At 75.7% G+C, this 115343-nt stretch carries 100 protein-coding genes, 3 tRNA genes and 2 pseudogenes (2 of these 105 running past the window's edge); 35 read left to right on the top strand and 70 right to left on the bottom strand.

Features of this window, described 5'->3' with window-relative positions; all coding sequences use genetic code 11:
* The 4 genes from BUE37_RS03250 to ilvA all read right to left on the bottom strand — a co-directional run.
* Positions 1 to 503, bottom strand: the 5' end (the start) of a protein-coding gene (locus BUE37_RS03250) for a M3 family metallopeptidase (RefSeq protein WP_073418620.1). 1561 nt of this gene lie to the left of the window's left edge; the window shows 503 of its 2064 coding nt (coding positions 1-503); its start codon is at positions 501 to 503; its stop codon lies beyond the left edge, outside the window.
* 144 nt (positions 504 to 647) lie between these two features.
* Positions 648 to 1451, bottom strand: a complete 804-nt coding sequence (locus BUE37_RS03245; protein WP_073418619.1) for an ABC transporter permease — start codon at positions 1449 to 1451, stop codon at positions 648 to 650.
* Positions 1448 to 2449: an ATP-binding cassette domain-containing protein gene (locus tag BUE37_RS03240; RefSeq protein WP_073418618.1), complete on the bottom strand. Its 1002-nt coding sequence runs from the start codon at positions 2447 to 2449 to the stop codon at positions 1448 to 1450. The genes BUE37_RS03245 and BUE37_RS03240 overlap by 4 nt, the downstream gene beginning before the upstream one ends.
* A 115-nt stretch (positions 2450 to 2564) precedes the next feature.
* Positions 2565 to 3785, bottom strand: a complete 1221-nt coding sequence (ilvA, locus tag BUE37_RS03235; RefSeq protein WP_139252805.1) for a threonine ammonia-lyase — start codon at positions 3783 to 3785, stop codon at positions 2565 to 2567.
* 67 nt (positions 3786 to 3852) lie between these two features.
* On the opposite strand from ilvA, the gene BUE37_RS03230 reads away from it, so the two are divergent.
* The 3 genes from BUE37_RS03230 to BUE37_RS23610 are packed head-to-tail and all read left to right on the top strand — an operon-like array spanning position 3853 to position 7824.
* Positions 3853 to 5316, top strand: coding sequence for a sigma 54-interacting transcriptional regulator (locus BUE37_RS03230; protein WP_245794266.1), 1464 nt, complete (start codon positions 3853 to 3855; stop codon positions 5314 to 5316).
* Between the two features lies 1 nt (position 5317).
* Positions 5318 to 7297: a VWA domain-containing protein gene (locus tag BUE37_RS03225; protein WP_073418616.1), complete on the top strand. Its 1980-nt coding sequence runs from the start codon at positions 5318 to 5320 to the stop codon at positions 7295 to 7297.
* Complete coding sequence (locus BUE37_RS23610; protein ID WP_175562780.1) at positions 7294 to 7824, top strand: GNAT family N-acetyltransferase; 531 nt, start codon at positions 7294 to 7296, stop codon at positions 7822 to 7824. Before BUE37_RS03225 ends, BUE37_RS23610 begins: the two co-directional genes overlap by 4 nt.
* On the opposite strand, the gene BUE37_RS03215 is transcribed toward BUE37_RS23610, so the two are convergent.
* Positions 7719 to 9083, bottom strand: coding sequence for a DUF2252 domain-containing protein (locus BUE37_RS03215; protein ID WP_217651105.1), 1365 nt, complete (start codon positions 9081 to 9083; stop codon positions 7719 to 7721). The genes BUE37_RS23610 and BUE37_RS03215 overlap by 106 nt on opposite strands.
* A 98-nt stretch (positions 9084 to 9181) precedes the next feature.
* On the opposite strand from BUE37_RS03215, the gene BUE37_RS03210 reads away from it, so the two are divergent.
* Both BUE37_RS03210 and BUE37_RS03205 read left to right on the top strand, forming a co-directional pair.
* Complete coding sequence (locus BUE37_RS03210) at positions 9182 to 10171, top strand: SGNH/GDSL hydrolase family protein (RefSeq protein ID WP_245794265.1); 990 nt, start codon at positions 9182 to 9184, stop codon at positions 10169 to 10171.
* Positions 10172 to 10308: 137 nt separating this feature from the next.
* On the top strand, positions 10309 to 11529 hold the full coding sequence (locus BUE37_RS03205) for an acetyl-CoA C-acetyltransferase (RefSeq protein WP_073418613.1): 1221 nt from the start codon (positions 10309 to 10311) through the stop codon (positions 11527 to 11529).
* Positions 11530 to 11646: 117 nt separating this feature from the next.
* Here BUE37_RS03205 and BUE37_RS03200 read toward each other — a convergent pair whose 3' ends face one another.
* The 5 genes from BUE37_RS03200 to BUE37_RS03180 form a co-directional block, all read right to left on the bottom strand.
* The gene (locus BUE37_RS03200) at positions 11647 to 12549 is read right to left on the bottom strand and encodes a Bax inhibitor-1/YccA family protein (RefSeq protein ID WP_073419524.1); all 903 of its coding nucleotides are present in this window, start codon (positions 12547 to 12549) and stop codon (positions 11647 to 11649) included.
* 186 nt (positions 12550 to 12735) lie between these two features.
* The gene (locus BUE37_RS03195; RefSeq protein WP_073418612.1) at positions 12736 to 14373 is read right to left on the bottom strand and encodes a M28 family metallopeptidase; all 1638 of its coding nucleotides are present in this window, start codon (positions 14371 to 14373) and stop codon (positions 12736 to 12738) included.
* A 135-nt stretch (positions 14374 to 14508) separates the two neighbouring features.
* Positions 14509 to 14582, bottom strand: a tRNA-Leu gene (locus tag BUE37_RS03190).
* Between the two features lie 29 nt (positions 14583 to 14611).
* Positions 14612 to 15979 (bottom strand): NAD(P)/FAD-dependent oxidoreductase, encoded by a 1368-nt coding sequence (locus BUE37_RS03185; RefSeq protein WP_073418611.1) that lies wholly within the window; start codon positions 15977 to 15979, stop codon positions 14612 to 14614.
* Between the two features lie 9 nt (positions 15980 to 15988).
* A complete protein-coding gene (locus BUE37_RS03180; RefSeq protein WP_073418610.1) occupies positions 15989 to 16789 on the bottom strand; it encodes a uracil-DNA glycosylase in 801 nt (266 codons plus the stop codon).
* Between the two features lie 63 nt (positions 16790 to 16852).
* On the opposite strand from BUE37_RS03180, the gene BUE37_RS03175 reads away from it, so the two are divergent.
* Positions 16853 to 17146: a DUF4235 domain-containing protein gene (locus BUE37_RS03175; protein ID WP_073418609.1), complete on the top strand. Its 294-nt coding sequence runs from the start codon at positions 16853 to 16855 to the stop codon at positions 17144 to 17146.
* A gap of 10 nt (positions 17147 to 17156) precedes the next feature.
* On the opposite strand, the gene BUE37_RS03170 is transcribed toward BUE37_RS03175, so the two are convergent.
* The 4 genes from BUE37_RS03170 to eno form a co-directional block, all read right to left on the bottom strand.
* Positions 17157 to 18107 (bottom strand): Ppx/GppA phosphatase family protein, encoded by a 951-nt coding sequence (locus BUE37_RS03170; RefSeq protein WP_175562778.1) that lies wholly within the window; start codon positions 18105 to 18107, stop codon positions 17157 to 17159.
* A complete protein-coding gene (locus BUE37_RS03165) occupies positions 18104 to 18607 on the bottom strand; it encodes a DUF501 domain-containing protein (RefSeq protein WP_217651104.1) in 504 nt (167 codons plus the stop codon). Before BUE37_RS03165 ends, BUE37_RS03170 begins: the two co-directional genes overlap by 4 nt.
* Positions 18608 to 18690: 83 nt before the next feature.
* Positions 18691 to 19224, bottom strand: coding sequence for an FtsB family cell division protein (locus tag BUE37_RS03160; RefSeq protein ID WP_073418608.1), 534 nt, complete (start codon positions 19222 to 19224; stop codon positions 18691 to 18693).
* Between the two features lie 4 nt (positions 19225 to 19228).
* Entirely contained in the window at positions 19229 to 20509 is a 1281-nt protein-coding gene (gene eno / locus BUE37_RS03155; protein ID WP_073418607.1) for a phosphopyruvate hydratase, read from the bottom strand.
* Positions 20510 to 20678: 169 nt separating this feature from the next.
* Here eno and BUE37_RS03150 point away from each other — a divergent pair, with 169 nt between their 5' ends.
* From BUE37_RS03150 to BUE37_RS23605, 3 genes are all read left to right on the top strand, one after another.
* The gene (locus tag BUE37_RS03150) at positions 20679 to 21320 is read left to right on the top strand and encodes a hypothetical protein (RefSeq protein ID WP_245794264.1); all 642 of its coding nucleotides are present in this window, start codon (positions 20679 to 20681) and stop codon (positions 21318 to 21320) included.
* A 175-nt stretch (positions 21321 to 21495) separates the two neighbouring features.
* A complete protein-coding gene (locus BUE37_RS03145; RefSeq protein ID WP_073418606.1) occupies positions 21496 to 22833 on the top strand; it encodes a glycosyltransferase family 2 protein in 1338 nt (445 codons plus the stop codon).
* A gap of 2 nt (positions 22834 to 22835) precedes the next feature.
* The gene (locus BUE37_RS23605; protein ID WP_175562777.1) at positions 22836 to 22991 is read left to right on the top strand and encodes a hypothetical protein; all 156 of its coding nucleotides are present in this window, start codon (positions 22836 to 22838) and stop codon (positions 22989 to 22991) included.
* Between the two features lie 39 nt (positions 22992 to 23030).
* Here the strand turns inward: BUE37_RS23605 and BUE37_RS03140 are convergent, their stop codons facing one another.
* From BUE37_RS03140 to mfd, 3 genes are read right to left on the bottom strand one after another with little or no spacing between them, the layout of a single operon-like run.
* Complete coding sequence (locus BUE37_RS03140) at positions 23031 to 23939, bottom strand: nucleoside triphosphate pyrophosphohydrolase (protein WP_073418605.1); 909 nt, start codon at positions 23937 to 23939, stop codon at positions 23031 to 23033.
* A gap of 4 nt (positions 23940 to 23943) precedes the next feature.
* Positions 23944 to 24948 carry a SurA N-terminal domain-containing protein gene (locus tag BUE37_RS03135; RefSeq protein ID WP_073418604.1) on the bottom strand — a complete coding sequence of 335 codons (1005 nt, stop codon included), beginning with the start codon at positions 24946 to 24948 and terminating at the stop codon, positions 23944 to 23946.
* A gap of 56 nt (positions 24949 to 25004) precedes the next feature.
* A complete protein-coding gene (gene mfd / locus BUE37_RS03130) occupies positions 25005 to 28544 on the bottom strand; it encodes a transcription-repair coupling factor (protein WP_139252803.1) in 3540 nt (1179 codons plus the stop codon).
* Positions 28545 to 28827: 283 nt separating this feature from the next.
* Between mfd and BUE37_RS03125 the strand changes: the two genes are divergently transcribed.
* Both BUE37_RS03125 and BUE37_RS03120 read left to right on the top strand, forming a co-directional pair.
* Positions 28828 to 29739, top strand: a complete 912-nt coding sequence (locus BUE37_RS03125) for a WecB/TagA/CpsF family glycosyltransferase (protein ID WP_073418603.1) — start codon at positions 28828 to 28830, stop codon at positions 29737 to 29739.
* Positions 29736 to 30935: a glycosyltransferase gene (locus BUE37_RS03120; RefSeq protein ID WP_217651103.1), complete on the top strand. Its 1200-nt coding sequence runs from the start codon at positions 29736 to 29738 to the stop codon at positions 30933 to 30935. The genes BUE37_RS03125 and BUE37_RS03120 overlap by 4 nt, the downstream gene beginning before the upstream one ends.
* Before the next feature lie 37 nt (positions 30936 to 30972).
* Here the strand turns inward: BUE37_RS03120 and BUE37_RS03115 are convergent, their stop codons facing one another.
* The 5 genes from BUE37_RS03115 to BUE37_RS03095 all read right to left on the bottom strand — a co-directional run bounded on the left by BUE37_RS03115 (position 30973) and on the right by BUE37_RS03095 (position 36636).
* Positions 30973 to 31839 (bottom strand): YveK family protein, encoded by an 867-nt coding sequence (locus BUE37_RS03115; protein WP_073418602.1) that lies wholly within the window; start codon positions 31837 to 31839, stop codon positions 30973 to 30975.
* Between the two features lie 3 nt (positions 31840 to 31842).
* On the bottom strand, positions 31843 to 33174 hold the full coding sequence (locus tag BUE37_RS03110) for an O-antigen ligase family protein (protein ID WP_139252802.1): 1332 nt from the start codon (positions 33172 to 33174) through the stop codon (positions 31843 to 31845).
* Between the two features lie 92 nt (positions 33175 to 33266).
* The gene (locus BUE37_RS03105; RefSeq protein WP_083628232.1) at positions 33267 to 34265 is read right to left on the bottom strand and encodes a glycosyltransferase family 2 protein; all 999 of its coding nucleotides are present in this window, start codon (positions 34263 to 34265) and stop codon (positions 33267 to 33269) included.
* Positions 34262 to 35275, bottom strand: coding sequence for a glycosyltransferase (locus BUE37_RS03100; protein WP_073418599.1), 1014 nt, complete (start codon positions 35273 to 35275; stop codon positions 34262 to 34264). Before BUE37_RS03100 ends, BUE37_RS03105 begins: the two co-directional genes overlap by 4 nt.
* The gene (locus BUE37_RS03095; protein WP_083628230.1) at positions 35272 to 36636 is read right to left on the bottom strand and encodes a hypothetical protein; all 1365 of its coding nucleotides are present in this window, start codon (positions 36634 to 36636) and stop codon (positions 35272 to 35274) included. Before BUE37_RS03095 ends, BUE37_RS03100 begins: the two co-directional genes overlap by 4 nt.
* Before the next feature lie 149 nt (positions 36637 to 36785).
* Between BUE37_RS03095 and BUE37_RS03090 the strand changes: the two genes are divergently transcribed.
* Positions 36786 to 37949 (top strand): glycosyltransferase, encoded by a 1164-nt coding sequence (locus tag BUE37_RS03090; protein WP_073418598.1) that lies wholly within the window; start codon positions 36786 to 36788, stop codon positions 37947 to 37949.
* Here the strand turns inward: BUE37_RS03090 and BUE37_RS03085 are convergent.
* From BUE37_RS03085 to BUE37_RS24950, 9 genes and pseudogenes are all read right to left on the bottom strand, one after another.
* Entirely contained in the window at positions 37930 to 39153 is a 1224-nt protein-coding gene (locus BUE37_RS03085) for a glycosyltransferase family 4 protein (protein ID WP_073418597.1), read from the bottom strand. The genes BUE37_RS03090 and BUE37_RS03085 overlap by 20 nt on opposite strands.
* Positions 39154 to 39158: 5 nt before the next feature.
* Complete coding sequence (locus BUE37_RS03080; RefSeq protein ID WP_217651101.1) at positions 39159 to 40619, bottom strand: oligosaccharide flippase family protein; 1461 nt, start codon at positions 40617 to 40619, stop codon at positions 39159 to 39161.
* Positions 40620 to 40687: 68 nt separating this feature from the next.
* Positions 40688 to 41287 (bottom strand): acyltransferase, encoded by a 600-nt coding sequence (locus tag BUE37_RS03075; RefSeq protein WP_073418595.1) that lies wholly within the window; start codon positions 41285 to 41287, stop codon positions 40688 to 40690.
* Positions 41280 to 42419: a DegT/DnrJ/EryC1/StrS family aminotransferase gene (locus BUE37_RS03070; RefSeq protein WP_217651100.1), complete on the bottom strand. Its 1140-nt coding sequence runs from the start codon at positions 42417 to 42419 to the stop codon at positions 41280 to 41282. The genes BUE37_RS03075 and BUE37_RS03070 overlap by 8 nt, the downstream gene beginning before the upstream one ends.
* Positions 42416 to 43111: a NeuD/PglB/VioB family sugar acetyltransferase gene (locus BUE37_RS03065; RefSeq protein WP_073418594.1), complete on the bottom strand. Its 696-nt coding sequence runs from the start codon at positions 43109 to 43111 to the stop codon at positions 42416 to 42418. The genes BUE37_RS03070 and BUE37_RS03065 overlap by 4 nt, the downstream gene beginning before the upstream one ends.
* The gene (locus BUE37_RS03060; RefSeq protein ID WP_217651099.1) at positions 43108 to 44265 is read right to left on the bottom strand and encodes a DegT/DnrJ/EryC1/StrS family aminotransferase; all 1158 of its coding nucleotides are present in this window, start codon (positions 44263 to 44265) and stop codon (positions 43108 to 43110) included. Before BUE37_RS03060 ends, BUE37_RS03065 begins: the two co-directional genes overlap by 4 nt.
* Positions 44262 to 45260, bottom strand: a complete 999-nt coding sequence (locus BUE37_RS03055; RefSeq protein ID WP_073418593.1) for an NAD-dependent epimerase/dehydratase family protein — start codon at positions 45258 to 45260, stop codon at positions 44262 to 44264. Before BUE37_RS03055 ends, BUE37_RS03060 begins: the two co-directional genes overlap by 4 nt.
* A complete protein-coding gene (locus tag BUE37_RS24710; protein WP_217651098.1) occupies positions 45257 to 46348 on the bottom strand; it encodes a Gfo/Idh/MocA family protein in 1092 nt (363 codons plus the stop codon). Before BUE37_RS24710 ends, BUE37_RS03055 begins: the two co-directional genes overlap by 4 nt.
* A 106-nt stretch (positions 46349 to 46454) precedes the next feature.
* Positions 46455 to 47186 (bottom strand): annotated as a pseudogene (locus BUE37_RS24950) (DUF4082 domain-containing protein); the annotation flags it as partial.
* On the opposite strand from BUE37_RS24950, the gene BUE37_RS24945 reads away from it, so the two are divergent.
* Positions 47095 to 47721 (top strand): pentapeptide repeat-containing protein, encoded by a 627-nt coding sequence (locus BUE37_RS24945; RefSeq protein ID WP_425432413.1) that lies wholly within the window; start codon positions 47095 to 47097, stop codon positions 47719 to 47721. The pseudogene BUE37_RS24950 and the gene BUE37_RS24945 overlap by 92 nt on opposite strands.
* 8 nt (positions 47722 to 47729) lie before the next feature.
* Here BUE37_RS24945 and BUE37_RS03045 read toward each other — a convergent pair.
* The 5 genes and pseudogenes from BUE37_RS03045 to BUE37_RS03025 form a co-directional block, all read right to left on the bottom strand.
* Positions 47730 to 53381: pseudogene (locus BUE37_RS03045) on the bottom strand (DUF4082 domain-containing protein); the annotation flags it as partial.
* Positions 53381 to 54895: a sugar transferase gene (locus BUE37_RS03040; protein WP_245794262.1), complete on the bottom strand. Its 1515-nt coding sequence runs from the start codon at positions 54893 to 54895 to the stop codon at positions 53381 to 53383. The gene BUE37_RS03040 and the pseudogene BUE37_RS03045, both read right to left, overlap by 1 nt.
* A gap of 234 nt (positions 54896 to 55129) precedes the next feature.
* Positions 55130 to 56194: a TolB family protein gene (locus BUE37_RS03035; protein WP_073418591.1), complete on the bottom strand. Its 1065-nt coding sequence runs from the start codon at positions 56192 to 56194 to the stop codon at positions 55130 to 55132.
* On the bottom strand, positions 56191 to 57426 hold the full coding sequence (locus BUE37_RS03030; RefSeq protein ID WP_073418590.1) for an MFS transporter: 1236 nt from the start codon (positions 57424 to 57426) through the stop codon (positions 56191 to 56193). The genes BUE37_RS03035 and BUE37_RS03030 overlap by 4 nt, the downstream gene beginning before the upstream one ends.
* Before the next feature lie 94 nt (positions 57427 to 57520).
* Complete coding sequence (locus tag BUE37_RS03025) at positions 57521 to 58015, bottom strand: FAD synthase family protein (RefSeq protein WP_245794261.1); 495 nt, start codon at positions 58013 to 58015, stop codon at positions 57521 to 57523.
* 245 nt (positions 58016 to 58260) lie between these two features.
* On the opposite strand from BUE37_RS03025, the gene BUE37_RS03020 reads away from it, so the two are divergent.
* From BUE37_RS03020 to BUE37_RS03010, 3 genes are read left to right on the top strand one after another with little or no spacing between them, the layout of a single operon-like run.
* Positions 58261 to 59448, top strand: coding sequence for a YveK family protein (locus BUE37_RS03020; protein ID WP_073418588.1), 1188 nt, complete (start codon positions 58261 to 58263; stop codon positions 59446 to 59448).
* Positions 59449 to 59452: 4 nt separating this feature from the next.
* Positions 59453 to 60685: a hypothetical protein gene (locus BUE37_RS03015; protein ID WP_073418587.1), complete on the top strand. Its 1233-nt coding sequence runs from the start codon at positions 59453 to 59455 to the stop codon at positions 60683 to 60685.
* Positions 60682 to 61821 (top strand): glycosyltransferase, encoded by a 1140-nt coding sequence (locus BUE37_RS03010; RefSeq protein ID WP_073418586.1) that lies wholly within the window; start codon positions 60682 to 60684, stop codon positions 61819 to 61821. The genes BUE37_RS03015 and BUE37_RS03010 overlap by 4 nt, the downstream gene beginning before the upstream one ends.
* On the opposite strand, the gene BUE37_RS03005 is transcribed toward BUE37_RS03010, so the two are convergent.
* From BUE37_RS03005 to BUE37_RS02970, 8 genes are all read right to left on the bottom strand, one after another.
* Positions 61818 to 63056, bottom strand: a complete 1239-nt coding sequence (locus BUE37_RS03005) for a hypothetical protein (protein ID WP_245794260.1) — start codon at positions 63054 to 63056, stop codon at positions 61818 to 61820. The genes BUE37_RS03010 and BUE37_RS03005 overlap by 4 nt on opposite strands.
* 65 nt (positions 63057 to 63121) lie before the next feature.
* Positions 63122 to 67642: a PKD domain-containing protein gene (locus BUE37_RS03000; RefSeq protein ID WP_073418585.1), complete on the bottom strand. Its 4521-nt coding sequence runs from the start codon at positions 67640 to 67642 to the stop codon at positions 63122 to 63124.
* A gap of 241 nt (positions 67643 to 67883) precedes the next feature.
* Positions 67884 to 68561 carry a hypothetical protein gene (locus BUE37_RS02995; protein WP_139252800.1) on the bottom strand — a complete coding sequence of 226 codons (678 nt, stop codon included), beginning with the start codon at positions 68559 to 68561 and terminating at the stop codon, positions 67884 to 67886.
* Positions 68558 to 69307 carry a CDP-alcohol phosphatidyltransferase family protein gene (locus BUE37_RS02990; protein ID WP_073418583.1) on the bottom strand — a complete coding sequence of 250 codons (750 nt, stop codon included), beginning with the start codon at positions 69305 to 69307 and terminating at the stop codon, positions 68558 to 68560. The genes BUE37_RS02995 and BUE37_RS02990 overlap by 4 nt, the downstream gene beginning before the upstream one ends.
* Positions 69304 to 70590, bottom strand: coding sequence for a DUF1972 domain-containing protein (locus BUE37_RS02985; RefSeq protein ID WP_073418582.1), 1287 nt, complete (start codon positions 70588 to 70590; stop codon positions 69304 to 69306). Before BUE37_RS02985 ends, BUE37_RS02990 begins: the two co-directional genes overlap by 4 nt.
* A gap of 142 nt (positions 70591 to 70732) precedes the next feature.
* The gene (locus tag BUE37_RS02980; protein WP_245794259.1) at positions 70733 to 72238 is read right to left on the bottom strand and encodes a sugar transferase; all 1506 of its coding nucleotides are present in this window, start codon (positions 72236 to 72238) and stop codon (positions 70733 to 70735) included.
* A 164-nt stretch (positions 72239 to 72402) separates the two neighbouring features.
* Positions 72403 to 72999 (bottom strand): aminoacyl-tRNA hydrolase, encoded by a 597-nt coding sequence (gene pth, locus BUE37_RS02975; RefSeq protein WP_073418581.1) that lies wholly within the window; start codon positions 72997 to 72999, stop codon positions 72403 to 72405.
* A 62-nt stretch (positions 73000 to 73061) separates the two neighbouring features.
* A complete protein-coding gene (locus BUE37_RS02970; protein WP_073418580.1) occupies positions 73062 to 73766 on the bottom strand; it encodes a 50S ribosomal protein L25/general stress protein Ctc in 705 nt (234 codons plus the stop codon).
* A 488-nt stretch (positions 73767 to 74254) separates the two neighbouring features.
* Between BUE37_RS02970 and BUE37_RS02965 the strand changes: the two genes are divergently transcribed.
* Positions 74255 to 74929, top strand: a complete 675-nt coding sequence (locus BUE37_RS02965; protein ID WP_139252799.1) for a phytanoyl-CoA dioxygenase family protein — start codon at positions 74255 to 74257, stop codon at positions 74927 to 74929.
* On the opposite strand, the gene BUE37_RS02960 is transcribed toward BUE37_RS02965, so the two are convergent.
* The 3 genes from BUE37_RS02960 to BUE37_RS02950 form a co-directional block, all read right to left on the bottom strand.
* Positions 74926 to 75906, bottom strand: a complete 981-nt coding sequence (locus BUE37_RS02960) for a ribose-phosphate diphosphokinase (RefSeq protein WP_073418578.1) — start codon at positions 75904 to 75906, stop codon at positions 74926 to 74928. The two genes, BUE37_RS02965 and BUE37_RS02960, sit on opposite strands and share 4 nt — an antisense overlap.
* Before the next feature lie 13 nt (positions 75907 to 75919).
* A complete protein-coding gene (gene glmU / locus BUE37_RS02955) occupies positions 75920 to 77431 on the bottom strand; it encodes a bifunctional UDP-N-acetylglucosamine diphosphorylase/glucosamine-1-phosphate N-acetyltransferase GlmU (protein WP_073418577.1) in 1512 nt (503 codons plus the stop codon).
* 44 nt (positions 77432 to 77475) lie between these two features.
* A tRNA-Gln gene (locus tag BUE37_RS02950) sits at positions 77476 to 77548 on the bottom strand.
* A gap of 203 nt (positions 77549 to 77751) precedes the next feature.
* On the opposite strand from BUE37_RS02950, the gene BUE37_RS02945 reads away from it, so the two are divergent.
* Positions 77752 to 78741, top strand: coding sequence for an acyl-CoA desaturase (locus BUE37_RS02945; RefSeq protein WP_073418576.1), 990 nt, complete (start codon positions 77752 to 77754; stop codon positions 78739 to 78741).
* 32 nt (positions 78742 to 78773) lie between these two features.
* On the top strand, positions 78774 to 79397 hold the full coding sequence (locus BUE37_RS02940; RefSeq protein WP_083628439.1) for a TetR/AcrR family transcriptional regulator: 624 nt from the start codon (positions 78774 to 78776) through the stop codon (positions 79395 to 79397).
* Positions 79398 to 79409: 12 nt separating this feature from the next.
* Here BUE37_RS02940 and BUE37_RS02935 read toward each other — a convergent pair whose 3' ends face one another.
* The 8 genes from BUE37_RS02935 to BUE37_RS02900 form a co-directional block, all read right to left on the bottom strand.
* Positions 79410 to 80369, bottom strand: coding sequence for a 4-(cytidine 5'-diphospho)-2-C-methyl-D-erythritol kinase (locus tag BUE37_RS02935; protein ID WP_073418574.1), 960 nt, complete (start codon positions 80367 to 80369; stop codon positions 79410 to 79412).
* Positions 80366 to 81097 (bottom strand): 16S rRNA (adenine(1518)-N(6)/adenine(1519)-N(6))-dimethyltransferase RsmA, encoded by a 732-nt coding sequence (gene rsmA / locus BUE37_RS02930; RefSeq protein ID WP_245794258.1) that lies wholly within the window; start codon positions 81095 to 81097, stop codon positions 80366 to 80368. Before rsmA ends, BUE37_RS02935 begins: the two co-directional genes overlap by 4 nt.
* 145 nt (positions 81098 to 81242) lie before the next feature.
* The gene (locus BUE37_RS02925; RefSeq protein ID WP_073418572.1) at positions 81243 to 82346 is read right to left on the bottom strand and encodes a resuscitation-promoting factor; all 1104 of its coding nucleotides are present in this window, start codon (positions 82344 to 82346) and stop codon (positions 81243 to 81245) included.
* A 315-nt stretch (positions 82347 to 82661) separates the two neighbouring features.
* Positions 82662 to 83501 (bottom strand): hypothetical protein, encoded by an 840-nt coding sequence (locus tag BUE37_RS02920; RefSeq protein WP_073418571.1) that lies wholly within the window; start codon positions 83499 to 83501, stop codon positions 82662 to 82664.
* 27 nt (positions 83502 to 83528) lie between these two features.
* Complete coding sequence (locus BUE37_RS02915; protein ID WP_073418570.1) at positions 83529 to 84419, bottom strand: TatD family hydrolase; 891 nt, start codon at positions 84417 to 84419, stop codon at positions 83529 to 83531.
* Positions 84416 to 86212 (bottom strand): methionine--tRNA ligase, encoded by a 1797-nt coding sequence (metG, locus tag BUE37_RS02910; RefSeq protein WP_073418569.1) that lies wholly within the window; start codon positions 86210 to 86212, stop codon positions 84416 to 84418. Before metG ends, BUE37_RS02915 begins: the two co-directional genes overlap by 4 nt.
* Before the next feature lie 37 nt (positions 86213 to 86249).
* Positions 86250 to 86864 carry a hypothetical protein gene (locus BUE37_RS02905; RefSeq protein WP_073418568.1) on the bottom strand — a complete coding sequence of 205 codons (615 nt, stop codon included), beginning with the start codon at positions 86862 to 86864 and terminating at the stop codon, positions 86250 to 86252.
* A 102-nt stretch (positions 86865 to 86966) separates the two neighbouring features.
* Entirely contained in the window at positions 86967 to 88481 is a 1515-nt protein-coding gene (locus BUE37_RS02900; RefSeq protein WP_073418567.1) for an amino acid permease, read from the bottom strand.
* A gap of 135 nt (positions 88482 to 88616) precedes the next feature.
* On the opposite strand from BUE37_RS02900, the gene corA reads away from it, so the two are divergent.
* Together corA and BUE37_RS02890 are read left to right on the top strand one after the other, a co-directional pair.
* The gene (gene corA / locus BUE37_RS02895; protein WP_073418566.1) at positions 88617 to 89708 is read left to right on the top strand and encodes a magnesium/cobalt transporter CorA; all 1092 of its coding nucleotides are present in this window, start codon (positions 88617 to 88619) and stop codon (positions 89706 to 89708) included.
* Positions 89709 to 89872: 164 nt separating this feature from the next.
* Positions 89873 to 90796, top strand: a complete 924-nt coding sequence (locus tag BUE37_RS02890; RefSeq protein WP_073418565.1) for a DUF559 domain-containing protein — start codon at positions 89873 to 89875, stop codon at positions 90794 to 90796.
* Positions 90797 to 90877: 81 nt separating this feature from the next.
* Here the strand turns inward: BUE37_RS02890 and rsmI are convergent, their stop codons facing one another.
* Positions 90878 to 91714: a 16S rRNA (cytidine(1402)-2'-O)-methyltransferase gene (gene rsmI, locus BUE37_RS02885; protein ID WP_073418564.1), complete on the bottom strand. Its 837-nt coding sequence runs from the start codon at positions 91712 to 91714 to the stop codon at positions 90878 to 90880.
* 54 nt (positions 91715 to 91768) lie between these two features.
* Here rsmI and BUE37_RS02880 point away from each other — a divergent pair, with 54 nt between their 5' ends.
* The 3 genes from BUE37_RS02880 to BUE37_RS02870 are packed head-to-tail and all read left to right on the top strand — an operon-like array spanning position 91769 to position 95458.
* Positions 91769 to 93295 carry a dolichyl-phosphate-mannose--protein mannosyltransferase gene (locus tag BUE37_RS02880; protein ID WP_073418563.1) on the top strand — a complete coding sequence of 509 codons (1527 nt, stop codon included), beginning with the start codon at positions 91769 to 91771 and terminating at the stop codon, positions 93293 to 93295.
* A 42-nt stretch (positions 93296 to 93337) separates the two neighbouring features.
* Positions 93338 to 94624, top strand: a complete 1287-nt coding sequence (locus BUE37_RS02875) for an MFS transporter (protein WP_073418562.1) — start codon at positions 93338 to 93340, stop codon at positions 94622 to 94624.
* Between the two features lie 42 nt (positions 94625 to 94666).
* Positions 94667 to 95458 carry an enoyl-CoA hydratase/isomerase family protein gene (locus BUE37_RS02870; RefSeq protein ID WP_073418561.1) on the top strand — a complete coding sequence of 264 codons (792 nt, stop codon included), beginning with the start codon at positions 94667 to 94669 and terminating at the stop codon, positions 95456 to 95458.
* On the opposite strand, the gene ppk2 is transcribed toward BUE37_RS02870, so the two are convergent.
* The 6 genes from ppk2 to galU all read right to left on the bottom strand — a co-directional run bounded on the left by ppk2 (position 95421) and on the right by galU (position 100787).
* On the bottom strand, positions 95421 to 96650 hold the full coding sequence (ppk2, locus tag BUE37_RS02865; RefSeq protein ID WP_083628438.1) for a polyphosphate kinase 2: 1230 nt from the start codon (positions 96648 to 96650) through the stop codon (positions 95421 to 95423). The two genes, BUE37_RS02870 and ppk2, sit on opposite strands and share 38 nt — an antisense overlap.
* Positions 96651 to 96785: 135 nt before the next feature.
* Positions 96786 to 96859 (bottom strand) — tRNA-Ala (locus BUE37_RS02860).
* Positions 96860 to 96929: 70 nt separating this feature from the next.
* The gene (sepX, locus tag BUE37_RS02855; protein WP_073419511.1) at positions 96930 to 97661 is read right to left on the bottom strand and encodes a divisome protein SepX/GlpR; all 732 of its coding nucleotides are present in this window, start codon (positions 97659 to 97661) and stop codon (positions 96930 to 96932) included.
* A gap of 157 nt (positions 97662 to 97818) precedes the next feature.
* Positions 97819 to 98388, bottom strand: a complete 570-nt coding sequence (locus tag BUE37_RS02850; protein ID WP_281248062.1) for a GNAT family N-acetyltransferase — start codon at positions 98386 to 98388, stop codon at positions 97819 to 97821.
* Between the two features lie 58 nt (positions 98389 to 98446).
* Entirely contained in the window at positions 98447 to 99841 is a 1395-nt protein-coding gene (glp, locus tag BUE37_RS02845; RefSeq protein ID WP_083628228.1) for a molybdotransferase-like divisome protein Glp, read from the bottom strand.
* Between the two features lie 31 nt (positions 99842 to 99872).
* Positions 99873 to 100787 (bottom strand): UTP--glucose-1-phosphate uridylyltransferase GalU, encoded by a 915-nt coding sequence (gene galU / locus BUE37_RS02840; RefSeq protein ID WP_073418559.1) that lies wholly within the window; start codon positions 100785 to 100787, stop codon positions 99873 to 99875.
* 81 nt (positions 100788 to 100868) lie between these two features.
* On the opposite strand from galU, the gene BUE37_RS02835 reads away from it, so the two are divergent.
* The 4 genes from BUE37_RS02835 to BUE37_RS02820 are packed head-to-tail and all read left to right on the top strand — an operon-like array spanning position 100869 to position 105592.
* Entirely contained in the window at positions 100869 to 101462 is a 594-nt protein-coding gene (locus BUE37_RS02835) for a 5-formyltetrahydrofolate cyclo-ligase (protein WP_073418558.1), read from the top strand.
* A gap of 46 nt (positions 101463 to 101508) precedes the next feature.
* The gene (locus BUE37_RS02830) at positions 101509 to 102870 is read left to right on the top strand and encodes an SLC13 family permease (RefSeq protein WP_073418557.1); all 1362 of its coding nucleotides are present in this window, start codon (positions 101509 to 101511) and stop codon (positions 102868 to 102870) included.
* A 17-nt stretch (positions 102871 to 102887) separates the two neighbouring features.
* Positions 102888 to 104078 (top strand): CaiB/BaiF CoA transferase family protein, encoded by a 1191-nt coding sequence (locus BUE37_RS02825; RefSeq protein ID WP_073418556.1) that lies wholly within the window; start codon positions 102888 to 102890, stop codon positions 104076 to 104078.
* Complete coding sequence (locus tag BUE37_RS02820; protein WP_073418555.1) at positions 104075 to 105592, top strand: carboxyl transferase domain-containing protein; 1518 nt, start codon at positions 104075 to 104077, stop codon at positions 105590 to 105592. The genes BUE37_RS02825 and BUE37_RS02820 overlap by 4 nt, the downstream gene beginning before the upstream one ends.
* Before the next feature lie 171 nt (positions 105593 to 105763).
* On the opposite strand, the gene BUE37_RS02815 is transcribed toward BUE37_RS02820, so the two are convergent.
* Positions 105764 to 106165, bottom strand: a complete 402-nt coding sequence (locus BUE37_RS02815) for a VOC family protein (RefSeq protein ID WP_073418554.1) — start codon at positions 106163 to 106165, stop codon at positions 105764 to 105766.
* A 9-nt stretch (positions 106166 to 106174) separates the two neighbouring features.
* A complete protein-coding gene (locus tag BUE37_RS02810) occupies positions 106175 to 107257 on the bottom strand; it encodes an LLM class flavin-dependent oxidoreductase (protein WP_245794256.1) in 1083 nt (360 codons plus the stop codon).
* 245 nt (positions 107258 to 107502) lie between these two features.
* Between BUE37_RS02810 and BUE37_RS02805 the strand changes: the two genes are divergently transcribed.
* A complete protein-coding gene (locus tag BUE37_RS02805; RefSeq protein WP_073418553.1) occupies positions 107503 to 108804 on the top strand; it encodes an aminotransferase class I/II-fold pyridoxal phosphate-dependent enzyme in 1302 nt (433 codons plus the stop codon).
* 3 nt (positions 108805 to 108807) lie between these two features.
* On the opposite strand, the gene BUE37_RS02800 is transcribed toward BUE37_RS02805, so the two are convergent.
* Both BUE37_RS02800 and BUE37_RS02795 read right to left on the bottom strand, forming a co-directional pair.
* Positions 108808 to 109488, bottom strand: a complete 681-nt coding sequence (locus BUE37_RS02800) for a maleylpyruvate isomerase family mycothiol-dependent enzyme (protein WP_073418552.1) — start codon at positions 109486 to 109488, stop codon at positions 108808 to 108810.
* Positions 109485 to 109964: an SRPBCC family protein gene (locus tag BUE37_RS02795; protein ID WP_073418551.1), complete on the bottom strand. Its 480-nt coding sequence runs from the start codon at positions 109962 to 109964 to the stop codon at positions 109485 to 109487. Before BUE37_RS02795 ends, BUE37_RS02800 begins: the two co-directional genes overlap by 4 nt.
* A 76-nt stretch (positions 109965 to 110040) precedes the next feature.
* On the opposite strand from BUE37_RS02795, the gene BUE37_RS02790 reads away from it, so the two are divergent.
* Entirely contained in the window at positions 110041 to 110448 is a 408-nt protein-coding gene (locus BUE37_RS02790; protein ID WP_073419508.1) for a YkvA family protein, read from the top strand.
* Here BUE37_RS02790 and BUE37_RS02785 read toward each other — a convergent pair.
* Complete coding sequence (locus BUE37_RS02785) at positions 110445 to 111023, bottom strand: MBL fold metallo-hydrolase (RefSeq protein ID WP_073418550.1); 579 nt, start codon at positions 111021 to 111023, stop codon at positions 110445 to 110447. The genes BUE37_RS02790 and BUE37_RS02785 overlap by 4 nt on opposite strands.
* A 154-nt stretch (positions 111024 to 111177) precedes the next feature.
* Between BUE37_RS02785 and BUE37_RS02780 the strand changes: the two genes are divergently transcribed.
* The 3 genes from BUE37_RS02780 (at position 111178) to mscL (ending at position 112639) form a co-directional block, all read left to right on the top strand.
* Entirely contained in the window at positions 111178 to 111516 is a 339-nt protein-coding gene (locus BUE37_RS02780; RefSeq protein ID WP_073419507.1) for an FmdB family zinc ribbon protein, read from the top strand.
* Positions 111517 to 111600: 84 nt separating this feature from the next.
* A complete protein-coding gene (gene cpaB / locus BUE37_RS02775; RefSeq protein WP_073418549.1) occupies positions 111601 to 112200 on the top strand; it encodes a Flp pilus assembly protein CpaB in 600 nt (199 codons plus the stop codon).
* Between the two features lie 4 nt (positions 112201 to 112204).
* Positions 112205 to 112639, top strand: a complete 435-nt coding sequence (gene mscL, locus BUE37_RS02770) for a large conductance mechanosensitive channel protein MscL (RefSeq protein ID WP_217651097.1) — start codon at positions 112205 to 112207, stop codon at positions 112637 to 112639.
* Here mscL and BUE37_RS02765 read toward each other — a convergent pair.
* Positions 112636 to 113334 (bottom strand): YbaK/EbsC family protein, encoded by a 699-nt coding sequence (locus BUE37_RS02765; protein WP_073418547.1) that lies wholly within the window; start codon positions 113332 to 113334, stop codon positions 112636 to 112638. The two genes, mscL and BUE37_RS02765, sit on opposite strands and share 4 nt — an antisense overlap.
* Positions 113335 to 113424: 90 nt before the next feature.
* Between BUE37_RS02765 and BUE37_RS02760 the strand changes: the two genes are divergently transcribed.
* Together BUE37_RS02760 and BUE37_RS02755 are read left to right on the top strand one after the other, a co-directional pair.
* The gene (locus tag BUE37_RS02760; protein WP_175562776.1) at positions 113425 to 113787 is read left to right on the top strand and encodes a VOC family protein; all 363 of its coding nucleotides are present in this window, start codon (positions 113425 to 113427) and stop codon (positions 113785 to 113787) included.
* Positions 113784 to 114203, top strand: a complete 420-nt coding sequence (locus BUE37_RS02755; protein WP_083628225.1) for a PaaI family thioesterase — start codon at positions 113784 to 113786, stop codon at positions 114201 to 114203. Before BUE37_RS02760 ends, BUE37_RS02755 begins: the two co-directional genes overlap by 4 nt.
* A 31-nt stretch (positions 114204 to 114234) precedes the next feature.
* Here BUE37_RS02755 and BUE37_RS02750 read toward each other — a convergent pair whose 3' ends face one another.
* Together BUE37_RS02750 and BUE37_RS02745 are read right to left on the bottom strand one after the other, a co-directional pair.
* The gene (locus BUE37_RS02750) at positions 114235 to 115197 is read right to left on the bottom strand and encodes an MSMEG_6728 family protein (RefSeq protein ID WP_073418528.1); all 963 of its coding nucleotides are present in this window, start codon (positions 115195 to 115197) and stop codon (positions 114235 to 114237) included.
* Between the two features lie 31 nt (positions 115198 to 115228).
* A protein-coding gene (locus tag BUE37_RS02745) for a biopolymer transporter Tol (RefSeq protein WP_073418526.1) crosses the window boundary here: on the bottom strand, positions 115229 to 115343 show its 3' portion. 185 nt of this gene lie beyond the right edge of the window; 115 of the gene's 300 nt are visible here — the last part of the coding sequence; its start codon lies beyond the right edge, outside the window; the stop codon is at positions 115229 to 115231.

The following is a 115343-nucleotide window of genomic DNA, read 5'->3' as shown; positions in this document are numbered from 1 at the left end:
TCCGACAGCCGGGCGCGGCCGGCGTCGTCGAGGCGGGCGCCGGCCAGCACGCGGTCGAGGTGGTGCCGCTCGACCAGCCGGACCGCCTCGGCGTCGAGGCCGGCGGCGTGCCGTGCCTCGTGGACCGCGTCGATGCGGGCGAACAGCGCCGGGTCCAGCCGCAGCGCGTCGGCGTGCGCGGCCTCCAGCGGTGCGAGCTCGCGCTCGATCTCCCGCAGCCGCGGGGTCGACAGCGACGAGGCGAGGTTGCCGAACACCGCCTCCGCCCGGCGCAGCAGCGCACCCGAGCGTTCCAGGGCGACGACCGTGTTCTCGAAGGTGGGCGGCTCCGCCGAGCCGGTGATCGCCGCCAGCTCGGCGCGCTGCCCGGCCATCCCGGCGAGGATCGCCTCGCGGCAGTGCTCGAGCGTGACGTCCGCGAACGGCGGCAGCCGGTACGGCAGCGGCGACTCGGCGGACAGCGGGTTGTCGGCGGACAGGGCGGCGGCAGGCTCGGCGCTCATCGGCGTCCATCCTGCGCCGACCCGGACCGTCGGACACCAGTGGCCCGGAACCGGTCCGGTTCCGGGCCACCCGGGTACGACGTCCGCCGGCACGGTCCGGCCCCCCACTCGTCCCGGCGACACTCCGCCGCCGGGACGAGCGGGTCAGCGGCTGGCGGTCCGCTGGTAGATGCGCACCGACAGCGGCACGAAGACCGCCAGCAGCAGCGCGGACCAGATCAGCGTGTAGAGCACCGGGTGCTGCAGGGACCAGGTGTCGGAGGCACCCAGCCCCGGGGCGGTGTTGCCGAACAGCTCCCGCGCCGCCTGCACGACCGCCGACACCGGGTTCCAGTCGGCGATCCACTTGAGCACCGTCGGGAAGTTGTTCGTCGGCACGAAGGTGTTGGCGATGAAGGTCAGCGGGAAGATCACGATGAAGCTGGCCTGCTGGACGACCTCCGGCGCGCGCACGAGCAGGCCCACCGTGGCCATCAGCCAGCTCATCGCGTAGGCGAAGAGCAGCAGCAGGGCGAATCCGGCCAGCGCCTCCCCCAGTGAAGAACGGATCCGCCACCCGACGATCAGGCCGGTGACGCCCATGACGACGATGGACAGGGCGTTGAGCGCGAGGTCGGCGACCGTGCGGCCGACCAGCACCGCCGACGGCGCCATCGGCAGTGAGCGGAACCGGTCGATGAGGCCCTTCTGCAGGTCCTCCGCCAGGCTCGCGCCCGTGATCGTGCTCCCGAAGACGATCGTCTGGGCGAAGATCCCGGGCAGGAGGAACTCCGCGTAGCTGATGCCCTGGATCGGGATCGCGCTGCCGAACACGTAGCGGAACAGCAGCACGAACATGATCGGCGACAGCGTCGCGAAGACGATCAGCTCGGGCACCCGCTTGACCTTGACCAGGTTGCGGCGGGTGATGGTCAGGCCGTCCTCGACGGCGACGGACAGCGAGCTCATCGGGCACTCCCCGCGGTCTGGACGGGCGCCTGCGTGGCGCCCTCCCCGTCGGAGCCGTCCTCGGCCGCGTGGCCGGTGAGGCTGAGGAACACGTCGTCGAGGTCGGGCCGGCGCAGCCCCACGTCGAGCACCTGCACGTCGGTACCGCCGAGCAGCCGCAGCGCCTCCGCCAGCGAGTCGGTGCCCTCGCGCACCGGGACGCTCAGCCGCCGGGTCTGCTCGTCGACGCGGGTCTCCCCCGCGGCCAGCGGGGCGAGCAGCCGCGCGGCGTCGGCCAACTCGGCGGCCGAGCCCAGCGTCAGCTCCAGCCGCTGACCACCCACCTGTGCCTTGAGCTCGTCGGCGGTGCCACGGGCGATGACGCGGCCGCGGTCGATGACCATCATCCGGTCAGCGAGCCGGTCGGCCTCCTCCAGGTACTGGGTGGTCAGCAGGATCGTCGTCCCGCCGCCGGCGAGGTCGGCGATGAACTCCCACATGCCCTGCCGGCTGCGTGGGTCCAGGCCGGTGGTCGGCTCGTCGAGGAAGAGCACCCGGGGCCGCGCGATGAGCGAGGCGGCGATGTCGAGCCGCCGGCGCATGCCGCCGGAGTAGGTCTTGGCCGGCCGGGACGCGGCGTCGGTGAGGTCGAAGCGCTCGAGCAGCTCCTGCGCCCGGGCGCGCGACTCCCGTTTCCCGAGCCGGTACAGCCGCCCCACCATCTCCAGGTTCTCGAACCCGGTGAGGTACTCGTCGACCGCGGCGTACTGCCCGGTCAGGCCGATCACCGCGCGGACCCTGTCCGGCTCCCGGACGACGTCGACCCCAGCCACCTCCGCGCGCCCGCCGTCGGGCTGCAGCAGCGTGGTGAGGATGCGGACGACCGTGGTCTTGCCCGCACCGTTGGGCCCCAGGAGGCCGAGGACGCTGCCCTCCGGGACGGTCAGGTCCACCCCCGCCAGGGCGGTGTTGGACCCGAAGCGTTTCTGCAGTCCCTCGACGAGGATCGCGTCGCTCATGCAGGCCACGCTAGGTGTGAGGACCGACACTTCCGGAGCCCTGTTCGCAGGCGGCGTAGCTGAGGCACGTCCTGTCGACCGCGGGCGCACCGCGAACTCATCGCGACGCCGGGGATCAGTCCTCCGTGGGGGCGAACCCGGCCTGCTCCAGGGCCGTGACGACGGCGCCCGCGTGGTCGGGGCCGCGGGTCTCGAGCACCACGAACACCTCCACCTGGCCGAGGTCGAGCCGGGTCGCCGTCCGCTCGTGCTCGACCTCCAGCACGTTGGCGCCCACGCCGGCGAGCACCGACAGCACCGCCGCGAGCGAGCCGGGCCGGTCGGGCACGCGCAGCGTCAGCCGCAGGTAGCGCCCGGCGGCGGCCATGCCGTGCTGCACCACCTTGAGCAGCAGCACCGGGTCGATGTTGCCGCCGGAGACCACCGCGACCACCGGCGGCGGGAACGCCGCCGGGTCGGCCAGCACCGCGGCCACCGCCGCCACCCCGGCCGGCTCGACGACCAGCTTGGCCCGCTCCAGGCAGAACAGCAGGGCGCGGGAGAGGTCCTCCTCGCTGACCGTGCGCACCTCGTCGACGAGGTCCCGCACGTGCGCGAACGTCGTCTCGCCCGGCGACCCGACCGCGATCCCGTCGGCCATCGTGGCCATCCCCGACAGCGCGACCGGCCGCCCCGCGGCCAGCGACCCGGGGAACGCGGCGGCCGCGGCCGCCTGCACCGCCACCACCCGCACGCCCGGCTTCCGCTCCTTCACCGCCGCGGCGACCCCGGACACCAGCCCGCCGCCACCGGTGCACACGACGACGGTGGCGACGTCGGGGCACTGGTCGAGCACCTCGAGGCCCACGGTGCCCTGCCCGGCGATGACGTCGGGGTGCTCGAAGGGGTGGATGAACACCGCCCCGGTCTCCTCGGCGTGGGCGACGGCGGCCTCCAGCGCGGCGGTGAGGTCGGCGCCGTGCAGCCGCGCGTCGGCCCCGTAGGACCGGGTGGCGGCCACCTTGGGCAACGGCGCGGTCTCCGGCATGAACACGGTGGCGCGCACGCCGAGCATCCGCGCCGCCAGCGCCACCCCCTGCGCGTGGTTGCCCGCGCTCGCCGCGACGACGCCCCGCGCCCGCTCCTCCGCCGTCAGCCGGGACAGCCGCACGTAGGCGCCGCGGAACTTGAACGAGCCGGTGTGCTGCAGGTTCTCGCACTTGAGGTGCACCGGGCCGCCGACCTGCTCGGCCAGCGCCCGCGAGTGCTCGAGCGGCGTCCGGCGCGCCACCCCCTCGAGGAGGGCGGCCGCGGCCGCGACGTCGTCGCCACTGGTCAGCCGCACCACGGCAGGCATCCTCCCAGGCCGGATGCCGGCATCCGGGCATCCCCGCATCGCCGCAGGTCGTCGTACCGTGGCTGAGGTGACGGACGTCGCGACAGCGCACACCCCACCCGCACCCACGACACTCGGCGCGCTCCGCGACAGCGGGGCCGCCTTCCGGCCGGTCAAGGCCGAGATCCGCGCCAACCTGCTCGCCCGCCTCGGCGCAGGCGAGCCCACCCTCCCCGGCATCGTCGGCTTCGAGGACACCGTCGTCCCCGAGGTCGAGCGGGCCCTCATCGCCGGTCACGACCTCGTCCTGCTCGGCGAGCGCGGTCAGGGCAAGACCCGCCTCATCCGCACGCTCGTCGGCCTGCTCGACGAGTGGACGCCCGTGCTGGCCGGCAGCGAGCTCAACGAGCACCCGCTGGCCCCGATCAGCGTGTGGGCGCACCGCCAGATCGCCGAGCACGGCGACGACACCCCGGTCACCTGGCTGCACCGCAGCGAGCGGTTCGGCGAGAAGCTGGCCACGCCCGACACCAGCGTCGGCGACCTGATCGGCGACGTCGACCCGATCAAGGTGGCCGAGGGCCGCACCCTGGGCGACCCGGAGACGGTGCACTACGGCCTGGTGCCGCGCACCAACCGCGGCATCTTCAGCGTCAACGAGCTGCCCGACCTCGCCGAGCGCATCCAGGTCGCGCTGCTCAACGTGCTCGAGGAGCGCGACATCCAGATCCGCGGCTACCGCGTGCGGCTGCCGCTGGACCTGCTGCTCGTGGCCAGCGCCAACCCCGAGGACTACACCAACCGCGGGCGGATCATCACCCCGCTCAAGGACCGCTTCGGCGCCGAGGTGCGCACCCACTACCCGATCGAGCTCGCCGACGAGATCCGCCTGCTGCACCAGGAGGCGCAGACCAGCGGGCTGGGCGCGCCGACCGGCCACGACGGCTTCGACGCCCCCGTCGTCCCGCAGCACCTCGTGGAGATCGTCGCCCGCTTCACCCGGCTGGTGCGCGAGTCCAGCCACGTCGACCAGCGCTCCGGAGTCAGCGCCCGGTTCGCCATCGCGGGCCTGGAGACCGTCGCCGCCTCCGCCGTCCGGCGGGCCGCGATCGCCGGGGAGACCCGGCCGGTGGCGCGGGTGGTCGACCTGCCGGGGATCGTCCCGGCCAGCCGCGGCAAGGTCGAGTTCGCCGACGCGGGCTCCGACCCCGACGACGACCGCGAGCTCGAGGTGCTCGAGCACCTGCTCCGGCAGGCCACCGCGCAGACGTTCCGCGCCCGCTGCGGCGGGCTGGACCTGACCGGCCTGCAGGAGCACTTCACCGGCGGGGAGACCGTCGAGTCCGGCGAGCTCGTGCCCGGCGCGGCGCTGCTCGGCCAGCTCGGCACCGTCCCGCGCCTGGCCGAGCTGCTCGGGCGCCTGGGCGTGCCGGAGGGCGAGGAGTCGGCCGAGCAGGCCGCGGCCGCCGTCGAGTTCGCGCTCGAGGGCCTCTACCTCACCCGCCGGCTGGCCAAGGACACCGACGGCACCCGCACGGTCTACGGGGCCTGACGTGCCACGCCGGCCCGGCAGGGGCCACCGGTACGGACGCTGGCGGGGCGGGCCCGACCCGCTGGCCCCGCCCTACGACCTGGGCAGCGCCGTCGACGAGATCGGCGACTCCGTCCTCGGCGGCAGCGGCGTGCGCGAGGCGCTGCGCGAGCTGCTGCGCCGAGGGATGGACGGCCGACGCGGGCTCGACGAGCTGCGCCGCTCGGTGCGCGACCGGCTGCGGCAGGCCCGCAGCGCCGGGCGCATGGACGGCACGCTGCAGGAGGTCCGCGAGCTGCTCGACCGCGCGCTGGACGCCGAGCGGCGCGAGCTGTTCCCCGACCCCGACGACGGCGCGCGGCTGGCCGAGGCCGAGCTCGACGCGCTGCCGGAGGACACCGCGGGCGCCGTGCGGGCGCTCAAGGACTACCCGTTCCGCTCGGGCGAGGCCCGGCAGGCCTACGAGCAGATCCAGGACCTGCTGCGGCGCGAGGTGCTCGACAGCTCCTTCGCCAACATGAAACAGGCGCTGGAGAACGCGACCGAGCAGGACGTGCAGGCGGTGCGCGACATGGTCGCCGACCTGTCGCGGCTGGTCGACGCGCACAACCGCGGCGAGGACACCGACGAGCAGTTCCGCGAGTTCATGGAGCAGCACGGGCAGTTCTTCCCCGACGACCCGCAGTCGGTGGACGAGCTGATCGACTCCCTCGCCCGCCGGGCTGCCGCGCAGGAGCGGATGATGGCCGGCCTCTCCCCCGAGCAGCGGGCCGAGCTGGCCGACCTCATGGCCCAGACCATGTCCGACATGGGCCTGGCCAGCGAGATGGCCCACCTGCAGGACGCGCTGCGCCAGGCGCGGCCCGACCTGCCGTGGGGCCAGCGCGGCCAGGTGCCCGACGGCGAGCAGGCCCTCGGCCTCGGCGACGCCACCAGCGCCGTCGCCGAGCTCGCCGACCTGGAGGCGCTGTCCAACCAGCTCTCCCAGGGCTACGCCGGCGCCTCGCTGGCCGACGTCGACGAGGAGCTGCTGGAGCAGGCGCTGGGCCGGGAGGCCGTCGACGACCTCGCGGCGCTGCGGCAGATGGAGCGCGAGCTCGAGCGGCAGGGCCACCTCGTCCGGCGGGACGGCAAGCTGGAGCTCTCCCCCAAGGCGGTCCGCCGGCTGGGCGCCACCGCCCTGCGGCGGGTGTTCGCGAAGCTCGACGCCACCGGGCGGGGCGAGCACGACATCGCCGACGCCGGGGCCGCGGGCGAGCTCACCGGCGGCTCGCGGGAGTGGCGGTTCGGCGACGAGCAGCCGCTCGACGTCGTCCGCACCGTCCGCAACGCCGTCCTGCGCACCGCCGGGGAGCCGCGCGGCGAGCGGCGGGTGCGCATCGCCGTCGAGGACTTCGAGGTGGTGGAGACCGAGCGGCGCACCGGGGCCGCGGTCGCCCTGCTGGTCGACCTCTCCTACTCGATGGCGCTGCGCGGCACGTGGGGCGCGGCCAAGTCGACGGCGATGGCCCTGCACTCGCTGGTGACCACCCGGTTCCCGCAGGACGCCATCCAGATCATCGGCTTCTCCTCCACCGCGCAGGTGCTGCGGCCGGAGACGCTCGCGGAGCTCAGCGTGGACACGCTGCAGGGCACCAACCTGCAGCACGGGCTGATGCTGGCCCGCCGGTTCCTGGCGCAGCACCGCGACGCCGAGCCGGTGGTCCTGGTGGTCACCGACGGCGAGCCGACGGCGCACCTGGAGGAGGACGGGACGCCGTACTTCTGCTGGCCGCCGATGCCCGAGACGATCGCCAAGACCGTCGCCGAGGTGGAGCGGGTGGCCCGCTCCGGCGCGACGCTCAACGTGTTCGCGCTCGACCCGGAGCCCGGGCTGGTGCACTTCGTCCACGACATCACCGCGCGCGCGGGCGGCCGCGTGTTCACCCCGGACAGCGACCGGCTCGGCGAGTACGTCGTCGCCGACTACCTGCGCACGCGGAGGGGACGCCGGGCGCGGTGACCGTGACCGTCGGGCAGGTCGGCCCCGACGTCGTCCTCCCGCTGCGCAGCGTCGTGCTGCGCGACGGCGGGCCGGCCGGCCTGCCCGGCGACGACGACCCGGCCACCGTGCACCTCGCCGCCCGCACCGCCGACGGGCGGGTGGCCGGCGTGGTGCGCCTGTCCCCCGCCCCGTGCCCGTGGCGGCCCGACGCCCGCGCGCCGTGGCAGCTGCGGGCCATGGCCACCGACCCGGCCGTCCGCGGCACCGGCGCCGGGCGGGCGCTGGTCGCGGCCGGGCTGGCGCTGGTGGGCGACCGCGGCGGGGACCTGGTGTGGTGCAACGCCCGGGACCGGCGCGGCCGGCTTCTACGAGCGGCTGGGGTTCACCGTGGTCACCGGGGAGTTCGACGTGCCGCCGATCGGGCCGCACGTCGGCATGCTCACCGCGGTACCGGGTGCGACCCGCTCGAGCTGATGCCCGGGATCCGCCCGGCCCGGAACGCGTCGACGAACAGCCGGTGGTCGTCCTGCGTCTGCCGGGCGTAGGAGTGCGCGAAGGCCACCATGTCGTCGAGGAACTCCTCGCGCCGCCCGCCGACGAGCGCGACGACGGCGTCCTCGGTCTGGAAGTCGACCAGCGTGTGGTCGCTGTCGGCGTCGCCGACGCAGTGCATCTTCGCCGTCGCCCGGCCGAGCTGGACCAGCACCGGCGCGATCTCCTCGGGCTCGGTGAGGTCGTCCCAGTCGAGGTCGTTCTCGTACGGCGAGAGCTCCTGCACGACGAACCCGACGCCGCCGATCTCGGTGTGCCCGAGGAACTGCGAGGCGTTGGACTGCAGCGCCCGCTGGCTGACCGCCGTCCGGTGCCCGTGGTGCTCGAAGTGGGCGGCGACGGCCGGGTCGCGCACGATGCGGCTCGGCGCGGCCACGTTGCCCTGTTTGATCGACAGGACGACGTCGTTCTCCAGCGCCTGGTCATAGCCCTCGAGCAGCACGTTGTAGGCGGGCAGGCCGGCGCTGCCGATGCCGAACCCGCCGGTGCCGATGACGTCCTTCACGTCGTAGGCGACGTCGCGGCGGCGCGCCGGCGGGTGCACGGTCCCCCGCCAGCGCTCCAGTGCCGCGAGCACCCGGTCGCGCTCGGCGTCGTCGAGCCGGCGGGCCCGGCCGCCGTCGGCGAACCGGCGCTGGTAGTCCTCGACGACGGTCATCCGGTCCAGCAGCGAGGCGCGGGTGCGCGTCGTCGTCTCGAGGATCGCCTGGCGCACCGCGCCCTCGGTGTCGGCGGCGGTGAGGGCGAAGGAGCGGTCGTTGTCGGAGCGGGTGAACGCCTCGACCTGGTCGAGGTAGGCGGTCAGGTAGGTGCGCAGCAGGTCGGTGATGACGTCGTCGCCGAGCGCTTTGCGCCAGGCCAGCAGCGCGAAGCTCGCGACGAACCGCCGCAGGTCCCAGCTGACGTGCCCGACGTAGGCCTCGTCGAAGTCGTTGACGTCGAAGACGATGCGGCCCGCACCGTCCATGTAGGTGCCGAAGTTCTCCGCGTGCAGGTCGCCCTGGATCCACACCCGGCTGGTGTGCTCGTCGGCCCACCGGTCGTCGAGGACGTCCATGTCGGCGTAGAACAGACAGGCACTCCCCCGGTAGAACGCGAACGGGTCGGCCGCCATCTTGCGGAACTTCGTGCGGAACGCGTCGGCGTCGGCGGCCATCAGCTCGGAGAAGGCGTCGACCAGCACGTCGACGATGAGCTGCGACCGGTCACCGGGGGTTCCGCCGGCGGACACCCGTCGGGGGGATTCGGACACGGGGGGCACCGTAGAGGCTGGATAGCCTGCAGGACAGGTGGTTGCGGGGCGCGACGATCGGGGTGGCGGTGACGCGAGCGGGAACGGCACGACGGCTGGTGGCCGGTGCCGCGTACGGCGGCGGGGGCCTCGGCCTCGCCGGCGCCGGCCTGCTCGCCGTGCTGCGCCTGGAGGCCCGTGCCGCGCGGCGGCGCGTGGAGTCCCGCACCTCCAAGCAGGAGCCCCCGACCGGCGACGGCGTCTACGGCCGCGGGCGCGGGCGGGTCAAGCCGCTCGTGTTCGTCGTGCTGGGCGACTCCAGCGCCGTCGGCCTCGGTGTCGAGCGGGCCGGGGAGACGCCCGGCGTCCTGCTCGCCGCGGCGCTGGCCGAGCTGGCCGAGCGCCCGGTGCGGCTGGTGCGGGTCGCGGTCTCCGGCTCGGAGTCCTACGAGCTCGACCCGCAGGTCGAGCGGGCGCTGGCGGTACGGCCCGACCTCGCGCTGATCATGATCGGCGCCAACGACGTCACCTCCCGCACCCGGCCGTCGGTGTCGGTGCGCCACCTCGCCGACGCGGTGCGGCGGCTGCGGGAGGCCGGCGCGCAGGTCGTCGTCGGCACCTGCCCCGACCTCGGCACCATCCGGCCGATCGGCCAGCCGCTGCGGCTGCTCGCGCGGCGCTGGAGCCGGCAGCTGGCCGCCGCGCAGACCATCGCCGTCGTGGAGGCCGGCGGCCGGACCGTGTCCCTCGGGTCCGTGCTCGGCCCCTCCTTCGCCCAGGACCGGTCGCTGTTCAGCGTCGACGAGTTCCACCCCAGCGCCGCCGGCTACGCCTCGGCCGCCGCCGTGCTGCTGCCGGCGCTGGCCGACGCGGTCGGCGTCTGGCCGGAGCGGGCCGACCGGCGGCGGCTGCGCCGGGGCACCGTCCGCCCGGTGGCACGCGCCGCGGCGCGCGCGGCCGGGCGGACCGGCACCGAGGTCCGCGCCACCGAGGTGCGCGGCTCCGGCACCGGCCCGCTGGGCACCTGGGCGCGGCTGCTGCGCCGCCGGCCCTCCGACCTGCCGGTACCCGCGGAGGTCGGCGAGGCGGACGGGCTGCCCGTCGGCTGACCGCCGCGTGACACGGAACACAGCGGCGATCTGTTCCGGCCGCACCCGCGACCGGCGGCCTACCCGGGGGTAGTTTCCGGGGTGACCCGACACCCGGCACGCACCGGCCGGGAGCCCGCCTCACCGTGGAGGACCCCATGCCCGAAGCCGTCATCGTCGCGACCGCCCGCTCGCCCATCGGCCGCGCGTTCAAGGGGTCGCTCAAGGACTTCCGGCCCGACGACCTCACCGCCACCATCGTCCGGGCGGCGCTGGACAAGGTGCCGGCGCTCGACCCCACCGACATCGACGACCTGATCCTGGGCTGCGGCCTCCCCGGCGGGGAGCAGGGCCACAACATGGGCCGCGTCGTCAGCGTCCTCCTCGGCATGGACCACCTGCCGGGCACGACGATCACCCGCTACTGCTCGTCGTCGCTGCAGACCACCCGCATGGCGATGCACGCCATCAAGGCCGGCGAGGGTGACGTGTTCATCTCCGCCGGCGTGGAGATGGTGTCGCGCTTCGTGAAGGGCAACAGCGACTCGCTGCCCGACACCCACAACCCGGTCTTCGCCGACGCGCAGGCCCGGGTGGCCAAGACCGCCGAGAGCGGCGCCGACTCCTGGACCGACCCGCGCGAGAACGGCGAGGTCCCCGACATCTACGTCGCGATGGGGCAGACCGCCGAGAACCTGGCGCTGCTCAAGGACGTCTCTCGCCAGGAGATGGACGAGTTCGCCGTCCGCAGCCAGAACCTGGCCGAGAAGGCCATCGCCGAGGGCTTCTGGGAGCGGGAGATCACCCCGGTCACGACGCCCGACGGCACCGTCGTCAGCAAGGACGACGGCCCGCGCGCCGGCACCACCCTCGAGGGCATCTCCGGCCTCAAGCCGGTCTTCCGCCCCGACGGCCGGGTGACCGCCGGCAACGCCTGCCCGCTCAACGACGGCGCCGCCGCCGTGGTGGTCATGAGCGACACCAAGGCCCGCGACCTCGGCCTGACCCCGCTGGCCCGTGTCGTCTCCACCGCCGTCACCGGCCTGTCGCCGGAGATCATGGGCTACGGCCCGGTCGACGCCTCGAAGCTCGCGCTGCAGCGGGCCGGCATGACCATCGACGACATCGACCTGGTCGAGATCAACGAGGCCTTCGCCGCGCAGGTCATCCCCAGCTACCGCGACCTGGGCATCGACATCGACAAGCTCAACGTGCACGGCGGCGCCATCGCCGTGGGCCACCCCTTCGGCATGACCGGCGCCCGCATCACCGGCACGCTCCTCAACGGTCTGCAGACGAAGGACGGGACCTTCGGCCTGGAGACCATGTGCGTCGGCGGCGGCATGGGCATGGCCATGGTGCTCGAGCGCCTCTCCTGACGTGGGCCGGGGCCGGTCCGCCGACCGGCCCCGGACACGACAGTGGCCCGGTCCCCTCGCGGGGACCGGGCCACTGTCGTGTGGGGCGCCCCGCCGCCGGGGCGGCGGGGCCGGTGCTCAGTTGTCCTGGAAGTAGGACAGCAGGCGCAGGATCTCCAGGTACAGCCAGACGACCGTGACGAGCAGGCCGAAGGCGACGTACCAGGCGAACTTGGCCGGGGCACCGCGGCGGATGGCCTGGTCGGCCATGTCGAAGTCGAGCAGCAGCGTGAAGGCCGCCACACCGATCACGACGAGGCTGAACACGATGGCCAGCGGGCCACCGTCACGCAGGCCCAGGCCGCCGGGGACGAAGAACGACACCAGCAGGTTGACCAGCACGAGGGCGAGGACACCGAACAGCGCGCCCACGACCCAGCGGGTCAGCTTGGGGGTGACCCGGATGGCGCCGGTCTTGTAGACCACCAGCATGCCGGCGAAGACGCCGAAGGTGCCGATGACCGCCTGGACGACGATGCCCGGGTAGATGGTGTTGAAGGCCTCGCTGATCGCGCCGAGCGCGACACCGTAGAGCGCGCCGTAGGCCAGCGTGGCCGCCGGGTTGGCGATCTGCTTGAAGCTGATCACCAGGCCCAGGACGAAGGCCACGAGGACCGCGGGCAGCGCCAGGCCCCAGGCCGCCTGACCGGGCAGCGCCCAGACGACGGCGGCGGCCAGGACGGTGACCAGGAAGGACAGGCCCGTCTTCTGGACGACGTCGTCCATCGTCATGTAGCGGGTGGCCGGGCCGGCGGGGGCCGGGGCACCGTACTGCTGGCCGTACTGCTGGTCGTAGCCCTGCGGGGCGCCGTACGGCTGGCCGTAGGGCTGGGGCTGACCGTAGCCGGGAGCGGCGTAGCCCTGCTGGCCGTACGGCTGCCCGTACTGCTGGCCGTAGCCGGGAGCGCCGTACCCCTGCTGTCCGCTGCCGTTGGCGGCGTTGGCGAAGCCCCGGCCGAAGACCGGGTTGGAGCTGGGCATCGTCATCTCCTCGAGGTGACTGGTCGGTCGGTGGGCTGCACCCTCGCATCCCACTCGGTTCCTACAACGTCGCACGTGGCCTGGACGTTCCGCGCGCGACACGGTCACCCGTGCGGTGGAGACGGCCCCGGGACGGCCGTGGCGCCGCCCCCCGGAAGGGACGGCGCCACGGGTCGTGGAGCTGGGTCAGACGGCGTCGCCGTGGCTGTGCTCGTGGTCGTGCGCGAGCCCGCCGCCGCCGGTCTCCAGGCCGGCCGGCTGGCGGAAGTCGCGGTCGGCCGGGTCACCCTGGAAGGTGCCGCCCGGGACCGGCTGCCCCGTCACACCGTTCACCCGCGAGGTGTCGTAGGCCAGGGTCAGCACCGCGTAGGCGATGGCGTCGGAGTTGGTGTCCAGCGCCACGCGGTTGACGTTCGCCAGCGTGTCCCCGACCTGGTGGTAGTTCGGGTCGTAGGCCACGCCCGCCTGGCCGCCGTAGTCGGCGGCCTGCTCCGGCGTCTTGACGCCCTCGGCGCCGGTGAACAGGCCACCGGAGGGGATGCCGGCGAGGATGAACGCCTGGTAGTCGCTGCGGCCGCTGAACTCGGTGGCCTCGTAGGGCAGCTGCCGCCGCTCGAAGTAGTCCTCGAGGACGTACTCGATCTGGTCCGAGCCCTCAGGCACCGTCACGGGCGCGGTGAACGCCGACTGGTCGCCGTCGTAGATGAACCGGGCGAAGTTCGGCGAGCCGACCATGTCGAAGTTGAGGTACAGGCCGATGTCGGCGACCTGCTGCTCCGACAGCTGCGAGACGTAGTAGTTGGAGCCGAGCAGGCCGTACTCCTCGGCGCCCCACCAGGCGAAGCGCACGGTGTTCTGCGGCTTGGTCTTGGCGATGTTCTGCGCGACCTCGAGGATCGCCGCGCTGCCGGAGCCGTTGTCGTTGATGCCCGGGCCCGCCGCGACGGAGTCCAGGTGCGCACCGGCCATGACGACGTTGTCGCCGGTGCGGCCGCGCAGTTCGGCGATGACGTTCTCGGTCTCGCGGACCTCGCTGATCGTCTGGATGTCGAACGCGACGACGGTCGGCGCCGAGGCGAACTCGACGCCCGTGGCGTAGCTGACGCCCACGACGGGGACGGCGTCCTCGATGGGTGCGCCGAGCGTCGGCTGCAGCAGGATGTCGCGGCCGGGCTGGCCCTCGTTGAAGATCACGACGCCGGCGGCCCCGGCGGCGACGGCATTCTGCACCTTGATGCCGAAGGCGCAGGTGCCGCGCTGGACCAGCGCGATGTTGCCCGGGGTGAAGCCCGCGAAGTCGGCGGACTCGCAGCCGCTGGTGTTGCCGTTGGACGCACCGACCGGCGGGATGGTGACGTCGACGGCTTGGATCGTCCCGGAGAGCTCACCGCTGCCGGAGTAGGTGGCCACCGCGTAGTCGGTGCCCTCGACATACGTCGTCGCGGTGGGCGAGACCCGGCTGAAGGAACTCGGCGCGGTCTGCTCGAAGAACGGGAACTCGAACTGCTGACGGGTGACCGTGTACCCCGAGGCCTCGAGCTGGCCGGTCACGTAGTCGGCGGAGGCCGTGTAGCCGGGGCTGCCCGAGACGCGAGTGCCGCCGTTGGCGGTGGCGATGTCCTGCAGGGCCTGCAGGTGCTGGGTGACGCCGTCGACCGTGACGCACTCGGTCAGCTTGGCGACGGTGTTGTTGTTGCGGTTCTCGCAGGCGTTGCCGCCGGCCGCGGCGGGCAGGGCGGCGACGACGCTGCCGGCGAGAGCGAGCACACCGGCGCTGCCGATCACGGCGGCGCGTGACCGGCGGGACGGGTGGGACTGGGTCATGGACGTCTGGTTCCCCTCGAGACGGCGGAGTGAGCTCCGTTGCTCACGGGGAGTCACCCTGCCAAATCGGTCACGGGGGACGTCAAGCCCTGTATTTCCTGCGGCTCATGGTGTATTGGCCCGCAGATCCTGCGGTGCCCCCGGTGGGACTCGAACCCACACTGCGACCCTTTTAAGGGGCCTGCCTCTGCCGATTGGGCCACGGGGGCGTGCGGGCGACCGGCGCCCGCGGGCGGCGTCAGCCGGCCTGCATCCGCTCGGCTCCCGGCCGGCCGGGGACCAGCCCGGCGGCGGTGACGAACTCGCGGCGCGGGTCCTGCAGTTGCCCCAGGGCGATGACCTCGCGGCGGAACACCGAGGCCAGCGCCCAGTCGGCGACCACCCGGGCCTTGCGGTTGAACGTCGGCACCCGGCTCACGTGGTAGGCGCGGTGCATGAACCACGCGGGCCATCCCTTGAGCTTGACCCCGTAGACCTGCGCCACGCCCTCGTGCAGCCCGAGGCTGGCCACCGACCCGGCGTAGGCGTGCCGGTAGGGCCGTGGCTCCTCGCCGCGCAGCACGGCGACGACGTTGTCGGCCAGCCGCTTGGCCTGGCGGACCGCGTGCTGCGCGTTGGGCGCGGTGGTGGCGCCGGGCGTGTCCTTCGTCAGGTCCGGGACGGCGGCGAGGTCGCCGGCGGCCCAGGCGTCCTCCAGGCCGCTGACCTGCAGCGTGGGCGCGCAGCGCACCCTGCCCCGCTCGTCGAGGGGCAGGTCGGTCTCGGCGAGCAGCGGGTTGGGCCTGGTGCCCGCCGTCCAGACCAGGGTGTCGCTGGCGAAGGAGTCGCCGTCGCTGAGCCGGACGACGCCGTCGGCGACCTCCTCGAGGCGGGTGTTGAGCCGCACGTCCATGCCGCGGGCGGTGAGCTGCCGGACCGTCCAGGCGGCCATGTCGAGGTCGACCTCGGGCAGGATCCGGCCGGTCGCCTCGACCAGCACCCACCGCATGTCGCTCGGCGACAGTCGTGGGTAGTGGTGCTCGACGGCGTAGCGGGCCATGTCCTCGAGCTCGGCGAACGCCTCGATGCCGGCGTAGCCGCCGCCGACGAAGGTGAACGTCAGCGCCCGGGTGCGGACGGCGGGGTCGTCGGTGGAGGCGGCGGCGTCGAGCCGGGCCAGCACGTGGTTGCGCAGGTAGATGGCCTCGCCGACGGACTTGAAGCCGATGCCGTGCTCGGCCAGGCCCGGGATGGGCAGCGTGCGCGCCACCGAGCCCGCGGCCATGACGAGCACGTCGTAGGACAGCTCGTACGGCGCCCCCTCCACCGGCGCGATCCGGGCCCGCCGGTCGGCGTGCGACAGCGACAGCACCGCCCCGGTCACCACCCGGCAGCGGGGCAGCGTGCGCCGCAGCGGCACGACGACGTGCCGGGGCTCCACCGAGCCGGCGGCGGCCTCGGGCAGGAACGGCTGGTAGGTCATGTGCGGCTGCGGGTCGACGACGACGACCTCGGCGCCGCCCCGGGAGAGCCGCTTCTGCAGCCGCAGGGCGGTGTAGAGGCCGACGTAGCCGCCGCCGACCACCAGCACCACCGGACGGGACCCAGCACCCGGACGAGTCGCCATGGGGCCAGCCTAGGGGCGCGGGGGCCCGCTCTCGCCCTGGTGCGCGCCCCCGGTCCCGGCCAGCTCGGTGGCCCGGGCGAGGACGGCGTCGAGCATCGGCTCGGTGAGCCGGCCGGTGAAGGTGTTCTGCTGGCTGACGTGGTAGCTGCCCAGCAGGGTCAGCTCGCCGCGCGGCCCGGAGACGGTGACCTCGACGCCGTGCCCGAACGCCGGCCGCGGGCGCGGCAGGGCGTAGCCGGCGCCGGCCAGGACCGGCCACAGCGCCGTCCAGCCGAACCCGCCCAGGACGACGGCGACCCGCAGGTCCGGCAGCAGCGCCAGCTCGCGGGCCAGCCACGGCGAGCAGGTGTCGCGCTCGGCCGGCGTCGGGGCGTTGTCCGGCGGCGCGCAGCGGACGGCGGCGGCCACCCGCACGCCGGTGAGCTCCAGGCCGTCCCCCACGTGGGTCGACGTCGGCTGGCTGGCCAGGCCGGCCCGCCACAGCGCGGCGAAGATCCAGTCGCCGCTGCGGTCGCCGGTGAACACCCGGCCGGTGCGGTTGCCGCCGTGCGCGGCGGGTGCCAGCCCGACGACGGCGATGCGGGCGTCGGCGGGGCCCAGGCCCGGCACCGGGCGGCCCCAGTAGTCCTCGTCGCGGAAGGACGCCCGCTTGACCCGGGCCACCTCCTCGCGCCAGGCGACCAGCCGCGGGCAGGCCCGGCAGCCGGAGACGCGGGCGTCGAGGACGGCGAGGTCGCGCGCCGCGCGGGCGGAGCGGGCGACGCCGGCGGGGCTGCGGGTGACCGGGAACCCCTGGGCGTCGGCTGCCACGGCCCCAGTGGACCACCCGGGCGGGGACGGGCGGCCGCCGGGGAGGCAGGGCATGATCACCGCATGGCCCGCAAGGAGAAGGCGCCGCTGACCTGGAAGCTGCTCGGCTCGGGACTCGCCGTCCCGGCCGGCATCGCCGCCCGCAAGCTCACCGACGCCGCCTGGTACGCCGCCCGCGGCACCAACCCGCCGAAGAACCCGGCGGCGCCCGGGGTGAGCTGGCCCGACGCGCTGGCCTGGGCGGCGTTCTCCGGGGTCGTCGTGGCCGCCGGCCGGCTGGTCGCCGCGCGCGGCGCCGCGGCCGCCTACCAGTCGCTGACCGGCAAACTGCCCCCCGGCCTCAACGAGGGGCCCTGACCCGGCGCCCTCAACCCCGGGCGAGCCGGAGGGCGATGCCGTCGAGGATGTCGTGCTCGCTGACGACGACCTCGTCGAGCGCGAACGCGTCCATGACCACCCGCAGCACCAGCGCGCCGGCGCCGATGACGTCGACCCGGCCCGGGTGCATGACCGGCTCGGCGGCCCGCCGCTCGCGGCTGGCGGTGAGCAGCCCGGCGGTGACCGACCGGACGGCGGCCACCGGGATGCGCGAGCCGTGGATGGCCGCGGCGTCGTAGGCCGGCAGCCGCAGCGCGAGCGCCGCGACCGTGGTCACCGAGCCGGCCAGGCCGACCAGGGTGGCCGCCTCGCCCACCGGCACCGCGGCGGCCACCTCGGCCAGCGCGGCGCGGATGTCGGCCTCGGAGCGGCCGATCTCGTCGGCGCTGGGCGGGTCGCCGTGCAGGTGCCGCTCGGTGAGCCGCACGCAGCCGATGTCCACCGACCGCGCGGCGCGCACCCCGCCGGCGTCGCCGAGGACGAACTCGGTGGAGCCGCCGCCGATGTCGACGACGAGGTACGGCGGGCGGGGCGGCGGGCCGCCGTGCGCGGCGGCCGCGGCGTCGAGCGAGGCGGTGGCGCCCAGGAAGGACAGCCGGGCCTCCTCGTCGCCGGGGACGACGTCGGGCGGCAGGCCGAGGGTGTCGCGGACCATCGCCTCGAAGTCGGCGCGGTTGGCCGCGTCGCGGGTGGCGCTGGTGGCCACCATGCGCACCGCCGTCGCGCCGAGGTCGCGGGACTGGGCGGCGTACTCGGCGAGCACGACGCGGGTGCGCTCGATCGCCTCGGGAGCCAGCCGCCCGGTGGCGTCGACGCCCTGGCCGAGCCGGACGACCTCCATCCGGCGCAGCAGGTCGGTGTGCGCGCCCTCGGGGGGCACGTCGGCCACCAGCAGCCGGATGGAGTTGGTCCCGCAGTCGACGGCGGCCACGCGGGTCACGGGCGGTCCTCCTCGGGGAGCGCGCAGGGCCCCTGGGCCCACCACTCCCCCATCCCGGCGACGGCGCGGTCGCCGATCGGGTTGACGCCCGGCCCGGCCGCGAGGGCGTGGCCGGCCAGGGCGTGCAGGCACTTGACCCGGTCGGGCATGCCGCCGGCGGTGGCGCGGGTGGGCAGCTCGCCGAGGGCGTCGCGCTCGGCGAGGTAGGCCTCGTGCGCGGCGCGGTAGGCCGCCGCGAGGTCCTGGTCGGTGCCGAGCTCCTCCTGCCACTCGCGCATCCGGCCCGCCGACTCCAGCCGGCTCGCCGCCGCCGACGCACGCGGGCAGGTCAGGTAGTACAGCGTCGGGAACGGGGTGCCGTCGTCCAGCCGCGGGGAGGTCTGCACGACGTCGGGCTGCCCGCAGGGGCACCGGTGCGCCACGGCGCGGACGGCGCGCGGCGGGCGCCCGAGCTGCCGGCCGACGGTCTCGTGCTCCTCCGGCGTCATCGGCTCGCGCACGGGGCGTCCCGGGAAGGGACTGGAACGGCCCTGCGGCAGGGGCCCGGGCCGAGCCTGCGAGGGCTGGGGGGCAGCGGGTTCCTTCATCCGTCGGCTTCCGCGACGGAGCCGAGCAGCTGCTCGTACCAGGGCCGCGCGGCGGCGGACGTGTCGGGCAGCGTGCCGGCGTCGCCCTCGGCCACCGCGCCGTCGACGACGACCACCAGCCGGTCGCCGGGCAGCACGTAGGACAGCCGCTCGCGGGCCTGCTGCGCCGTCCAGTCGGGGTCGGACTGCCGGTCCAGCTGCCCCTCGAGCTCGGCGATGCGCTCGTCGAGGTCGGTGCTCTCCGCGGCGAGCCGGGCGAGCTCGGCCCGGCCGTCCAGCCACTGGCGCACCGGACCGGCGAGGGTGAGCGCCAGCAGCAGGAGCACGCCGACCAGCACGACGCCGCGCCCGGTGACCAGCGGCCGCCGGGTCGAGGCGGTGCGGGCCGCCGGGCGCGGGGTGCGCCGGCCCTGGCGGCGGGCGTCGGGACGGCTGCCCGCGCCCGACCGCGTCCCGGCCGGGACCGGCCGGGACGCGGCGTGCGAGAGCGGGCGGCCGGTCGAGCGCCGCCTCCCCGTACCGGCGCTCACCCGGTCAGGAGGTCCGCAGGCGCGGGAAGGCCGCCGCGCCGGCGTAGCGCGCGGCGTCGTCGAGCTCCTCCTCGATGCGCAGCAGCTGGTTGTACTTGGCCACCCGCTCGCTGCGGGCCGGGGCACCGGTCTTGATCTGCCCGCAGTCGGTGGCGACGGCGAGGTCGGCGATCGTGGTGTCCTCGGTCTCGCCCGAGCGGTGGCTCATCATGCTGCGGTAGCCGCTGCGGTGCGCCAGGTTCACGGCGTCGAGCGTCTCGGTCAGCGTGCCGATCTGGTTGACCTTGACCAGCAGCGCGTTGGCGGCGCCGCGGGAGATGCCGTCGGCCAGGCGCGCGGGGTTGGTGACGAACAGGTCGTCGCCGACGATCTGGACGCGGTCGCCGAGGGCCTGGGTCATGGCGACCCAGCCGTCCCAGTCCTCCTCCGAGAGCGGGTCCTCGATGGAGACGATCGGGTAGGCGTCGACGAGCTCGCGGTAGTAGTCGACGAGGAACTCGGCCGACCGGGTCTGGCCCTCGAAGTCGTAGCCGCCCTCGCCGTGGAACTCGGTGGCGGCGACGTCGAGCGCGAACCCGATGTCGGTGCCTAGCGAGTAGCCGGCCTTCTCGACGGCCTCGGCGATCAGGTCGAGCGCGGCGCGGTTGGTGGGCAGGTCGGGGGCGAAGCCGCCCTCGTCGCCGAGGCCGGTGGACAGGCCGCGGCCCTTCAGCACGGACTTGAGCGCGTGGTAGCACTCGGCACCGGTGGACAGCGCCTCGGCGAAGGTGGCCGCGCCGATCGGCGCGATCATGAACTCCTGGACGTCGACGTTGCTGTCGGCGTGGGCGCCGCCGTTGAGGATGTTCATCATCGGCACCGGCAGCAGGTGCGCCGAGGGCCCGCCCACATAGCGGAACAGCGGCAGGCCGGTGGAGTCGGCGGCGGCGCGGGCGACGGCGAGGCTGACCCCGAGGATCGCGTTGGCGCCCAGGCGGGACTTGTCCGGCGTGCCGTCGAGGTCGATCAGCCGCTGGTCGACCAGGCGCTGCTCGGTGGCCTCGTAGCCGACGAGCTCGGGGCCGATGACGTCGAGGACGCCGTCGACGGCCTTGGTGACGCCCTTGCCGCCGTAGCGCTCTCCACCGTCGCGCAGCTCCACCGCCTCGAAGGCGCCGGTGGAGGCGCCGCTCGGGACCGCCGCGCGGGCGATCGTCCCGTCGTCGAGGGCGACCTCGACCTCCACGGTGGGGTTACCGCGCGAGTCCAGGATCTCCCGCGCGCCTACGGCATCGATGCTCGGCACGGGGAGCAGCCTAGCGACGGCCGGGGGCGCACCCGTCCGCGGCGCGTGGCTGCGGCGGACCTGTCACCAGATGGTCACGGCGCGGTCACGGAGCGACTCCGCCGGAACCGGTCCGGCGCTAATCTCGGGCCTCGGGCGCCTCCCCGCGCCCACACCGTCGGAGGACCCGATGACCGAGCGCCGGCAGGACCCGACCCCCGTCGACACGGACCCCGGGGCGGGTGCGTCCGTCCTCGGCTTCCCGGCGGAGCCGCCCGGGGACGACGACGCCGGCGACCTCGAGCCGGTCCCGGACGGCGCCGAGGTGGCCGGTGTCGCGGCGCGCCCGGGACTGGCCTACGTGCGGCACCCCGACGTCGCCGGCGGGGTGCTCCTGCTGCTGGCGGGCGTGGCCGGGGCGGCGAGCGCCTGGCTGCCCTGGGAGCAGGGCCGGGAGACGACCGGCCTGGACCTCGTGGTGCGCGCGGTCGGCGCGGCCCGGGAGGGGGCGGCCGAGCTCGGGCGCACCGGCCTGTGGCAGCCGGGGGCGGTGGCGGCCGGGAGCGCCGTGCTCGTCGTCCTCGGGCTCCTGCTGCTCCGCCCGGCGCGGGGCCACCGGGTGTCGGGGGTGCTGGCGCTGGCGGTCGCGCTGGGCGTGGCCGCCGCGGTCGCCGGCCGGCTGGTCGACGCCGGCGGGGACGCCGCCTCGCTCGGCCCGGGCGTCTGGTGCGCCGCCGCGGTGGCCGGCCTCGGCCTGCTCGGCGCACTCAAGGCCATGCTCACCGCGCCGCGGGTCACCGCCGTGCCCGACGCACCGCTCGCCGTCGGCTGACCGGCCCGCCCTCCCTCGCGCTCCGTCACCGCCGGTCCGGTCGCGTCACCCGCACAAGATCGTGCACGACCCGTTGGGGTGAGGCGCGTCCCTGGAGCGGGGTCGGCCGGGTCCCCGGCCCCGCACACTCGGCCGGCGCCCGCCCGTCCGCGGTGGCGCGAGGAGGGGGACCCGCGTGACCGCCAGCCCGACGCTCGAGCGGCTCGACGGCGCCGACGTCCGGGCCGGCGAGCCGCAGGTGCACGTCGTCGCGCTGGACGCGGTGACCGCTCCGACCACGGCCCTCCCCCGCGAGCCCTACGTCACCGTGCTCGTACCGGCGCACGACGAGGCCGACCAGATCGCCGCCACCCTCGCGGGCCTGCGGCGTCAGACGCTGCCGCCGGCGCGGGTGGTCGTCGTCGCGGACAACTGCTCCGACGAGACCGTCGCCATCGCCCGGGCGGCCGGCGCCGAGGTGTTCGAGACCGTCGGCAACACCGACAAGAAGGCCGGCGCGCTCAACCAGGCGTGGGCGCTGCGCTTCCGCCGGGTGGCCGAGGGCGAGCGCCGCGGAGGCGAGCGCAGGGCGGCCGACCGGCGTACCGGGACCGGCGTCACCGCCGGCCCCGAGCGCCGCACGGGCGGCCGGCGCACGGCGGCCGACCGCCGCGACGGCGCCGCCGACCGGCGCGGCGCGACCACCGGCCGGCCCGACGCCGCCGACGACGACCTCGTGCTCGTCCAGGACGCCGACTCCTCGCTGGACGAGGGCTTCCTCGAGGGCGCCGCGCACCACGTCCTGCGGGACGACCGGATGGGCGCGGTGGGCGGCACGTTCCGCGGCGATCCCGGCGGCGGCCTGGTCGGGCACCTGCAGCGCAACGAGTACGCCCGCTACGCCCGCGACGTGCGCCGGCTGCAGGGCAAGTGCCTCGTCGTCACCGGCACGGCCGCGATGTTCCGGGCGGCGACCCTGCGGCGGATCTCCGAGGCGCGCCTGGACGGCCGGGTGCCGCGCGGCGACGGCCGCGGCGGCATCTACGACACCACCGTCCTCACCGAGGACAACGAGCTGACCTTCGCGATCCTGCACCTGGGGTACCAGGTGCTCAGCCCGAAGGAGTGCACGCTCACCACCGAGGTCATGCCGACCTGGCGGGCGCTGTGGAACCAGCGGCTGCGGTGGAAGCGCGGCGCCATCGAGAACTGCGTGCAGTACGGCGTCACCCGCATCACGTGGCGCTACTGGGGCCGGCAGCTGCTCACCCTCGCCGGCGTCCTCATCACGTTCCTGTACCTCGGGTCGCTCGCGGTGTCCCTGATCGGGTCCGGGCACGTCCGGGTGCAGCCGTTCTGGCTCGCGGTGACCGGCGTCTTCGTCCTCGAGCGGGTCATCACCGTCCGCGACCGCGGGTGGAGGCACATGCTCGCCGCGGCCACGATGTACGAGCTCCTCTACGACGTCTTCCTGCAGTTCGTGCACGCCCGCGCCTACCTCGACGCGGCCCTCCGTCGTGAGAGGAGGTGGTAGAGGTGTACGACAACCCCGCGGCTCCCCTGGCGGCCGGCGGCACCGGATCGGTGCTCGCCTACACCGGCTTCGGCAGCATCTGGCTGGCTCTCGCGGCCTTCGCGCTCATCGCGGTCGGCACGGCGCTCCTGCGCATCGTGCCGCGCAAGCAGGGCTGACCCCCGGGCCCGGTGACGACGTCGTCACCGGGCCCGCGCTCACTCCCCGGCCCGCTCGCGGCGGCGGGCCTCGGCGTCGAGCTCGCCGGCGTAGCGGCGGACGGCCTCGCGGAGGGCGTCCTCGGCGTCCCAGCCGCGCTGCTCCGCGGCGGTGACGACGGCCAGCAGCCGCTCCCCCAGCTCCTCCGGCGACGCCGACCCCAGGTCGGCCGCCTCCGGCACCGGGAACCCGGCCCGCCCGGCCCGGCGCACCAGCGCGGCGCCCCACGCGGCGGCCGGCTGCGAGCGCGAGACCCCCTCGGTCGGCGAGCGCCGCTGCTTCTCCGCCTTCTTGATCTCCTCCCACCCGGCCTCGACGCCCGCCACGTCGCGGGGGCCGGCGTCGCCGAACACGTGCGGGTGGCGGCGGACGAGCTTGTCCACCAGTTCACCGGCGACGTCGTCGACGTCGAACCGGCGGCCGGGGTCGGCCTCGGCGGCCACCCGGGCGTGGAAGACGACCTGCAGCAGCACGTCGCCGAGCTCCTCGCGCATGGCCACCGGGTCGTCGTCGACGATCGCGTCGTAGGCCTCGTGCGCCTCCTCGAGCAGGTAGCCGCGCAGCGAGGAGTGCGTCTGCTCGGCGTCCCAGGGGCAGCCGCCGGGCGAGCGCAGCCGGTCCATGACGGCGACGACGTCGAGCAGCCGGGCGCCGGGCGGCTCGGGCGCTCCGTCGACGACGGGCCGGCCGGCCACCTCCCCCGGCGCGGCGAGGCAGGCGACGTCGGCGTCGAGGGCGGCGGCGTCCGTGGCGTCGGTGACGTCCCACCCGGCGGCGCGCAGCACCTCGGCGGTGGCCGCGGCGCCGGGCAGCGCGGCCACCCGGCGGCCGGCGAGCGCGGCCCAGCCGGCAGGGCCGAGCAGCCCGGGGAGCCGCGGGCTGACCGTGACGACGACGGCCGGGGGCACCGGGTCAGCCCTCACCGGTGGCGGGCGCCGGAGCGCCGGCTTCGGTGCCGGCCTCGTCCAGCAGCTGGACGACGCCGCCGTCGGCCTCCTGCACGACGTCGTCCTCGAGGGTGCCGTAGCGGGGGTTGACGGTCACCGACAGCTCGTCCTGCACCTCGCCGACGACGGCGGCGCCGGCCTCCTCCACCCCGTTGGCGGCCTGGCTCTCGAGGTCGGGCCGGGCCTCCTCGAAGGTGGGCGTGGTGCGGGTGGCGACGAAGACGACGACCACGCCGTCGACGCCGGGGACCGTGGTGGTGAAGCCGGTGCCCGGCGCGGCCGCGGTGATGCCCTGCGCGAGCGGGCCGCTGACCTCCGACACCGGCGTGCTCTCCACCTGCGGGAGCGAGTTCTGCCCGGGGAAGCGGGCGGCGACCGCCGGGTAGGAGGCGGGCGCGGCGGTCAGCTCGGCGACGGCGGCGTCGGCGGCGGCCTGGTCGGGGACGACGAAGTAGCCGACCTCGGCCTGCTCCAGGCCGGCGCGCGCCTCCTCGTAGCGGGCGCGCAGCGCGGCCTCCGACAGCGCGTCGCCCTGGCCGGTGGCCTGGCCGAGCTCGCGGCGCAGCAGCTGCTGGCGGGCGCTCTCCCGGACGTCCTCGCGCGAGTAGCCCTGCCCGGCGGCCTGGGCGTAGAGCGACTCCTCGTCCTGGCCGCCGAGCGCCTGCGTGATGAACGCGCCGAGCTCGGCGTCGGTGACCTCGACGTCGTACTCCTCGGCGGCCGCGGCGTAGACCCGCTCGCGGACGAGCAGCGTGAGCACCTGGCGGGTGTAGTCGGCGCCCCCTCCCCCGGCCGCCTCGGCGATGGCCGGGTCGGCGAGGCGGTCGTCGACGGCCGACCGCAGCTCGGCGACGGTCACCTGCTCGTCGCCGACGTAGGCGGCCACGGACGGCGAGGTCCGGCAGCCGGCCACGGGGACGGCGACGGTCACGAGCCCCAGGACGAGGGCGGCGGGACGGCGGATGCGCACGCCCGCAGGCTGCCACATGCGCTGTGACGGCCGTCGCAGGACGCGGCGCCCCGCTGTCAGCTCGCCGCGGCCACCGGCTGCTCGATCACCGCGCGCAGCAGCGAGTGCAGGTGCTCGAGCAGGGCGACGTCGCGCAGCGGCGTCCGCCGGTCGGGACCGACGGGCACCTTCAGCGAGATCGTCTCGACGGCCGACTTGTACGTGGCGCCGTCGGCGAGCCGGGCCAGCCGCATCTGCTGCGACTCCCGCAACGGCACCGGCGACACCCGGATGACGCGGCCCTGCAGCGACACCTCGGTGATCCCGAGCGCCCGCACCGCGGCGCGGAAGCGCGCCACCGCCAGCAGGTTGAGCACCGGCGCCGGCGGGGTGCCGTAGCGGTCGGTGAGCTCGTCGAGGACGGCCTGCGCCTGGTCGTCGTCCTGCACGCTCGCGACCTTGCGGTAGGCCTCCATGCGCAGCCGCTCGCCGGGCACGTAGTCGTGCGGCAGGTGGGCGTCGACGGGCAGGTCCACGCGCACCTCGACCGGCTCGACGGGCGCGGCCTCGCCGGTGACCTGGGCGCGGTAGTCGGCCACCGCCTCGCCGACCAGCCGGACGTAGAGGTCGAAGCCGACGCCGGCGATGTGCCCGGACTGCTCGCCACCGAGCAGGTTGCCCGAGCCGCGGATCTCGAGGTCCTTCATCGCGACCGCCATGCCGGCGCCGAGGTCGGTGTTGTGCGCGATCGTCGTCAGCCGGTCGACCGAGGTCTCGGTCAGCGGCCGCGACGGGTCGTAGGTGAAGTAGGCGTAGGCGCGCTCGCGGCCACGCCCGACGCGGCCGCGGATCTGGTGCAGCTGGGAGAGGCCGAAGGTGTCGGCGCGGTCGACGATCAGGGTGTTGGCGTTGGGGATGTCCAGCCCCGACTCGACGATCGTCGTCGCGACCAGGACGTCGTACTCCTTCTCCCAGAAGCCGACCATGATCCGCTCGAGCTCGTGCTCCTTCATCTGGCCGTGGCCGACGGCGACGCGGGCCTCGGGCACCAGGTTGCGGATCTTCGCCGCGGCCTTGTCGATCGACTGCACGCGGTTGTGGATGACGAAGACCTGGCCGTCGCGCAGCAGCTCCCGGCGGATCGCCGCGGCCATCTGCTTGTCGTCCCACGCGCCCACGTAGGTGAGGACGGGGTGCCGCTCCTCGGGTGGGGTGAGGATCGTCGACATCTCGCGGATGCCGGTCAGGCTCATCTCCAGCGTGCGCGGGATCGGGGTGGCCGACATCGACAGGACGTCGACCGCCGTCCGCATCGTCTTCAGGTACTCCTTGTGCTCGACGCCGAAGCGCTGCTCCTCGTCGACGATGACCAGCCCGAGGTCCTTGAACCGGGTGGTCGGCTGCAGCAGCCGGTGGGTGCCCACGAGGACGTCGACCTCGCCGGCGGCGAGCTGGCGCAGGGTCTCGGTGCTCTCGGCCTCGGACTGGAACCGGGACAGCACCTTCACCGTCACCGGGAACTGCGCCATGCGCTCGGAGAACGTCTTGAAGTGCTGGTTGGCGAGCAGCGTCGTCGGTACGAGGACGGCGACCTGCTTGCCGTCCTGCACCGCCTTGAACGCGGCGCGGACGGCGATCTCGGTCTTCCCGTAGCCCACGTCGCCGCAGATGATCCGGTCCATCGGCACGGGGTTCTGCATGTCCGACTTGACCTCGTCGATGGCGGCGAGCTGGTCGGGCGTCTCCTGGAACGGGAATGCGTCCTCGAGCTCGCGCTGCCAGACGGTGTCCGGGCCGAAGGCGTGACCCTTGGTCGCCATGCGCGCGGAGTAGAGGCGGATCAGCTCGGCGGCGATCTGCTTGACCGCGCGGCGGGCCTGACCCTTGGTCTTCTGCCAGTCGGCGCCGCCGAGCTTGGACAGCGCCGGCTGCTCCCCGCCGACGTAACGGGTGAGCTGGTCGAGGGAGTCGGTGGGCACGAACAGCCGGTCCGGCGGCTGGTTCCGCTTGCCCGGGGCGTACTCGACGATGAGGTAGTCGCGCTGCCCGCCGTGCACGGTGCGGCTGACCATCTCGATGTAGCGGCCGATGCCGTGGTGCTCGTGGACGACGAGGTCGCCGGGCTGCAGCTGCACCAGGTCGACGGCGTTGCGGCGGCGCGCGGGCATCTTCTGTGCGTCGCGCATCGTGGTGCCGCGCTGGCCGGTGAGGTCGTGCTCGGTGACCAGCGCGAGCTTCACGCCGGGGAAGGCGAACCCGGACTCGAGGTTGCCCTGGGTGATGGAGGCCAGCCCGGCGTCGGGGGCGGACTCCAGGCCGGGCACCAGCCGCACGCCGAGCTCGGCGGCGCCGAACTGGTCGGCGGCGCGCTGGGCCGGACCGGGGCCGGCGAAGGTCAGCACGACGCGCCAGCCCTCGCGGGTCCAGTCGCGCAGGGTGCCGACCGCACGGTCGAGGTCGCCGCTGAAGCGCTCGACGGTCGTGGCCTCCAGCGCGGCCGCGTCGTCGTCGAGGTCGCCCAGGGTGAACGCGCCGGTGGTCCACCAGGGCAGGCCGCGGCCGCGGGCGGCGGCCTCGACGTCCTCCAGCGCCCGGAACGACGAGGCCCCGAGGTCCAGCGGCGCCTCGCCGGCCTCCGCGGCGGTCGCCCAGGAGGCGGCGAGGAACTCCTCGGCGGTGCGGACGAGGTCGGCGGCGCGGCTGCGCACCCGCTCGGGGTCGGCGACCAGGACGTGGGTGCCGGCGGGCACGAGGTCGGTGAGCAGCTGCAGCTGCCCCTCGACCAGCGCGGGGGTCAGCGACTCCATGCCCTCGACGGCGATGCCCTCGGCCAGCTTGCCGAGCATCTCGGCGAGGCCGGGGTGCTCCGCCGCGAGCTCCGCGGCGCGGGCGCGGACGGCGTCGGTGAGCAGCAGCTCGCGGCACGGCGGGGCCCACAGCCGCTCGGGCCGGTCGTCGAGGGAGCGCTGGTCGGCGGCGGAGAAGTACCGCAGCTCGTCGACCTCGTCGCCCCAGAACTCGACGCGGACGGGGTGCGGCTCGGTGGGCGGGAAGACGTCGAGCAGGCCGCCGCGGACGGCGAACTCGCCGCGCTTCTCGACCAGCTCGACGCGGGTGTAGGCGGCGTCGGCCAGCGCGCGGGCGACGTCGTCGAGCTCGGCGGTGTCGCCCGGCCTCAGCTCCACGGGCACGAGGTCGCCGAGGCCCGGCGCGAGCGGCTGCAGCACGCTGCGGACGGGCGCGACCAGCACGTCGACCGTGCCGTTCTGGCCGGGGTTCGTGAGGTCGCGGAGCACGGCCAGCCGGCGGCCGACGGTGTCCGCGCGCGGGGAGAGCCGCTCGTGCGGCAGCGTCTCCCACGCCGGGAAGGTCTCCACCCGGCGGCCGGGGAGGAAGCAGCGCAGCAGGTCGGCGGCGACGTCGGCGTCGCGCTCGCCGGTGGTGACCAGCAGGACCGGGACGCCGGCCCCGGGCGCCTGCGCGGCCAGCGCGGCCGCGACCAGCGGCTGCACCGGCGGCGGCGCGGGGACGGCGAGCTCGGCCGACCCCGCGGCGGCCACCACGCGGGCCATGCCGGGATCGCTGAGGACGACGTCGAGCACGCCGCGCAGGCTCACGGGGACTTCCTCCTGGGGACGACGGCCCGCGCAAGGTGCCGCCGAGTGCGGCGCAGGCCCCCTCCCAGGCTAGACGCCGCTCGGGTGCGTCGCCTGCGGCGGAGAACGATGAGCGTTCATCACGGAGGGTCAACACATCGGACTGCATCTGTGCAGTTCAACGCGGCGAGCGGCTGCCCTGTGATCACCGTCTCGTGACTCTCCGCGAGGACACGCGACCGCGACTCCCCGCCGCGTCGATGGAGTGACACCAGCCCTGGACGCGCCGACACGCTCTGGCGGCATGACGAGCGTCAGCATCCCCACTCCCCGGAGCGACCTCGACCAGAGCACCGAGGTCCTCGACGCTGCCATCGCCGCGACGGTCCGCTCGTGCACCGTCGGTGGCGCGGGCATCGCGGCCCTGACGGAGGCCGCCGTGGTGGAGCAGATGGTCGCCGGCTGGGCGCACGACGAAGGTGGCTGGATCGTCACCGTCAACGTGGACATCCTGCGCAGGGTGGCTCGTGATCCCGACCTCGCACGGCTGGTGGCATCGGCCACGATCGCCGTGGCCGACGGCATGCCGCTGGTGTGGGCGTCGCGCCTGGCCGGCGATCCCCTGCCCGAACGCGTCACCGGGGCGTCCCTGGTCGGGACGCTGGCCGAGGCCGCGGCCCTGACCGGTCACTCGATCTACCTCCTCGGCGGCGATCCCGGGGTCCCGGAGGCCGCGGCGACCGCGCTCACGGAGCGCTTCCCCGGCACCGTCGTGGCGGGGACCGACTCCCCGCCCTACGGGTTCGACCGGGACGAGGACCAGCTCGCCGCGGTGGTCGACCGCGTCGTCGCGGCCCGTCCGGACCTGGTCCTCGTCGGACTGGGCTTCCCCAAGCAGGAGCGGCTCATCACGCTCCTCCGTCCCCTGCTGCCGGAGGCCTGGCTGCTCGGCTGTGGGGCCGGCATCCCCTTCGCCGCCGGCCAGTTCCGGAGGGCTCCGGGGCTCGTCCAGCGGATGGGCGCCGAGTGGGTGCACCGACTCGTGCTGGAGCCGCGGCGGCTGGCGCGGCGGTACCTCGTCGAGGACCTCCCGTTCGCCCTGGACCTGCTGACCCGCGCGGCCGCCCTCGGGTTCGCCACCCGTCCCGCCCCGGTCCCTCGGATCCCGTCGGCGCGGGCGCCCCTGTCCGACGGGCCCGAAGCGGTGCGACGGTGAGACGCCGCCCGGCGTCCCACCCCGGTGCCGGGCCCGACTACGTCTGCTTCGCGGCCCAGGACTGGTGGTACCACAACCAGGCCCACTCGGACTTCCAGCTCATGCGCTCGGTGGCCCGCGAGCGGAAGGTCCTGGTGGTCAACAGCATCGGCATGCGGATGCCGCGTCCCGGTGTCAGCACGCACGTGACCCGCCGGCTGGCCCGCAAGCTCCGCAGCGTGGCCCGGCTGGTCCGCCGCCCGCTGCCCGACCTGCCGGGCTTCCACGTCGTCTCCCCACTCCCCCTGCCCTTCTACGGCTCCGAACGGGCCCGGCGATGGGGTGCACTCGCCGTGCGCGCCCAGGTCCGCGCGACGATGTGGTGGCTCGGCATGCGCGATCCGGTGGTCGTCGTGACGGTGCCGACCGCCTGGGACGTGGTCCGCCCGATGCGCCGCAGCTCCCTGGTCTTCAACCGGTCGGACCGGCACTCGGCGTTCCCCGAGGCCGACACGCGTTCCATCGCCGCCCTGGAGAACCAGCTGCTGCAGAACGCCGACCACGTCCTCTACGTCAGCCGCGCGCTGATGCAAGAGGAGGAGCCCCACACCGGCCCACGCCGGCACTTCCTGGACCACGGCGTCGACGTCGGTCACTTCCGGCGGCGGCCACACGAGGAGTGGCCGGCCGACATCCGGGACGTCCCGGGGCCGCGCATCGGCTTCTACGGCGCCCTCGACGACTTCGTCGTCGACTTCGACCTGCTCGAGCGCCTGGCGGCCGAGCTGCCCGAGGCCTCTCTGGTGCTCATCGGTGACGCGAACCACCCGATGGGCCGCTTCGACCGCTACCCGAACGTGCACTGGCTCGGCCCGCGGCCGTACGAGTCGATCCCGGCCTACGGCTCGGCGTTCGACGTGGCGGTCATGCCGTGGCAGGACAACACCTGGATCGCGCACGCCAACCCGATCAAGCTCAAGGAGTACCTGGCCCTCGGGCTGCCGGTGGTGAGCACGGACTTCGCCGAACTCGCCGACTACCGCGACCGGGTGCGGGTCGCCCACACGCCGGACGACTTCGTGGCGGCGGTCCGCCGGACGCTCGCCGACGGCGGCCCGTCGACGCCGGAGGCCCGGCGACGGTCCGTCCTGGGCTGCTCGTGGGACTCCCGCGCCTCCACGCTGATCGAGCGCGCCGAGGTCCCGACCCGGATCTGAGCAGGAGGACGACGCCGGCAGCTCGGCCGGAGGCCGTCTAGCCGTCCGCCCGTGCCCCGGCCGGCTGCGGCCGCCGGTCCGGTGCGACGGGCTCGTCCTCGCGGGAGTCGAGCCGCGCCGGTGACGGAGCGGGGACCTCGACGGCCGGCTCCGGCCGGGGCCCGGGGACCGCGGCGGTCACCGGGACGTCGGTCCGGGGCGCCACGACCGACGCGGACGACTCGGTCCCGTCGTCCTCGGGAGCCTCGTGGCGCCCCTTGCGGGCCTCCTCGCGTCGCAGTGCCGAACGACCCTCGGCGATCGAGATGGCGGCGAACAGCAGGATGACACCGGCGCCCACGATGCCGACCAGCGAGCGGATCGTGCCCGAGACGACGACGTGCCCGGGCGTCGGCTCGGCCACGGGCAGCGGCTTGATGAGCGCGCTCTCGTCCGCGTCGTAGACCTTCTGCAGTGCGACCAGCTCGGCCTCCATGCGGGCGCTGACGAGAGCCAGGGTCGTCTCGGCCTCCGCGGCACTGGAGCCCGTGCCCACCAGGTCCACGATCTGGGCGGAGGTCGGGGACGGGCCGATCGTGTAGCCGGCGTCCGCGCCCTGGGCGACCAACGCCTCGCGCACCGTCCCTCCACCGACACGGGCCGACAGGACCTGACCCACCGTGCCCTCGTTGGCGAACCGCAGGTACGGGTTGTTGCGGTTGATCCCCGCGAGCGTGGGGTCCCGCTCGATCTGGGCGTCGCTCGGGGCTGGGGCGGGGTTCACGAGCACGAAGGAGGCGCGCGCCTCGTAGTCACGCGGCATGACGAGGAGCAACCAGGCGCTGGCGACGCCCGTGAGCACCACGACCAGGGCCGTCACGAGCCAGTGGCGCCGGATCGAGCGCAGGATGGCGAAGATGTCCACGGGTCAGTCTCCTCGGGAGGCTTCGGGTTCGGTGGGCTCGAGCGCGTCAGCCTCGCGGCGCGAGAGCACCCAGCACGCACCCGCGCACCCGGTCACCAGCGCCTGCACACCGACGAACATGTTGAACGAGAAGGCGTCGAAGGTCGCGGCGCAGACCGCCCCGGCCAGGCCGGCACCGGCCAGCGCAGCCGCGACCGCCCGCAGGTCCGGATCGCGAGAGCGGAGCCGAGCGCCGAGCGCGGTCAGCACCGGGACCGTGAGGAAGACCAGCAGTCCGGTCATGCCGACCAGGCCCAGCTCGATCGCGCTCTTCAGGAACTGGTTGTCCAGGACCGCCAGGAGGTCGGCCGGCAGGTAGGTCCCGCCACCCAGCCCCGTCCACGGGTGCTCGGCGACCAACCGCGCCACCAGGGGGTAGTCCTCGAGCCGACTCGACACCGAGGTGTCGGCGCTCCCCGCACCGATGAACTCCGCGAGCGTCCGCAGATAGCCCGGCCGGGCGATCCCGATGGCGAAGGCACTGGCCGGCAACAGCACCAGCGCGGTGACCCGCGGCCGCGCCGGCAGGCAGAGCACCAGGACCACCGACGACACGAGCGCGGCCAGGACCGCCGAACGCGAGACCGAGGCGGGGATGGCCAGGCCGATCAGCAGCACGGGGAGCCACCGCGAGATGCCGTTGCGCGGCCGGTCGTGGACGGCGAGCACGATGGCCAGCGGGAGCAGCATGCCGGCCACGACGCCCAGCTCGATGGGGTGCATCGCGGTGCCGAACACCCGCTGGAGTGCGCCGCGGGCCTGCCAGACGCTCAGCGTGCCGTCGACCGAGAAGCCCGGCAGCAGCCGGCGGATCGGACCGCTCAGGTCGAGGGTGAACAACCACTGCAGGACGGCGACGAACGCGCAGAACGCGGCCCCGTACACCGCCATCCGCAGGACCGTCATCAGGTTGGCGAGGCGTCCGAGGCCCTCGGCCGCCACGAGGACCACGCCCGCCGTCCCGGCCAGCATCATGATCCAGCGATCGGCCGCCAGCTGCTGCGTGGCGTCCAGGCCGTGGAAGGGCGTCAGCGCCCAGCACGCCAGGCCGGTGACGGCGAAGTAGGCCAGGGCTGCACGGGTCGGGTGACGGACCGCGAGCGGGTCGTGCGCTCCCACCAGCGTCGATGCGACCCAGAGGAAGAACAGCGTGAGGGCGAGCAGGCCGGCCACGTAGCCCTGGCCCCCGACGACCCTCAGCACCAGGTCGGACGGGAAGACGAACAGCGTGATCGCGTAGGCGCTGAGCAACAGCGTGGCCTGCCGCTCGCGGACCCGGACCGGGGATGCCGGCATGACGTCCACCCGGGCACGACGACGGGCACCGGTGGATGCGGCAGCGAGCGCGGTCGACCGAGTCCCGGCCGCGTCCCCGGTCGTTGGGACCCTCACGTGCCGCTCCTGGCACCGGGAGCCGAGGACCACGACCGGGAGGCCCCGGGGAGGCGGTCCCGGCTCCGCGGCGACAGCAGTGCGCGGAGCGCCCGGCGGTGGCCCGGGTCCCCCAGCCGCAGGACGCAGTGCAGGAGCGAGACCCCCGCCATGGCTGCGGCAGCGGGCCGGCCGTGCCACTTGAGGGCGTAGCGGACCCGGTTGACGACCAGCAGCGCCACGAGGTCCGGGGACTGCCCCGAGCCCCCGCCCCGGTGCCGGGCGACGGCTGCCGGCGTGAACCACACGGCGAGGCCGACCTCCCGGAGACGGCGCAGGTAGTCGGTCTCCTCGGAGTAGAGGAAGAAGCGCGGGTCCCAGTGACCGACCCTGGACAGCGCCTCACCCCGGATCAGGACGACCGCGCCGGTGGCCCACTCGACGGGGTGCTCGCTCGCGTAGTCCACCGGGTCGCGCACCAGTTCGGCGGCCCAGTCGGGTCGGCTCGGCAGGAGGTCCCCCAGCAGCGCCTCCCCCAGTGCCCGCCGGACCGTCGGCTCCCGCCGCAGGGACGCGGAGCGATGCCCCTCGCCATCGAGCAACGCGGGCACCACCGCGCCCGCACCGGTGCGTTCGCCACACGCGACCAGCGTCGCCAGCGACCCCGGCGCGAGGGTGAGGTCGGGGTTGAGGACGGCGACCCACCGAGCCGGGGGCATCCGGTCCAGCGCGAGGTTGATGGCTCCTGCGTAGCCGAGGTTGGCACCGGCGCGCAGCAGGTGGGCGCCCGGCCGGCCCGCGACGACGCCGGCGACGTCGTCGTCCGAGGCGTTGTCGACGACGAGCACCTCGGCCCGCAGCCCCCCGAGGGCACCCGGGACCGAGTCGAGCAGCCCCGGCAGGTCACTGGCGCTGCGGTAGGTGACGACCACCAGGACGCAGTCGAGGCGAGGGTCGGGCGCGGAGCCCTCCGCCGCCCCGCGCGCCTGCACGGTGTGCACCACGGTCCGACTCATGGGCGCCCGCCGTCCTGTCGTCCTCCCACCGGGTCCGCGACGCCGTTCTCCCTGTTCGGGAGCCCGGCGGCCCCGTCGACCGGCAACATACGGGCGCTCGCGGACGACGTCACCGGGTTCGCGCCCGCCGTCTCCTGACTCCGGGACCGGTGGCGCACGGTCGCCGCGGCGTACTTGACGCGGTCCAGCGCCTCGCGCCCGAGGACTGCGTGCACCACCGACTTCGCGGCTGCCCGGCCGCCCTCCCTGACCGCGCGGACCGGGCCGGCGGCCAGCGCGTCGGCCGTCAGTGCCCCCCGTCCCGGGTCGGGCAGGTCCTCCGGCAACCCCGGGAAGGCGGCGGCGTGGGCGGAGGGCCGAGTGCGACGGCCTCGGACGCGGTTGCTCACGTTGCCGCCGTGGACGACCTGCAGCCAACCCGGGTCACCGCGCAGGACGACGGCGGGCATGTGGTCGGCCAACCCCGTGTGCCAGTCCGACCAGCAGGTGACCGGGGCGTCCCAGCTCTCGCGCACCGAGCAGAAGGCGTTGTACCGGTCGAGGCGTCGGTACACCCGGTCCCCGCGGACGATCAGGCCGTCGCCGACGTAGAGCGCCGCTCGTGCCGAGGGGACGGCGGCGTCCTGGATGCGGGCGACGAAGTCCCGCGCCAGTCCGTCGTCGTTGTCCAGGTTGGTGGTCAGCAGGTCACCCGGACGGTGCCCGGCCGCCGCCCGGATGTCGGCGAGGAGGTCGGCACGCGGCACCTCCTCCCGGAAGAGCGCGGTGAAGTGGCCACTGCGCCGGTGTCCGTCCACCCACTCGAGGAGCCACCGCGGGCTGGCGGGGTCCAGGTAGACCAGCCAGGAGAAGTCCTGCCGGGTCTGGGCGAGGACCGACGGCAGACAGTGCCGCTCGAAGAGCTCCACCCGGTTCCGCAGCCAGTCCTCCTGTGCCCGGACGAGGCTCTCGTGCCCCCGGGAGGGGAGGTTGAAGCGGGTCAGCAGCGCGTGCGTACCCGGCGCGGTCACGGCTGGTCCTCGGCGAGGGCCACCCGGTAGACGTGCCAGGTGTGCTCCTCAGCGAAGGTGTCCACGACGACGCCGTCGTCGATCGGCAGCGAGCGGTCCTCGAACAACACCTCGGCCGTGGTGCCCTCGACCCCCGGAGGCAGTCGGAGGGTGCGCTCCCCCGGGTCCTGGGACCCGTCGACCATCGCGAAGAGGTAGGCCGACCCGTCGTGCGCCTTGAGCATGGTGTCCAGCCCCGGGCCGGCGTCCCACTCGTAGGACTGCGTGTTGAGCACGGCGGCCAGATCCCGCACGACGCCGTTGACCTCCGCGGCGGCCGCGACCTGCTCGGCGCCGCAGAAGTCCTGCTGCACCTGGGAGAGGCGGATGAGGTTGCCGCCCTGGCAGGGACCGCTCAGGGACTGGTTGAACCAGACGATCCCCCGGGCCTCGTTGATCAGCGAGCTCATCACCGCGCCCTGCAGCTGACCGGGCTCGATCTCCGCCGTGAACGGCCCCTCCCCCGGGCCTCCGTTCAGGAGTTCGACGAACTGCCACACCGCCTGCAGCCGGCCGTCGGCGGCGTCACGCTCACGGAGCATCTCCACGACCGCGCCGTAGCTGGACGCCGTCCGGCAGGTGTCCTCACGGATCGGCTGGAGGTACACCGAGCCGCGGAAGGGCCGTAGGTCGCAGAAGGGGATCGTGTACCAGTACATGTCCACCGAGACGATGTCGCTGTAGTCGTTGACGTAGGCCTCGGCGTCGGCGTCGGACATGTCGGTGCTGACGACGGTCTGGGTGAAGTTCGCGTAGGCGGGCCGGTCCGGGGGGAGGTCCTCCCTCAGCTGCTCGAGGTGCGCTCTCCCGTCCTCGGGGGTGAACCGTCCGTCGACCTCGTCGTCGAGGAAGCTCGCCGGCCAGTTCGCACCGTCCTCGGGGAAGGACTCGTTCAGCCGTGAGCCCATCCAGAAGACGCCGTTGTCGGCGAAGAGGCTGTACGGGGTCGCGGCGTCCATCCCGATGTAGGTGTTGATGCCGACCCCGCGGTCGTACTGGACCTCCTCGTCCGAGCTGATGCCGTCGTACCAGGCGACGACCGGGAAGAAGGACGGGTCGGTCCACCCGGCGGCGACCGCGGCGGGGAACCGGGACCAGTACTCCGGGCCACCCTCCCACGGGATCCGCGGCAGGTCCAGCAGTGCGACGCCCTCCTGAGGCAGGACACCGCCCGCTCCGCCCCCGCCGGTGTCCGTGTCGCCGGTCCCGTCCGCGCTCCTCCCGGGCGGGTCGTCGTCCTGGACGACCAGCGCGACGACCAGGACGACGACCAGGACGACGACCAGCGCCGCGGCCGCCCCCGTCCACGCTCGGCGGCGCACCCGTCCCCGTGGTCGTGGCGGCTCCCCGGTCGGCGCCACCTCCGCGGGCTGCGTCCCGGTTGCTCCCGTCCGTGGTGTGCTCACGTCCCCTCCCCCTGGTGTGCGCGGCTACTGTCCAGCGCCATGCGGTCGGTCGTCCTCGTCGAGCCGTGATCCCGTCCGGATCCGTCGTCTGGTTCCCGGGCGTCGGCTGGGACGAGGTGACCGGGACCGACCGGCTCCTGGCCACGGAGGTCTCCAGGCAACGGCCGGTCCTGTGGGTCGACCCGCCCGTGCCGCTGCAGCACTGGCTGCGCACCGAGGGACTGCGTGGCCTGCTCCGGCCGGTCCGGTGCATCCGCCGTTCGCCGTCCCTGGTGACCATCCGGACCGTCGGCCCGCCGTGGCCCAACCGGCGCGCGACCTGGCGCCTGTCCTCCTGGCGTGCCGGGCGGGCGGCACGGGCCGCCCTGCGGCGCACGGGCCCCCGACCCACGGTCGAGGTCGTCGCCACCCCGCAGCCCCGTCCCCGGACGGGCGGCACGCGGGTCTACTACGCCACCGACGACTTCGCCGCCGGCGCCGCCCTCCTGCGCATCGACCCCGCCCGTCTGGCGGGATGGGAGCACCGCCAGCTCACCGACGCACGCGTCCGGCTGGCCATCTCCCCCGCGCTCGCCCGCCGCTGGTCGGAGACGGGTCACGACTCGCTCGTGCTGCCCAACGGCTGCGACCCCGGCCTGCGCCGACGCGTGGCGACGGCGTCCCGGCCCGAGGGGTTCCGGCTGAGCGGGCCCGTCGCCGGCGTGGTCGGCCAGCTCTCGCCGCGCCTGGACCTCGCCCTGCTGGAGGCGGTCGCCGACGCGGGGCTGTCGCTCCTGCTGGTCGGCCCCCTCGACCCGGCCCTCGAGCCGGCGCGGGCCGCGGCCCTCCTGGCGCGTGAGCGCGTGCAGTGGGTCGGCCGGCAGCCGGTCGAGCGCCTCCCCGGGTACCTGGCCGCCATGGACGTCGGCCTGACGCCGTACCGCCGGACCGCCTTCAACGAGGCGAGCATCCCGCTCAAGACCCTGGAGTACCTCGCCGCCGGCGTTCCGGTGGTCAGCACGCCGTTGCCGGCGTTGGACCTCCTGCCCGCGGGGCTCGTCACCACGGCCGGCACACCGGAGGCGTTCGCCGAGGCCGCGGCCCTGGCCGCGGCGGGGCCGCCCGCCGGGTGGCCCGAGCGCAGCCTCGCCTGGGCCCGCGAGAACAGCTGGGGGGCGCGGGCCGACACGCTGCTCGCCGCGGCCGACGAGCACGGCGGGCTCGCGCCGGTCAGGCCGGCTTGGCATTGAAGTCGTCCCGGGCGACGTCTCCGCGCGATCGCTGGACCCGCCGCCGGGCCTTGTGCCGCACGACCGCGGTGGTGCTGCGCGCCCCCTCGGCGAGAGTCCGGGCAACCCCGGCGCGTGCTTCGACGGCCTCGCGGTACACCTCGATCTGCAGCTCGGCGGCGCGCCCCAGTCCGAAGCGCTCCTCGACCAGCTCCCGGCCGTAGCACCCGAGGCGCTCGCGGCGCCCGGGGTCGTCGAGCAGCCCGACGAGGAGCGCCGCCAGGTGCTCGACGGCCTCCTCGGGCGCCCGGTCCGCCACCCCGTACCAGCCCTGCTCGAGGAAGGTGCCCACGCTCTCGGGGGTCAGCAGCTCGAAGAACCCACGCTCCCCCTGAACGACCAGCGGCCGGGCGAAGGCCAGCGCGCGCAGGGCCGAGCCGCCCATGCCCAGGCACACGTCCGCCGCGTCGTAGGCCCCGCGCGGGTCGTCGAGCTGCCCCGTCAGCAGGACGACCTCGCGGCCCGCGGCCCGGTTGACCTCCTCCGCGGCCGCGCGGACCTCCGGGGCGGCCGGACCGTCACCCACGACGACGAGACGGACCGCGCGGCCGCGGGCCAGCGTCGCGACGGCCCGGACGGCCGTGAGGATCCCCTCCAGCTTGAGCTCGTGCGCCAGCCGGGAGACGACGACGACCTGGGCGGTACCGGGCTCGACCGGGTGGTCGGCGCGGAATCGGTCGGCCGCGACACCGGGGCGGTTCGCGTGGGTGTCGACGGGGGGCTCGAGCAGACGGACCGGCCCACGGCGACTGCGACGGGCCTGCTCGGCCAGGCGGCGGGTGCCGACCACGAGCGGCATGGACGACGGCAGGAACGGCGGGATCGCCATCGACATGACCGTGGCGACGGCGGCCACGTGGGGCCGGAGGGCGCGCACACCGAACGCCTCGAGCGCCGGGGGCCACTCGTAGCCGTGCAGGACGTCGATGCCCCGGTCGTGGACCAGGCGGGCGAGGTCCCGCGTGACCGTCGGCGAGGGGTGGAAGGGGGCGCGCAGCGCGGGCACGTGTTCCAGGCCGAGGCTGTGGGCGTGGGCGAGCAGGTCGCCCTCAGGCGCGTAGAGCAGCACCTCGTGACCGCGCTCACGCACGGCGGCGGCGATCTCGAGCGCGTTCAACTGGCTGCCCCCGACCTCCATCGTGTGCGGGTAGACGACGACGCGCATCGGCCTCACGGACGGATCACCCCTGACGTGCCGGGGGTCTCCGCCAGCGCGAGGACCCGCTCCTGCTCCGAGGTGGCCGGCGCCGGCCGGCCGAGGTCCGCACGCAACCGCCGCACGTCCCTCCTCGACCGGTACAGCAGCAGGGCCACGGCCACGACGGCCGGAACGGCGGCGACCGCGAGCGCCAGGAGGTCGGGGCCGAGGCTCCGGGTGGCCAGCCAGGCGAGGACCCCGACGGCCAGGGCGCCTCCGACGGGTGGTGCCACCCGCCTGCCCACCGCGGAGGGGGCGATCCCCTCCCGCCGCACGGCGGTCAGGTAGACCGGTGCGACGACCAGCGCGGCGACCACCAACGCGGCCGCCGCCGCGCCCGGTGCACCGGCAGCTCGGGCACCGACCACCGTCGCCGGGACCAGCGCGGCGAGCCAGAGGACCTGGGCCGTGAACACCACGCCGGTGCGCGCCAGCACGACGAGGTGGTCGTAGTGCAGCTCGAACAGGACACGGAGCACGGCGAGTGCGGCCAGCCACGGCAGGACGTCTGCTGCCGGTACCCAGACAGCGCCGTAGACGAGCCGGACCAGCGGTTCGGCCGCGCCGCCGAGCAGGGCGCACACAGGCGCGGTCACCGCCGCCAGGAGACCGAGGGTCGTGAGGAACGTGGAGCGCATCGAGGCCGGGTCGTGCTGCAGCCGGGCCAGCGTGGCCGGTGCGACGGCGCGGACCGGTTGCGAGAAGACGGCGACCGGCCAGTTCGACAGGTTGACCGCGAGCACGTACAGGCCCAGGGGGACCGGCCCCAGCACGGCCCCCACGATCAGCCGGTCGACGTTGCCGGCGGCGAAGACCACGATGCTCGACCCGGCGAGCGGCAGGCCGAAGCGGAGCAGGGCGCGGGCACGGGCGGGGTCGAAGCCGAGCCTGAGCGCCGACGGCGCGAAGGCCGCGAGGAGCACGGCCCCGGCGACCGACCCGGTCAGCTGGCCGATCGCCAGGCTGATGGCACCCATGCCGGCCAGGGCGCAGCCGATCGAGGTGAGGGCACCCACCCAGGTGGTCACCTGGTCGGCGACGAGCTTGCGGTCCTGCCGGAACCGCCGCTGGAGAACCGCGGCGGGCGCAGCGACCAGGCCGTTGACGAACACGCAGACACAGAGCAACCGCACGGTGTCGGTGGCTGCGGGGTCACCCATCAGCGCGCTGAAGGCCGGCGCCGCGAGCCAGCATCCCGCGTAGGTCACCGCGCTGGACAGGACGGACAGCGTGGCGACGGTCGGGACGATGTCCTCCGGCTCACCGGGCCAGCGGACGATCGCCAGGCTGACACCCAGCTCGTTGAAGCTGAGGACGGCGAGCAGCGCCACCAGCGCGACGGCGAAGGTGCCGAACTCCTCGGGTCCGAGGATGCGGGCGAGGGCGATGCCGATCGCCAGGGTGCTCAGCTTGCCGATCGCGGTGCTCGCCACGCTCCAGCCGAGTGCGCGCTCCGCCCTGCCGAACAGCGGTCCTCCCTCCGCGACGCGCAGCCCCATGCTCAGGCGCCCGATGCCGTCCGGAGGGGAGCCGCTTCGTCGAGCACGCCGGCGACCGAGCGGTGGTGGGCCCGGCCGCAGGCCGGGCAGGTCAGGTCGTCGTCGAGGCGCTCGCCGCAGGAGCAGACCCAGCCGCGCACCCGGGCGGGGTTGCCGGCGACGAAGGCGTGCGCGGGGACGTCGCGGGTGACCACCGACCCGGCGGCGGCGAAGGCGTGCCGGCCGATCCGGGTGCCGCAGACGACGACGGCGCCCGCGCCGAGCGTGACGCCGTCCTCGACCACCGTGGGCAGCAGCGACTCGGCGCCCTTCTTCACGTGGGCGCGGGGCCGCAGGTCGTTGGTGAAGACGACGCCGGGCCCGAGGAAGACGTCGTCGCCGATGTCGACGCCGGCGAAGACCATCACCCCGTTCTTCACGGTGACCCGGTCGCCGAGCCGGGCGCCGCCCTCGACGTAGGCGTGGTCGCAGACGTTGCAGTCGGCGCCGACGCGGGCCCCGGGCATCACGTGCGCCCACGCCCACACCCGCGTGCCGGGCCCCACGTCGTCGCTCTCGCACAGGCCCAGCGGGTGCACCCGCACGCCGGCCGGGTCAGCCACGGCGGGCCACCGCCCCGGTGAGCACCGCGGCCACCCGCTCCTGCTGGGCGGCGGTGATGCCGGGATAGATGGGCAGCGACAGGATCTCCCCCGCCGCCCGCTCGGCCACCGGGAAGTCGCCGGCCGCGTGCCCGCCGGGCGCGAGCGCGCCGGTCAGGTGCACCGGCACGGGGTAGTGCACGCCCGCGCCGATGCCCGCGGCGTTGAGGTCGGCCAGCACGGCGTCGCGGGCCGGCACCCGCACCACGTAGAGGTGCCACACGTGCTCGTTGCCGGGCGCCACCCCGGGCAGGCGGACCCCGGGCACACCGTCGAGGAGGACCGCGTAGCGCTGCGCGGCGGCGGCGCGCTCGGCGTTCCACTCGGCCAGCCGGCGCAGCTTCGCGCGCAGCACGACCGCCTGCAGGGTGTCCAGGCGGGAGTTGAAGCCGAGCACCGGGTGCTGGTACTTCACCTCGCTGCCGTGGTTGGCCAGCAGCCGTACGGTGCGGGCGATGCCGTCGTCGTCGGTGGTCACCGCGCCCGCGTCGCCGAAGGCGCCGAGGTTCTTGCCGGGGTAGAAGCTCGTGCCCGCCGCGCTCCCCCAGCCGCCCATCGGCACGCCGCGGTGGGTGGCGCCCTGCGCCTGCGCGGCGTCCTCGACGACGACGAGGCCGTGCCGGGCGGCCACGTCGGCGATCTCCGCCATCGGCGCCATCTGGCCGAACAGGTGCACCGGCAGCACCGCGCGGACCTCGCCGGCGACGGCCTCCAGCGCGGCCGGGTCGAGCAGCAGGTGCTCGTCGTCGACGTCGACCGGCACCGGCCGCGCCCCGGCGCGCAGCACCGCCTCGGCGCTGGCGACGAAGGTGTTGGCCGGCAGCGCCACTCCGTCGCCGGCGCCGATGCCGCAGGCGCGCAGCGCGAACTCCAGCGCGTCGGTGCCGTTGCCCACGCCGACGCAGTGCACCCGGCCGGTGGCCGCCGCGAACTCCTCCTCGAAGGCGCCGACGTCGGGGCCGCCGATGAACGCGGTGGTGGCCAGCACGCGGGCGAACCCCTCGGCCACCTCGCCGGCGACGCGGTCGCGCTGCACGCCGAGGTCGACCAGCGGCACGGGACCGGTGGTCAGGGAGCTGTCGAGCGTCGTCACAGGGAGGCCTCCACGAGCGCTGCCGGGGACGGGGTGAGGGGGCGGGCCGGGTTGCCGGCCCAGGTCTGGCCGGGCGGCACGTCGCGGACGACGACGCTGCCCATGCCGACGAGCGCGCCGGCGCCGATCCGCCGGTGCTCGCGGACCAGGGCGCCGGAGCCGAGGTAGGCGGCCGCGCCGACGCTGACGCCGCCGGCCAGCCGCACGCCCGCGCCGAAGGTGGCCGCGTCGGCGACCTCGTCGTCGTGGGTGAGCACGACGTGCGGCATCGCGTACACGTGGCGGCCGACGGTGACCGCCACGGTGAGCACGACGCCGGCGTGCAGCACGCTGCCGGCCCCGACCGTGCTGTCCGGCGAGACGGCGGCCAGCGGGTGGACGACGGTGGCCCAGGCGTCGTCGGGCAGGCCGAGCCGCGCGGTGAGCCGCGCCCGGGAGCCGGGGTCGCGGGGCGAGCCGACGCAGGCGAGCAGCAGCGCCCCGCGGCCGGCGTGCTCCGCGGCTGCGGCGGTCGGCCCGAGGACCGGGACGCCGTCGACGGAGGTGCCCGCCCGCGCCGGGTCGTCGTCGAGCAGGCCGGTGACGGCGACCGGCTCCCCCGCCGCGTCCGGGCAGGCGCGCAGCAGCTGCACGACCTCGCGCGCGGAGCCGCCGGCGCCGAGGACGACCAACGGCCGCGGGGCGCCGCTCACGGCACCAGCGCCGCGCGCAGGGCGTCGACGACGCGGTCCTGCTCGCCCTCGGTCATCTGGTGGAACAGCGGCAGCACCAGGCTGTCGGCGGTGAGCCGCTCGGTGGCCGGCAGCGACACCCGCGGCCGGTCGGCGTAGGCGGGCTCGAGGTGGGCGGCCATGATCCCCCGGCGGCCCGACACCCCGGCCGCGCTCATCCGCGCCAGCACGGCGTCGCGGCCGACGGGGGCGTCCTCGGGCAGCAGCAGCCAGCAGGACTGCACGTTCGTCGTCCCCCACGACGGGTCGTCCACCAGCCGCAGGCCCGGCAGGTCGGCGAGCAGCGCGCGGTAGCGGGCGGCGAGCTCCCGGCGGCGCGCGACCATCGCGTCGAGCCGGGTCAGCTGCACCAGCCCGATCGCGGCCTGGACGTCGGTCATGCGGAAGTTGAAGCCGGGCTCCAGGTACTGCTCGGGGGCGACGCTGCCGCTGGCGTGCCGGTCAGCGGCGCTGACGCTCATGCCGTGCTCGCGCAGCCGGCGGGCGCGGGCGGCGACGTCGGCCGAGGGGGTCACGAGCATCCCGCCCTCGCCGGTGGTGACGAGCTTGCGCGGGTGGAAGGAGAACGCCGCCAGCTGCGCCCCGGCGCCGACCGGGCGGCCGAACAGGGTGCTGCCGATGGCGCACGCGGCGTCCTCCACGACGGGGATGCCGCGGGGCTCGAGCAACGCCCCGAGCGCGGCGGTGTCTGCGGGGACCCCGGCCTGGTGGACCACGACCACCGCCCGGGTACGCGGGGTCAGCGCCGCCTCGACCGTGCCGGGCGTGAGGTTGCCCGTGACCAGGTCGACGTCGGCGAACACCGGCTGCGCGCCGACGTGCCGGACGGCGTTGGCGGTGGCGATGAAGGAGAACGACGGGACGACGACGTCGTCACCCGGGCCCACGCCGAGCAGGTGCAGCGCCAGGTGCAGCGCCGTCGTGCAGTTGGAGACGGCGACCGCCTCGGCCGCACCCACCCGGCGGGCGAACGCCTCCTCGAAGGCGCGCACCCGCGGGCCCTGCGCGACCCAGCCGGAGGCGACGGCCTCCGCGGCGGCCGCGGCCTCCTCCTCCCCCAGCCACGGCTTCATGACCGGGATGACCGGGAGGGCCGGCGCGTCGAGAGCGGTCACGCCGGCGCCTCCTGCCCGAGCCGCTGCTCCGCGCGCCACCACTCGACGAGCCCGCGCAGGCCCTCGTCGAGACCGATCCGGGCGGTCCAGCCCAGCTGCTCGCGGGCCGCGCTGACGTCGGCCAGCCGGCGGGTCACCGCATTGACCTTCCGCGCCTCGCCGTGCACGGGCGCCAGGTCCGACCCCATGGCCGCGAGCAGCCGGTCGGCGAGCTCGCGCAGGCTGGTCTCGGTGCCCGAGGCGATGTTGAACACGGTGTCGGTGACGTCGGCCTGCGCGGCCAGCAGGTTCGCGCGGGCGATGTCCTCGACGTGGACGAAGTCCATGGTCTGCAGGCCGTCACCGAGGATGAGCGGCGGCTCGCCGGCGTCGATGCGCTCCATCCAGCGGATGAGCACCTCGGTGTAGACGCCCCAGACGTCCATCCGCGGGCCGTAGACGTTGAAGTAGCGCAGCGCGACCGAGTCGAGGTCGTACATGGCCTTGAAGCTGCGCAGCATGCCCTCGTTGAAGGCCTTCGCCGCCCCGTAGAAGGTGTCGTTGTTGTACGGGTGGTGCCGCTCGGTGGTGGGGAACTCCTCCGCGAGGCCGTAGACCGACGCCGACGAGGAGGCGACCACCTTCGCGACGCCGTGCTCGGCGGCCGCCTCGAGGACCGTGAACGTGCCGTCGACGAGCGACTCCAGCGCCAGCCGGGGCTGCTCGGCGCACTGGGTGATGCGCAGCGCGGCCAGGTGGAAGACCAGGTCCCTCCCGCGGGTCAGCTCGTGCACCAGGGCGACGTCGCGGATGTCGCCCTCGACCACCCGGACGACGTCGCCGCCGCGCCGGAGCGCCCGGTCGAGGTTGGCCAGCCGCCCGCGCACGAGGTTGTCGAGGACCACGACCTCGGCGGCGCCCGCGTCGACGAGCTGGTCGACGACGTGCGAGCCGATCGTGCCCGCGCCGCCGGTGACCAGCACCCGGCTGCTGGCGAGCTCCACCGCGGCGCTCACGCCGGCACCGCCACGGTGCTCGTCTCGGTGGCGACCTGCTCGACCGGGACCGCGACGCCGCCGGCGCGCAGGCTCGCGCTGGCCGCCTCGAGCATCGCCAGCACCCGCAGGCCCGACCGCCCGTCGGTGAGCGGCGGCCGCCCCTCGGTGATCGCCGCCGCGAACTCGCCCATCATCGTGCGCAGTGCCTCTCTCTCGGGGAGGGCCGGGGCGACCATGTCCCCGATCCGGTAGGACACCCGCGTCTGGTTGCGGGCCTCGACGCCCAGCTCGGCGGGGTCGCGGGTCTCGATCGAGCGGTCGTAGACCGCCACCCGCTGCGTGGGGTTGAGGTCGTCCCAGACGACGGTGCGGCGCGAGCCGCCGACGATCGTGGTGCGCACCTTGGTCGGCGACAGCCAGTTGACGTGCACGTGCGCCAGCGCGCCGGAGCTCAGCTCGATCGACAGGTGGGCCACGCAGACCTGCCCGCAGCCGAGCGGGTCGGCGCCGTGCGCGGCCACGCTCACCGGTGTGACGCCGTCGGGCAGCAGCGAGTCGAGGATCGACAGGTCGTGCGGCGCGAGGTCCCAGACGACGTCGACGTCGGCCTGCACCAGGCCCAGGTTGATCCGCACCGAGTCCAGGTACTGCAGCGTGCCCAGCTCGCCGCCGCGGACGAGGTCCCGCAGGTGCGAGACAGCGGGCGTGTAGCAGTAGGTGTGGTCCAGCATGAGGACCAGCCCGGCGTCCTCGGCGGTGCGCACCAGCTTCGCGCCGTCCTCGAGGCTGGCCGCGAGCGGCTTCTCGACCAGCACGTGTTTGCCCGCCGACAGCGCCGCCATCGCGATGCCGGCGTGGGTGGCGGCCGGGGTGGCGACGGCGACCGCCCCCACCGCCGGGTCGGCCAGCACCGCGCCGAGGTCGTCGGTGACCCGGACCGTGCTGTAGCCGCCGAGCACCGCGCGGGCCCGGGCGACGTCGAGGTCGCAGAGGTACTCCAGGCGCAGGCCCGGGGTCGCCTGGGCGTTGCGCACCAGGTTGGGCCCCCAGTAGCCGGCGCCGACGACGGCGATCCCGACGGGTGCGGTGCCGATGGCTTCGCTCACTGCTCTCTCCCCGTGTCGTTCCTCGACCGGTCGCGCGCCGCGCCAGTCTGGTGTGCTCCCGGCCCCCGCGGGGGGCCTCTCGTCGCGCCTCTCCAGGTCCGCCCGATCAGGTGGTGAACGTCCAAGTCACGGGACCGGCGAGGGTGTTGCCGGCCGCATCCCGGGCGGCACTCACCGTCACCGTCCAGGTGGTCCCCGGCGCGAGTGCCTGCGCCGGCTCGAGCCGGGCGACGAGGGTGCGCGGGTCCCATCCGAGCGCGGCGGGGACCTCGGTCCCGTCCGGCCCGGCGAGGGTCATCCGCACGTCCTCGACCGGCTCGCTGAACAGCGCCGTCGCCTGCGGGCCGGTGGCGGTCACCGCGGGCCGCGCGGTGTCGGTCGCCGCGCCGGGCGGCTCGACCGTGCTGACGACGACGTCCACCCAGAAGGCCGCCGCGTCCGCCGGCTCGGCGGGGAATGCCCCGGCGGGCCCCCGCACGCCGTTGGGCGCGGACGCCCGATCCGCCGGCGCGGTGAGCGGCCCGCTGGTGCGGTCGGTGGCCGCCCCGCCGGCCGTCTCCGTCCACCGGCCCTCCGGCGCGGTGTGGCTGACGACGTACTCCTCGCCGGCCCGCAGCGCGACCGGCTGCCCGAGGACGGCGGTCTGCCAGCCGGGCTCCGTCGGGTCCGCGAACCGTACCGAGGCCAGGCGCTGCCCGTCGGCGGTCCAGAGGCTGCCGACGGGCGTCCCGGTCGCGCCGGCGCCCGTGGCGACGCGCAGCGCGGTCACCCAGACGTCGGCCGCGGTGGTGAACCGCGTGCCGAGCTCGGCCGGCGCCGTGTCGTCGACCGCCCGCTCGGGCGGCACGTCCGCCTCGGTGTACAGCGAGACCGGCGCGGGAGCCGGCGCCTCCCCGGCGGGCGGTGTCGACGACGGCGTCTGGGTCGGCGGTGCCGTGCTCGACGGTGCCGTGCTCGACGGTGCCGTGCTCGACGGTGCGGAGGTCCCCGGTGCCGAGGTCTCCGGCGCGGTGCTCGAGGGTGCAGAGGTCTCCGGAGCCGAGGTCTCCGGTGCGGTGTTCGACGGTGCCGAGGTCTCCGGTGCCGAGGACGACGGAGCCGAGGTCTCCGGTGCCGAGGACGACGGAGCCGAGGACGACGGAGCCGAGGACGACGGAGCCGAGGACGACGGAGCCGAGGACGACGGAGCCGAGGACGACGGAGCCGAGGACGACGGCGCCTCTCCCGTCGTCGGCGCGGACTCCGCCGGGGCCGGACCGGCGACCGGCGGTGCCGCCTCCGTGGTGGGGACGGGCACGGCCTCCGCCGTGGGGGCGGCCGCTGCCGTGACCACGGGCGCCGTCTGTGGCACGAAGACGACGTCGACGCCGTAGTCGGTGTTCGAGCCGCGGGTCGGCCACGCCGAGGCCCCGTAGACGTAGACGCCGTTGGGCTCCGTGGCGGTCGCCTGCGGCGCGTGCAGGGGCCCCCGGTCGACGCCGGCGAACTCGAACGCACCGCGCGTGTAGCCGTAGTGCCCGGTGTCGGTGTGGTAGCTGGCCGTGTACGTCACCCCCGGCGAGACCTCCACGGGTGTGTCGAACAGGACCGTCTGCCAGCCGCTCGCGGTCTCGTCCACGAAGGTGGCCTGCGCCAGCCGCCTCCCGTCCGGCGCCCACAGGCTGCCGGTGTGCGTGCCGGTGTTGCCCGCTGCCTTGTGGAAGCGGACGCCGGTGACGACACCGCCCGTGTCGGTCGAGAACCGCACACCCAGTTCGACGGCGGCGGAGTCACCGTCCGCGACGGCCGCGGGGGCGGAGCCGTCCGCGAACAGCGTGCACGGGCACTCGCCCACGGCCGGCGTCCCGTCCGCCCCGGTCGTGTAGCGCCAGGTCACCGGCGCCGGCACGGCGTTGCCCGCCGTGTCGGCCACGACGAGGCTCGCGGTGTACGTCGTCCCGGGCTCCAGCGCCGCCGTCGGGGTGGCGGTCACCGTCGTGCCCGTGGCGTCCAGGCCGGCGATCACGGGCACGGCCCCTGCAGGCCCGGTCAGGGTGAAGCGGACCGACGACGCCGCCAGCGGCTCGGAGAACGCCGCACTCACCGGCGCCGTCCTGCTCACGCCCTGGTCCCCGTCGGCCGGGGTGGTCCGCACCGTCTGCGGCGGCGTCGTGTCCGCGCCCGGTGGCGGCGACGGGGTGCCGGCCCCGTCCGTCACGAAGACGACGTCGACGCCGTAGTCGGTGTTCGAGCCCCGGGTCGGCCATGCGGAGGCCCCGTAGACGTACACGCCGTTCGGCTCCGTCGCGGTCGCGCGCGGCGCGTGCAGCGGCCCACGGTCCACGCCGGTGAACTCGAACGCCCCGCGCGTGTGGCTGTAGTGCCCGGTGTCGGTGTGGTAGCTCGCCGTGTAGGTCACCCCCGGCGAGACCTCCACCGGCGTCTCGAAGAGCACCTGCTGCCAGCCGCCACTCGTCTCACCGATGAAGGTGGCCTGTGCCAGCCGCCCGCCGTCCGGGCCCCACAGGCTGCCGGTGTGCGTGCCCGTGTTGCCCGGGCCCTTGTAGAACCGCACGCCGGTCACGGACCCCGGGGTGTCGACGCTGAACCGCACGCCCAGTTCGATCGGCTCGCTGTCGCCGTCGGCCACGACCGCCGGAACGGCGCTGTCGGGGAACAGCGTGCAGGGACACCCGGCGGTCTGGCCGGCCGCGGTCGTGAACGAGGTCGTCACGGGCGCCGCCATGGCGTTGCCGCTCAGGTCCCGCGTCCCCTCGACCGTCGCGGTCACGGCGGTCCCCGGTGGGAACGGGGCGTCGGGCGTGAACACGACCGTGCGGGAACCGAAGCCGCTCACCGTCCCGGTCACGGGACCGCCCTGGGCCGTGCTGACCCGGACGGTGGCCGTGCCGGCCTGGACCGCCTCGTCGAAGGTGAACTGCACCGGCGAGGTGACCGGCACGCTGGACCAGCCGTCCCCAGGCGAGGTCGCGGTCACCGACGGGGGCGTGTTGTCGGCGGGCGCGACGGTCTCGAACACGGCGTCGACCCAGTAGTTCGAGCCACGGTGCGAGCTCGTCGGGAAGGCCGGGACCGGCCCGTACGCGTAGACCCCGTTGGGACCGTCCACGCCGTCCCGCAGACCGTGCACCGGCGCGTTGTCCCGGCCGCGGTCGGTGAAGGCACCGACGTCGGCGGCGTAGTGCCCGGACGGTGCGTGGTAGGAGACGACGTAGGTGGTGCCGGCCGTCACCTCGACCGGGTTGGCGAAGCGCAGCTGCTGCCAGCCCGATGCGGTCTCGGCGTCGAAGGTGCCACGCGCGAGGACCTGACCGTCGGCGCTCCACAGCGTGCCGGTGTGGGTGCCGGTGTTGCCCGTGCCCTTGTAGAAGCGGACGCCGGTCACCCAGCCGTCCACGTCGAAGCGCAGCCGGGTGCCGAGTTCCACCGAGCGGCCGTCGTCGGTCGCCGGGTTGCCGGGCACCGCGTCGCTGAAGAGCGTGCAGGGACAGGCCCCGACACCCGAGGTGGTGAACGACCACGTCCGTGGCGCGGACATGGCGTTGCCCGAGGTGTCCCGCACCCCGGACACCGTCGCGCTGTAGCCGGTGGCGGCCGTCAGGGGCTCCGACGGCGAGAACCGGACCGTGCGGGTCTCCGGGTCGTAGGCCGTCGTCCCGGGGACGGCCGCCCCCGCGCCGGAGGACACGGCCACGGTGACCGACGTCGGGTCCACCTGCTCGCTGAAGGTGGCGGACACGACGACGTCGACGGGGACGCTCGTGCTGCCCGCGCCGGGTGCCGTCCCGGTGACCGTCGGCGGCAGGGTGTCCGGCGCCGGGCGGAAGACGACGTCGACCCAGTAGTTGGCGGAGCCGGGCCGCGTGGGGAAGGCCCTGGCGCCGTAGACGTACACGCCGTTGGGACCGTCCTCGCCGTCGGCCAGTGCGGTGAGCGGACTGCGGACGACGGCCTGCGAGAGGCCGCCGGCCGTGGCGGAGTAGTAGCCGGCGTCCGTGTGGTACGAGACGACGTAGGTGGTCCCGGCCGTGACCTCGACGGGCCGGTCGAACGCGACCTCCTGCCAGCCGGTGGCCGACTCGGCGCCGAAGGTCGCGCGGGCGAGCTCCCGGCCGTCCGCCGACCACAACGTGCCGACGTGCGTCCCGGTGTTCTGCGGACCCTTGTAGAACCGGACGCCGGTCACGGTCCCGTCCGTGTCGGGGCGGAACCGCATGCCGAGCTCGACGGCCGCGGGGTCGGCCACGCTGACCACTGCCGGGACGGCCGAGTCGTCCCAGACGCTGCAGGGGCACACGCCCGGTGTGGCCGGTGGCCGGGCGGTCGTGAAGGACCAGCTCACCGGGGCGGCCATGGGGTTGCCGGCTGGGTCCGTGGCGGCCGAGACGGTCACCGTGAACCGCGTCGCGGCCGCCAGCTGCTCCGTGGGACGGAACGTGGCCGTGCGCGTCCCCGGGTCGTAGGTGGTGGTGCCCGCGACGGGGGAACCCGCGGCACCGGTGACGCCCATGCGGATGCTGGTCGCCTCGACCGGCTCGTCGAACACCGCGGTGACGGCGGACGTCTGCGGCACGCTGCTGCTGCCGTCGATCGGGCTCCCTGGGGCCACGCCGGGTGCGGTGGTGTCCGGGGGCGCGGTGGCCTGGAAGACGACGTCGACCCAGTAGTTGGCGCCCTGGAAGGTGCGCTCCGGGAATCCGGGTCCGTCCGTCCGGTACACGCCGTTCGGTCCGGCGGCGCCGTCGCGCAGGGCGGTCAGCGGCTCGTTGGTGGTCGGCGCCGCGGAGAAGTAGCCGGCGTCGGCGGCGTAGTGGCCGTTCGGGGCGAAGTAGGAGACGACGTAGGTCGTCCCGGCGGTCACGGCCACCGGTGTCTTGAGCGCGAGCGTCTGCCAGCCGGTGGCGGTCTCGCCGGCGAAGGTGCCGCTGGCCAGGGGCCGCCCGTCGTCGGTCCAGAGGGTGCCCGTGTGGGTCCCCGTGTTCCCGACGCCCTTGTAGAAGCGGATCCCGGTGACGTACCCGGCCACCTGGGACTGCCAGCGCACGCCGACCTCGATCGGCGTCGCGTCGCCCGAGTCCGGCGTCCCCGGGACCGCGGAGTCCGGCCAGATCGAGCAGGGGCAGGTCCGCTGACCGACGGAGCTGTCCAGTGCGACCGGCGCGGACAGCCGGGCGCTGTCGTCCACCGCCCGTGCCCGGACGGACAACGGCCCGGACACCGTGGGCGTGTACGTGTAGGACCACTCGCCGCGGCCCTGCGCCGGGTGCCAGGTGGCGCCGCCGTCGACGGACACCTCGACCCCGGAGACGACGCCGCCCGCGTCCGTGGCGGTGCCGCGGACGGTGACGGGGGATCCCACGCTGACGGTGTCCCCCGCCGCGGGCGCGGTGATCTCGACCTGCGGAGGAGTCGTGTCGGTGCTGGCGGCGGCCGCCTGCAGGTCGGCCTGCAGCGTGGCCGGCTGGACGCCCATGTCGGCGAAGAGGTTGACCGTGGCCTGCCGCATCGGGGTGTTCGCGACGGCCGGGCCGCCGCCGGCGCGCTCGTCGTCCAGGCCCCACGACCACTGCACGGTGCCCGCGCCGAAGACGAGCGCCCCGCTCGCCTGGTCGCGGTAGAGGGTGAGGTTGTGCGTCGCCCTGCCCGGGGCGTAACGCACCCCGAAGTCGTCCTGCAGGACGTCGGGCTCGGCGATGTCGACCACCGTGTGGGACAGGTGGGCGATCCCCGCCGGCCGGAAGCCGTTGTCGACGTCGGAGTCCCACTCGTACCCCAGGGTGCCGGGTCCGAAGGTGTGGGTGGAGCCGGCGGCCTGGCCGGCCACGGCGGTGTTGCGCCACAACCGCGCCTGCCCGTACTCGGCGGGGACGGCGAGGGAGTCCGCACGGTTCCCGGCGCCGTTGCCGTTCACCGAGAACTGCTGGCCGATGAGCGCGTTCTCCGGCGTGACCCCCGGCTGCCGGAACCGCGGGTCGCGCCAGGTGCCGGTCCAGTCGCCGGACGGGTCGGTCTGCCTGCCGTCGAGGCTGGACTTGTAGACGATCAACGAGCGGTGGCCGGTGCCCGAGCCGTCGATCGACGGGCCCCAGCGGAACCGCCACCACATCTCGTTGCCGCTGAAGAACGCCAGGTGGACGCCGGCGGCCTTGGCCCGCTCGACCGCGGCCCGCTGCGGACCCGTCCAGTACTCGTCGTGGCCGACCGACAGGAACAGCCGGTGGTTGGTGAGGAGGTCGCCGCGGCGGTCGGTGTCGACCCCGGCGATGTAGGAGACGTCGTAGCCGTTGCGCTCGAGGAACCGGATCATCGGGTACTCGGCGTAGGCCACCTGGCCGGCGGACTCGCCCGCGGTCAGCGGGCGGTTGTAGCTGACCGCGTAGGCACGGCCGGCGCCTCCGGGGCCGTCGCCGTAGTAGGTGCTGGCCCCGCCCCAGGCGTTGTAGGCGGCCCACGTGGTGTCCGACGTCTGGAAGACGACGTCCGAGCGGCTGGCGTCGTCGCGGACGACGAAGGTGACCTGGTTCTCCGCGCCGGTGTCGTTGCGGTGCAGCACCGCGACGTGGACACCCGAGACCGCGGTCGTGGGCACCGTCCAGCTCGCCGAGACCGCCCAGTTGCCGCAGTCGACCATCCCGGTGGCCGCCTCGCGCAGGCAGTCCGGCTGCCGTTGCGGGAGCGTGGCGCTCGGGCGCACCGAGGAGACGAGGCGGCCCCCCGCCCCGCCGTACCAGCCCAACCGGTAGACGTCGATGCGGTAGTCGGACGAGTCCGTGCGGACCTTGAACTCGACGCGGTCCCCGAGGTCGGCGCTGATGTCGGTGGTGAATCCCTCGATGCTGCTGTCCGGGGTGACCACCCAGTCGCCCGAACCGGGCTTGCTGTTCTCGCAGACCACCGGGTTGACGACCGGCGCGCAGGGGTCGGCGGCGAGGGCGCGGGTCGGCACGGTGGCCAGGCCGACCGTGGCGAGGACGAGGGCGACCAGGACCAGCCCGAGCCGGGAGGGGACGGAACGAGCGCGCGATCGATCCATCAGTACGCCCCCAGCGGCCGGGCCACGGCCCGGAAGGTCTTCCAGATGATCTGCAGGTCCAGTGCCAGGGACCAGTTCTCGACGTAGCGCAGGTCCAGCCGCACGGCCTCGTCCCACGAGAGGTCGCTGCGGCCCGACACCTGCCACAGCCCGGTCAGCCCCGGCTTCACCAGCAGCCGCCGGGCGACCGAGTCGTCGTAGAGGGCCACCTCGTCCGGCAGCGGGGGCCGCGGCCCGACCAGCGACATGTGCCCCAGCAGCACGTCGACGAACTGCGGCAGCTCGTCGATCGAGTGGCGGCGCAGCACCCGCCCGACCCGGGTGATCCGCGGGTCGTCGGCGACCTTGAACATCGGCCCGTCGCCGCAGCGGTTGCGGTCGGCCAGCTCGCCTCGGCGCTGCTCGGCGTCGGCCACCATCGTGCGGAACTTCAGCATCGGGAAGGTGCGCCCGTCCCGGCCGACCCGCACCTGGCGGAACAGCACCGGACCGGGGCTGTCCAGCCGGATGGCGACCGCCGCCGCGAGCAGCACGGGCAGCACCAGGACGAGGGCGACGGCGGCGCCCGAGCGGTCGATCAGCTCCTTGACCAACCGTTTGGGGCCGGTGAACACCGGCTCCTCGACGTGCACGAGAGGCAGTCCGATGAAGGGGCGCACGTGCATCCGCGGGCCCGCGACCTCCATGAGGCCGGGCGCCACGAGCAGCTCGATGCCGCTGCCCTCGAGCTCCCAGGACAGACGCCGGAGGTAGACCGCCGCCGTCTCGCTGGAGCTGGTGACCGCGACGGCGTCGACGTCGAGCCGGCGGGCGACCTCGGCCGCCGACCGCAGGTCCCCCTCGACAGGGACCCCGGTGTCGACCAGCGCACCGGTCGGCGAGCGGTCGGGGACGCAGGCCGCGACGACGGCCATGCCGCAGTGGCTGTCGTGGTCGAGCTGCCGCACGAGGTCGGCGACGGCGTTCGACCGGCCGACGGCGACGACGGTGCGCAGGCAGCGGCCACCGGCCCTCAGCCGGTGCACGACCCGTCGCAGCACGTGCCGGCCGACCGCGCTGAGGACGACCGCGCCCGGCAGGGCCACGACGACCAGCCCGCGGGAGAGCTGCAGCGCGAAGGCGTAGGAGACGACCGCGATGAGCGCCAGGCAGCCCACGCCGGCCCGGATCACCGCCCGGTACTCCTCCGTGCCGGTGCCGAGGTGCGCGGCACGGTGCCCGCCCGCCAGCATCACCACGGCCACCCAGACCACGGGGAAGACCCCGGTGACCAGGAGCGTCGTCGAGGGGACGACCTCCGTGCCGAAGCGCAGCACCTGCGCGGTCGCCCCGGCGAGCGCGGCGGCGAGCACGTCGGAGACGACGGTTGCCCGCCGGTACCGGCGCAGCCAGCCGGGAGCCGGCCGGCGCCCGCCGCTGTCGTCCTGCTCCTGCCGCCGCACGCGGTCGGCGTGGATCCGGAGGCCGGCGCCGGCGGCACCGGAGCGGTCCTGCTCGCGGGAGTCGTGGAGCACGGTGACCGCCCCCTGTCTGCTCAGGTCGGCAGGGGACGACGACGCGCCATCCCCGTTCCTCCCGCGTACGGACAGCGACCGTGTGGTCGGGTCCGCTCACCGAAGCGCGGCACAAGCAACCAGAGACGGGTGACGCAGCGCAACCCCTCTGCGCGCCGAATCTGCTGGTCAGGACCTAGGTCCCTCCTGCCGCGTCGCGGATGCCGAACAGAGCGTGACGACGCCCAGGACGGATCAGTTCCCGGGGAGGACGACGGACGGTGACGAGGCGTCCGGGACCAGGATGGCCGGCTGTCCGCCTCCCAGGGGATCCGCCACCCACACGTCCGCTGCCCCGCTGTCCGCCAGACCGCTGCCGACGCCGTACAGGACGCGGTCGCCCCACCAGGCCACCTGGTCGTCGACGGCGCGCCCCTCGGCCATCCGGGTCCGCTCGCCTGTGCTCACGTCGTAGGCGGTCAGGACGGCCGCCCGGGAGACGGGGTCGGTCTCCTTCATGACGACCGTCGACCCGTCCGGCGACACGGAGGGGCAGGCGCCGTCCTCGGCGACCACGGTCAGCGTCCGCTCGTCGGCGTCGCCCCGGACGAGGTGGCGGGCACCGCCCGTGCCGAGCGTCGCGTAGAACCCCGGCCCGTCCCCGACGAAGGACACGCCCCAGAAGTTGCGGTCCTCGGCGTCCACCCGGGTGCCGTCGGCCCACGTCGCCGTCCAGGACTCCAGGTTCCCGAGCGGCGTCGGGTCGCCGTCGCGGAGGTCGGTCACCACCGTCTCCGTGGAGAACTGGGCGTCGGTGTAGGCGTGCCCGGTGACGAAGACCGTCGTCGCCGCGTAGCTGCCCTCCGCGGAGACCCGGGCCCGGCTGGGGAGGCCGGGGAGGTCGGCCGAGCCGGTCTCCCGGTACTCGCCGTCGAGGAAGACGGCGCGGTACGCGGGCACGATCCCGGGCAGCGTCTGCAGGCAGACGGCGGCCCCGCGCGCGGCGGCCACCCGGTCGCACGCGAGGTCGAGGACCGCCCGGGGCCCCGCGGGGTCGTCGAGCGGCACCAGCGCGACGGAGCCCGACGACGGGCCCGGCTCGGTGCTGCGGACGACGACGTGCGGCACGGCCTGGACGTCCGCGACGGCGAGCCGCTCGCGCCCGGCCTCGTCCGCCGCCGCCGCGGCCGCGGCCTCGACGTCGCCCTGCCGCTGCACGAGGAGGTAGGTCACCGTGCCGCCGACGCAGAGCGCCACGACGGCGAGGAACACGAGCAGCCGGCGGCGGGCGGGCGCGGCGCGGCCCCGGTCGCCGGTCACGCCGCCACCCGCTGCAGGCCGCGCAGCGACCACCGGACGGCCGGCAGCGCGACGGCGAGGGCGACGGCGAACGCGGCCAGCGCCGGCCACTGCCCCGAGGCGGTCCACAGCAGGCCGAAGAGCACCGCCGACGCCGACCGGCCGGCCGCGACCGCCGTCTGCACCAGCGCGATGCCCGACGTCCGCACGTCCTCCGGCGACAGCTCCGCGGCCAGCGCGGCGAGCACTCCGTCGGTGGCCGCGTAGTACACGCCGAGCGCCCCGACGACGAGCGCGACCAGCCACGGCCCGGCGTCCGGGAGCAGCAGCAGGCCCCCGTAGGCCGGCAGCAGCGCGGCGTGTCCGGCGAGGAGCACCGGCACGCGGCCGACGCGGTCGGCCAGCCGGCCCAGCGGGACGGCGAGCAGCAGGTACACCCCGGCGGTGCCGACGAACAGCAGCGGGAACAGCGCCGCCTCGACCGCGCCGCGCTCGCGCAGCAGCAGGTAGGCGAAACCGTCCGTGACGGTGAGCAGGCCGAGGACGGCACCGGCCGCGGCCACCCGCCGCACGGGCCGGTCGGCGAGCAGGGCGGTCACCTGCCGCCAGCGGACCGGCGGCGCCCCGGCCACCCGGGTGCGCTCGGGGACGAAGGTGACCAGCACGGCCAGGCCGAGGACGGCGAAGACCGCGCTGACCAGGAAGAGGCTGTCGTAGTCGCCGGGCAGCCACAGCAGGAGGGCGACGGCGACGAGCGGGCCGAGCAGGGCGCCGGTGGTGTCCATCGCGCGGTGCACGCCGAACGCCCGGCCCAGGCCCCCCGGCGGGGAGGCGGCGGCGATGAGCGCGTCCCGCGGCGCGGTGCGCAGGCCCTTGCCGGTGCGGTCGGCGGCGAGGACGGCGCCGATGGCCGCCGCGCCGGAGGCCACGACCAACCCGAGCTTGCACAGCGCCGACAGGCCGTAGCCCAGCACGGCGGTGGCCTTGGGCCGGCGCCACCGGTCGGCCGCCGCCGCGGCGCCGAGCCGCACGAGCACCGACGTCCCCTGGTACAGGCCGTCGACGACGCCGAAGGCGAGCGGTGAGAGCCCCAGGGTCAGCGTCAGGTAGACCGGCAGGACCGCCGCGACCATCTCCGAGGAGACGTCGGTGAGCAGGCTGACCGTGCCGAGGGCGAGGACCGTCCCGCCGACCCGCCTGCTGCCGGTGCCGGGCGTCCCGGTCGCCGGGACGTCACGCACGCTGGCGTACACCGGCCGCCTCCTCCCGCCGCGCGGCCCGCGCGCGGACGGTGCGCAGTATGGGTGCGCCGCGGCCGGGTGCGGGAGGCCCCGGCCCGCGGCGGCGTCAGGAGGTGAGGGCGGCGGCGCGCACGCCGGCCTCGCCGGCCTCGATGGCGGACAGCGCCCGGCGCAGCACGGTGCTCGACGTGTGCATCGTGTACGGGAAGTACCGGACCTCGACGCCGACCGAGGCGAAGTCGCGCTCGAGGCGCCGGCCCTTGGCCGTCCCGCGCCAGTCGTCGCCCTTGAAGATCACGTCGAACCCGACCTCGCGCCAGGTGTCGAGCTTGTCGGGGACGGTCTCGGCGTGGACGGCGTCGACGCAGCGCAGGCTCGCGACGATCTCCATGCGCTCGGCGAGCGGGATGACCGGCAGCCGGCCCTTGGTCTCCAGCAGCACCTCGTCGGCGACGACGCCGGCGATCAGCCGGTCGCAGTGCGCGGCGGCGTGCCGGAGGATGTTCAGGTGCCCGATGTGGAACAGGTCGTAGGCACCGGGCGCGTAGCCGATCACCGTCATGTCGAGGTCCCCTCCCCCTGAGGCCGCGAGCCGCGGCACGGACGGGACGCTACGACCACTCCGGTCACTCAGCGTGACCGTCGGCCGAGGTCCACCCCATCGGGTGGGCGACCGCCGGCCCCCGGCGGGGCGGTCTCCCCCGGACGGATGACGGCGTCCGGCCGACCGGGTCCGGCGCCCCGGGACCGCACCTAGCGTCGCGGGGAGCAGAGCCGGCGGAGCGCCGCCGGCCCGCGGCGCCCCGGGTCTCCGGCGGGGCCCGCGCGGCACCCGGGGGGACGGACATGGAACTGCGCGACTACCTCGCCGCGCTGCGCGGCCACTGGCGGACCTGGGTCGGGGTGACGGTGCTGGGCGTCCTGCTGGCCACGGTCGTCGTCGCCGTGACGCCGCGGACCTACACCGCCTCCGCCCGCGTGTTCGTGGCGGTCTCCCCCTCGATCCCCAACAGCGGGCAGTTCGTCGCCCAGCGGGTGAAGAGCTACCCCGACGTCGTGGTGAGCCGCTCGGTGCTCGAGCCGGTCATCGACGACCTGGAGCTCGGCCTGACCGTCCCGGAGCTCGCCGCCCGCGTCGAGGCGACCAACCCGGCCGACACCTCGCAGGTGGAGATCAGCGTCTCCGACCGCGACCCGGAGGCCGCCGCGGCGATCGCCGACGCCGTCGCCGAGCGGGTCACCGACGTCGTCGAGGACCTGGAGACGCCGTCGTCGGGCAACCGCCCGGTGACCCTGACGGTGACCGACCCAGCCGCCGTCCCCACCGCGCCGTCGTCACCGGCTGTCACCAACATCCTGGCCCTCGGCCTCCTGGGCGGCCTGTTCGTCGGCCTCGCCTTGGCCGTGCTGCGCAGCCGCACCGACGACCGCCTGCTCACCGCGGCCGACGTCCGCGCCGCCTGGGGCGGGGACGGGACCGAGGTGCTCACCGGCCACCGCGTCCGCCGGGCCGGCGCGCTCACCGCGCGCCCGGCCGACGTGCTGGCCCGCCGGCTCCGGCTGGCCGCCGAGGACGCGCCCGTGACCGCCGTGCTCACCTCCCCCGGGCTCCCCGGCGTGCCGGCGGCCCGCGCCCTGGCCGGCGAGGTCGCCGCGCTGCTCACCGGGCGCGGCACCCCGACCGTGGTGACCGGCCCCGGGGAGTCGCGGCCGGCCGACGGCGCGCGCGTCCACCTGGAGGTCGCCGACCCGCGGGCGCCGATGCGGCTGTGGCGCCGCGCCGCCGACGGGCGCCAGCCGCTCGTGCTCGTCATCCCGGCCGGCGGCACCACCGCCCCGGAGCTGGCGGAGATGCGGGCCATCCTCGCCGCCGCCGGCGTGACCGCCCCGACCCTCGCCGTCGTGCCGCGCACCCGGACCCCGCGGGCGGCCGCCCCCACCGACGCCCGGCCCGCCGTGCCCGCCGCACCCGAGGCGCCCGCCACGGGGCAGCGGCAGCCGGCCGCCGCCGGCAGCGCGCGGCCGCGGCGCTGATCCGGTGACGGCCGCCGCGCTCCCGGTCGCGGGGGCCGGGACCGCGGCGGCCCCGGCCCGGGGGCCCCGGACGCCGCTGCTGCGCCGGCCCGCCGGGCGGCTGCTGGTCGCGCTCCTGCTGGTCGCGGCCACGGTCGGCTGGCGCCGCGGGACGTACTTCTCCGGGTCGCTGGACCCGGTCGTGCTGGCCAAGGCCGCCATCAGCGCCCTGGCCCTGGTGCTGGCCCTCCTCGCGGCGGCGGCCGGCCCGCGCAGCCGCGTCGGCACCGGCACGCTGTGGGTGCTCGCGGCGCTGCTCGGCGGCTCGGTCTTCGGGGCGCTGACCGCCGGGACGCCGCTCGCCGGCGGCATGGTCGCCGGGCGGGTCGTCGTCGTCGCGCTCGCCGTCTTCCTGCTCATGCGGTCCTCCGACGCGCGGTCGGTGCTGCTGTCCCTGGCCGGCGCCTGCGGCCTGGTGGCCGCCGCGGCCGCGGTCACCGGGCTCCCGTCGGCGGCCGCCACCGGCCGGCTGGCCGGCGGCGTGCCGCCGCTGGCGCCCAACGAGCTCGCCCTGCTCGCCGGCGTCGTCGTCCTCGTCGGCACCTGGCGGCTGTTCTGCGACGGCGGGCGGTGGCCGGTCGGCCTGGCCGTCGTCGCCGCCCTCGGCGTCGTCTGGGCCACCGGCTCGCGCACCGGCCTGGCGATGCTCCTGCTCGGGCTCGCCGTCGTCCTCGCGGCCGTGCGGCGCCCGCCGGTGTGGGCCGTGGTCGGCGGGCTGCTCGCGGCGGCGGCCGGCACCTGCGTGGCGCTCGGCACCGGTCTGCTCGGGGCCTTCGCCAGCCGCGACGGCGACGGCGTCGGCACCCTGGAGTCGCGCATGGTCGCGTGGGGCGCGGCGCGCACCTGGGCCGACTCGCTGTGGCAGTCGGTGTTCGGCGGCGGCCTGTCGGTGAAGGTCATCCGGGTCCGCGGCCAGTGGTGGACCGAGCAGCCGCTGGACAGCAGCTGGGTGTCGGTGTTCGTCCAGGCCGGGCTGCTCGGGCTGGTCGTGGCCGCCGGCTGGCTGGTGTGGACGGCGGCCGGCGCGCGCCGCACCACCGGCCCGCTGCGCCCGCTGCTGCTCGGGCTGCTGCTCTTCCTCGCCGGCCGCAGCCTGCTCGAGAGCGGCCTGTTCGACGCCACCCCGGCGTTCCTGCTGCTCGCCGCCGTGTCCCTCGCCGCCGAGCGCGGCACCCGCCCCCGGGAGGAGTCCGCGTGAGCACCGTCCTGGTGGCCCACCCGTCGGCCGACCTGTACGGCTCGGACCTGCAGCTCGTCGAGAGCGTCGCCGGGCTGGTGGAGGCCGGCCGGCGGGTCGTCGTGACGCTGCCCGCGCCCGGCCCGCTCGTCGCCCGCCTCGCCGCCGCCGGCGCGGAGGTCACCGTCCTGCCGGTCCCGGTGCTGCGCAAGGCGCTGCTGCGGCCCCGCGGCCTCCTGGCGCTCGCGGGCGGCTCGCTGCGCGCGCTGCCGGCGATGGTCGCGCTGCTGCGCGACCTGCGGCCCGGAGCGGTCTACGTCAACACCGTCACCGTGCCGCTGTGGCTGGTGGCCGCGCGCCTCGCCGGCCGCCCGGCGCTGTGCCACGTGCACGAGGCCGAGGACGGCCTGCCGCGCCCGGTCGCGCTGCTGCTCAACGCCCCCGTCCTGCTGGCCCGCTCGGTGGTCGCCAACAGCGGCGCCGCGCGGGACGTCCTCGTGCGCGCCGTGCCGGCGCTGCGCCGCCGCACCCGCGTGGTGCACAACGGCGTGGCCGGCCCCGGCCGGGAACCGGCGCCCGCCGGCCGCGGCACCGGCCCGCGCCGTCTGGTGCTCGTCGGCCGGCTCTCCGAGCGCAAGGGCACCGACGTCGCGGTCGAGGCGCTCGCGCTGCTGCGCGCCCGGGGCCACGACGTCGAGCTCGAGCTCTGCGGGGCGGTGTTCCCCGGCTACGAGTGGTTCGAGGAGCGGCTGCGGCAGCGGGCGGCGCGGCCCGACCTCGCGGGCGCCGTCGTCTTCTCCGGCTACACCGACCCGACCTGGCCCGCGCTCGAGCACGCCGAGGTGGTGCTCGTGCCCTCGCGCGCCGAGCCCTTCGGCAACACCGCCGTCGAGGCGCAACTGGCCGGCCGGCCGGTGGTCGCCTCCGCCGTGCAGGGGCTGCAGGAGATCGTCACGTCGGGCGAGGACGGGCTGCTCGTCCCGCCCGGCGACGCCGCGGCGCTGGCGGACGCGGTCGCCTCGCTGCTCGACGACCCGGCGCTGGCCGCCCGCCTCGCCGCGGCGGGCGTGGAGTCCGCGGTGCGCCGCTTCTCCCCCGCCCGCTACCGCGCCGACGTCGTCGCCGCCGTGGACGCCGTCCGCGCTGAGCGGCGCTAGCCGACGGGGACGGGCGGGGCGGGCTCCGGCGTCCGCGCGAGCGGCACGAGCACCCGCCGGCGCAGCGCCCAGACCACGAGCAGCGGGCCGGTGGCGAGCGCCGCCGGCGCCCACACCGCCGCACCGCCCGCGGCCAGGCCGACGACCAGCGCGAGCGAGCCCAGCTCCAGCCCGCGCAGCAGGAGCACCTGCCGCTGCCGGCGCAGCACCGACGCCAGCCCCGCGTACGGGAGCAGCAGCGCGGAGGCCACCGCGTACAGCGACCAGCCCGCGACGGCGGCGACCGGCAGCGGGTAGTCCCCGCCGGTCAGCAGCGGCCCGGCCAGCGGCTGCGCGGCCACGACGGCGACCCCCAGGACGGCGACCGCGGCGGCCAGGCGCAGCGCGGCCCGGTCGGCCCGGCGCAGCCCCGCGGCGGCGCCGTCGGCGACCCCGGCCGCGAAGGCCGGCAGCAGGTAGGAGCCGAGGCCGGCGACGACGACGAGCGCCGGGGCGGTGTAGACCCGCGCGGCCTCCAGCGGCCCGTAGGCGGCCGCACCGGCCAGGCCGACCACCGCGATGCGCAGCACGGTCAGCAGCGCGGGGCGGATCGCCTGGGCGGCCGCGCGCCACACGCCGAAGGCGGCGACGGCGCGCAGGTCGGGCCGGCGCCACGGGCCCCGGGGCCGCTCGACGGCGGGCAGCAGCGCCAGCGCGACGGCGGCCGCGCCGCCCTGCCCGGCCAGCAGCGCGAGCACGAACGAGCCGAGCGACAGCGGCCCGGCGGCGGCGCACGCGGCGAGCGTGCCGAGCGACAGCGCGAGCGCGGTGAGGTCGACGGCGGGCAGCGACCAGAACCTGCCCGCGGCCATGAGCAGGCGGCGCAGCACGTCCTCGAGGACGAACGCCGCGGCGGCCAGGCCGAGCAGCACCCCGCCCGCCGGCGACAGCAGGCCGGTGGCCACGGCGAGGGCGGCGCCCCCGGCGCCGGTGAGGGCGCACACGCCCGCGGCGGCCACGTGCAGGCCCGCGCGCACCCGCGGCTCGGTGCGGTCGAGGACGGTCAGCGAGTCACCGACCAGGCCGCTGCAGACCGCGGTGGCCAGCACTACCGCGCCGTACACGAGGGAGAAGACGGCCAGGCCGCCGGCGCCCAGCTCGCGGGCGGCGACGACCTGCAGGCCGAGCCCCGCGACGGCCTGGGTCACCTGGCCGGCCAGGGCGCCGGTCACCCGCCGGCGCAGCAGTCCCCTCACCAGCCGATGGTGACAGCGCGGACGCCCGGCCCCGGCGTACCGGGACCGGGCGTCACCCCTGCGGGTCAGGCGACCGGGCGGGCCGAGAAGGCCGTCACCCGCACCGGGACCGGCGTCGTCGCGCTGCCCGAGAGGTAGCCGGACAGGCCCACCGCGCCCGGCGCCTGCAGGGAGGCGGTGGTGTCGGTGCGGGTCAGCGTCGGCGTCGCGGGCTCCGCCTGGCCGGCGGCCCACACGGTGGCCGCCAGCGCCGTCGTGCCGGTCCCGTCGACGACGAACCGCACCGCCACCGGGGTGCCCGCCGTCGAGGACAGGCCCGGCACGACCACCTCGGTGCCGACGATGGTCTCGGCGCCGGTGCCCGCGAGCCGGGTGACCGCCACGCGGACGGTGCCGTCGGCGAGGAGGCGCAGGCGGGCGCGGTACTCCTGGTCGGCACCCACCCGGCGGCCGACGACGTACACCGAGGCGCCGCCGCCGGTCGGGGCCGCGCCGAGGGTGACCGTGGTGCGCACGTCGGCGCGGGTCTGCGCGACCCCGCCCAGGTACGAGCCGGTGTTGGTGCCGGCGGTCAGGGCGAGGGTCGCCGTCCCGGCCGACACCGACTGGCGGGCCGCACCGGCCGAGACCGTCCAGGCGCCGCCCAGGTCGGCGGTGCCCAGGCCCCCGGCCACGTCGCGGGCGAAGGTGTCCTCCGCGAAGGGCTGCGGGGCCACCGGGCCGGCCGGGGCGGTCACCTCGACCGTCGTCGTGGTGGTCGCCGTCGCGCCGGCGTCGTCGGTGACGGTGAGCCGGACGGTGTAGCTGCCGGCCGCGGCGTAGGCGTGCTCCACGCGGGCTCCCGTGCCGGCCGTGCCGTCGCCGAACTCCCAGGCCCAGCCGGCCACCGTGCCGTCGGTGTCGGTGGAGCCGCTGCCGTCCAGCGCCGCCGTCAGGCCGGTCGTGGTGGCCGAGACCCGCGCCTCGGGCGCCGCGTTGGCGGCCGGGCCGCCGGGGGCGCCGGCAGCGCCGGCCGGGGCGGCGGTCAGCTCGGCGAACCGGACCGCGACCGGGGTGGTCGCGCCGCCGGAGAGGTACCCCAGCAGCCCGACCGCGCCCGGCGCCTGCAGCGAGGCGGTGGCGTCGGTGCGCTCCACCAGCGGGGTGGCCGGCTCGGCCGTGCCCGCGGCCCAGACCGAGGCGGCCAGCGTGGTGGTGCCCGTGCCGTCGACGACCAGACGGACCGCCAGCGGGGTGCCCGCGGTGTAGGTCAGGCCGGGGACGGCGACCTCGGCCCCGACGAGGGCCTCGGCGCCGCCGGCGAGCCGGACGACGGCCAGCCGGACGCTGCCGTCGGTCAGGAACCGCAGCCGGGCCCGGTACTCCTGCCCGGCCGCGACGCGGCGCCCGACGACGTAGACCGAGGCGCCCGTGCCGGTGGGCACCGACGAGAGCGTCACCGTGGTGCGCACGTCGGCCGACGTCGCCGCGACCGCGCCGAGGTACGCGCCGGTGTTGGTGCCCGCGGTGGTCGAGAGCACGGCCTCGCCGCCGGTCACCGACTGGCGGGTGGGGCCGGCCGACGACGACCACGCGCCGCCGGTGGCCGCGGCGCCCAGGCCGCCGGTGACCTCGCGGTCGAAGGCGTCGGCGACGAGGACGCCCGAGCGGACGGTCACCCGCTGGGTCGCGGTGGCCGTCGCGCCGTCGTCGTCGGTGACGGTCAGCGTCACGGCGTACTCGCCGTCGGCGGCGTAGTCGTGCGTGACCTGCCGGCCGCTGTCGCGGGTGCCGTCGCCGAACGCCCAGGACCAGCCGGTCACGGCGCCGTCGGCGTCGGCGGAGGCCGACGCGTCGAGCGTGACGGTGCGGCCGGCGGCCGCGGCCGTGAAGGCGGCGGTCGGGAGCACGTTCGGCGGCGGCGCGGTCACCGTGACCGACGCGGTGCGGGTGCCCGTGGCGCCCTCGTCGTCGGTGACGGTCAGCGTGACGGGGTAGGTGCCCGCCGCGGCGTAGGCGTGGCTCGCGGTGACGCCGGTGCCGGTCGCGCCGTCGCCGAACCGCCAGGCGTAGCCGGCGACGGTGCCGTCGGCGTCGGCCGAGGCCGAGGCGTCGAACGCGGCGGTCAGGTCGGTGGCCGCCGAGGTGAACGAGGCCGTCGGGGCCAGGTTCACCACCGCGCCGGTGCTGCCGGCCCGGAAGTGGTCGGCGACGCGGGCCGCGTCCAGCACGACCGGGTAGACGGCGACCTCGTCGATGCGGCCGGCGAAGAACTGCGCGCCGGACCAGGTGCTGTCCCCGCCGATGCGCCAGTAGCCGTAGCCGGGCTGGCCTCCGGTGGTGTCGGTGCGGGCGCCGACCTGGCGGCCGTCGACGGAGAGGGTCATGCCGGTGGCGCCGACGGTGGCCACCACGTGGTGCCAGCGGCCGTCGTTGTAGGCGGTGGAGCTGGTCACGACGCGCTGGGCGCCGGGCCACAGGCCGAAGTTCAGCCGGCCCGCGGTGTCCATGTAGACGGCGCGGTCGTGGTTGCCGCTCAGGCCCGTGGCCGAGCTGCCGAAGCCGACGATCTTCCCACCGGCGCGCGTGGTGGTGGAGAACCACGCCTCGAGGCTGAACGTCTGCGGGCCGAGGATGCGCGTCTGCGACGCCGCGAAGCCGCTCGTGGAGCCGGAGAAGGTGGCGGCGGTGTTCCCGTCCTGGGCGATGGCGCCCGCGGTCCCCCGCGTCACGCCGGCGTTGACGGTGAGGTCGGAGCCGCCGACGGCGTTCCAGCCGGTGCCGGAGGTCTCGCCGAACGACCACAGGTCGCTGGCGCCGTCGGCCCGGACCAGCTCGGCCCAGGACCGGGTGACGGTGGTGCCGGCGGCGACCGTCACCGACGCGGTGGGCCCGGTGTTCCGGTTGCCCTGCGGGTCCACGACGCCGATCCGGTAGGTGTGCGCCCCGGCGGGCACGTCCCGGTCGGTCCAGGCCATCCGGGACAGGTCGTACCAGGTCGAGGGCGAGGTGACCTCGGCGACCGGCGTCGTCCCGCCGTCGCGGTAGATCCGGTAGGTGAGGTTCTCGTTGTCGGGGTCGACGCTCTCGGTCCAGCTGACGCGGACGGTGCCGGGCGCGGTGCTGACCAGGGACGGGGTGAGGCCGCCGGACGACGGCGCCATCTTCCCGGGCGCGGTGCCCGTGACGGCGAAGCGCACGAGGCCCTGCTGCGCGGTGCCGTTGGCCTTCGGGAACTCGCCGCCGTAGGACAGGTAGGTGCCGTTGCCGGTGATCGACCACGCGGCCTGGTCCTGTCCGGTGACGCTGCCGATGGTCAGGGTCGGGTGCCAGGCGAGCAGCTCCGGCGCCGGCGCGAACGCGAAGTTGGCGTTGCTGACGGTGAAGCCGAGCCCCCTGCCCGCGGCCGCCCGGCTGAAGGCGGTCGCGTGCCGGTGCACCTGGGGGCTCTGCTCGGGGAACCCGTCGATGACGTTGGCGCAGTCGTGGGCGTGCGAGGCCAGGTACAGCGCGCCGCCCATCGGGAAGCTGTTGTAGGTGTCCCCGCGGCAGCTGCTGGCCCAGACCAGCCGGCCGCCGTCGGCGGTCGCGGCGAAGGCGCTCTCGAGGTTGCCGGGGCCGTAGTAGTCGTAGGCGGTGCCGTAGACCGTGGTGCCGTCGGTGGACAGGCTGTAGACGGCGGAGTTGATGCCCTGGTTGGTGATCTGCTGGTTGACCGCGAAGGGCCGGTTGGCGCCGCTGACCGGGTCGAGGGCGGCCACGCCCGTGGCCACGGCGCCGTTCATCGAGTAGAAGCGGCCGGCCGCGACGACCTGGGTGCCGCCGCCGGTGACGGCGAGGGCGAGGACGTCGTTGCTCGTGCGCGCGTTGGCGGCGGTGTCGAGCGTGCCCGGCCGCGGCTTGCCGGCGGCGTCGAACAGCGGCAGCCGGTTGCCGGTGGTGGGGCCGGTGCCGGGCACGGGCGCCCACGGCAGCAGCGCGCCGGTGGCGGTGGTGACGGCAGCGAGGCGGGTGCGGCTGGCCGAGCCGACGGCGGAGATCGCGCCGCCGAGGTAGACCGTGCTGCCGGTGACGGCGAGGGCGCGCACCTGGCCGGCGACGCTGGGCGCCCAGTTCGGCACGAGCGCGCCGGTGGCGGTGTCGTAGGCGGCGACGCGGTTGCGGACCTGGCCGTTGGCGCGGGTGAAGTCGCCGCCGACGTAGACGCGCCGGCCGTCGGGCGAGGCGGCCACGGTGAGCGCCTGGCCGTTGAGGTCGGGCGCGAAGGACGTGACGAGCGCGCCCGTGCGGATGTCGTAGGCGAGCAGGTTGTTGCGCGTCGTCAGCTGCGTGCCGGGGGCCGCGCCGGCGGGCCGGGCGGTGCCGAACCTCCCGGCGACGTAGACGGTGTCGCCGACGGTCACCTGCGACCACACGACGCCGTCGACCTGGACGGTCGGGAGGGCGTCGGCGGTCACCGTGGCCGGGGTGGCCGGGCTCAGCGGCGCGGAGTCGGCGCGGGCCGCGGCGGGCACCAGCAGGCCGAGGACGCCGGCGACGAGGAGCAGGCTGAGCGCTCCGGCGACGGCGCGCAGGGGTGCGGCCGCACGGCGCACGGGTGCTGACATGTTCGTTCCCCCAGGTCTCGCGGGCGGCGTCGAGCCGCCTGTACCGAGAGTGACGATGACAGGCAGTCACCGGCCTGACGATCACCCGATCCGGGGATCAAGCACGTCAGGGGCCGACCGCTCACCCCTTGGGGTCACTCGCTGTGACCACCGCCGCTCCGGGTCCGGGCACGACGACGGCGCCCGCCGGCCCCTGCGAGGAGGGGGGCGGCGGGCGCCGGGAGGGTCGTGCGGGCGGAGCTCAGTCGGCCGGGCCGGTGAACACCAGGTAGGGGGCGCCGGCCTGGTAGCCGACGGCGACGGTGAGCGCGTCGCGCCGGTCCTCCGGCACGGTGAACACGTAGACGCCGACGGCGGACTCCCCCGGGCCGGCCGTGCCGGTGAACGGGGCGGCCGAGGGGTCCTCGAGCGGGGACGCCGGGGTGGCGTCGGGGCCGGAGGTGACGTCGACGGCGACCGCGTCCAGCGACAGCGGGGTGTCGGTGCCGTTGACGATCCGCACCGTCACCCGGACGGCGGGGCCGGCGACCTGGCCGGGCCCCTGGGCGCTGCCCTGCACCGCCTCGAGGTCCTCGACGGTCGCGGTGACGCCGTTGCCGACGGCCGCCTCCTCGGTGAACGCGACCGGCGCGAGGCTGGGCGGCAGCGCCGCGGCGTCCTCGGTCGGGCCGGTCGGCTCGGGCGTGGGCGGCGGCGGGGGCACCGGGGCGGTGGGCCGCACGACCTCGGTGGGCACGCTCGCCGTCGGGGTGCCGGTCGCGGCCGCGGCGCTGCCGTCGTCGTCCCCGCGGCCGGCCAGCACCGCCAGCACGGCGAGGGCGGCGCACAGGACCGCGGCCACCGCGCCGGCGACCAGGCGGCGGCGTGACGGCCGCGACGGCGTGGGCGGTGCCGGCGGCGCGGCGTCTCGGGGACTCATCGGGGCAGTGCTCCCATCTCGCGGTACCAGCGGCCGAGGGCCAGCACGACGTAGCCGGCCGTGCCGAGGGCGAGCAGCCCGTACGCGCCGAGGAAGACCGCGGGCGCGCCGAGCAGGACGAAGACCAGGCAGAGGACGCCGTAGTCGGTGGGCGCCACCAGCAGCGAGCGCAGCACGCTGGGCCGCGTGTCCGAGCGCGCCGCCCGGGTGCGCACGCCGTGCCGCTCGCGCAGCGCCTCGTTGAGCAGGGTGGCGGAGAAGTGCACGACCGCCACGACGGAGAACGCCAGCGGGACGAGCAGCCAGCCGCGGCCGAGCGACTCCACCCGGGACAGGCCGAGGAACACGGCCAGGTGGATGCTGGCGATCTTGGCGCTGTCGACGACGTGGTCGAGCCACTCCCCCGCCGGCGACCCGCCGCCGCGCAGCCGGGCGAGCTGCCCGTCGGCGGAGTCGAGTGCGTAGCCGAGCACGAGGCAGGCGGTGACCGCGGCGCCGGTGGCCCACCCGAGGGGGGCGAGCGCGAGCAGTGCGATCCCGGTCGCCGTCCAGACCGCGCTGACCGCCGTCACCGCGTTCGGGGTGAGCCCGGCGTGGAAGGCGAGCGCGGCGAGCACCCGGCCCAGCGGCCGGTTGACGAACCGGGAGTAGGCCGGGGCGCCCTGCGCGCCCTTCTGCGCGCCGGCCAGCCGGCGGACGGTCGCGGCGACCGTCTCGCCGGAGGCCGGCAGGACCGCGGCGGTCACTGCTGGCCCGCCGGGAGGGTGCCCCAGCTCGGCGCCGGCGCGGGCAGCGGGGGCGTCGGCAGCGCGACCACGTTGTCCGGGACCACGGGGGCGGCCGGGCGGGCGGGGACGGGCAGGGGCGCGAGCGGCAGGTCGGCCGCCGTCGGGCGGCGCCGTCCGCTGGGCCGGCGGCGCGGGACGTCGCGCGCGGCGAGCCGCCGGGCCAGCGCCTCGTAACCGCTCGCCACCTCGTCCCAGTCGTAGCGGGCGGCGAGGATGCGGGCGCGGCGCCCGGCCCGGCGGGTGCCCTCCGGGTCGGCCTCGACGGCGGCGAGCTCCCGCGCGACGTCCTGCGGCGTGCGGAAGAACCGGCCCGAGTCCCGGACGACCTCGCGGTTGAAGTCGACGTCGAAGGCGGTCACCGCGGCGCCGGCGCCGATGGCGCGCAGCAGCGAGGGGTTGGTGCCGCCCACCGAGTGGCCGTGCAGGTAGGTGGCGCAGTTGGCGTAGAGCTGGTCGAGCAGCTCCTGGTCCCAGACGCCCCCGAGGAAGCGCACCCGGTCGTCGGCCAGGGCGTGGATGCGGCGGGTGTGCTCGTCGGCGTAGGGCGCCGAGCCGACGACGACCAGCGGCTTGGCGGCGTCGCTGGCCACGTAGCCCTCGACGACGACGTCGACGTGGTTCTCCGGCTCGAAGCGGGCGACGGCGAGGTGGTAGCCGCCGGGCTCGAGACCGAGCTCGGCCAGCCGGTGCGACCCGGGCGCGATGAGCGGGGCGCCGTAGGTGAGCAGCGTCGTCGGGGCGGCGAACGCCTCGCGGTAGTACTCGGCGATGCCCTCGGCGTCGGCGATGAGGACGTCGGACCAGCGCACCGCCAGCGCCTCGGCGACCCGGTAGTAGCGGCGGCCGACCGGGCCCCACTTCGCGCGCTTCCACTCCAGGCCGTCGACGTGCGTGGCGACGGGGATGCGCGCGGCGCGCAGGGCCGGCAGCAGCGGCGAGTTCGCCGAGTTGAAGACGATCGCGGCGTCGGTGCGGTGCGCGACGAGGTGGCGGACCGACAGCGCCGTGTGGCTGAGCGTCTCCAGCGACCGGCGGCGCGCGGCGGGCAGGTGCACCAGCTCCATGCCGAGGTGCTCGGCCGGCGGCGGTTCCTGCGCGCCCGGCGTCGTCCGGCAGTAGACGACGACGCGGTGGCCGCGCCCGGCGAGCCGGCGGCCCACCTCCTCGACCGCCGTCTCGAAGCCGCCGTACCGCGCCGGCACACCGCGGGTCCCCACCAGGGCGATGCTCAGCTGGCTCATCGGTTCCGTCCTCGGGTCAGTGGTTCCGGAAGGGTGCGGTCGGACCGGCCCGGGGCACGGGCCGTCCGTCGATCGTGCGGAGCGCGGGGGTCGCCGCTCGTCCCCCGCCCGGGTGGGGCGGGGGTGAGACGAGGGGGACGGGTCAGTAGGCGCCGGAGCGGCTGAGCACCGCGCGGAACGTCTTGGCGACGATCAGCGCGTCGAGGGCCAGCGACCAGTTCTCGACGTAGCGCAGGTCGAGGCGGACCGACTCCTCCCACGACAGGTCGCTGCGGCCGGAGATCTGCCACAGGCCGGTGAGGCCGGGGCGGACGAGCAGCCGGCGGCTGACCGAGGAGTCGTAGCCGGCCACCTCGCGGGGCAGCGGCGGGCGCGGGCCGACCAGCGACATGGAGCCGCCGAGCACGTTGAGCAGCTGCGGGAGCTCGTCGAGCGACAGGCGCCGCAGCCACCGGCCGACGCGGGTGACGCGGGGGTCGGTGCGCATCTTGAACAGCAGGCCGTCGGAGATGTTCTGCGCCTGCAGCGCCTCGACCTGCCGGTCGGCGTCGACGACCATGCTGCGGAACTTGAGCATCGTGAACCGCGCGCCGTTCACGCCCACCCGCTCCTGGCTGTAGAGGACGGGGCCGGGGCTGTCGAGCCGCACGGCCAGCGCGAGGGCGAGCATCAGGGGTCCGAGCAGCAGCAGGGCGGCCGCGGCGGCGAGCCGGTCGACGCCGCCCTTGACCAGCCGGCCCCAGCCCTCGAAGCGGGGCTGCTCGACCGACAGCAGCGGCAGGCCCTCGAAGGGGCGGATGTGCAGCCGGGGCCCGGCGACCTCGATGAGGCCGGGGGCGACCAGCAGCTCCACGCCGGTGCCCTCCAGCTGCCAGGACAGGCGGCGCAGGTACTCGGCGGCGGTCTCGCTGGCCGAGGTGACGGCGACGGCCTCGGCGCCGAGCCGGGCGACGGTCCCCGGGACGTCGTCGAGGCCACCGACCGGCACGCCGAGCGCGTCGGCGACGCGGGCCCGGCCGTCGGGGGTCACGCACGCGCCGACGACCTCCAGCCCGGCGTAGCCCTCGCGGCGGACGGCGCCGGCCAGCTCCAGCACCGCACCCGCACGGCCGACGACGACCACGCGCTTGGTGCACGCGCCGCGGGCCCGCATCCGGCGCAGGACGCAGCGCGCGGCGAGCCGGCCGCCGAGGGTGAGCAGGGTGAGCGCGGGGACGGCGCCGAGGACCAGGGCGCGGCTGAGCTCGAGCTGGCCGGCGTACGACACGAGCGCGGCGAGCGCCAGGAGCAGGAAGCCGGCCCGGCCGACGGTGCGGTACTCGTCGCTGCCGGTGCCGAAGACCCGCTCCTCGTGCGCCCCGGTGCCGAGGAGCAGCAGCGGCCAGGCGACGACGACCGCGGCGGCGGTGAGGACGAGCGGCGCCCCGGCCGTGAGCGGCAGCGGGGAGGCGAGCAGCACGGTCCCGGTGGCCAGGACGGCGGCGGCGACGTCGAGCAGGTGCAGCGCGGCGCTGTAGCGGCCGGCCCAGCGGCGGGCGGGGACGCGGCGGACGGAGCGCAGCGGGCGCGTGGACTCGGGAGCGGGGCGGGGCACCGGCAGGGCCCGGGCGGCGCTCCCCTGGGCGGGTGCGGAGTGGTCCAGCAGCACGTCTCCCCCTCGTCACGCTGAGTGCCCGAGGGAGACGGTCGTCACCGACCGTGCATCGTCGCTCCGCCGTTCCCGGCGTCACGTCCCCCGACGCACGAGGAACACTCACAGAGCGTCACGGGCGGGTCAATGCGGAGAGTGATGCTTCACCCGAAGGGGAGAGATCAGGTGCGCGGGTGGACCACGTTCTGCGCCGCCTCGAGGCCGTGCGCCAGCAGCTCCTCGGCGGCGTCGGCGGCCTCGGCGACCAGGAGGTCGAGCTCCTTGCGCTCGGTGGCGGAGAAGTCCTTGAGGACGAAGTCGGCGGGGTCCTGCCGGCCCGGTGGCCGGCCGATGCCGACCCGGACCCGCAGGTAGTCGCGCGTGCCGGTGGACCGGCTGATCGAGCGCAGCCCGTTGTGGCCGCCCTCGCCGCCGCCCCGCTTGAGCCGCACCGCGGCGAAGGGGATGTCGAGCTCGTCGTGCACGACGACGAGGTCGGTGGCGGGGATCGAGTGGTAGTCGAGCAGGCCGCGCACGGGGCCGCCGGACTCGTTCATGTAGGCGGTCGGCCGGGCGAGGACGACGCGGCGGCCGGCGAGGCGGCCCTCGCCGATCAGCGTCCGGGCCCGCTTGCCCTTGCCCGGGGACAGCCGCGCGCCGATCCGGGAGGCCAGCTCGTCGAGCACCATCGCCCCGACGTTGTGCCGGTTGCCCGCGTAGGACGGGCCGGGGTTGCCCAGGCCGACGACGAGGAAGGGCCCGTCCGACGGCGGGGACACCGCAGGGGCGCCGGCGGTCGCGCCGGCGCCCCTGCGGGACGTGCTCTCGGTCAGCGGGGACCTCAGCTGTTCTCGGTCGACTCGATCGACTCGCCGCTGCCCTGGTCCTGCGGCTCGGGGACGACGTCGCCCTCGCCGGTGCCCTCCTCGGCCGGCGCGGACTCCTCGCGCTCGATGCCGGCCTCGGCCTCGGCCTCGGCGAGCTCGGCGTCGAGCTGCTCGGCGGTCGGGGCGGCCATGACGTTGACGACCAGGGCCTCGGGGTCGGTGAGCACGGTGGCCCCGCCGGCGAGGGACAGCTCGGCGGCGGTCACGCCGTTGCCGGCCTCGCGGCCGGTGACGTCGACCTCGACGGTCTCGGGGATCGCGGTGGCGTCGGCCTCGACCGAGACGGTGTTCAGCTCGACGCTGACCAGGGTCTCGGCGGCGGCCTCGCCCACGACGACGACGGGGACGTCGACGGTGACGCGCTCGCCGCGGCGGACGACGAGCAGGTCGACGTGCTCATGCACGCGGGTCAGCGGGTCGCGCTGCACGGACTTGGTCAGCGCGAGCTGCTCCTGGCCGTCGAGGACGACGGTGATCAGGGCGTTGGTGCCGCCGTTGCGCAGCACCGCGGCGAACTCGCGGGCCGGCAGCGACAGGTGGACCACGTCCTGGCCGTGCCCGTACAGGACGGCGGGGATGCGGCCCGCGCGGCGGGTCCGGCGGGCGCTGCCCTTGCCAAACTCGGTGCGGGCCTCGGCGGCGAGGCGGAAGTCAGCCACGGTGTGTGCTCCTCAGGTGGTACGGCCGGTGTGCCGGCGGCCGGGCGCGGCACACCTCGCGGGGAGCACACGCACGTCGATCACGGAGTGCGGACGGGCCGCCTCCCTCGCCGGGCGACTGCCCATCCTACGCGACCACAACGGCACGAGAACGTCCGCCTCGACGTCCCGATCGGGGTTCCACCGGTGATCACCGGCCCACTACGTTCGCCGCCCAGCACCCCCTCGGGACTCCGTCGCCTCGCCCGACCAGGTACCACCGACGTGGAGGAGCAGCCGTGCTGGACGTCGCCGTTCGTGCCGGGAACCGCGCCAAGCGCGAGGTCATCGGGCGGGTACCACCCGTCCGCGATCTCTCCGACCGCCTGCACAGGCAGCGGTTGCGCAGGCACGAGCCCCACCTCCCCCAGATCGCACCGGAGCGCGCCGCCGTCGTGTCGACGCTGCGGGACGACGGCGTCTGCGTGACGTCCCTCGACCGTCTCGCGGTGACGGGGACCGCCCGGCTGCAGGGCGGCCTCGCGGCCCTCGCCGAGCGAATCGCCGGACGACCGCGCACCGGCCCGGACAGCAGCCGGCCGTCGCTCGACGAGGTGCTGGCAGAGCCGGGGGTGTGGCAGTGGGGCCTGCAGCACGAACTGCTCGACCTCGTGGAGTCCCACCTGGGCCTGCCGGTCCGCTACCACGGCGCCGACCTCCGTCGCGAGGACGCGACGGCACGGACGATCGGGGTGCGCCAGTGGCACCGGGACCAGGAGGACCACCGCATGTTCAAGGTGCTGGTCTGGCTGAACGACGTCGACCTGGACGGCGGGCCGTTCGAGTACGTGTCACGCCGGCACACCGACCGCCTCGTCCGCTCGCTCCGGTACGTCACCGGCTTCGTCAGCGACGAGGCGATGCGCGCGCAGGTGCCCGAGTCGCAGTGGCGGCAGGCGACGGGACCACGGTGGACCGCCGTCGTCGCCGACACCCGGGCGGTGTTCCACCGCGCGATGCCGCCGCGGCGGGAGGACCGCTACTCGGTGACGTTCTCGTACACGTCACGGACCCCGATGACGACGCTGCCGGTGCCCCCGGCCACCCCGCAGCAACGCGAGCTGGCCACGTCCGGGCTCGACGACCGGCAGCGGGCCTGCCTGCCGCGGACCTTCCTGCGCTAGCTGGCGCCGCCGAAGAGGCTGGTGACCGAGCCGTCCTCGAAGACCTCCTTGATCGCCCGCGCGAGCAGCGGGGCGATCGAGAGGACGGTCAGCTTGTCGAACAGGCGGGCCGGCTCGATGGGCAGCGTGTTGGTGACGATGACCTCGCTGACCTGGCTGTTCTTCAGCCGGTCGACGGCGGGGCCCGACAGCACGCCGTGGGTGGCGCAGACGATGACGTCGGAGGCGCCAGCCTCGAACAGCGTCTCGGCGGCCTTCACGATCGTGCCGCCGGTGTCGATCATGTCGTCGACCAGGATGCAGACCCGGCCCTCGACGTTGCCGACCACGCGGTTGGCCTTGACCTCGTTGGGCCGCATGGGGTCGCGGGTCTTGTGGATGAAGGCCAGCGGGACGCCGCCGAGGGCGTCGGTCCAGCGCTCGGACACCCGGACGCGGCCGGAGTCGGGCGAGACGACGGTGATGTCGCGGTCGCCCCAGCGCTCCTTGACGTGGCCGACGAGCAGCTCGAGGGCGAAGAGGTGGTCGACCGGGCCGTCGAAGAAGCCCTGGATCTGGGCGGTGTGCAGGTCGACGGTCATCAGCCGGTCGGCGCCCGCGGTCTTGAACATGTCGGCGACCAGGCGGGCGGAGATGGGCTCGCGGCCGCGGTGCTTCTTGTCCTGCCGGGCGTAGGGGAAGAACGGCGCGACGACGGTGATCCGCTTGGCCGAGGCGCGCTTGAGCGCGTCGACCATGATCAGCTGCTCCATGAGCCAGGTGTTGATCGGCGCGGTGTGGCTCTGCACCACGAACGCGTCGCAGCCGCGCACGGACTCCTCGAACCGGACGAACAGCTCGCCGTTGGCGAACTCGTAGGCCGCGGTCGGCGTCGGCGTGACCCCCAGGTGGCCGGCGATCTCCGCCGTCAGCTCGGGGTAGGCCCGGCCGGAGAACAGCATCAGGCTCTTGCTGGTGGTCTGCCGGATCGCGCTCATCGGCTGTGTGCCCTCACTGCTCGGAGTTGGCCGCGGAACCGGCCCTGGAGTCGGCCCCGGCACCGGTCTCGGCGTCCGCAGGCCCCTGCTGGCCGGCCGCGCCCTCTGCCGCGGCCGCGGCCCGCGCCGCGGCGCTGCCGGGACGGCGTCGTCGCACCCAGCCTGCCACATTGCGCTGTGCGGCCCGCGCCACACCCATGGCTCCCGGCGGGACGTCCTGGGTGATCACCGACCCGGCGGCGGTGTAGGCGCCGTCGCCCACGGTGACCGGCGCCACGAGCATCGTGTCCGAGCCGATGCGCACCTCGTCCCCGATCGTCGTCCGGTGCTTGGCCACGCCGTCGTAGTTGACGAAGACGGTGGCCGCGCCGATGTTCGCGCCCCGGCCGATGGTCGCGTCGCCCACGTAGGACAGGTGCGGCACCTTCGAGCCCTCGCCCACCTCGGCGTTCTTCGTCTCCACGAACGCGCCGACCTTGGCGTCCGCCGCCAGCCGGGTGCCCGGCCGCAGGTAGCTGAACGGCCCCACCGAGGCGCGCGGCCCGACGACAGCGCCGAGGACGTGCGAGCGCACCACCGCGGCGCCCTCCTCGACGGTGGTGTCGACGAGCGTGGAGTCCGGCCCGACGACGGCGCCGGCCGCCACCGACGTCGTCCCGCGCAGCTGCACGCCCGGCTCGAGCAGCGCGTCCGGGGCGACGGCGGCGGTGACGTCGACCCAGGTGGTGGCCGGGTCGACGACGGTGACGCCGGAGCGCATGAGGTCGTCGAGCACGCGGTCGTTGAGGGTGCGGCGGCGGGCGGCGAGCTCGCGGCGGTCGTTGCAGCCGAGCACGTCGGCGGGGTCCTCGGCGCGGACGGCGGCCACCGGGGCGCCGCCCTCGACCAGCGGCGCGAGCGCGTCGGTGAGGTACTGCTCGCCCTGCGCGTTGTCGGTGGCCAGGCCGGCCAGCACCCGCCGCAGCGTGCCGGCGTTGGCCACGTAGACGCCCGCGTTCACCTCGCGGACCGCCCGCTGCTCCGGCGTGGCGTCGCGCTCCTCGACGATCGCCCGCGGCGCGCCTTCGGCGTCGCGCACGATCCGCCCGAGCCCCGTCGGGTCCTCGACCTCGGCGGTGAGCACGGTGAAGACGCTGCCGGCCTCGACGTGCGCGCGGGCGAGCTCGGTGAGCGTCCGCTGCCGCAGCAGCGGCGCGTCGCCGTTGACCACCAGCACGGCGCCCTCGAGGTCGGGGACGGCGTCGAGCGCGACCCGCGCCGCGTGACCCGAGCCGAGCTGCTCGGCCTGCACCACGGCCCGCGCGCCGGGGGCGACCGCGGCCAGGTGCTCCTCGACGGCCTCGCGCCCCGAGCCGACCACCACGAGGGTCTCGCCGGCGCCCAGCGGCGCCGCGGCCGCCAGCACGTGGCCGAGCATGCTGCGCCCGCCGAGCTCGTGCAGGACCTTCGGCGTGGCCGACCGCATCCGGGTGCCCTGCCCGGCGGCGAGGACGACGACGGCGGCGACTGCCTGCTGGGCGCTCACGGGACTCCTCCGACGCTGGGACGCCGGCGGTCCTGCCGGCGCTGCTGGGGGACTCGGACTCGAACCGAGACTTCCCGGCTCCAAAGGCCGGCGGGCTGCCGATTACCCCATCCCCCACCGCGGCGCCGCGGGGCACCACACCCCGACGAGCCTAGGGCGCACGCCCGCGCGCGGCACGGCTGCCGTGACCCCGCCCCCACCTGCGGCTCCGGAGCCCGGGCGGCGGACCTCCCTACGGTGTCGTAGGTTACGGCGCACCCAGCCACCGGTCGTCCAGAGACGCGCGACCGGGCCGGCCGACTCCAGGAGGCAACCGCCCCGTGTCCGCCCCGTCCCTCACCCGGCCGACGGCCTTCCGTCCCGCCGACCCCGACGCCGGCCTCCCGGCCACCGCGTACGGCAAGGAGAAGGGCCACCTCGAGCAGCTGGTCCTCTACGTCTTCGTCGTCGTCCCCTTCCTGGCGCTGGCCGCGATCGTTCCGGTGGTGTGGGGCTGGGGCCTGTCGTGGCTGGACGTCGCTCTCGCCGTGGCCTTCTACTTCGTCCCCCTGCTCGGGGTGACCGTGGGCTACCACCGCTACTTCACGCACGGCTCGTTCAAGGCGCGGCGGCCCCTGCGGATCGCGCTGGCGATCATCGGCTGCATGGCGATCCAGGGCCCGGTCGTGCAGTGGGTGGCCGACCACCGGCGTCACCACGCCTTCTCCGACCGCGACGGCGACCCGCACTCGCCGTGGCGCTACGGCACCGACAGCCGCGCGCTGCTCAAGGGCATGTGGCACGCCCACCTCGGCTGGCTGTTCGACCGCCGGCAGACCAACGCCGCCCGCTACGCCCCCGACCTGCTCAAGGACCGCGGCCTGCGGATCACCAGCCGACTGTTCTCCCTGTGGGCGTTCCTGAGCCTGGCGCTGCCCGCGGTCATCGGCGGCCTGGTCACGCAGAGCTGGGCGGGCGCCTGGTCGGCGTTCTTCTGGGCGGGCCTGGTGCGCACCGGCCTCCTGCACCACGTCACCTGGTCGATCAACTCGGTCTGCCACGTCGTGGGCAACCGGCCCTTCGTCTCGCCGGGCCGTGACCGCGCCACGAACTTCTGGCCGCTGGCGGTCCTGTCCGCCGGGGAGTCCTGGCACAACCTGCACCACGCCGACCCGACCTGCGCCCGCCACGGTGTCCTGCGCGGGCAGATCGACATCAGCGCCCGGGTCATCTGGGTGTTCGAGAAGCTGGGCTGGGCGCACTCGGTGAAGTGGCCCGACCCGGTGCGCCTGGCCGCCAAGCGCCGCGCGGCCGAGCCGGCCGCGGCCTGACCGGGGCCCGGCCGCCCGTGGACGCGCACGGCATGCCCCGCCCGCGCGTCCGGATGACGGGCGCGCAGCGGCGCGAGCAGCTCGTCGCGGTCGGCCGGGCCGTCTTCGCCGAGCGCGGCTACGACGGGACCTCGATCGAGGAGCTCGCCGTCCGCGCCGACGTCAGCAAGCCGGTGGTGTACGAGCACTTCGGCGGCAAGGAGGGCCTCTACACCGCCGTCGTCGACCGCGAGATGCAGCGGCTGCTCGACCGGTTCACCGGCGCCCTCGCCGAGGGCGGCACCCCGCGGGCCCTCCTGGAGCGGGCGGCGCTGGTGCTGCTGGAGTACGTCGAGGACGACACCGAGGGCTTCCGGGTGCTCTCCCGCGACTCCCCCGGCTCCGGCGCCTACTCCTCGCTGCTCGGCGAGCTCGCCCGCCGGGTCGAGTTCCTGCTCGCGGAACAGTTCGCCGCCCGCGGCTACGTCCCGGCGCTGGCCGGGCTGTACAGCACCGCGCTCGTCGGCATGGTGGCGCTGGTCGGGCAGTGGTGGCTCGAGCACCGCTCCCCCGGCAAGGAGGAGGTCGCCGCGCGGCTGGTCGACCTCGCCTACTCGGGGCTGGCCCACCTCGACCCCGACCCGGTGCTGCGGACGACGGGCACCGCGCCGGCCTGAGGGGCCGGCGCCTCAGCCGACGAGGCGGGCGCCGGGCACCGGCCCGTGCACGACGCGGACGGTGCGGAACACGCCCTCGCCGGCCAGCACGGCGGCCAGCCGCAGCGCCGCGTCCTCGCCGTCGGCCAGCGCGGCCACGGTCGGGCCGGAGCCGCTCACCAGGGCGGCCGCGGCGCCGGCGTCGGTGGCCGCCCGCAGCGCCCGCCGCAGCGCCGGCCGCAGCGAGATCGCGGGCGCCTGCAGGTCGTTGGCCAGCGCCGCGGCCAGGGCCGGCGCCGGCCCGCTGCGCAGGGCGGTGAGCACCGGCTCGGTCGAGGGCGTGTCCGTGCCGTCGGGGACCCGGCCCGCGGCGCGCAGCCGGTCGAGCTCGGCGTAGACCGCGGGGGTGGACAGACCGCCGTCGGCGATGCCGAGCACCCAGTGCCAGGGCCGGCGGGCGAGCACCGGGGTGAGCTGCTCGCCGCGGCCGGTGCCGATCGCGATGCCGCCGGCCAGGCTGAACGGGACGTCGCTGCCGAGCTGCGCGGCCAGCGCGGTGAGGTCGCCGCGGGTGGCGTGCGTGCCCCACAGCGCGTCGAGGGCGACGAGGGCGGCCGCGGCGTCGGCACTGCCGCCGGCCAGCCCGGCCGCGGCGGGGATGGTCTTGTCGACCGCGATGGCGGCGTCGGCGGCCACGCCCGCGTGCTCGGCGAGCAGTTCGGCGGCCCGCCAGACGAGGTTGCGCCGGTCGGTGGGCACCGGGTCGGGCCCGCCGGTGCCCTCGCCGGTGACGGTGACCGACAGCCCCTCACCCGGCCGCACCGTGACGGTGTCGAGCAGCGAGACGGCGAGGTAGACCGTCTGCAGCGCGTGGAAGCCGTCCTCGCGCAGCGGACCGACGGCCAGCGAGACGTTGACCTTGGCGGGGGCGTGCGCGGTGACCGCGCCGTCGCCGCGGGTGTGTCCGGGTCCGCCCGGCGAGGACCAGCTCACGCGCCGGCCACCGGGGACGTCCCCGCCAGCCGCGCGAATTCGGCCACCGAGAGCCGCTCGCCCCGGGTGGACGGGTCGATGCCGGCGGCGCGCAGCCTGGTCTCGGCCGCCGCGGCGCTGCCCGCCCAGCCGGCGAGGGCCGCGCGCAGGCCCTTGCGGCGCATGGCGAAGGCGGCGTCGACGACGGCGAAGGTGGCCGCCCGGTCCCCCGGCGGCGGGTCGTGCCGGTCGAGGGCGACCAGCCCGGAGTCGACGTTCGGCTCGGGCCAGAACACCCGCCGGCCGACGTTGCCGGCCCGCCGGGCGGTGCCGTACCAGGCGGCCTTGACCGACGGGACGCCGTAGGCGGCGCCGCCGGGCGGGGCGGCCAGCCGCTCGGCCACCTCGGCCTGGACGAGCACCAGCGCCCGCCGCAGGGTGGGCAGGAGCTCCAGCAGGTGCAGCAGCACGGGCACGGCCACGTTGTACGGCAGGTTCGCCACGAGCGCCGTGGGAGGCGGACCCGGCAGCTCGCGCACGCGCAGCGCGTCGGCCTCGACGACGGTCAGCCGGCCGGCGAGGTCGGGCCGCCGCGCGGCCACCGTCTCCGGCAGCAGGGCGGCCAGCCGGGGGTCGATCTCGACGGCGGTGACGGCCGCGGCGGCCGGCAGCAGGCCGAGGGTCAGCGAGCCGAGCCCGGGCCCGACCTCGAGGACGACGTCGTCGGGACGGAGCTCGGCGGTGCGCACGATGCGGCGGATCGTGTTGGCATCGTGCAGGAAGTTCTGCCCGAGCGTCTTGGTGGGACGCAGACCGAGCTGCTGGGCCAGCTCGCGGATGGCGGCGGGGCCCAGCAGCCCGTCGGTCTGCTCGGGGGTGCTCAGCGGCTCGTGCTCAGGAGAACAGGCGGGAGCCGCAGTGCGGCCACTGGCCGGCGCCGGAGCGCGCGTAGAGCATCTGGGCGCGCATGGTCTGCTCGTCGGCCGAGGCCTGCGACGGCAGGCCGCTGCCGCCGACGGCCTGCCAGGTGGCGACCGAGAACTGGTAGAGCCCGTGGTACTTGCCGGTGGAGCTGACCGCGTTGGCGCGGCCGCCGGACTCGCACTGCGCGAGTGCGGCCCAGTTGAGGCCGTCGGCGGTGGCCGGGACGCCGCCGGCCGGCGCCGGGCGCTCCTTGGTGCCCACGCTGACCAGCTCGTCGACCGGCGCCAGGGTGACGGCGGTGTTGAGCTGCTCGCGGGCGGTCTCGACGCCGTCGGTGACGGTCACGCGGAAGGTCGTGGCCTGCTCGCCGGCGACGCCCTCCTGGGTCACGGTCTCCTCGCCCTCGAAGGCGTTCGGGTCCTCGGTCTCGACCGTGCGGAACGGCACCGGGGCGGTGACGACCTGCTCGGTGACCGCGACGCGGAAGACCTGCAGGCGCATGGCGCCCAGCAGCGGCTGGGTGGCGAGGAGGCTGGTGCGGTCGTGCTCCCCGAGGACGACGCCCTGCTCGGCGAGCAGGTCGCCGGCGGTGGCCGCGGTCGTGGTCACCACGCGGGTGGCCCCGTCGACGACGAGGGTGACGGCCTTCGGGGTGGTGATCGACAGCGCCATGCCGTCGAGCGGGAGGCGCTCGCTGCGGCTGGCGGACAGCACCATGCCGTCGGCGCGGTAGCCGAGCTGCTCGAGCGCCTCGTCGACCGACAGGGCGGTCACGTAGACCTCGCTGCTGACGCCGTCGACGGTGAGCTGCAGCGGGCGGGCGCGGTTGACCACGACCGTGTCGCCGTCGGCGACCGCGGCCTCGGCGGCGGGGAGGACGACGTCGTGCGCCTCGGTCTCCAGCCCCTCCTCGGCGAGCACCTCGCCGACGGTGTCGGCGTAGGTGCTGACCTCGCGCACCTGGCCGTCCACGGTGAGGGTGAGCGACTTCTGCGCGGCGTACCAGGCCACCGAGCCGCCCACCAGTCCGGTCAGGACCAGGGCGAAGAGGGCGAGCTTCAGCGTTCGGGACACGGGTCTCTTCCGAGGTCGGGGGCCCGGCACGGGGTCGCCCTCGGGCGGCAGCCTGCTCGGAGGGGACCCCCGGGCCGTGGCGCCACCCGGGAGGGTCCCCATCCCGGTCGGTCACGTCACGATAACGAGCCTGGTGCGTGTGGCAACGGTGCGCACGGAGTCAACCACCGAGGTGAGATGTCGACTCGGCGCCGCGCCGACACGGTGTGTGACGGACGCGCCGGATGGGACGGGTGTGACGACCGCGTTCGGTGAGGTCAGTACGTGACGGAGGTCACGGTGTGGCGGCCGTCGCTCGGGGGCAGAAGGGCCGCTTCAGCCGGCCAGCGCCCGCTCGCTGACACGCACCGGCCGCAGCCAGGTGAGCAGGAACCCGGCGACGGCGAGGCCCGCGGCGAGCCCCGCGAACCCACCGGCGACCAGCGCGACCGGCAGCAGGTCGACGTTCGCGGTGACCCGGTCGCCGAGGTCGATGCCGCCGACCAGCAGCAGCGTGCCCAGGGGCAGCAGCGCCAGCACGCTGGTCGCCGCCGTCACCAGGTGCGCGGTCCAGGTGCGCAGCGCCTCGTCGACCGGCACGTCGGCGCCGTCGGCGGGCAGGGGCCGGGTGAGCGCGCGCAGCAGCGCGACCTCGGCGAGCAGCCAGGTGGCCAGCGGGATGGCGAGGGCCGTCCAGCCGACGGCGTCGCGCAGGTCGCCCTGCTGCCAGGTGACGACGGCAGCGACGACCTCGGCGACGACGACGGCGCGCATCGTCCACAGCAGCCACAGCGAGATCTGCTCGCTGCGCCGCGGCCGGCGGGCGGGCTCGGCCAGGCGCCAGCGCGGCCGCGGGCGCGTGGCCTCGGCGAGCACGACGCCGACGAGCAGGCCCACGATCAGCGCGGGCAGCCAGAGGAACACCGACGCCTCGGCGAACACCGCGATGCTCGCGCCGATGGCGACCAGGCCGAGCAGCAGGCCCAGCCGGCGCACGCGGCGGCCGTGCTGCGCCTGCCGCTGCAGCGTGGCCACGCCCTCGGGCGTGGGGGTGGTGAACTCGATCGCCGCGGACGCGACGGCGCGCCGGCCGGCGGCCAGGGCCCAGGCCCGGGCCAGCAGCACGCCGGGCACCAGCACGGCGATGAAGAGGACGACGGCGATGAGGCGGCCCACGCCGACCAGTGTGCCTCGCTCCGGCGCTCAGCCGGTCGGGTCGGTGCCCCAGGGGCCGAAGACGCGCTCGGCGTTGCGGGTGAGGGCGTCGCACAGCTCCGCGAGCTCCACCCCGGTGACCTCCGCCAGCGCCCGGACGGTGTGCGGCACCAGCCGGGAGGCGTTGGGCCGGCCGCGGTGCGGCATCGGCGTGAGGAACGGCGAGTCGGTCTCCACGAGCAGCTGCCCGACCGGGGTGCGGGCCGCGGCCTCGCGCAGGTAGCCGGCGTTGCCGAAGGTCAGCGTGCCGGCGAAGGACAGCACGAACCCGCGCTCGACGCAGGCCCGCGCGAACGCCGCGTCGCCGGAGAAGCAGTGCATGACCACGTGCTCCGGCGCGCCCTCGTCGTCGACGACCCGCAGCACCTCCTCGTGCGCGTCGCGGTCGTGGATCACCAGCGCGACCCCGTGCTCCTTCGCGATCCGGACGTGCGCGCGGAAGGACGCCTCCTGCGCCGCCCAGCCCTCGGGCCCGGTGCGGAACCGGTCCAGGCCGGTCTCCCCCACCGCGCGCACCCGCGGCAACGCCGCGAGCCGGTCGATCTCGGCCAGCGCGTCGTCGTCGGCGAGCCCCTCCCCGGCCTCGTTGGGGTGCACGGCGACGGCGGCCAGCACCGCCGGGTGCCGGGCCGCGAGCTCCGCCGACCAGCGCGAGGAGGCGACGTCGACGCCGACCTGCACCAGCCGCGGCACCCCCACGGCGGCCGCGGCGGCGATCTCGGCGTCCACCGCCGCGTCGTCCGCGGGTTCGTCGGTGCGGAACCCGTTCAGGACGATGTCGAGGTGCGTGTGGCTGTCGATCGCCGGCGCCGGCAGCGGCTCCGGGGACGGCGGCGGCTCGCCCCGCCGGTTGGCGCGGGACGCGGCCGAGCGACTCACGGGGCGTTGCCCTCCAGCCGGGCCAGCTCCTCGGCCACGATCGACTCGTCGAGCTTGCGGAACACCGGGGTGGGCGGGGACAGCGGCGTGCCCGACGGCAGCGGGCGGGAGGCCCACACCGCCTGGGCGTCGCCGTAGTCGCCGGTGATGACGGGGTAGGGCGAGCCGTCGTCGAGGTCGGTGACCTCCTCCACCCGCGGCGCCGGCGACCACACGCCCGTGCCGCCGAGCAGCTCGTGCACCTTCTGCGCCGAGTGCGGGAGGAACGGGGTGAGCAGCGCGTTGCAGTCGCTGACCGCCTGCAGCGCGGTGTGCAGCACGGTGTCCCGGCGGGCCGGGTCCTCCTTGAGCTTCCACGGCGCCTGGTCGGACAGGTACTTGTTCGCCTCGCCCACGACCCGCATCGCCTCGGTGGCCGCGGCCTTCTGCCGGTTGCGGGCCAGCAGGTCGCCGATCGGCCCGAACGCCGACGACGTCGAGGCCAGCAGCGCGCGGTCGGCGTCGGTCAGGTCCCCCGGCGTCGGGACGGCGCCCACGTTCTTCGCCGCCATCGACACCGTGCGGTTGACCAGGTTGCCCCAGCCGGCGACGAGCTCGTCGTTGTTGCGCCGCAGGAACTCCGACCAGGTGAAGTCGGTGTCCTGCGTCTCGGGGCCGGCGACCGCGACGAAGTAGCGCAGCGCGTCGGGGTCGTAGCGGGCGAGGAAGTCGCGGACGTAGATGACCACCTGGCGGCTGCTGGAGAACTTGCGGCCCTCCATGGTGAGGAACTCGCTGGAGACCACCTCGGTGGGCAGCGCGAGACGGCCCAGCGAGCCCGGGCTGCCGCCCTTGTCGCCCTCGCCGTTGTAGCCCTGCAGCTGCGCGGGCCAGATCTCGGCGTGGAAGACGATGTTGTCCTTGCCCATGAAGTAGTAGGCGTCGGCGTCGGGCGACTGCCACCACTGGCGCCAGGCGTCGGCGTCGCCGGAGCGGCGGGCCCACTCGATGGACGCCGACAGGTAGCCGACGACGGCGTCGAACCAGACGTAGATGCGCTTGTCGGGCCGGTCGCGCCAGCCGTCGAGCGGGATCGGCACGCCCCAGTCGATGTCGCGGGTGTAGCTGCGCGGCTTGAGGTCCTCGAGCAGGTTCTTGGCGAAGTTGAGGACGTTGGGCCGCCAGCCGCGCCGCGAGTCCAGCCAGTCGCCGAGGGAGCGGGTGAACGCCGGCAGGTCGAGGAAGTAGTGCTCGCTCTCGACGAAGCGCGGCGTCTCGCCGTTGATCCGGCTGACCGGGTTGATCAGGTCGGTGGGGTCGAGCTGGTTGCCGCAGTTGTCGCACTGGTCGCCGCGGGCGCCGTCGTAGCCGCAGATCGGGCAGGTGCCCTCGATGTAGCGGTCGGGCAGGGTGCGGCCGGTGGACGGGCTGATCGCGCCGAGCGTCGTCTGCGGGAAGACGTACCCGTTCTTGAGCAGGCCGAGGAAGATCTCCTGGCTCACCTGGGCGTGGTTGACCGTGGTGGTGCGGGTGAACAGGTCGTAGCTCAGGCCGAGGGCCTGCAGGTCGCCGACGATGATCCGGTTGTTGCGGTCGGCGATCTCCCGCGGGCTCACGCCCTCCGCGTCGGCGGCCACGGTGATCGGCGTCCCGTGCTCGTCGGTGCCGCTCACCATGAGCACCCGGTCACCGGCCATCCGGTGGTAGCGGCTGAAGACGTCGGAGGGGACGCCGAAGCCGGAGACGTGGCCGATGTGCCGCGGGCCGTTGGCGTAGGGCCAGGCCACGGCGGTCAGGATGTGCCGATCACTCACGTGACGAGAGTAGTGAGGCCCAGCCACCCGCCTCCCGTCAGGAACGGGGGGCGGTGCTCGACGCCGGAGCGCCGGTGCCCGCGTCGGTCCCCACGGGCGTGCTGACCGCGAGCGCGCCGAGGGCCAGGCCGATGAGCACCACGGTGACCAGCCGGGTGCGCGGGTGGGTCACCGGCGGCTCGGCCGGGCGGCGGCGCGGGCCGGCCGCGGTCCAGGCGACCGTCGCCGGCGCCGAGGTGAGCATGAGCTTGCCGACCGGCACGGCCAGCGCGAGCAGCAGCAGCGCCGGCAGTGGCAGCGTCGTCGGCAGGGCCAGGTCGCTGCCGACGGCGAGGACGGCCAGCGCGGCGAGCAGGACGATCTCGCCACAGGCGACGCCCGCGGGGAGCCGGTGGCCCGAGCCGTCGAGCGCGGCCAGGCCGCCGGCGGCGCACAGCACGATCCAGGCGGCCAGCCCGCCCAGCGCGGCGGCGACGAGCAGGCCCGGGGGCTGCGGGGTCGCCGTCATCAGGCCGTCGAGGCCGGTCAGCGCGCCGGCCAGCAGCCCGACCGCCTCCAGCATGCAGACGGCGGCCAGCAGCAGCACGGCCGCCGGCCGCCGCTGCGGGTCGGCGGTGGTCGGGAGGGGGGCGTCGAGGACGCTGGTCGCCACGGGATCGCTCCTGGCCGGGGACGTCGGTCACCGGTCAGGTCGTCCCGCGGGCGGCGCGGCAGGAGGTCCGCCGCCCCTTGCCTCACCCCTCGGGGGTAGGGGTCAGCGCCGGGCCTCCCGGTCGGCGGCCAGCCGCCGCGCCGCGGCCTCGCCCTCGGCGCCGGCGAGCCGGCTGTGCCGCCGCCCGTAGGCGAAGTAGACGACGAAGCCCAGCGCCATCCAGATGGCGAACCGCAGCCAGGTGTCGGCGGGCAGGTTGAGCATCAGGTAGAGGCAGGCCAGCGCCGAGACGATCGGCAGCACCGGCACGAGGGGGACGCGGAACGCGCGGTGCAGGTCGGGCCGGGTCCGGCGCAGCACGATCACGGCGATCGAGACCAGCACGAAGGCGAACAGCGTGCCGATGTTGACCAGCTCGGCGAGGGTGCCGAGCGGGAGGAAGCCGGCGAGCAGGGCGACGGCGATCCCAGTGCCGATGGTGATCTTGTACGGCGTGCCGTAGCGCGGGTGGACCGTCGCCATCCCCGGCGGGAGCAGGTGGTCGCGGCTCATCGCGAACAGCACCCGCGACTGGCCGAGCATCAGGATCATCACGACCGAGGTCAGGCCGGCCAGCGCGCCCACCGAGATCAGGCTGGAGACGAACGACAGCCCGACGCTGCTGAACGCCTCGGCCAGCGGCGCCTCCGTGGACAGCTCGCCGTAGGGCTGCATGCCGACGACGACGAGGCTGACGGCGACGTAGAGCAGCGTGCAGATGACCAGCGAGCCGATGATCCCGCGCGGCAGGTCCTTGCGCGGGTCCCTCGTCTCCTCGGCCGCCGTCGCCACGATGTCGAAGCCGATGAAGGCGAAGAACACGATCGAGGCGCCGGCGATCACGCCGCCCCAGCCGAAGCTGCCCTGGCTCCAGCCGAACAGCGTCTGGATGAGCGGGGCGTGCCAGCCGCTCTCCCCCGCCGCGGCCGGCTCGGCCGGCGGCACGAACGGCGTGTAGTTGGCGGCCTTCGTGTAGAAGAACCCGAGCACGATGATGAGCAGGACGATGGCGACCTTGATGGCCACGATCACGCCGGTCACGCGGGACGAGAGCTTGATGCCGAGCACCAGGACGCCGGTCATCACCAGCGCGATGACGATCGCCGGGATGTTGACCGTCGCGGTCTCGCCGGCGATGGAGGTCGGCAGCGGGATGCCGATGTCGCCGAGCAGCTGGTTGAGGTAGCCCGACCAGCCCACCGAGACCGTGGCCGCGCCGAGCGCCAGCTCCAGCACCAGGTCCCAGCCGATGATCCAGGCGACGAGCTCGCCCAGCGTGGCGTAGGAGAACGTGTAGGCCGAGCCGGCCACCGGGACCGTCGAGGCGAACTCGGCGTAGCAGACCGCCGCCAGGCCGCAGACGACGCCGGCGATGACGAACGAGATCGCCACGGCCGGGCCGGCGGTGGTCTTGGCGACCTCGCCGGTGAGCACGAAGATGCCGGTCCCGATGATCACCCCGACGCCGAAGACGGTGAGGTCGAGGCCCGAGAGGTTCTTCTTCAGCCGGTGCTCCGGCTCGTCGGTGTCCCGGATGGAGTCCTCGACGGACTTGACCCGTCGCGTGCCAGCGGCCACGCCGTCCTCCTGCTCGTCGCCCGGCGTTCCCGCGCGGCGCCGGTCCTCCGGGCAGCGTGGCACGGGCGCCCCGTGCCCGCACGCCTACGCTGCTGCACGCCCGCCGCGGCGGCGGGGCGGGAGGAGGCGGTCGGGGTGAGCGAGGAACGGACGGGCGCGCCCGGCCCCTACGTGCCCACGACGCGTCCCCGGCCGGCCGGTGCGCCGCGCCCGGCGCCGGCCCGGCCGGACGGGGTGGGCGCCGTCGTCGACTGCGCCGTCTACGTCGAGGGCCGCCGCGAGCCGCCGGTGGACCCGATGGAGGCGCTGGAGGCCGCCGTCGAGCGGGGCGGCTTCGTGTGGCTGGGGCTGTTCGAGCCGACGGAGGAGGAACTCGGCGCGATCGCCGAGCGGTACGGGCTGCACCCGCTCGCCGTCGAGGACGCCGTCTACGCCCACCAGCGGCCCAAGCTCGAGCGCTACGACGACGACCTGTTCATGGTGCTCAAGACCGCGACCTACCTCGAGCACGAGGAGCTGACCGCCACCAGCGAGGTGGTCGACACCGGCGAGGTGATGGTCTTCCTCGGCGCCCACCACGTGATCACCGTGCGGCACGGTCAGCACGGCGACCTCGCCGACCTGCGGCGCCGGCTCGAGGACCAGCGCGACCTGCTGTGCCTGGGCCCGTCGTCGGTGCTCTACGCGGTGGCCGACCTCGTCGTCGACTCCTTCGTCGAGGTGGCCGAGCAGGTGCAGGACGACGTCGACGAGCTCGAGGCGTCGGTGTTCAGCCCGCAGCGCACCGACGACATCGGCCGGCTCTACCAGCTCAAGCGCGAGCTGATGCAGCTGCGCCGGGCGGTCGGGCCCCTGGAGCTGCCGCTGCAGAAGCTGTCGGAGCGGCAGGTCGACGTCGTGCCAGACGCGATGCGCTCGTACTTCCGCGACGTCCTCGACCACGCGATCCGCGTGCGCGACCAGGTGGCCGGGCTCGACGAGCTGCTGTCGTCGATCCTGCAGGCGTCGCTGGCGCGGACGTCGATGAACGACAACGAGGACATGCGCAAGATCTCGGCGTGGGCGGGCATCATCGCCGTCCCGACCGCGATCGCCGGGATCTACGGCATGAACTTCGAGTGGATGCCCGAGCTGCAGTGGCGCTGGGGCTACCCGATGGTCTGGCTGGTGATCGTCGTGGCGTGCTCGCTGCTCTACCGCGGCTTCAAGCGCAACGGCTGGCTCTAGCCCGCGCGACGAGGCATTGGAAGCTATGCGCACGTATCGGAGCCTCTGACGTGCGCATAGCTACCAATGCCTCGACGGTCCAGTCCGGCCTGTGGACGGCGCTGTCGCTCCACAGCTGAGCCGCTGCCGTCCGGCGGCACGGGTCGAGGTCCCACCGTCGCCACATGCAGTGGCGCGAGCACATCACCGAGGTCATCGCGGCGAACGGCGGCATCGCCAGCCGGCAGGAGTTGCTCACACATGTCCCGGCGACCGTGCTCGACGGCTTCCTCGGCCGGCGGACGCTGACCCGCCTCTTCCCGCACGTCTACTGCCTCACCGGCCGGACCGTGGACGACCGCCTGTTGTTGCGCGCGGCCCTTCGGCACGCAGGTCGGGGTGCCGCCATCAGTCACACGTCGGCGCTGGCGGTCTGGGGGCTCGTCGCTCTCCGCCGTCCGGTGCACCTGACCATCGACCAGGCCGCCCGACGCGCGGGCGCGCCCGACCTGGTGATCCACCGACGCCTGCGCTTCCGCGTCGAAGCTCCGCAGTGCGTCCTCCGCCACGGCCTGCCGGTGACAGACCTCGCCCGCTCACTGGTCGACTCGTGGCCGTTGCTGGCGGTGGACGATCGCCGTCCCCTGCTGCTCGACGCCGCGCGCCGACGACTCGTGACGCCGTTCGCACTGCTCGAGGCACTGGGTGAGCGCCCCAACGTCGGCGGTCACCGCGCCCTGGCGCAGGCCATCGATCTCGTGCACGACGGCTGCGAGAGCGAACTGGAGGCACTCGGCGTCCTCGGGGTGTTCCGGCACCGCTCCCTCCCGCCGGGGATCGGTCAGTACCGCTTGGCCCTGCCGCAGGGCGGCATCCGGCTCGACCGCGCCTGGCCGGAGGTCAAGCTGGCGGTGGAGCTCGACGGCGCCCGTCACCACACGTCGCCCGAGGACCGGCAGCGCGACCTGGCTCGCGACGCAGCGCTCGCCGCAGCCGGCTGGCTGGTGCTGCGCTTCACCTACGCCGACGTCAGGCGGAACCCCGAGCTCGTGCGTCGGCGGGTCCTGGAGGTCTACCGGATCCGTCAGGCGCAGCTCCGCGTGGGCTGACGTGGCGCCGGTGAGGCATAGGAGGCAATCCGCACGTCTGGGCGCCCGATACGTGCGGATAGCTTCCTATGCCTGGTCCAGCTACTCCTTGGCGGCGACGACGGCGTCGTAGACGGTGCGGCGCGGGAGGCCGGTGCGGGCGACGACGGCGCGGATCGCGTCCTTGCGGGTGGCCCCCGCGGCCTCCTCCCCCGCCACCAGCGCCGCGAGCTCGGCCGGCGACAGGGACACCGGCTCGGGCACCGCGCCCGCCACCACGAGCGTGATCTCCCCGCGCACGCCGTCGGCGGCCCACTCGACGAGCGCGGACAGCGGCCCGCGGCGGACCTCCTCGTGCGTCTTGGTCAGCTCGCGGCACACCGCCGCCTCCCGCGACGGGCCGAACGCGGCGGCGGCATCGGCCAGCGCGTCGGCCAGCCGGTGCGGCGACTCGAAGAAGACCATCGTGCGGCGCTCGTCGGCGAGCGAGGCCAGCCGCGACCGCCGCTCCCCCGGCTTGCGCGGCAGGAACCCCTCGAAGCAGAACCGGTCGACCGGCAGCCCCGACACCGCGAGCGCCGTCGTCACGGCCGACGGGCCGGGCACCGAGGTCACCGCGACGCCCGCCTCGATCGCCGCGCGCACCAGCGTGTAGCCGGGGTCGGAGACCGAGGGCATGCCGGCGTCGGTGAGCAGCAGGACGGTGGCGCCGTCGGCCAGCGCGGCCAGGAGCCCCGGCAGCCGCTGGCGCTCCACCGACTCGTGGAAGGTCACCACCCGCCCGGTCAGCGTCACCTCGAGGTCGGTGGCCAGCCGGTGCAGGCGCCGGGTGTCCTCGACCGCCAGGACGTCGGCTGTCGCCATCGCCTGGCGCAGCCGCGGGCCGACGTCGCCGGGCTGGCCGAGGGGCGCCCCACCGAGCACGAGCCGTCCGGTCACGGCGTCGAGCCTGTCACGCCGGTGCGCCCGGGCGGCCCACCTACCCTGAGGCGCATGGCGGTCCTGGCTCCCGAGCGCACCGCCGCCGAGCCTCCCGCCGGCCCGCCGCCCGCCCGCCGGCGCTGGCCGCTCCCCCGCCCGCGGGTCGACCGCGTGCCGCCGCTGCCCGGCGACGCGCGGCTGTCCTGGCTGCTCACCGGGCTGCTCGGGCTGCTGACGCTGGTCAGCCGGCTGGTCGGCATCAGCTACCCGCGCACGCTGCTGTTCGACGAGGCGTACTACCCGCCCGAGGCGTGGGACCTGCTGCAGTGGGGCCACGAGTACAACCGCGGCTACACGTTCATCGTCCACCCGCCGCTGGGCAAGTGGCTCATCGCGTCGGGCGAGCAGCTGTTCGGCTACACCAGCCTGGGCTGGCGGTTCCCCTCGGCGGTGGCCGGGGCGGTCACGGTCGTCGTCCTCGCCCGGCTGGCCCGGCGGCTCACCGGCAGCACCCTGCTCGGCCTGGTCGCGGGCCTGCTGCTGGCCCTCGACGGGTTCGCGTTCACGGTCTCCCGGATCGGCCTGCTCGACGTCTTCCTGCAGGTCTTCGTCGTCTCCGCCGTCGCCTGCCTGGTCGTCGACCGCGAGCGCGTGCGGGCCCGCGTGCGCGCGCACCTGCCCGTGCCGGCCACCGGCTTCCGGCTCGGCCCGCGCGGCTGGCGGATCGCCGCCGGCCTGCTCTTCGGCTGCGCCTGCGCGGTCAAGTGGAGCGGGCTGTACTTCCTCGCCTTCGCCGCCGTGCTGTCGCTGTTCTGGGACCGGGCGGCGTGGCGCGAGGCCGGCGTCGCGAACCCGACGGCGACGACGCTGCGCCGCTCGCTGCCCGGCGCCACCTGGGCGCTGGCCGCCGTCCCGGTGCTCGCCTACCTGGCCAGCTTCACCGGGTGGTTCCTCGGCGAGACGGCGCAGGGTCGCTGGTGGGCGCAGCGCAACCCGGAGACGGCGTACCCGTGGGTCCCGGACGCGCTGCGCTCCTGGTGGCACATGCACGCCGAGTGGTGGACGTTCCACAACGGCCTGTCCACCCCGCACCCGTGGGAGTCGGGCCCGTGGACGTGGCTGGTCAACGGCCGGCCCATCCTGCTGTGGAACCCGCAGGGCCTCACCGACGCCGCGGGCGACCAGGTGATCCGCTACATCCTCATGGTCGGGACGCCGACTCTCTGGCTGGCGTTCGCGCCGGCGCTGGCGTGGACGGCCTGGCGGGTCGTCGCGCGGCGCGACCCCGTGGCGATCCTCGTCGCGGTCATGGTCGCCGCGGGCTGGGGCACCTGGTTCCTCAACCCCGAGCGCACGATGTTCGTCTTCTACATGGCGCCGGTGCTGCCGTTCTTCGTGCTCGCCGTCGTCCTGGTGCTGCAGGACGCGCTCGGCCGCCCGGGCGCCCCGCCGTGGCGCCGCTCGGCGGGCCTGGCCGCCGTCAGCGGCTACGTGGCCGTCGTCGCGGGCACGTTCGTCTTCTTCTACCCGGTGCTCGCCGGGCTGCCGCTCTCGCACGCGGAGTGGGTGGCCCGCATGTGGTTCCCCTCATGGTTCTGAGGACTTGAGCCGCCAACTGGTTGCGGAGTACAACCAGAGGACGTGAGCTCCTCATCCGGCACGTGGAAGCAGCCGAAGGCCGTCTACGCCGTCGCCTTCGCCTGCGTCGTCAGCTTCATGGGCATCGGCCTCGTCGACCCGATCCTGCCCGCCCTCTCCGAGCAGCTCGACGCCTCGCCGAGCCAGGTGAGCCTGCTGTTCACCAGCTACCTCGTCGTCACCGCCGTGGCCATGCTCGGCACCGGGTGGGTGTCCAGCCGGATCGGCGCGAAGAGGACGCTGGTCACCGGGCTCGCGGTCATCGTCGTGTTCGCCACCCTGGCCGGGCTGTCGGGCTCCATCGACGGGATCGTCGGCTTCCGCGCGGGCTGGGGCCTGGGCAACGCCCTGTTCATCGCCACCTCGCTGGCGGTCATCGTCGCCTCGGCCACCGGCGGCTTCGCCGGGGCGATCGTGCTCTACGAGGCCGCCCTGGGCCTCGGCATCGCGGCCGGCCCGCTCGTCGGCGGGCTGCTCGGGGACGTGAGCTGGCGGGGGCCGTTCTTCGGCGTCGCCGTCCTCATGGCGATCGCCCTGCTGGCCACCGTCGTGTTGCTCGACGAGACCCCGAGACCGGCGCAGCGGACCCCCCTGTCCGCACCGCTCAGGGCGCTGCGGCACCGCAGCCTGCTGACCATCAGCCTCACCGCGCTCCTCTACAACTGGGGCTTCTTCACGATGCTGGGCTACGCGCCCTATCCGATGGAGCTCGGCGCCGTCGACCTCGGCTGGGTCTTCTTCGCCTGGGGCCTGCTGGTCGCCCTGTTCTCCGTCGTCGCCGCACCCCGCCTGCAGGCCCGCTTCGGCACCGCACCCTCGCTCTACGGCGCGCTCGGCACCTTCGCCGTCCTGCTCCTGCTCATCGGCCTGTACACCGACGTCCGGTGGGCGCTCATCGCCTGCGTCGTCGCCTCCGGCGCCGTCGTCGGGATCAACAACACGCTCACCACCCAGGCGGTCATGCTCGTGGCGCCCGTGGAGCGCCCGGTCGCCTCGGCCGCGTACGGCTTCGTGCGGTTCATCGGCGGCGGGCTCGCCCCGTTCGTCGCGGGGCAGATGGTCGACGCCTGGGACATCCACGTCCCGTTCCTCGTCGGCGCGGGCGCCGTCGCCCTCGGCGTCGTGGTGCTCGCCACCGGCCACCGCGTGCTCACCGCCGCCGACGCCGGCCTCGCCGGCGGCCACGGGCAGCCCGACCCCGCCGACGTCGCCGGTGAGGTGGCCGACGAGTTCGGCGGCGCCCCGGCCGCGGTCGACGGCGAGGTGGCCGCGCAGCACGCCCGCGCCTGAGCAGCCCTACGGTGGGCGGCACCGGCACCGGGGAGGACGACGATGACCAGCCCCACCGACCGCCCGCGGGTGGCCACCGAGCTCGACGGCGACGTCTGGACGGTGACCCTGGACCGCCCCGAGGCCGGCAACGCCATCGACCCGGCCATGGCCGCCGCGCTCGCCGCCGCCCTCGACGCCCGGCCGGCGGGTGCACGGGCGGTGCTGCTGCTCGGCCGCGGCGAGCGGTTCTGCGTCGGCGGGGACGTCCGCGCCTTCGCCGGCGCCGACGACCTGCCCGCCTTCGTCGGCCGCCTCGCCGAGGACTGGCACGCCGTCGTCCGCCGGCTGCTGGACAGCCCGGTGCCGGTGGTCGCCGGGGTCCAGGGCGCGGTGGCCGGGGCCGGCGTGGGGCTGGTGGGGGCCTGCGACGTCGTCGTCAGCGCCCGCTCCACCCGCTTCCGTCCGGCCTACGGCGCGCTGGGCCTGTCCCCCGACGGCGGCAGCTCCTGGGTGCTGGCCCGCACCCTGGGCGCCCCGTTGGCGCTGGACCTGATGCTCACCGACGGCACCCTCACCGCCGTCGAGGCGCACCGGCACGGGCTGGTGGCCCGGCTGGTGGAGGACGAGGAACTGCCCGGCGCGGCGGTCGAGCTGGCCCGCCGGCTGGCCGCCGGCCCGGTGCGGGCCATGGTCCGCACGCGCGGGCTGGTGCGCCGGGCGGCCACGCGCACCGCCGCCGAGCAGCTCGACGACGAGGCGCGGCTGATCGCGGAGTCCGCCGCCGACCCGGAGGGCCGGGAGGGCGTGCGCGCGTTCACCGCGAAGCGGCCACCGGACTTCCGGTCGGCCTGAGCGCCTCGCCGGCCCCCGCCGGCACCACGACGAGCGGGTCCGGCGTGCCGACGACGTCGTCGCGGCGGCCGGTGTAGTCGAGCACCGACAGCACGTGCCGCATGGCCTCGAGCCGGGCGCGCTTCTTGTCGTTGGCGCGCACCACCGTCCACGGCGCGTGCGGGGTCGACGTCGCCGCGAACATCGCCTCCTTGGCCGCCGTGTAGTCGTCCCAGCGGTCGAGGGCGGCGAGGTCGGTGGGCGAGAGCTTCCACTGCCGCACCGGGTCGCGCTGGCGGATGGCGAAGCGGGTGCGCTGCTCGCCGCGCGACACCGAGAACCACAGCTTGACCAGGTGCAGGCCGTCGGCGACGAGCATCCGCTCGAACTCCGGCGCCTCCCGCAGGAAGGCCGCGTACTCCTCGTCGGTGCAGTAGCCCATCACCCGCTCGACGCCGGCGCGGTTGTACCAGGACCGGTCGAACAGCACGATCTCCCCGGCCGCGGGCAGGTGCTGCACGTACCGCTGCAGGTACCACTGGCCCTGCTCGCGCTCGGTGGGCTTGTCCAGTGCCACCACCCGGCTCCCGCGCGGGTTGAGGTGCTCGGTGAACCGCTTGATCGCCCCGCCCTTGCCCGCGGCGTCGCGGCCCTCGAAGACGATCGCCACGCGCCGGCGCTGCTCCTTGACCGAGGCCTGCAGCTTGAGCAGCTCGATCTGCAGCCGGCGCTTCTCCGGCTCGTACTCCCGCCGGCGCAGCAGCTCCGGGTAGGGGTGGTCCTCGCGCCAGGTCTCCGGGCGCGGGCCGTGTCCCGTCGTCCGGCCGCCGGCGAGCACGCCGCCGGTCCAGCGGCCCGGGTCGGGCTCGCGGCGCGGGCGGGGCAGCGCCGCGGCGGCCCGGTGCGGGGCCGGGAGCGCGGGCGGCGGGACGGCGTCGCGCGGCAGGGGCACGACGACGTCGGCGGCGGGGGCGGCGGCGGGGGCGGGTGCGACGGCGGACGGGGGCGCGGCCTCCGGCAGCCGCAGCAGCTCCAGCGGCGCCCAGACCACGCGCGGGGTGCCGGCCCAGTCGACGCGCACGCGCGCGCGGCAGCGGCCGTCGTCGTCGAAGCGCCAGCCCAGCACCTCGGCGGCGCGCCAGGCGCCGTCGAGGTGCAGCTCCGCCGGCTGCACCTCCCCGAGGGAGGCGACCCGGTCCCCGTGTGCCGCCATGCCGATCACGCTAGGAGAGATCGCACCTGCGGACCGTGAGCACCTGTGACGAAGTCGCGGCCCCGCCGATGGCGATCCGGGCCAGGAACGACCGACGCCGCCGGGGCGGGTGCCCCGACGGCGTCGGACTCAGGGTGGAGCTGAGGGGATTCGAACCCCTGACCCCCTCGATGCGAACGAGGTGCGCTACCGGACTGCGCCACAGCCCCTGACGTGCGCCAAGAGTACCGCCCGTCTCCCCCGGGCCGCCGACGGGGGTGGCGGCCCGGGGTCGAACGGTCAGCCGTTGACGACGCGCGGCTCGTAGTAGTCGATGTCGGCGAAGCCGATGTCGTCGTCGTCGAGGCCGACGACGGCGCTGTCCTGCCAGCCGGCCGGCGCCGGGGTGCGGGCGGCGACCACGCGGGCGGGCCGCAGCGGGTGCACCGGCGCGAGCGGCAGGCTCGGGTGCGGCAGGCCGACGGTGTGGTGCACCGGCTCCTCGTCGACCCGGGCGTCGACCCGGGCGTCGACCCGGGCGTCGACCCGGGCGTCGACCGGAGCCGCCGGGCGGGCGGCCGGGCGCGGCGCGGGACGGGCGGCGCCCCGGGCGGCGGTGCGGGCCGCGCGGCGGGCGGCGGCCTGCTCGCGGCGGACCGCGGCGCGCAGCACGGCCAGGTAGCCGACCACCGCGACGTCGAGCAGCCCCTGGGCCACCCACAGCCACGGGCTGACGAGCAGCGCGCCGACCAGGGCCAGCAGCGTCAGCGCGACCAGGCCGGCCAGCGTGCGGCGCCGGACGGCGTGCACGTCGACCCGCAGCTCGCCGGTGCTGCGCAGCAGGTCGCGGTCGACCGAGACGCGCTCGGTCTCCGCCGAGCGCACCGGGTCACCGAGCCGCCGCCGCTGCAGCGTCCGGCCCGGGGTGACCTCCGCACGGGCCACCCTCCCGTCGCCGCGGGTCACCACCATCGGCACCAGCACGACGAACCAGAGAACGACCAGCGCGGCGAGCAGCACGCCTGACCCCATCGAGAACACCACCCGTCACACGAGTCACTTGCCGCGGCAGGTTATGCAGGCAGATCCCCAGGACGAGGGAGGCGCGCGGGCGTGTCGCGGGAGTGTTGCGTGACGGGTGGGACAGGGGAGGCGGCGTGTCGACATGCGGTCGGCCGCTCACCGAGCGTCAGTGGTGTAGGCCCGGACCCCGCGCGAGCCAGGTGGAGAGCACGCCGGCCGGGGCGTCCTCGGCCAGCAGCGCGTAGGACAGGTGGTCGCGCCAGTCGCCGTCGATGTCGAGGTAGCGGCGCAGCAGCCCCTCGCGCGCGAAGCCCAGCCGCTCGACCAGCGCCTGGCTCGGCCGGTTCTCGGGGCGGATGTCGGCCTGCAGCCGGTGCAGCCCGCCCGGGCCGAACGCGTGGTCGCACACCAGTGCGACGGCGAGCGAGGCGAGCCCCCGCCCGGCCACCGCGCGGTCGACCCAGTAGCCCAGCGACCCCGACCGCAGCGCCCCGCGGACGATGTTGTCCACGGTCACCTGCCCGGCCAGCCGTCCCTCCACCCGGACGGCGAACGGCATCGACGTGCCCGCCCGCGCCCGGCGCAGCACCGACCGGCGCATCGCCCGGTAGGCCGCCGGCGTGTGCCGCACCGACCAGGCCACCGGCGCCGACGGCTCCCACGGCCGCAGCCACGACTCGTTGGCCAGCCGCAGCCGGCTCCATTCCACGGCGTCGCCGCGGCCGAGCGGCGACAGCTCGACCGGGCCGTACGCCAGGCGGGCCGGCCAGCCGGGGTGGGGCGTGGGTTCCAGCTCAGCCGCCCAGGAGCAGCGGCATGACGGTCACCAGACCACCCTCGGCGACCTCGGTGACGTCCTCGTCCACGACGATCAGGCAGTTGGCCCGCGCCATCCGCGCGAGCAGCGCCTCGTCCCCGCCGCCGAGGGGCTCGACCACGTAGCCGCCGTCGGGGTGGCGCATGACCTGGCCGTGCAGGTACTGCCGGTAGCCCAGCGGGGAGAGCAGCCGCTCGGCGGAGATCGCCTGCACGGTGCGGCGGAACAGCTGCCGCTTGCCGAGCATCGAGCGGATCGCCGGGCGCACGAACACCTCGAAGGACACCAGCGCCGCGACCGGCTCGCCGGGCACGCAGATCACCGGGACGTCGTCGCGGCCCAGCCGGCCGAAACCCTGCAGGGGGCCGGGGTGCATCGTCACCTGACGGAAGCGCATCGGACCGAGCTCGGCGAGCACCTCCTGCACCATGTCGCCGTCGGCGGAGAAGGTGCCGGCGATGAGCACCAGGTCGCTGCGCAGCAGTTGGCTCTCCAGCACCTCGGTGAGCCGGCGGCGCTCGGTGGGCAGGATGCCCCAGCGGTAGGCGGCGGCCCCGGCGTCACGGGCGGCGGCGGCCAGCGCGTAGGTGTTGACGTCGACCACCTGCCCGGGCGCGGGCTGCGTGGTGATGTCGACCAGCTCGGTGCCGGCCGAGAGCACGGCCACCCGCGGGCGCGGGCGCACCTGCACCCGGTCGCGGCCGACGGCGGCGAGCAGGCTGATCTGCGCCGGCCCGATCGGGGTGCCCACGGTGACCGCGCTGGTACCCGGCGAGACGTCGTCGCCGGCGCGGCGCACCCAGCTTCCCGGCTCGACGCCGGCGTGCACCTGCACCCGCACCATCCCGCCGTCGGTCCACACGCCGGGGACGACGACGTCGGCGCCGGTCGGCAGCATCGCGCCGGTGGCCACCCGCTGGGTGAGCCCGGGCGCCAGGGCGGTCGGGACGGCGGCGCCGGCCACGGTCTCGCCGACGACGGCCAGCTCCACCGGCGCGTCGGGCGTGGCACCGGCGACGTCCTCGGCGCGGGCGGCGTAGCCGTCGACGGCGGCCTGGTCGAAGGCGGGCAGCGCGCGGGCGCTGACGACGTCCTCGGCGCAGAGCAGGCCCTGCGCGTCGAGGACGGCGAGCTCGATCGGCTCGGGCTGGGGCACCGCGGCGAGGATCTCGTCGAGGTGCGCCTCGACGGTGCGCGGCGCCGGCGGCTCGGGCTCGGCGAGGGTGCGGGGTGGCGGCACCGCGCCGCGGTCGATCGCGGCGGTGGCGTGCACGGGCAGCCGCGGCGACGTCGGGGGGTCGACGGTGGCCCCGCTGCGGAGGTCCAGCGCCGTCGTGTCCCGGGGCGCGCGGCCCGCGCCGTTCTCGCTCATCGCCTCGATCGTCCCCCCTCGGGGGGCCGCCTCAGGCCTGCGACGCGCCCTCGGCGGGCAGGTCGGCCACGAACTCGGTCAGCCAGGAGCGCAGCGCGGGCCCGAGGTCCTCGCGCTCGGAGGCCAGCCGGATGACCGCCTTGAGGTAGTCGAGCTTGTCGCCGGTGTCGTAGCGGCGGCCGTCGAAGACCACGCCGTGCAGCGGGTGCCCGCGCTCGACGAGGGTGGCCAGCGCGTCGGTCAGCTGGATCTCCCCGCCGCGGCCGGGCGCGGTCTCGCGCAGCACGGCGAACACCTCGGGCGACAGCACGTAGCGGCCGATGATCGCCAGGCTGGAGGGCGCCTCGTCGACCGGGGGCTTCTCCACCAGGCCGGTGATCGTGACGACGCCCTCCTGGACGTCCTCCTCGATCGCGACCGCGCCGTACTTGTCGATGTTCTCCGCGCCCACGTCGAGCAGCGCGATCACCGAGCCGCCGTGCTCGGCCTGGACGGCGAGCATCTGCTCGAGCAGGTGGTCGCGGGCGTCGATGAGGTCGTCGCCGAGCAGGACGGCGAACGGCTCGTCGCCGACGAACGCCGACGCCTGCAGCACCGCGTGGCCGAGGCCGCGCGCCTCGCCCTGCCGGACGAAGTGCACCTGCGCGACGTCGGTGGACTCCTGGACGGCGGCCAGCCGGCCGGCGTCGCCCTTCTTCTCCAGCGCCGCCTCGAGCTCGGGGGTGCGGTCGAAGAAGTCCTCGATGGCGGCCTTGTTGCGGCCGGTGACCATGAGCACCTCGGCGAGGCCCGCACGGGCGGCCTCCTCGACGATGTACTGCAGCGCGGGGCGGTCGACGACCGGCAGCAGCTCCTTCGGCACCGCCTTGGTGGCGGGGAGGAACCGGGTGCCCATCCCGGCGACGGGGATGACGGCCTTGCGCGCCGGGCGCTGCGGGGTCGACATGGGCGGCAGCCTAGCCAGGCGGGCGCACCGGACGATCCCGTACCGACCCCTCCGGGGGAGGTGCGGCCCTAGCCTGACCGCGTGACCCCGCCGCCGGAGGGAGACGCGGCCAAGGCCGCGCTGCGCGAACGGTTCGTGGCCGCCCGCCTGGACCGCTCCCCCGCCGCGCGCGCGTCCGCCGCGGCGGCGGTCACCAGCGCCCTGCTCGCCCGCCTGGCGCAGGTGCGGGTGCTGGCGGCGTTCGTCCCCGACGACACCGAGCCCGGCGCCGGCCGGCTGCCGGCCGCGTTCACCCAGCTCGGCGCGCGGGTGCTGCTGCCGGTGGTGCCCGACTCCGGGGCCGAGCTGCGGTGGGCGGTCGACACCGGGCGGCTGGCGCCGGGCCGCTTCGGCCTGTCCGAGCCGGTGGGGCCGCGGCTGGGGCCGACGGCGCTGGGCACCGCTCAGGTCGTCGTCGTGCCGGCGCTCGCCGTCGACCGCGCGGGCACCCGGCTGGGCCGCGGCGGCGGCTACTACGACCGCGCCCTGCGGCACGCGCGGCCGGGCGCCGTCGTGGTGGCGCTGGTCTTCGACGACGAGCTGGTCGACGCGCTGCCGGCGCTCGACCACGACCGCCCGGTGACCGCCGTCGTCACCCCCTCCGGCGGCTGGCAGGACCTACCGACCGGTAGGTGACACGGTGGTCGGCGTCCCGTCAGCGTCGACGACAGGAGCCCCGCCCGTGTCACCGGAGATCGTCACGATCCTGGCGCTGGTCGCCATCTTCGCGATCGCCTCGTTCCTGCCGATCAACATGGGCGCCCTCGCCTTCGTCGCCGCCTTCCTCGTGGGGACGCTGTCGGTCGGGCTCTCCACCGACGACATCCTCGGCGGCTTCCCGGCCGAGCTGGTGGTCACGCTCATCGGCGTCACCTACCTGTTCGCCATCGCGCAGAACAATGGCACCGTCGACCTGCTCGTGCGCGGGGCGGTGCGGCTGGTCGGCGGGTACGTCGCGGCGATCCCGTGGGTGATGTTTGCCGTCACCGCGCTGCTCACCGCGATCGGCGCCCTCTCCCCCGCCGCGGTGGCGATCATCGCGCCGATCGCGCTGGGGTTCGCCGCCCGCTACGACATCAACCCGCTGCTGATGGGGATGATGGTCGTCCACGGCGCCCAGGGCGGCGGGTTCTCCCCGATCAGCGTCTACGGCGTGACGGTGAACCAGATCGTCGAGGACGAGGGGCTCACCTCCAGCCCGGTCACGGTCTTCCTCGGCAGCCTGTTCTTCAACATCGCGATCGGCGTCGTGCTGTTCCTCGTCCTCGGCGGCCGCGGCCTCATCGGCCGGCGGGTCTCGGCCGAGGTCCCCGCGCACGTCGGGCACGCCGAGGAGCCCGCGGTGACCGGCCACGGCGCCCCGCCCGGGCCGGCCGTCGGTCCCGACTCCCTGCGCGACGGCGACACGGCCGACGGTGCCGCCGACGACGACGCCGCACCGCAGCGGGTCACCTTCGACCAGGTGCTCACCCTCGTCGGGCTGGTCACCGTCGCCGTCCTGGCGCTGGTGTTCGACCTGGACATCGGCTTCGTGTCGATCACCGTCGCGACCGTGCTGGCGCTGTTCGCCGCCGCCCGGCACAAGGGCGCGGTCAGCCAGATCAGCTGGTCGACCGTGCTGCTCATCGCGGGCGTCCTGAGCTTCGTGTTCGTCCTGCAGGAGGCCGGCACGATCGACTACGTCGGCGAGGCCGTCATCGGCCTGGGCGCGCCCCTGCTCATCGCGCTGCTGCTCTGCTACATCGGCGGGGTGGTGTCGGCGTTCGCGTCGTCGACCGCGATCATCGGCGTCGCCATCGCACTGGCGGTGCCGTTCCTGCAGGCCGGGGAGATCGGCGCCGTCGGCGTGGTGGTGGCCCTGTCCGTGTCGTCGACGATCGTCGACGTCAGCCCGTTCTCGACCAACGGCGCGCTCGTGCTCGCCAACGCGCAGAACGTGGACAGGGACCGCTTCTACCGGCAGATGCTCGGCTACGCCGGGATCGTCGTCGCCGCGGGGCCGCTGCTGGCCTGGCTGGTGTTCGTCGTCCCCGGCTGGCTGTGAGACAGGGAGAGGGACGCATGACCGAACCGCGCAGTGGACCCCTCGAGGGGATCCTCGTCGTCGACCTGACCCGCGCGCTGGCCGGGCCGCACGCGGGCATGATGCTCGGCGACCTCGGCGCCCGCGTGATCAAGGTGGAGAACCCCGGCAGCGGGGACGACACCCGCGGCTGGGGGCCGCCGTTCGTCCAGCCGGAGGGGGCGGCGCGGGAGTCGACGTACTTCCTGTCGACCAACCGGAACAAGGAGTCGGTCACCCTCGACCTCAAGGACGACGCCGACAAGGAGCTGCTGCGCGAGCTCGTGCGCCGGGCCGACGTGCTCCTGGAGAACTTCCGCCCCGGCACGCTGGCCCGCCTCGGCTTCGGCACCGACGTCCTCGCCGAGCTCAACCCGCGGCTGGTCACGCTCTCCATCAGCGGCTTCGGCCACGACGGCCCCGAGGGCAGCCGCGCCGGCTACGACCAGATCGCCCAGGGCGAGGCGGGGCTCATGTCGCTGACCGGCCCCGGCCCCGACGACCCGCAGCGGGTGGGCGTGCCGATCGGCGACCTGCTCGCCGGCATGTACGGCGCCTACGGCGTGCTCGCCGCCCTCCACGAGCGCGAGCGGACCGGCCGCGGCCAGGTGGTGCGCACGTCGCTGCTGGCCGCGATCGTCGGCGTGCACGCCTTCCAGGGCACGGCGTGGACGGTCGGCGGGCAGGTCGGCCGCGCGCAGGGCAACCACCACCCCTCGATCGCCCCCTACGGCCTGTTCCGGTGCAGGGGCGGCAGCGTGCAGCTCTCCTGCGGCTCGGAGGGGCTGTGGCGGCGGCTGTGCGCCGAGTTCGGCCTGGACCCCGAGGCCGACGGCCTGGCCACCAACGGCGAGCGGGTGGGCAACCGGGCGCAGGTCATCGACCTCCTCGAGCGCGCCTTCGCCGACATCGGCCCCGAGGACCTGCTCGCCCGCCTGGCCGCGGCCGGCGTCCCCGCGGGCAAGGTCCGCTCGATCGACGAGGTCTACGCCTGGGACCAGACGCTGTCCCAGGGCCTGCTGGTCGACGTCGACCACGCCACGCTGGGCCGGCTGCAGCTGCCCGGCCCGCCGCTGCGCTTCTTCGCCCCCGGACCCGACGGCGAGACCGAGACCACCCGCCGCGAGCACGCCGCTCCCCCGGTGCTCGGCGGCTCCGACGCCGAGATCCGCGCCTGGCTCACCTCGTGACGCGGCTGGACGCCCGGACCCTGCGCGACCTCGTCCTCGACCCCGGGTCCTGGACGAGCTGGGACGCCCCGATCGGCGACCGCGACGTCGACCCCGCCTACGCCGAGGAGCTGCGCGCGGCCGCCGAGCGGTCGCGGCAGGACGAGGCCGTCGTCACCGGGGAGGGGTCGCTGCGCGGCCGGCGGGTGGCCGTCGTCGCCGGGGAGTTCGGCTTCCTCGCCGGGTCCATCGGCGTCGCCACCGCCGAGCGGCTGATCGCGGCCGTCGAGCGAGCCACCGAGGAGGGGCTGCCGCTGCTGGCCGCGCCGGTGTCCGGCGGCACCCGGATGCAGGAGGGCACGGTCGCCTTCCTGCAGATGATCGGCATCACCGCCGCCATCGCCCGGCACAAGGCCGCCGGCCTGCCCTACCTCGTCTACCTGCGCGACCCCACGTTCGGCGGGGTGCTCGCCTCGTGGGGGTCGACCGGGCACGTGACGATCGCCGAGCCCGGCGCCTCGATCGGCTTCCTCGGCCCGCGCGTCTACTCCGCGCTCTACGGCGAGCGGTTCCCGGAGGGCGTGCAGACCGCCGAGCACCTCGCCGAACGCGGGCTCATCGACGCCGTCGTGCCGCACGAGGACGTCGCGGACCTCGCCGACCGGGCGCTGTCGGTGCTGTCGGCCCGCCGGACCTGGCACCTCGACGTCCGCGACGCCGAGCGGCCCACCCCCGAGGACGGCACCGACGCCTCCGACCCCGAGGACGGGCGCACCGCCTGGGACGTCGTCACCGCCTCCCGCCGCCCCGACCGGCCCGGCGTGCGGCGGCTGCTGCGCACCGCGGCCACCGACGTCGTCGGGCTCTCGGGCACCGGCGCCGGCGAGAAGGACCCCGGCCTGCTGCTCGCGCTGGCCCGCTTCGGCGGCGCCCCCTGTGTGGTGCTCGGGCAGGACCGGCGCGGGCAGTCGATGTCGGCGCCGCTGGGCCCGGCCGCGCTGCGGGAGGCCCGCCGGGGCATGCGGCTGGCCGCCGAGCTGCACCTGCCGCTGGTGACGCTCATCGACACCCCCGGCGCCGCGCTGTCGCGGGAGGCCGAGGAGGGCGGGCTGGCCGCCGAGATCGCCCGGTGCCTGGAGGACCTGGTGACGCTCAAGGCGCCCACGCTCGCCGTCCTGCTCGGGCAGGGCACCGGCGGCGGCGCGCTGGCGCTGGTGCCCGCCGACCGGGTGCTCGCCGCGGCCAACGGCTGGCTGGGGCCGCTGCCGCCGGAGGGCGCCTCCGCGATCGTGCACCGCACCGTCGACCGGGCGCCGGAGATGGCGGCCGGGCAGGGTGTGCGGGCCACCGACCTGTGGCGCGCCGGGATCGTCGACCGCGTGGTGCCCGAGCGGCCCGACGCCGCCGACGAGCCGGTGGAGTTCTGCCGGCGGCTCGGGCGGGTGCTCGGCGAGGAGCTGGCCGGGCTGCTGGGCCGCGAGGACGCCGAGCGCACCCGCAGCCGCCTGCACCGCTACCGCCACCTCGGCCGCTGACGGCCTGCGCGCGACCTGGCGGCTTCGCGGCACGATCAGCAGGCTCCGCGCACGATCAGGCGGCCTGGTCGTGCCGCGTCCTGGCTCACCGCCGACCGTGCGCCAGGACGCGCTGCGGTGAGCCAGGACGCGCCCAGGTGAGCCGGGACGCGCCCAGGTGAGCCGGGACGGCTACCAGGCGACGCCCGGCGCATAGGTGCCGAAGCTCCACTCCTGGCCGCCGGGGTCGAGCAGCCGCGCCCGCCGGGTGCCCCACTCGGTGTCCTCCGGGGCGAACACGGCGGTCCCGCCGGCGGCGAGGCCGCGCGCGTAGCGGTCGTCGACGTCGGCGGGGTCGTCGAGCACCAGGTAGAGCCCCGACCCCGTGGACCGGCCGACCAGCGGCGGGTGCACGTACCCGGCGTCGTCGCTCGCGACCATCAGGACGACGTCGTCGCAGCGGACCTCCGCGTGCGCCACGGTGCCGTCGTCCGCGTCGGACCGGCGGACGACGGTGAAGCCGATCGCCGTCATCCACTCGAGGGCGGCCGGGGCGTCGCGGTAGCTCAGGTAGGCGGCCAGTCGCGCTCCCATGGCCGGACGCTAGGCCGCGGTGACCTCCGGGACCAGCCCCCAGGCGCCCGCGACGAGCTCGAGGCTGCGCACCCGCTCCGCGACGCCGTGGGTGGACGCCGAGAGCATCAGCTCGTCGGCGCCGGTGGCCGTGGCGAGCTCGCGCAGCTGCGCGGCCACCTCCCCCGGGTCACCGACGACGGTGTTGCTCGGCATCGCCTCGGCGGCCGCGCGCTCGGGGTCGGTCCGCGCCTCCTCCAGGCTGGGCACCGGGCGCAGCCGGTTGGTGCGGATGGCCAGGCGCATGAGCTGCCCGGGCAGGGCGAGCCGGCGCGCGTCCTCCTCGGTGTCGGCGGCGAGCACGTTCGCCGTCACCACCGTGTACGGGCGCTCCAGCGCGGGCGAGGGCCGGAACGACTCCCGGTACAGCTCGACGGCGGCCTGCACGTTCGGCCCGCCGAAGTGGTGGGCGAAGGCGAACGGCAGCCCCAGCGCACCCGCGAGCTGCGCGGAGAAGCCGCTGGAGCCCAGGAGCACGACCGCCGGCGACGACGTCGGGGCGGGCGTGGCGGTGAAGCGCTCGGCCAGCCCGCCCTCGACCCGCCGGTCGCCGAGCAGGCCGAGGAGGTCGAGCAGGTGCTGCGGGAAGTCCTCCGCGCCGAGGGCGGCCGGGTCGCGGCGCAGCGCGATCGCGGTGTGCGCGTCGGTGCCGGGGGCGCGGCCGATGCCGAGGTCGATCCGGCCCGGGTGCAGCGCCTCCAGCAGCGCGAACTGCTCGGCGACGACGAGCGGCGCGTGGTTGGGCAGCATGACCCCGCCCGAGCCGACCCGGATCCGCGCGGTCGCGGCAGCCAGGTGCGCGATGAGCACCGGCGGGTTGGTGCTGGCGACCGCTGGCATGTTGTGGTGCTCGGCCACCCAGATGCGGGTGTAGCCGAGCCGGTCGGCGGCCTGCGCGACCCGCGTGGTGGCGGCCAGGGCGTCGGCCGTGGACTGCCCCGAGCCGACGGTGGCCAGCTCGAGGACGGACAGCGGCAGGGGCGCGGGCTCGATCATCACCTGCGGCAACGCCCCCGGGACCGGCTCGCCTTCCCGCCCGCCGGTGTCGACCACGTGGCCGGAGGGTCTCCGGGCGGTCACGGGCACGAGCGGCACCGGCGCGTCTCACCCGTACGGACGCGCACCACCCGGTCGAGGTGGTACGCACGGTGAGCAGACGACGACCGGGTGTCGCACAACGGGGGCACGAGGGTCACCCGGTCGGACTGTGAGCTGACCCACCGTTGACGGAGAGTCACGGCGCTGGCGAGGGTGTCGCAGCGCCGGACCCTCCGCCGCACATCCCGAACGGAGCCCCCGTGCACCACGCCCCGACCGCCGGACCGCGCACCGGACCGGACACCGGGAGCGGCCGACGCGACGCCTTCGCCCCGCTGCTGCAGGACCCCCTCGCCGCCCTGTTCCGTGAGCACGTCCGGGAGGGCTCCAACACGCACGGCGTGCCGACGGCGGGCGCCCCCGAGCCGGTCACCGTCTACGACGACGGCGTCCCGCGGGTGAACCTGGGCAGCAACAACTACCTCGGCCTGGCCGGCGACGAGCGCGTCGTCGACGCCGCCGTCGCGGCGGTGCGCCGCTACGGCACCAGCACCTCGGGCAGCCGCGTCCTCAACGGCACCACCCGGCTGCACCTGCAGCTGGAGGAGGAGCTCGCCGACCTCTACGGCGTCGAGGCGGCGGTGCTGACCTCCTCGGGCGTCAACGCCAACGTGGCGCTGCTGTCGACCGCCTGCGCCCCCGGCGACGCGCTGCTCGTCGACGCCCACGCCCACGCCAGCGTGCACGCCGGCGCGGCCGCCAGCCGCGGCACCGTCATCCGGTTCACCCACAACAGCACCGACTCCCTGGCCCGCCGGCTGGCCCGGCTCGACCCGGAGGCCGGCGCGGTGGTCGTCGTCGACGGCGTCTACTCGATGACCGGCGAGACCGCGCCCCTGGCCGCGATCGCCGACCTGTGCGCGCACTACGGCGCGCGCCTGGTCGTGGACGAGGCGCACGGCCTGGGCGTGCTGGGCGAGCACGGCCTGGGCGCGGCCGAGGCCACCGGCGCGCTCGACCGGGTCGACGGGATCACCCTCGCCTTCAGCAAGTCGCTGGCCAGCGTGGGCGGCGCGGTGCTCACGTCCCGTGCGGTGGCCGACGGCATCCGGGCCAGCGCCATGCCCTACGTCTTCAGCGCCGCCAACGAGCCCGCCGGCGTCGGCGCCGCGCTCGCCGCGCTGCGGATCCTGCGCGCCGAGCCGGAGCGCCGGACCCGGCTGCAGGAGAACGGCGTCAAGCTGCGGGTGGAGCTGTCGGTGGCCGGCACGCCGCCGCTGCCCGGCAGCGGCGCGGTGATCGCCGTCCCGACCGGCAGCGAGGCCGCCACCGTCGCCGCCTGGCGGGCCGCCTACGAGGCCGGCGTCTACTGCAACGCGGTCGCCTACCCGGCCGTCCCGCGCGGCAAGGGCGTGCTCCGGCTGTCGGTCATGGCCACCCACACCCCCGAGCAGCTGCAGGCCGCGGCCGGCTCGGTGGCGCAGGCGGTGCTCGCCACCCGCGAGTCCACCCGCGAGGCGGCCGGGGACGACCGGCGCCACGGGAGGCTCGCCGTCGCCTGACCGTCAGGGCGTCAGGGCTCCGGCGAGCACCTCGGCGGCCGCCCCGCGGTCCCCGCGGACGGCGAGTCGCGGGTCACCGAGCGAGGCGCGCCGCCACAGCAGGCGGGCGAGCGCCAGCTCGGGCCCGGCGACCTCGGCGACCGGCTCGCCGGGCCCGAGCACCCAGGACCCGGACGGCGCGGTGAGCAGCACCGCGCAGCGCGGCGGGGCCACCCGGCCCAGCCGCACCTGGCGCGGGTGCATCGTGTCGAGCACCTCGGCGACGCAGTCGGCGGCCACCCGCGGGTCGGCCCCGGCCGGCACGCCGAGGGCGGCGGCGAGGTCGAGGCGGTGCACCAGCGTCTCGTGCACCTGGCGGCGGGTCCACCATCCCGCCGTCACCGGGCCGACGAAGCTCGCACAGGGCCGGCCCGGGTCCGCGAGGGCGGTGCGGAGCTCGGCCGCGGCGGAGGGGTAGTCGGGGGCGTCCTCCGCGAACGGCTCGTCGTCGGGCAGCGGCCCCTCGGGTCCGGTGCGCGCGCAGGCCGCCGCCCAGCGGTGGATGGCGGCGAGGTGGCGGACCAGGTCCTCGACGCACCACGGCGCGCAGCCCGGCACGGGGAGGCGAGGGTCGGCGCCCCGGGCCAGCGCGGCGAAGCCCCGCTGCTCGGCGGCGAGGGCGGCCGGCAGGTCGAGGGCGCTCACACCGGGACCCCCGCGGCGACCCGGCCCAGGCGCTCGAGGTCGGCGCGCAGGCCGGCGGAGCGGTCGCGGTGCGCGGGCAGGAGCAGGGCGGCCAGGAGCTCCATCGCGACCGGCATGCCGGTGAGGTCGTAGCGCTGGGCGATGCGGGTTCCGGTGGCGGTGGGCTCGAGGACGACCCGCCAGTGCGTGCGGTCGCGGTAGGGCCCGCCCGGCAGGGTCCGCCAGGCCAGCACCCGGCCCGGGTCGACCTCGGTGACCTCGCAGACCCGCGCCCACCGCGACCGGCCCACCCGGTTCTCCCCGCGGAACCGGGCGCCGGGCGCGACGTGCGTGGACCCGGGGAGCCAGGCCGCCCGGACGCACTCGGCGCTCCACTCGCCGATCCGGGTCGGGTCGGCCAGCACCGACCAGACCGCCTCCAGGGCTGCCGCGACCTCGACCTCGACGCCCACGGACGGGGGGATGCGCAGGCTCACCCGGCGGATCCTGCCGGGTGGCCCGCCGTCGTGGGGACCCTCGCCGCGCCGCCGGCGCCCCGCCAGACTGGGCACCGTGCCGGACTGGGCGTGGACGCTGCTCGGCGTCGGCGCGGGCCTGCTGCTGTGCTGGCTGGTGCTGCTCGCGGCGCTGTGGGCGGCCCGGCCCGACGAGCTGCGGGCGCGCGAGCTGCTGCGGCTGCTGCCCGACGTGCTGCGGCTGGTCCGCCGGCTGGCCGGAGACCGCTCGCTGCCGCGCGGCGTCCGGGTGCGGCTCTGGCTGCTGCTGGGCTACCTCGCGATGCCGGTCGACCTCGTGCCCGACGTCATCCCGGTCATCGGCTGGGCCGACGACGCCGTCGCCGTGGCGCTCGTGCTGCGCTCGGTGGTGCGCCGGGCCGGTCCCGACGCCGTCGCCCGGCACTGGCCCGGCACCGGGGCCGGGCTGGCCGCGCTGCGCCGGGCGACCCGGCTCCCGGGCTAGCGCGGGGTCGAGGTCCCCGGCCGGAACGGCGCGCCGTGGCCCGGCACGACGAGCGTGGCGAGCTCGAGCACCCGCTCGCGCTGCTGCCGCAGCTGGTCGCGGTCGGGCGCGTAGGGGTCGTCGGCCGGGCCCTCGCCGGTCCACCACAGGTGGGTCAGCGCGACGACGTCGTCCGCGGTGCCGACCAGCGTGGTGACGTCCTGCGGCGTGTGCCCGGGCGTGGCCAGCAGCCGCACCGCCGGGGTGAGCTGCACGCCGTCGGCCGGGCGGCGGGTGAACACGTCCCCCTCGATGACCGACTGGAAGTCGTGCACCGGCACCACCGGGAACAGCGCGATGTTGACCGTGTGGTCGAGGTGGTGGTGGCTGACGACGACGTCCGTGACGTCCTCGGGCGCGACCCCGAGCGCGCGCATCGGCGCCAGCACCAGGTCGCGGTCGGCCACCATCCCCGGGTCGACGACGACCACCCGGCCGGCGTCGCGGACCAGGGTCACCGTGCCGGCGACGTTCGGCAGGCGGGCGTAGCCCTCGACGAGGACGTCGACGCGGGCGGTGCGGGCGAGGTCGGCCATGAGCGCACGCTAGGGCCGCTGACCCGCCGGGGCGACACCACGCGGATCACGTGGACGCCGGGTCGGGACGTGGCGCATCATTGGCAGTCGAGGGCCCCGAGTGCCAGCCGGCGCCGGGCCCACCCGTCCCACGCTCGACCAGGAGTGCCGCACCGTGCCCACGTACCAGTACGTCTGCACCAACCCCGAGGGCAAGCACCAGTTCGAGGTGGTGCAGTCCTTCACCGACGCCGCGGTCGCCGAGTGCCCGACCTGCGGCGCGCCCGTGCGCAAGGTCTACGGCTCGGTCGGCGTGGTGTTCAAGGGCTCCGGCTTCTACCGCACCGACAGCCGCTCGGGCTCCAGCTCCACCGAGCCGGCGAAGGCCTCGGGCTCCAGCGACTCCTCGTCGGGCTCGTCGTCCTCCGCGTCGTCGTCGTCGAAGGAGTCCTCCAGCTCCTCCTCGTCGTCGACCTCGTCGTCCTCGGGCGGGAGCAAGGCCGCGGCCTCCTGAGCCGCGCCGTCCACACCCGGACGGCTCCTCCACACCCTCCCGCCGCCCGTCCCGCGGCGGGAGGCACTCACCCAGCCTGGGCCGGTGCCCCGCCTGCGCCGGCCCCGGTCCCCCGTCCTGCTGCTGCGCCGCGTCGTCGCCGCGCTGCTCGTCGCCTCCGCGCTGGTGCTGGCGGTCCGCCCGCCCGAGCAGCCACCCGCCCCTCCGGCGCCGGGCACCCCGGTGGCGACGGCCGCGGCCGACCTCCCCGCCGGGTCGGTGCTGGCCGCCGGGTCCCTGGCGGTCGTCGAGCTGCCGGCCGCCCCGGCGGGGTCGACGGCCGACCCGGCCGCGCTCGCCGGGCGGGTGCTCGCCGCGCCGGTGCGGGCCGGTGAGCCGGTCACCGACGTCCGCCTGGTCGGCCCCGGCCTGACGGCGCTGCTGCCCGCCGGCCAGGTGGCCGCCCCGGTGCGGCTGGCCGACCTCGGGGTCGCCCGCCTCGCCGCCGCCGGCGACCGCGTCGACGTGCTGGCCACCTCCGCCGGGACGCCCTCGGCCGCGACGGTCGCGCGGGGCGCGCTCGTGCTCGCCGCGCCGGACGACGAGGGCCTGCTCGTCCTCGCCGTCGACGAGGACACGGCCGCCACACTCGCCGCTGCCGCCACCACCGCCACGCTGACGTTGAACCTGCCCGCCCCGCCGTGAGGAGATGGGGCCCGTGCTCAAGGGCTTCAAGGACTTCCTGCTGCGCGGCAACGTGGTCGAGCTGGCCGTCGCCGTCGTCATCGGCGCCGCGTTCACCGCCGTCGTCACCGCGTTCACCGACTCGTTCCTCACCCCGCTGATCGGCCTGGTGGCCGGCGGCGGCGAGGTGGGCGGCACCTTCACGGTGAACGGCCAGACGTTCACCTACGGCGCGTTCATCAGCCAGGTGATCACCTTCGTGCTCACCGCGGCGGTCGTCTACTTCGTCGTGGTGCTGCCGCTCAAGAAGGTCGCCGAGCGGCGCAAGCGCGGCGAGGAGGCGGGCCCCGTGGCGCCCACCCAGGTGGAGCTGCTCGCCGAGATCCGCGACCTGCTGCGCGCGCAGCAGGGGGCGGGCCCCGGCGGGCGTCCCGGCGGGCCGGGCTCGACCGCCCTCTAGTCGCTGCCCCAGTGGGGCGGGCGGTCCTCCAGGTAGCGCCGGTCGGGGTCGGCGTCGTCGGGCCGCTCGCCCCAGCCGACGTCGCGGTCGTCGGGCGCCCGCTCGACAGGCCCGGCCGGGGCCGGCTGCGGCTGGTCGGCGACCGGGACGCCGAGACCCTCGAGGACCTCGGCCCCGGGCAGCGCCGCGAGCACCGACCCGGGCAGCGCGAGCTTCGCCCCGCGCGTGCCCGACCCGACGACGACGAGCTCGGCGGCCGCCACCGCTGCGTCGACGAGCACCGGCCACGACGGCGGCAGGCCCACCGGCGTGATGCCGCCGTAGGCCATGCCGGACTCGGCGACGGCGACGTCCTGCGGGGCGAAGGACGCCTTGCGCGCGCCGAGGTGCCGGCGGACCAGCCCGTTGACGTCGGCGCGGGTGGTGGCCAGCACCACGCACGCGGCGAGCGCCGTCTGCCCGGCCCGGCGGGTGGCCACCACGACGCAGTTCGCCGAGGCCTCCAGCGGGACGCCGTAGGCCTCGGTGAAGGCGGCGGTGTCGGCGAGGTCGTCGTCGACCGGCGCCACCCAGGCGGGGCCGGTCAGCGCGGGCAGCGCGGCGGCCACGGCGTCCCCGAGCAGGTCGGCGCGGGCGGCGGCGGGCTCCCAGGTCAGCGAGCCGAGGACGGGGGGCTGGTCGGTCGGGTCGGGCACGTCGGCGATCCTCCCCCGTGGCCGGGTCCCTGCGCCGGACGGCCCGATCACCGGCGGTGGGGACGGCGCCGACCGGCCAGGATGGGCTCCATGATCGGCTCGCTGCACAGCGTCGTCATCGACGCGCCCGACGCCCACGCGCTCGCCACCTTCTACGCCGACCTGCTCGGGATGGAGGTGAGCAAGGGCTCCCCCGGCGACGACTGGGTGGTGGTCACCGGGCAGGGGCACCGGCTGGCCTTCCAGCAGGCGCCGGACCTCGTGCCGCCGGACTGGCCCGACCCGGCGCGGCCGCAGCAGTTCCACCTCGACGTCTTCGTGCGCGACATCGACGAGGCCGAGCCGCGGGCGCTCGCGCTCGGCGCCCGGAAGCTGCCCGGCGGCGGGGGCGACTTCCGCGTCTACGCCGACCCGGTGGGCCACCCGTTCTGCCTCGTGTGGGACGCCGCGTGAGCGCGGAGCTGCCCGGCGTCGACCGGTCCTCGGCCAGCGCCTTCGTGGCGGCCACCGGCTTCGACGTCGCCGAGGCCACCGGCACCCGGGTCACCGGCACCGTCGAGCTCGGGCCCGACCAGCACACGCCGTGGGGCGTCGTGCACGGCGGCGTCTACTGCGCGGTGATCGAGTCGGCGGCCTCGATCGGGGCCAGCGTCGCCGTCGCCGACCGCGGCCAGTTCGCCGTCGGGGTCAACAACAGCACCGACTTCCTGCGGCCGGTCACCGCCGGGCGGCTCGACGTCGTCGCGGAGCCGGTCCAGCAGGGCCGCACCCTGCAGTTGTGGCTGGTGCAGCTCACCCGCGCCGAGGACGGCAAGCTCGTCGCCCGCGGCCAGGTGCGGCTGCAGAACGTGCCGCTGCCCGGGGCCTGACAGGGCGGGGGGGCGCCGCCCGGCGCCCCCCTCAGACCAGCGGCAGCGCGGGCTCCCGGTAGATGGTGCCGGCCAGCGACGGCGGCAGCACGTCGGGGTCGATCACCACGGAGAACAGCGCGCGCGGGTCCTGCAGCGTGGCCGGCGGGCGGGCGGCCGCCCGGGGCACCACGTGGTCCCAGCGGGCCGGGCGGCGGTGCGGCAGCAGCTCGCGGCCGTCGAAGAGGTAGTCGCCGAGCACCTCGCCCAGCAGCAGGCCGGCGCCGTGCTCGATGGGCAGCGCCACGGGGTCGCCGGGGCGGATCTCGTCGAGGAAGGTCGACAACTGCCGCAGGTCCTTGCTCGGCCGCCGCCCGGACAGCTCCTTGGCCAGCGCCCGCAGCTCGACCGGGGACAGCCCGGTGGCGTCGACGTCGACCCCCGACTGGGTGCCCAGCCCGACGACGCCGGCGGCCAGGCAGGCGCCGAGCTCGTTGTGCGCCCGCGGCCGCACGACCCACACCCGGGTGCCCTCCGGCTCGGGCGCCGGCGGGACGTCGTCGTGCCCGGGCCACAGGTAGGGCAGGTCGTCGGGCTCGACGCCGAACAGCGGCTCGAACAGGGGCCGGTAGAAGTCCGGGTCCTTGGCGAGCAGGTTCGACCGGTGCGAGCGGTGCACCGCCTCGTCGCCGACCCAGGAGGGCAGCAGGCCGGCGCGGGCCAGCTCGTCCTGGGAGGCGTGCTCGACGTCGGGGGCGAACTCGGCGATCAGCGTGTGCGTGCTGTCGGCGAACCCGCGCTCGCGCCACACCTGGACCATCGCCAGGCCGTAGACGACCAGCGCCGCCGTCCGCCCGCGCCACATGTGCACGACCGGGTGGGAGGTCCAGCCGTAGTCGGGCAGCTCCAGGGCGCGCAGCACCTGCAGCGTCTCGACACGCTGCTTGCCCAGCCGCGGCGAGTCCAGCAGCCGCGCGCTCTCCACGAAGTCGGCCACCGGCAGGAAGGTCTGCATCGCGGGGCTTCCTGCCCGGCGACGCGGGCGGTCAACCGCCGAGCGCGTCCAGCGCCGCCTCCCAGCGGGCGCGGCGGGCGTCGTCGTCCTGGTCCCACCAGGCGGGGCCCCGCTCCCCCAGCCCGGTCTTGGCCAGCTGCACCCGG

Origin of the sequence: Geodermatophilus nigrescens, assembly GCF_900129495.1 — a bacterium.
Lineage (GTDB): Bacteria > Actinomycetota > Actinomycetes > Mycobacteriales > Geodermatophilaceae > Geodermatophilus > Geodermatophilus nigrescens.
The sequence above is the reverse complement of the archived record's forward strand: the minus strand, read 5'-3'. Positions and strand labels throughout refer to the sequence as shown.

Excerpts from the sequence above, each read along its gene's own strand:
- BUE37_RS03245 (WP_073418619.1), bottom strand. The coding sequence starts at position 1,451 with ATGAGCTCGCTGTCCGTCGCCGTCGAGGACGGCCTGACCATCACCCGC.
- BUE37_RS03240 (WP_073418618.1), bottom strand. The coding sequence starts at position 2,449 with ATGAGCGACGCGATCCTCGTCGAGGGACTGCAGAAACGCTTCGGGTCC.
- ilvA (WP_139252805.1), bottom strand. The coding sequence starts at position 3,785 with ATGCCTGCCGTGGTGCGGCTGACCAGTGGCGACGACGTCGCGGCCGCG.
- BUE37_RS03205 (WP_073418613.1), top strand. The coding sequence starts at position 10,309 with ATGCCCGAAGCCGTCATCGTCGCGACCGCCCGCTCGCCCATCGGCCGC.
- BUE37_RS03200 (WP_073419524.1), bottom strand. The coding sequence starts at position 12,549 with ATGCCCAGCTCCAACCCGGTCTTCGGCCGGGGCTTCGCCAACGCCGCC.
- BUE37_RS03195 (WP_073418612.1), bottom strand. The coding sequence starts at position 14,373 with ATGACCCAGTCCCACCCGTCCCGCCGGTCACGCGCCGCCGTGATCGGC.
- BUE37_RS03185 (WP_073418611.1), bottom strand. The coding sequence starts at position 15,979 with ATGGCGACTCGTCCGGGTGCTGGGTCCCGTCCGGTGGTGCTGGTGGTC.
- BUE37_RS03175 (WP_073418609.1), top strand. The coding sequence starts at position 16,853 with ATGGCCCGCAAGGAGAAGGCGCCGCTGACCTGGAAGCTGCTCGGCTCG.
- BUE37_RS03150 (WP_245794264.1), top strand. The coding sequence starts at position 20,679 with ATGACCGAGCGCCGGCAGGACCCGACCCCCGTCGACACGGACCCCGGG.
- BUE37_RS03125 (WP_073418603.1), top strand. The coding sequence starts at position 28,828 with ATGACGAGCGTCAGCATCCCCACTCCCCGGAGCGACCTCGACCAGAGC.
- BUE37_RS03110 (WP_139252802.1), bottom strand. The coding sequence starts at position 33,174 with ATGCCGGCATCCCCGGTCCGGGTCCGCGAGCGGCAGGCCACGCTGTTG.
- BUE37_RS03105 (WP_083628232.1), bottom strand. The coding sequence starts at position 34,265 with ATGAGTCGGACCGTGGTGCACACCGTGCAGGCGCGCGGGGCGGCGGAG.
- BUE37_RS03085 (WP_073418597.1), bottom strand. The coding sequence starts at position 39,153 with ATGCGCGTCGTCGTCTACCCGCACACGATGGAGGTCGGGGGCAGCCAG.
- BUE37_RS03020 (WP_073418588.1), top strand. The coding sequence starts at position 58,261 with ATGGAACTGCGCGACTACCTCGCCGCGCTGCGCGGCCACTGGCGGACC.
- BUE37_RS03000 (WP_073418585.1), bottom strand. The coding sequence starts at position 67,642 with ATGTCAGCACCCGTGCGCCGTGCGGCCGCACCCCTGCGCGCCGTCGCC.
- BUE37_RS02995 (WP_139252800.1), bottom strand. The coding sequence starts at position 68,561 with ATGAGTCCCCGAGACGCCGCGCCGCCGGCACCGCCCACGCCGTCGCGG.
- BUE37_RS02985 (WP_073418582.1), bottom strand. The coding sequence starts at position 70,590 with ATGAGCCAGCTGAGCATCGCCCTGGTGGGGACCCGCGGTGTGCCGGCG.
- BUE37_RS02960 (WP_073418578.1), bottom strand. The coding sequence starts at position 75,906 with ATGAGCGCGATCCGGCAGACCACCAGCAAGAGCCTGATGCTGTTCTCC.
- BUE37_RS02940 (WP_083628439.1), top strand. The coding sequence starts at position 78,774 with ATGCCCCGCCCGCGCGTCCGGATGACGGGCGCGCAGCGGCGCGAGCAG.
- BUE37_RS02890 (WP_073418565.1), top strand. The coding sequence starts at position 89,873 with ATGCAGTGGCGCGAGCACATCACCGAGGTCATCGCGGCGAACGGCGGC.
- BUE37_RS02880 (WP_073418563.1), top strand. The coding sequence starts at position 91,769 with ATGGCGGTCCTGGCTCCCGAGCGCACCGCCGCCGAGCCTCCCGCCGGC.
- BUE37_RS02870 (WP_073418561.1), top strand. The coding sequence starts at position 94,667 with ATGACCAGCCCCACCGACCGCCCGCGGGTGGCCACCGAGCTCGACGGC.
- ppk2 (WP_083628438.1), bottom strand. The coding sequence starts at position 96,650 with ATGGCGGCACACGGGGACCGGGTCGCCTCCCTCGGGGAGGTGCAGCCG.
- sepX (WP_073419511.1), bottom strand. The coding sequence starts at position 97,661 with ATGGGGTCAGGCGTGCTGCTCGCCGCGCTGGTCGTTCTCTGGTTCGTC.
- glp (WP_083628228.1), bottom strand. The coding sequence starts at position 99,841 with ATGAGCGAGAACGGCGCGGGCCGCGCGCCCCGGGACACGACGGCGCTG.
- galU (WP_073418559.1), bottom strand. The coding sequence starts at position 100,787 with ATGTCGACCCCGCAGCGCCCGGCGCGCAAGGCCGTCATCCCCGTCGCC.
- BUE37_RS02825 (WP_073418556.1), top strand. The coding sequence starts at position 102,888 with ATGACCGAACCGCGCAGTGGACCCCTCGAGGGGATCCTCGTCGTCGAC.
- BUE37_RS02815 (WP_073418554.1), bottom strand. The coding sequence starts at position 106,165 with ATGGGAGCGCGACTGGCCGCCTACCTGAGCTACCGCGACGCCCCGGCC.
- BUE37_RS02785 (WP_073418550.1), bottom strand. The coding sequence starts at position 111,023 with ATGGCCGACCTCGCCCGCACCGCCCGCGTCGACGTCCTCGTCGAGGGC.
- mscL (WP_217651097.1), top strand. The coding sequence starts at position 112,205 with ATGGGGCCCGTGCTCAAGGGCTTCAAGGACTTCCTGCTGCGCGGCAAC.
- BUE37_RS02760 (WP_175562776.1), top strand. The coding sequence starts at position 113,425 with ATGATCGGCTCGCTGCACAGCGTCGTCATCGACGCGCCCGACGCCCAC.
- BUE37_RS02750 (WP_073418528.1), bottom strand. The coding sequence starts at position 115,197 with ATGCAGACCTTCCTGCCGGTGGCCGACTTCGTGGAGAGCGCGCGGCTG.